Consider the following 83,987-nt stretch of genomic DNA (forward strand, 5'->3'; position numbering starts at 1 on the left):
GACTCCACAGCAGGTAGACAGAGGCGGCAACAGCATGCGGCCGTGAGTGGTCCGGTGACCAACAGCCTTGAGCGTCTCGCATGGAGCGCGGCATGCCACGGTCCGATCTGACATGCCGCGGACTTGCTTCGTCGGGACAGTGTCGGATCAGCGCGCCGTCTGGCCTCAGGCCGACTGAAGGTCAGTCTTCGGCGCGGGGAACTCGCTTGACTGGCAATGGAAGTGGCCCTTCCTCGCCCGAGCCAGTCCGAGCCGACCAGGCACTTGAGCGCGACCATTGAGGAGACGTCTGGGCCGGCGGCGGCTGGGGCTTCACGACCGGGACCGGATCGCCTATCAGCCCACGCACCGACTGGGGCCATTGGAAGCCGCTTCTAAACCAGGACCCACCGACGGGCGCCCTCGCTCGCGGGTTGCGTGTCCCGGATGACCTGTCCATCTTCGCCATCGACATGTCAGAGCGGGCAGCACTGATGTCGGCGCCAGCGATGACGACGGTCAGCCCGGACGAACGGGAGATGGGTCGCATTGGCGTCGAACTGCTGATCAGCCGCCTTGAAGGTGGGTCCGGTCCTCACGCGCAGAAGCTCTTCGAGGGAGCGCTGCACGCCAGGGGGACAAGCGGTCCCGCTCCTTCTCGGTTCCGGGGTCAGTAGCCCTAGTCTCATTCTGAGTCTCATTCAGGCGTCATCGCCCACGTTCGGCAGCGTCCGCTTCCGATTAATCCAAGCGTGGACGTTGCTCGGAGGACCGCCGCGAACGCGCAGGTGCAGACCTCGAAAGCGTGTGTGTCGCAGGCGGCGTTACGGGCTCAGTTGTGAGGCAGCTTCTTCAACGGCGCATGACTGAGTTGGTGGTCGCGCCCAGGGCACGCCGGTCCGGTCGCAGACGGATGACGTCGGGTGTCAGAGCCCGGAGCCGAGCCGATGCGGGGAACAGACTATTGACGGCAGCATCAAGACGTCCTCAACGTCAGTTGGATTGGACCCACGTCCTCGAGCTTCCGCTCGGCGTTCTCCGCCTATTCATGTAAACCTGCTGGCAAGGCGCGGCAGACAACCTGGCTCGTCAGAGCGAGGGTATGAGGAAGACGAGAACGGCGTTGACGACCGTCACGGCACAGGCGCACATGACCGTCACCACCAGGAGGCACGCGCCGGGTCCACGAGCCAGTCCGTTCTCCCGGCGTAGGTTTCCGGCTATCGCCCCTGAACGCCGCTGCGCCCCCCACCAGACGAGCCCGGTGCCTACGCCGATGAGGACCACGACCACCCAGGCCGCCGCCCAGGACTGGGTCACCAGAAAGACGCGCGTGGTGAGAAGCGCGCCGCCGGCGAGGCCTAGGCACGTGCGCAGCCACGCCAGCGACGTCCGCTCGGGCTGGAGTCCGACATCCCAGAGGCCATGGTGGTCGCCGTGGCTCATCGGAAGACCGCGCCGATAAGGACGAGCAAGGCCGTCATTCCTCCGACGATCGTTAACGGCAGCCCCATCAGCGGTGAAGGAAGCGGTTGCCCGAGACGAAGCGCTCGCTCCGTCCTTCGCCACATCAACCATGCCAGTACTGGGGCCGCGGCTCCCGCGACGAGCAGCAGCATGGACGCGGCAAGGCGCCAGCCGGGATGGATGTTGAGCGAGAACGCTTCGAGGGCAACGCCGCCGGCGGTCAGGGCCAGACCCGTGCGGATCCAGGCGAGGAAGGTCCGCTCGTTGGCGAGGGTGAACCGTGGGTCGGGCTCATCGCCGACCCCGAATACCGACGCAGGGAATCTGCCCGTTGGCGGTGGGCCGTCGTCCACGGTCATCGCTCCTCCATATCACGGTCTTGACACGCCAGATCAACCGCTGCACGCTAGTAAGGAATAGACGTCTATACCTCAGGAGCCATCATGACACACTCCTCCACCGTCGTAGGAGCACAGCGGCGCTCGATGCGCCGGCTGGTCGCGGCCACGGTCATCGGCAACACGATCGAGTTCTATGACTTCTCGGTCTACGGCACGCTGACCGCGATCGTCTTCTCGAAGATCTTCTTCCCCCAGTCGGACCCCTCAGTCGCCACGATGCTAGTCCTGGGCACCTTCGCGGTCGGATTCCTGTCTCGGCCGCTCGGTGGGGTGATCCTCGGACACCTGGGTGACCGCGTCGGCCGCAAGCCGACCCTGATCCTCTCGCTGCTGCTGATGGGGGGCGCGACGGCACTCATGGGCCTGTTGCCCAGCTATGAGACCGCGGGGTTCGCCGCACCGATGATGCTGGTCGGCCTGCGCTTCCTGCAGGGCTTCGGCATCGGCGGTGAGTGGGGAGGCGCGGTGACCCTCATGATCGAAAGTGCGCCGATGCATCGTCGGGGCATCTACGGTGCCGCCGTGCAGACCGGCAGTGGGCTGGGCATCATTCTCTCGACGCTCACGGTCACCGTGTTGACGACCGTTCTGACTGCGGAACAGCTGCTGGCTTGGGGCTGGCGGATCCCGCTCCTGCTCAGCGTGGTCCTCATCGTCGTCGGTCTCGTGATCCGTTCGCGCATCGAGGAGTCACCCGAGTTCGAGCAGGTACTGGCCGGGAAGAAGGTCGTGCGGGTCCCGGTGGTGGAGACCCTGCGCCGGCACTGGCGCACGGTGCTGATCGCAATCGGCATGTACATCGCGGTCGCGGCCTTCGGCTTCACCCAGGGCGTGTTCTTCATCGGGCACTTGGTCAACGAGATCGGCCTACCGCGACCGACCGCCACGGAAGCCAACCTGATCGCGGCTGTCTTTTATCTGCTCTTCACGCTGGTCGGCGGGCTCCTATCCGACCGGTTGGGCCGGATCCAGGCCTACGTCCTGGGTGGACTCGTCCTCATCCCGGCCCCATTCATCATGTTCGCGGCGGGGGATACCGGCTCCGTGCCGGTCATCTTCGCGGCGATGGCAGTCGTGGGCGTACTGTCCGGGCTCGCCTACGGCGCCCAGGCAGCGCTGTTCTTCGAGCTGTTCCCGGCCAAGTTGCGTTACACGGGGATCTCGCTGGGCTTCCAGACCGCCGCCGTCCTGGGCGGTGGCCTCACGCCGATCTTCGCCGCCCTGCTGTACCAGTCCAGCGGATCAACGGTGCCTGTCTCCCTCTACATCACCGCACTGGCAATCCTCATGATCGGCTCCTCCCTCTTGGCGCGGCCCGTGCTCCGCGAGGAAGCACGGCGCGCCGAGGACGTCAGCGACCTTCCACCAGTGGCCGCTTGACCACCGGCGCACCAGCCGAGGTGAGGTGGGCCGGGTCACGCTGAGCCGGCCCACCTCACCTGGACACCGATCGCCCAACAGAGAGCAGGATCCCTTGCCCACCTCCCCGCGGTCCCGCCGCACCATCGTTCTTGTCATGGTCGACCAGCTCGCCGCCAAGTGGCTGGAGGTGGCGCGCGACCACAACGTGGTCGACCTCCCAAACTTCGATGCGATGCAGGCCGAAGGTGTGACGTTCACCAGGGCCTTCACCCCCAACCCCGTGTGCAGCCCGGCACGGGCAAGCCTGGCCACGGGGATGCCGACCCCCAGCCACGGGCTCACCGAGTGCGGCTACCGCCTCGACCCGTCGGTGCCCACGTTCATGCAATCTCTGCAGTCGCAGGGCTGGCGCACCGGTGCCTTCGGCAAGCTGCACCTCATCCCGCAGCTCGAGGCGCTGCGGCCCGACTACCGGCCCTATGGCTTCGACGTCACGCACATCACGGAGGACTCCCGTGTCGGTGAGTGGACCGACTGGGTGGCCGACACCCACCCCGAGCACTACGACGCCGCGCTGGCGACGGTGTGGATGACGATGATTCGGGAGCTGAAGGAGTACGGCCCGACGAAGGAGGACCTTCGGGCGCGAGTCCTGGCGGCGCGAGAGCGCTACCCAGAGTGCACCCAGGAGGCCTACGTCCTGCCCTACCCGGGCGAGGTGTCACAGACGGCATGGATCACCGACCGTGCGCTCGACTTCCTTGACTCGGCCGACGATCGGGACGTCTTCGCTCAGGTGAGCTACGTCCAGCCGCACAACCCGTTCACCCCGCCGCCGGAGTACGTGGACCGGGTTCGAACGGACAACATCCCGGAGCCTGTCGAGGCGGAGTGGGTCGATGCGCCCATCCCGTACTACCGGCAGGAGCGATACGCCCGCCCGAGCTACGAGGAACGAGACTGGCGCCGTGACCGCCAGCTGTACTTCGCCGACCTGGCTCACCTCGACCACGAGCTCGGCCGAATCCGCGAGGCCCTGGTGCGCACCGGCCGGGTTGACGGCGCCCTGGTCATGTTCACCTCTGATCACGGGGAGCTGCTCCACGATCACGGTCTGCTCGGCAAGTGGGAACGGCACTACGACGCCTGCATCCGTGTGCCACTGATCGTGACCGCGCCGGGCACGCACGCTGCCCGCGACTGCGACGCCTTCGTCGACCTCACCGACATTGCCGCGACGGTCTACGACTGGGCTGGGCTGCCGCATCCCAGTGTGCCGTTGAGGGACAACGGGACTCCCACGATGGGGCGAGCCGACCTGCTCACCGGCAGGTCCCTGTGGCCCCACATCGTCGGCGTTGGCCAAGGACAGCAGCGCGACCATGTGCTGGTGCAGTCCAACAACTCCCACCTCGAGGTCGGCCCGCGGAGTTGGGCCCGCACCCTGCGCACCGACCGATACCGCTACTCCCGCCACCTGTCCGGCGGGGGCGAGCAGCTGTTCGACCTACGGGCGGATCCCGACGAGCAGCGCAACCTCGCCTACGACAAGGCGCACGAGAGTGTGCGAACCGGGCTGCTCGAACTGCTCGCCGAAGCCTCGGTCACCGACGCCTTCCCGAGCTCGCCGCGTGAGCTGTACCAGCTCGGCTCGTGGTGATCCAAAAGAGGAGCCGCGCAGTGACCACAATGATCCCCATGCCCGCAACCAAGCGTGTCCAGCAAGTCGAGGCGGCCTGCCGCGAACTCATTCTCGCCGGCCGGCCCGGCGACCGCCTCCCCGGCGAAACGGAGCTCGCCGCACAACTTTCGACCAGTCGCGTCACCGTCCGCGAGGCCCTGTCCCGGCTCTGGCACGCCGGACTGGTGGTGCGCCGCTGGGGCGTGGGGACGTTCATCGCTGACGCGAGCCGGTTGCCGTCCGCCGGCAGCATCTACCTCGGCATGGAACACGTCGGCTCGCTCCCACAGCGACTGGCTGACGCCGGGCACGAGGTGGGCCTAAGCCACTTCGCCGTCTCCCGCAGTCAATGGCCCGACTGGGCCGGCCTTGCGGACGCCTACGAATCCCCGTGGCGGATCGAGAGGTGCATGACGATCGACGGCACGCCGGCGATTCTGCTCCATGACTACCTGCCCACCGAGGTCCGCGGAAGCGAAGTTCCCGAGCCTCACCGGCTGGCAGACATCCGCAACGACCTCCCCGGCATGCTGCGCTCGGCAGGCATACGCATCGTCAAGGACGAGGCGACGCTGCACGGCGTCTCCCTGAGCAGCGAACAGGCGCACCACCTACGGCTGCCCGCCGGCACGGCTACCTTGCACGCGCGCCAGCGCAGTCTCTCAGAGCACGGCGACGTCGTCGCCTGCGCCGAGGCCTATTACCGAACCGACACGTTCACGACCACCCTCGTCCGCACAGTCTCCGACTGAAAGCCACACACCCGTCGGCGCACCCCCGGGGGCGCCGCGACGAAACGACGAACAGGAGCCCCACCATAGTGACTGGCAGCATGCCGACCGAGCTCATCCTCGACTGCGACACCGGTGTCGATGACGCCCTCGCCATCCTCTATGCCGCCGGCCAAGGGGCCCGGGTGCACGCCTGTACCGTCACCCACGGCAACGTTCCGGTCGAGGTCGGCACGCGGAACACTCTCACCGTCCTCGACCTCGCCGGCCTCAGCACCGTGCCGGTGCACGCCGGCGCGAGCCGGCCGATGGCGCAGCCGCTGCAGACCTCTGAACACGTCCACGGTCGCGACGGGCTCGGTGACGCAGGCGTCAGTACGTCCAGCCGCCAGCCCGCCGGTGACCTCGCGGCAGTAGAGATCGTGCGGCTTGCCCGCGAGCGGCCGGGCAAGCTGACCCTGGTGGCTGTCGGGCCCCTCACCAACATCGGCCTAGCTCTGCTGCTCGAGCCCGACTTGCCCGCACTGGTGCGGGGCGTCGTCATCATGGGTGGCGCTGTCGGAGTTCCCGGCAACGCCAGCCAGCTCGGCGAGGCCAACGTCTGGCACGACCCGGAGGCGGCTCAGCTGGTCGTGGACTCGCGGTGGGATGTGCTGTTCGTCGGCCTGGAGACCACGATGCAGGCCCCGATCCCACCAGAGGCACTGCGACGGATCGAGGCGAGCACGGACCCGCGCGCCCGGTTCACCTGGGCCATCATGCAGCACTACATGGACCTCTACGAACCGACCCTCGGGCTTCGGTCGTGCATCCCCCATGATGCGCTTGCGGTCGCCCTGGCACTCGACCCGGACCTGGCGACCTACCGGTGCATCGAGGCGTACGTCGAGACAGGACCGGGCCGGACACGCGGCACCCTGGTCGGCGACCTGCGGCCCTTCGCCCCGCCCCCCGCCGAACCGTCAACCCGCGGAGTCATCCGCATCGTCGACCGCATGGACTTCAACACCTTCTTCGCCCGACTGCTTGAGAGCCTGGGCGCGTGAGCTCCCCCATGGCGAAGGACCGGCTCGTCAGCCACCAGGGGAGGGTTACGGTACTCGGCAGCGCGAACCTCGATCTCATCGTGCGGACCGCGCGGATTCCCCGCCCCGGTGAGACTCTCACGTCACATGCGATCCGACATGCCCCCGGAGGCAAGGGTCTCAACCAGGCGGTCGCCGCTTCACGCGCGGGCGCATCCGTCCGCTTCGTCGGCGCCGTCGGAAACAACGCCACCGGCGCCCAGCTCGCAAAGTACTTGCAGACCAACCAGATTGACACCACCGACCTCGCCACCGTGACAGCAGACTCCGGCACCGCGATCGTGATGGTCGACGACAACGGGGAGAATGCCATCCTCGTCACACCCGGGGCCAACGGGGCGGTCACACCCTTGCCTTCGCACCCGGGGCGCTGGCTCGACACCGACGTTCTCCTCATGCAGCTCGAACTACCCCTGTCCACCATCGAGATGGCGACGGCGGAAGCCGCACGGTCAGCACCGACCACCCGGGTCGTGCTCAACGCAGCGCCCGCGCGCCGTCTGCCCCGGGACCTGCTCGGGAACATCGACGTACTCATCGTCAACGAACATGAATGCCGGGAACTCACATCCAACCCCGAGCTGCCGGAGGCGGCCCGTGAGCTCGCGCAGAACGTCGCCGGCCTCGTCGTGACTTTGGGCGCCAGGGGTGCCACCTGGTTCGAGCGCGGTCACCAAGGCGGGAGCATCACACCTCCCAAGGTCACCCCTGTCGACACCACCGGTGCGGGCGACACCTTCTGCGGCGCCCTTGCCGCCGAGCTCGCGGCGGGCGCCTCGCTCGAGACGGCGATCGCTTTCGGCGTCGCTGCCAGCGCCCTGAGCACCCAGCAACACGGAGCGTCAGACTCTGCCCCGCACCGCCAGGAAGTGCTCGGCACGATGGAGGCGGGCCGCCATGTGCAACGCGCGCCCTAGCATCGAGATCGTTCGGGTGAACGGCATATGCAGGGTCGGCGACACGCCGCGCACCCAGACAGGAACCTGACGTGACCTCACACGCTCCGCACCCCGGGCAACCGCGAAAAGGCGGGACGCCGAACAGCCAGGCGGGCCGCCCCTGCTGCGTGCCCGCGTCCACCGACAAGCACGCGGACAACCTGCCAGTCCCGCGCACGCCCACTGGAGCACCGCACCGCCGGAGCGCCTTCATCCGCCTTCCAGGAGGCCGCTTCCTCATGGGAACCGATGACGCCGACGCCAATGCCGGCGACGGTGAAGGGCCGGTCCGAGAAGTCACTCTCGGGCCGTTCTGGATCGGCGCCACGACCGTCACCAACGCCGACTTCGCAAGCTTCGTGGACGCCACTGGTTACCGCACTGGTGCAGAACGATTCGGCTGGTCGTTCGTGTTCGCGGCCTTCCTACCCTCGAGCCTGCGCCGCGGCGCCGCACGGCCACCACTGGCTCCGTGGTGGTGCCGGGTCGAGGGGGCCACCTGGCGCACCCCCGAAGGCCCAGGGAGCAGCACCGAGACTCGCCTGGACCATCCGGTAGTCCACGTCGACCACGAGGACGCACTCGCCTACTGCGGGTGGGTGGGAGCCCGGCTTCCGACAGAGGCCGAGTGGGAGTACGCCGCCCGTGGCGGTCTCACCCAGGCCAGGTTCCCCTGGGGCGAGGACCTCACCCCGAGAGCCGAGCACTACTGCAACATCTGGCAGGGCACCTTCCCCACCAAGAACACCGCCGAAGACGGCTTCGCCGGCACCGCGCCAGCAGAGTCCTTCCAGCCCAACGGCTACGGTCTGTTCAACACCGCAGGCAACGTCTGGGAATGGTGCGCCGACTGGTGGGGCACCACCCACGACCCAAGGCCACAACACAACCCGACCGGGCCGAGCACCGGAACCTCCCGAGTCATGCGTGGCGGGTCGTACCTCTGCCATGACTCCTACTGCAACCGATACAGGGTCGCCGCCCGCACCTCAAACGACCCACACTCATGCAGCGGCAACCTCGGCTTCCGGTGCGCCATGGACGACTGAACCACCCCCAGGGCGGGGTCGAACCGGCGACCTTCCGATTTCAGCGGGTGGGATCGGCTCCGCAAATGCGGCCTCCTACCTCGCCCTTCAGAATGTCGGATGCGTGGGTGGTTCATGGCTCACGCCCCGCGACGCCCTCCTGGCAGGTGATTGGGGCCGCATCCAGACCATTGCGCTGCAGGCGTCCATGCTGCGGGTCGAGGCGTAAAACACCGGTCCGTCCGGCATCGCCGTCAAAGGCTCAAGGCGCGCAATCGCCATCTGGTCAGGTGTCGAGGGCACTCGAAAGCTGGACAGCTCCGGGCGGCCACCCTCGGACACCGTCCGGCCCTCGGTGAGCAGGGCCGGGATCCACTGGTCGCGCCTTGGACGTGGCTGGGCATCAGCGGCCGCGTCTTGCCTGAGCGGCGATGCGCAACAAAACAGAGGGCCCCATGAGGGACTGAGCGAGCGACATCTTCGCGGATGTGTCGGATGGCTCAAGGCCTCCATTCCTCGCGGTATTCGGGGTGGTTGGCGTATAGCTGCGCGAGGAGGCAGACGATGTGCTCGGCCTCGTCGAAGGCGGCCACCGCGCACATGTCGCCATCGTCGACCTCCTCGCTGGCCGCCCGCTCGAGGATCCGACGGTGCGCTGCCACAGTGGCGATCACGCGGTCTGCGTACGGCTCGCCTGCGTGCGCCTTGGCCGCCGACTCCTCCTCGTCGAGCCGGGCCGTCATGAACTCGATCAGGTCCATGAGGCCCATCATGACGCCAGGTCCCGGCTCTTTCGCGTGCGATGAGCTGCGAGGACGTGTGTCCGGTCGTCGTGGGCGTGGCCGTGCATCGAGTAACCGCGGCTGACGGTCATGCCGCGCGGGCCCATTGGTGGACCCGCCGTTCATTCCCGACGAGCTCGCTCGTGAAGTGGAGACCGGTGAGGCCGCCGTCGTCGCCGTGGCCGAACGCGCCAGCGGGTGTGCCGGGTGGTTCACCCACCATATGGAGCCGACGGAGTCGTAAGTCGCCTGCTCATCACCGCCGCCGGTAGCGCGGTCAGCGACGTGTGCGGCGGACGCCAGCACCGTCGCGTTCGGCTATCGCGTCGACCGGTCGGATCTCCCAGGAACTGGCGGCGGGGAGTTCCCACGCGTGTGCACCCAGGGTCGTGGTGAGACCGCGCGCCGAGGGCCGAGTGCGTAGACCATCGCAGATGGGTGGCGTGGCTGGGCATGTGCAGACTGCACATGCCGGCCCTAGAAATGGGCAGTCCGCCCATTGCAGGCCCGCGGCGACCACCCTACTTTGGCCGCACCCACATTCCCCAGGAAGGACATCAGTCATGGCTCACGCAGATGACTTTGCGCTCTCGCGAGTGGCGCCGCCGGCGCGACGGCATTGGTTCGGTATCGCAGTGCAGCGATTCGGCCAGGTAAGCGCCCTTTCACAGTTCCTGCTGGGCGCGACGCTCGGCTTCAGCATGACCTTCGGTAACGCGGTGCTCGCCTTCCTCTTCGGCTCGATCATCCTCGAGGTGATCATGTGCGTAGTCGGAATAGTCGGGCAGCGAGAAGGGCTGAACACCGCACTCCTCGCGCGGTGGACAGGGTTCGGAGAGATCGGTGCGTCCCTTGTCGGTCTCGCCATCGGGATCAGCCTCATCGGGTGGTTCGGCATCCAGTCCGCGATCTCTGCCGAGTCGCTCGACGCTCTTATGCCGGGCGCGCTTCCGGCGTGGGCCTGGTGCCTGATCTTCGGCCTCATCGTCACGGCGATCGTGGCGGTGGGCTTCGGCGGTATGCAATGGCTGGCCAACATCACCGTGCCCCTGTTCCTGGCCCTTGTCGGCTGGTCGATCATCTCCGAGCTGAGCCGCCACTCCATCGGCGACCTGCTCACGTCGCCTCCACCGGGTCCGGCGATCACGGTCGGTCAGGGGACGGCAATCGTCGCGGGCGGCCTCATCGTCGGCGCCATCATCACGGCGGACATGACGCGCTTCAACCGGTCGGCTTCGGACGTCGTCAAGCAGACCGTTGTGGGAGTCACCCTGGGGGAGTTCGTCATCGGCCTGGCAGGGGTGCTACTGGCCCACGCCGCGGGCACGGGCAACATCGTCGCGATCGTCACCTCGTCGGTCGGCCTCATCGGCCTGCTCATCGTCCTCACCGGCACCCTGAAGATCAACGACTGGAACCTCTACTCCTCCTCGCTCGGCCTCGTGAACTTTGTATCGACTGCCTTCCGGCGCGATCTGCACCGAGTGACCACGACAATCGTTCTCGGGGTTATCGGATCGGTCCTTGCGGCCGCCGGCATCCTCGGTCACTTCACGGACTTCCTGATCGTCCTTGGCGTCGCCTTCCCGCCGATCGCGGGCATCATGATCGCCGAGTACTTCATCGTCAAGCAGTGGCGTGCTGACCTCGACGAGACGCGGTCACTGGGCACCCTGCCCGCTACGGCGCCGCGACTCGTACCGGCCACACTCGTGGTCTGGGCGATCTCCGCTGCGGTCGGCTACTTCGCCACCTGGGGCATCCCAAGCATCACCTCGCTGCTGCTGTCGGTCGTGCTCTACGTCATCGCCGGCAAGCTCGGCCTCATCCGGGGTGTCGGGATCACGAACACGAGGACCGTCGAGGCGCTCCCCGAGTCGCAACCGGTGCACTGACACACCGCCCAAAGAACGCAAGGAGAAACATGCACATCGGAATCGACGTCGGCGGTACGAACACGGATGCCGTTCTCATGGAGGGCGCCCAGGTCCTCGCCGCAGTCAAGGAGTCGACGAGCGAGGACGTGACGAGTGGCATCGTCAGCGCCATTCAGCAGATCCGCGCACAGCACCACTTTGAGGGCACCACGATCCAAGCCGTCATGATCGGGACCACCCACTTCATCAACGGGCTCGTCGAGGCGCGGCGCCTTGCCCCGACAGCGGCCCTTCGCCTCGGCCTACCGGCAACCCGGGCCCTGCCTCCTTTCGTCGACTGGCCAGCCGGGCTACGCGCCGCCATCTCGGGTCGCGCCTATCTCGCGCATGGGGGTTACGAGTTCGATGGCCGTCCGATCTCTCCGATCGACCACGACGAGCTGAAGCGGCACGCCGCCGACATGGCGGCCCACGGCATCCGCTCCGTCGCGATCTCGTCCGTGTTCAGCCCCGTCAATCACGACCTCGAGGTCGAGGCGGCTGCTGTGGTCTGTGGCGAGCTGGGCCCGGATGTCGCCATCTCGCTGTCCCACGAGATCGGCCGCATCGGGTTGTTGGAACGGGAGAACGCGACGATCATCAACGCCGCCCTGAGGGAGATGGCGGTCTCGATCGTCGATGGCCTGACCGCCGCCGTCCGCGCTCACGGCATCGATGCCCCGATCTTCCTCAGCCAGAACGACGGCACCCTCATGGATGAGAACTTCGTCCGCCGCTACCCAGTGGCCACCTTCGCCTCGGGCCCGACGAACTCCATGCGCGGGGCCGCTGCCACGAGCGGGCTGGAGACCTGCGCCGTGGTCGACATCGGCGGAACTACCTCGGATGTCGGCCTGCTCGTCAATGGGTTCCCGCGTGAGACCACGACAGAGGTCAAGGTGGCGGGGGTCCGAACGAACTTCCGCATGCCCGACGTGCTCTCCATCGGCATTGGCGGCGGGAGCCACGTCGACTCAGGTACCGCGGAGGTCGGGCCACACTCTGTTGGCTACAAGCTGACCTCCGAGGCATTGGTGTTCGGCGGGTCCCAGGTGACGGCAACGGACCTCGCCGTGGCCGCCGGACGAGCCGACGTCGGTGACGCCTCACTGGTCGCCCACCTGGACCGCGATCTGGTCAACAGAGCACTCGACCGGGTCGCCAACCGCATCGCCGAAGCCGTCGATCGGATGCGCACGTCCGCCGAGCCCATTCCTGTCGTCGCCGTCGGTGGTGGCTCCATCCTCCTGCCTGACGAGATTCCCATCTTCGGAGCGGTGCACCGACCCGAGAACTACGCAGTGGCCAATGCCATCGGTGCCTCCATCGCACAGGTCGGAGGTGAGATCGACAAGGTCTTCGCTGTCGACCCAGGACGCCGCGATGCGATCCTCGACGAGGTCCGCCAGGAGGCGGTGGACAAGGCGATCGCTGCCGGGGCCAGCCCATCCACCGTGAAAATCGTCGACTTCGACCAGGTGCCGATCCCATACCTGCCCGGCAACGCGACCCGGATCAGGGCCAAAGCAGTCGGCGACCTCGACATGGGAGCGGCGTGACGATGGCCTGGACACTGGATGCGGACCAGATCCCGGACCTGGCCAGGGGCGCTGCGGTCCTCGGAACGGGCGGCGGGGGAGACCCTCACATCGGGGCCCTGCTTGCCACTCAGGCCCTCACCAAGCATGGAGCGGTCGAGGTTGTCAGCCTCGCTGAAGTGCCGGCGGACGCCTGTGTCGTCATGGTCGCGATGATGGGAGCACCGACCGTCATGGTCGAAAAGCTGCCATCGCTCGACGAGGTCGTCACCACGGTGCGGGCGCTAGAGCCCTTTCTTGACGGCCCTGTCACTCATATCGCCTGCGCAGAGGTGGGCGGAGTGAACTCCACCATCCCGATCGTCGCTGCGGCTGCGCTGGACCTGCCGCTCGTCGACGGCGACGCCATGGGACGCGCCTTTCCCGAGCTCCAGATGGTTCTGCCGACTCTGGCGCGAGTCGACGCCACGCCGATGGCCTTCGCTGACGACAAGGGCAACACCGGCGTGCTCACCACGATCGACAACGCGTGGGCCGAGCGGATCGCCAGGGTGGCATGCGTCGAGATGGGCTGCTCGGTGATGATCGCCCTCTTCCCCCAGTCCGGTGCACAGCTGAGCCAGACGATGGTGGCTGGCTCGCTCAGCAAAGCCGCGGCCATCGGCCAGACCATCGTTGCGGCACGAGACGCCAACGAAGACCCCGTGGCTCGCGCTGTGGACGAGCTGGCGGGCCGGGAGCTCTTCGCCGGCAAGGTCATCGACATCGAGCGAGCGACGACTACCGGGTTTGCGCGTGGCCGCGCTCGGATCGAAGGCGAACGCGGTGGCATGGAGTTGTCATTTCAGAACGAGCACCTTCTCGCGCAGGTGGACGGGATGGTACTTGCCACCACCCCCGACCTGATCATCGTGCTCGAGCACGACTCCGGAGAACCGATCACCACGGAGGGGCTGCGGTACGGGCAACGGGTCCGGGTCATCGCCGCTCCGTCCGACGAGCGGTGGCACTCCGCCGAGGGCTTGGCCTTGGTGGGGCCGCGCTACTTCGGTTACGACGTGGACGCACATCGCTTCGACGGGGCACGGGAGGTCGCCTGATGAGCTGGCAGATCACACGAGACGACTTGGCGGACCTCGCGCGCGGCGCGACTCTCCTTGGCACGGGCGGGGGAGGAGACCCGTACATCGGGATGATGCTCGTCCAGCGCGTTCTCGGCGACGGCGCGATAACCATTCTCGACCCCGACGAAATCGCCGACGACCTCTTCGTCATCCCCACGGCCCAGATGGGCGCTCCGACGGTCATGATCGAGAAGATCCCGGCTGGCACTGAGCCGACGTTGTCCCTGCGCATCCTCGAGGAACACCTCGGCCGGTCGGCCGACGCAACCATGCCCATCGAGTGCGGCGGCATCAACTCGATGATCCCGCTCATCGTCGCCGCTGAGACCGGCCTGCCGGTCGTGGACGCGGACGGCATGGGCCGAGCCTTCCCCGAGCTGTCGATGGAGACCTTCGCCGTCTACGGGGTGCACGGATCCCCCTTGGCCCTGGCGGGGGAGCGCGGTGAGCGGGTCATCATCGACACGGGCGACGACGACCGGCAGATGGAGTGGCTGGCCCGAGCGGTCACGATCCGCCTCGGTGGCGTCGGGCACATCGCCGAGTACGCCATGACAGGCGCCGACGTGAAGCGCACCGCAGTGCCACGGACCCTGTCCATGGCGCTGGCGCTGGGACGCGCGATCCGCCTCGCCCGCGAAGAGAAACGCTCACCGTTCGACGCGATCCGCAACACCCTCGCGACCACCTTGTACCGGCACGTACGCACGCTCTTCGAAGGCAAGGTCGTCGACGTCGACCGTCGCACGACGGAAGGATTCGCCAAGGGAGTTGCCCGCATCGCTCCGGCAGACGGCGGGCAGGGCGAGCTCGAGATCCGGTTCCAGAACGAGAACCTCATCGCCCTGCGCGACGGGCACATGGTCGCCATCGTCCCCGACCTCATCTGCGTCGTGGACAGCGACTCGGCGGAGCCCATCACCACCGAGGGCCTCCGATACGGGCAGCGCGTTCGGGTCCTGGGCATCTCCACACCGGAGATGATGCGCACCCCCGCGGCTCTCACCGCGTTCGGCCCGCCCGCGTTCGGCCTAGCTGAACGCTTCAGCCCCGTGGAGTCTCTTGCGAGTGGGGAAGGGGAGCCGGCATCCGCGGCCACCCTCGTTCACTAACGCAAGCCCCGGCCGAGCGGGGAGCGGCACCTGACCGGCGTACCCCTACGCTGGACAGGTGCCGCTGACACTTCAGGCCGCGGACCTGCCGACGCTCTCGCGCGGATTCGCACTACTCGGCTCTGGCGGCGGTGGGTCCCCGCACGTCGCACAGCTGATTCTGGCCCAGTCGGATCGCTGGCCCATCGCAGTGCACAGCCTCGACGAGCTCGAGCCGGCAACGCCCTGTGTCGCCGTCGGCTACATCGGCTCCACGCTGTTGCTCGAGGAGCGGCTGCCTGACGCGGAGCCGTTCACGCCAGCCATTGCGGCGATCGAGCGTTGGCTCGGTGTGGAGTCCTCCGCGGTGTGTTCCATCGAAGGGGCAGGGCTCAACGGTCTATCGACCCTCCAGCTGGCGCCTCACCGAACGATAGTTGACGCCGACTGCATGGGGCGAGCACTTCCCGACCTCGACCAGATCTCCCTCCTCGTTGATGCGCTACCAGGGTTGGTCGCGGCCACCTCGACTGGTGCTGGAGGTGTCGCGCTGGTCGATGGAGCCCGGCCGGAGGACGTGGAACGGGTCCTGCGAACCGCGACGTCGTGCAACGGGGGATGGGCTGGTTTCGCGTTGGGAGGGTTTCAAGTGGGCGACCTCGTGGACCACGCCATTCCGGGCGGCATGAAGCGGGCACAGAGTCTGGGGCGAGCCATGCTCGCTGCCGATGCATTACGGCCCAAGGATCTGGCGATGGCTCTTCATGGGTCCCTGCTCGGCGTAGGTCGAGTGGTGGCCATCACCCCTGAGCCGGGCGCGGCAGCGGCCCACTCCTACGATGTGCGCACGGATGGCGCGGATGTGCTTCGGCTTGTGGCGCGTTCGGAGTTCATCGGGCTGCTCTGCAACGGAGTCGTCGCCGCCGCGAGCCCGACCATCATCACTGTTCTCGACACCGTCAGCCGCGCCGCTCTGCAGGTCGACGAGCTTGCGGTGGGAAAGGACGTCATCATCCTTGGGTTACCCGCTGCCGCTTGGTGGGGCTCCGACTCGAGGAGGCTCGCAAGGGTTCGCCCCAGCCGTTGGGGCATCGCTGGCCTGGAGGAAGAGTGGTGAGCGCCGGCCTGACTCTCGAGGCACTCCTCGAACATCAGGATGCGGGTGGGCTCGTCATCGTCAGCGGGACCGAGGGCAGCTGGGCCACGGTCGCCGTCGAGATCAGAGAGCAGGACCTGCCAGATTCGACCACCGACGGACTCGCTGTGATCGTCACTCCGGCCCCCGCCGTGTCCTGGCAGACGGATGCCCTGATCCGACGCGTCCGAGACAGAGGGTTCACAGGGCTCGCTCTCACCGGCGACCCGATCGGTGCAGGGAGCCGAGCCCTCGCGGAGCGACTCGGTGTCCTCGTGATGCACGTCGATCATCCGACCCGGCTGGCCCGCGCCTGCTGGCAGCTACTGGAGGCGCGTGACTCGCTCACACTCTCCACTGTCCAGAAGATCGCGCGCTCCATCGAGTACCAGGCACACGACCTCGGTGACCTGCTCGCACACGTCGCTGCCAACGTGGGTCACGGCATAGCGTTGATCGACCGCGAAGGAGTCCTTAAGAGTGCGGGTGATCCCGTTCCCGACTCTGTGCTTCGTCGGATCGACTTCGGCCACTGGCTGGACATCGCGGAAAGCAGCGAAGGGCTCGCCGCCTCCGTCCCGGTCGGGAGCCGGAGCAGGCAGGGCTTGCGAATCGCCCTGCACGGCAAGAACGCCGGCATCGCCCACCGCAACGCACTTGCGACGGCGGTTGAGGTGGTGATGCCGATCGTGGCCGCCAGGCTCCTCGTCGACGAGGTCGAGTCCGTCAGTGACGTGTCCCGATCATCAGGGCTTCTGGGAGACTTCCTCGAGAGCCACGGAAGCCTCAACCCTGAGGTTGAACAACGGATGCTCGCGCGCGGATGGCGTGTCAGCGGCTACCACCTCGGCTTCCGCATGCTGGGTCGAGGTCGTCTTGACCAGATGGAGCTGCTTCGCTTCCTCACGTCCAAGCTGGCTCTGCTCCCGGTCGACTCCCACGCCACCACCCGCGGCGCCGGCGTCACTGGCTGGCTGACAGTCGCTCACGCCCCGACTGCCACGCAGCTCGCCCATCACATCCGAGCGCTGCATGAGCTGCACGCCTCAGCGTTGTCCACCTTTCCCATCGCCACCGGCGTCGGCTCATTGAGGTCGGGAAGCGATGGGCTTGCCACCACACTTGGCGAGGCGCGCGACGCGGCGAGGCTTGCTACGGACCGTGCGCGAGCCGGCTGGTTCGTCTCGATCGACAGCCTCGGTCTGGAGCAGCTGCTGCTTTCATGGACGAGCAGCGACACGTTCGCTCCGGCCGCACAGTCCCTCCTCGGCCCGTTGAGTGAGACGGAACGCCACACCCTGGCCACCTACCTGGACGAGGAGTCGTCGGTCCTCGCGACGGCTCAACGCCTTGGCCTTCACCGCAACACCGTCTCAGGCCGCATTCAACGCATCCAAGCCGCCCTCGGCGCCGACCTGGGCGATCCCGAAACACGGTTGGCCCTTCAGCTGGCATGCCGGGTCGCTCGCTGAAGCATCGGATCACCGTTCGGCGTCATCCTGATCTGCCGTCGAACAACAAGCGCTCGAAATGCCGCGACATGACCTCGTGCTGGACATGCACCCAGGGAACAGCTGATTGTCCACTCGGCGGATCCAGTGACTTTGGGGCAGTGGTGGGCCGACGCTCTTGGTTGGGTCGTCGTCTACTTCTCAGCTGACGTGTTCGAGATCCGCCCGAAGTCCGATCGCACGCCGGGGTTGGACTTCGTGCAGCTCGAAGAAGCCAAGAAGACGAAGAGCAGACTGCACCTCGTCCGGCCCAATGACCAGGACGCTGAGGTAGCTCGTCTGGTCTCCCACGGCGCCCGGCGCGTGGACATCGGCCAGGGGGATCGACCGTGGGTCGTTGGCCGACCCCCGAAGGCAACGAGTTCTGCGTCCCTGGTTCATGACGGCGTCAGCGGCACATGAGTGCGTTCTCTGCGTCCCCTGGTTCTGTGCCTACTCGCCCTCTACGGGACGACCCGGCAGCCTGCGCGCAGCAGGGCCGGTGCAGCGACCGTGCGCGGGCCGTCGTCCGCGCGGGCCGGGAGGGAATCCCAGGTGTGGCGGCCTTCAGGGAATCTCCCGCGCGGCGGCTGTGTCCGGTGGTGGGCTCTGGACCACAACCGCCGTCGACTGTCTGTGCCGAGTTCGTGGCGAAGTTTCGGTAGGCGTGGCGTTCGTGCAGGTCAGGGCCTTGGATCCCTCGGACTGTAAATCCGTCGCGAAAGCTACGAAGGTTCGAATCCTTCACCTGCCACCCAGTGCTCAGAAGGGCCTCTGACCAGCGGAAACGCCGGTCGGAGGCCCTTCTGGCGTGGTCGGGCAGAGTCCGGGTCTCAGTGACTGGATACGGGGGTCGGCGACAAATACGCGACAAAGTTCCAGCTGGCTCGCTCGCCCGTCAGTCGTCGTCGTGGAGGGCCGCCTCGATGCGCCTACGAGCCTGCTCTTCGTGGCCATATACGCACTTGGCGTAGACGCGGAGCAAGACGTGCACACAGTGGCCGGCCCACTCTGCCCCTGGGTTGCCGGTACGCCGGCGTTCAGCCAGGTCGAGACGCATGCGTGACGAAGGTCGTACGGTCGGCGGGCAAGTGGCGAAGCGGCCTCCCGCGGTCAAACGGCTTGTTCCCGGGCGAGCTTCCGGACGCAGTCCGCCGTACCCATGCGAAGCGGCTTCACGAAGGGTCGGGGTAGCGGTCGCCCGGCGACGCCGAACCGGCTTACGAAGAGCCGTCCATCTGGACTGCACTCGAACTGGTCGACGTGCGTACGGAGCGTCGCGACGAGATCCGGATGGGCTGGGACCTGCCTGACGTGGCGAGTGGTCCGGTGCTTCAGCGGGCGGTCTTCATCGGCGGTATGCGAATCGGACCCGCAGTAGCTGAGGCCTGAGTCGAGCCTCGGAGGGTTCCTGGTGCAGCTCCCACGCCGCCCGATGAGAGGCTTTGAACTGGGCCGGTGAGGCCGTCGGGAAGGACTGGCGGGCTCCGCCGCTGGATACCGTGGATGTGGCGGCGTCGCCCCTTACCCCTCCCCCGGGATCCCCCCGGGGCGGCGCCGTCCAGAGTCGGCGTCGCAGACGACCCAGAGGTCTCGACGCCGCAGCGGTTCTGCCGCACCGCTGGGTACTTCACCAAGGAGGACGTCGTCGCTTCGTGTGAGGTTCAGCTCGATACCCCTCTCGGTGGCGCCGTCCCACAGCGATCCACGCGACTCAATGTCTCCGGGGAGTGGGCGAGGCGCCGCCGTCGGCGCCCGATCACAGCTGGGGCGGCGCCTCACTGCATGCCGGTCATCTGGTCGGAACGACGCGGCCGAGGAGGACGCATGTCCTCGCGTCGGTGCCGTTTGGGGACATCGAAGTCGGGTGATCAGCCGCCGTCGTAGGTCGCGCGAAGCTCGGCGACGTTGATCTAGCCCATCTTTAGCATCGCCTGCCAGGCCCGCTCGTTCGCGGCGCTGGTGTAGTCGCCGGACGGCTGTCGTCTTCGGCACGAGCTCAGCGCCGCGATGCATTGCCCAGGCGGCGCGAAGAACGGGCGCTGACCGCCCAACGCGTCAGGCGTACGCAGGCCCGGGCCGAGCGGGCCGAGGATTGTCCGCGATTTCGCAGCGACGGCGGGCGACGCGTGCCATCGTGGATGGTGCCTTAGCCGGGGGGAATCGGGGGGTCGGTTCTAGGTCCCGTCATCGGGTGCGGGAAGTGGTGCTGCCGACGCGGAGGGTGCGCCGGCAGCGCCACCGCCCGGGTCCGGTGGGGACGGACCGGACGGTGGCGAGCCGCGCGATGCTCAGCGGGGCAGCAGAGCTCCGCGTCGGTCTGCATCCAGACAACGAATGCGGCCACGGAAGGGTCACGCGTGGCCTCGTCGGACGATCACTGCCCCGCCCCCGAGAGGCAGCGTCGCCGCTCCCAGCAACGAGTAGGGGGAGTTGCCGGGAGCACCGTTGGCGCGCTCGGACGGGAGGGGAGTGTCTTCGCGGGCGACACGGTCACATCGTCCGCACTGTCAGGTCGGCAGGTCCGGCACCGTGAGAACCGCTCGAGCAAGCCCGGCCAACAGGCCGACACCGTCACGAGCGCAGGCCTCGGTCCAGCCCTGTGCGACGGTCGCCCCTCGCGCCGTTGAGTTGCCGCTAACGACGGCGCTATCGTCGAGGTTGGATGGGCACACCGGTCAAGCAGGGCGCCGGAAGCTAACGGTAGGGGAGTACCGACATGACGACCTCCGTCACGCTCGGGGGACACGAAGCGATCGGGGGCGAACCGACCGCCCAAGCGGGCAGTCTCGCGGACCGCGTCGCCGAGCTCGAGGGAGCAAATGAGAACCTGTGCCGCGCGCTTGAACACAGCCGCGACATCGGTGTCGCGATGGGCGTGCTGATGTCATCGCGCCAGGTCAGCCGTGACGAGGCCTTCGACCTGTTGCGCGAAGCATCGATGCGGACCAATCGCAAGCTCCATCTTCTCGTCCTCGACGTCATCAAGACCGGTGTGCTGCCACGCTGACCCCGAACGCGCTCGCCATGCATCGGGAAGGCGTGGGTCCATGACCGGCGCGCACGAACGCGCTGTGGACCGCGCACTCCGCGCCGATTGAGTGCGTTCGGGCGAGGTTCGAGGGGGAAGGCGATGGATGGAAGCTGGTCAGTCGGCATGCCGACCCTTTGACGACGCCGCATCCCGATGGGCCGATTCGCCCCTCCAGTTGATCGTTCGTCTGCGCTCAGGACTGGCCGCCCCAACATCGGCAGATCCGGTAAACAGCCCTGGGTGCCCCGCTCCTGCCCGGGTCGCGGCGGATAGACGCGCCGCATGAACATCGCTTGAACGAACTCGTCGCGGCATAGAAAGACGTCCTGCGCGGTCGGGTCTGGCGCGGGAAACATCCTCCCGATCAGGGGGCGACTCACTGGCTCGCGGTGGCGTCAACAGCTATGAGGGGAAGTGCTTCCAGTGTCCTTCTGACACGACCTCGACGGTGCCGTCGACCACCTTGATGGCCGTCTCGTCGTCCATCGCATATGCCGGACCCGAGATGCCGGCCGCCCACTGCTCCGCCTCGGCCATGGAGTTGCCCGGCATGCCGGCGGGAGCCAAATGGGGACAGATCGAGAAGTCGACGATGCCCAACGTGCCCTCGTCCCCGGTCGGCGGTCTCCACTGGATGAAGTCCTGCCCGACCTCGGGGGTCATCACCATGCTCCCGGCGCTCAGCCCCACCCAGACCGTCTCGCTCAGCGACGGAAGCAGGTCCGCCAGCCCAGACTGCCGCATCCAGTGGCACAGGTAGAGAACATCCCCGCCCGCCACCAGCAGGACGTCCGTCTCCCGCACCAGGGGCACCCAGCGCTCTTCATCGATGCTGGGCAACGCGGTGAGCTCCAGCACGCCAACGGACTTCCAGCCCAAGTCGACCATGGGGTTCTCGGCATTCCCACTGATGAACTGCCAAGCCCTGACGCCAGGGCCGACCGATGGGTGTCCGTACTGCGCGGTCGGGATGCACAGAGCGCTCGAGTCGGCGATCGGCTTGCCGAGCAGCTCGACCAACGCATCACGGATGCTCGGGTTCGTGACGCCGCCAGAGGTGAGGAGAAGCCTCATCGCTTGCCTCCACATGTCATGGGCGGTCCCAGCGGCCAGCTTGGTCGACCGGAAACGGGCTCACCCGATAGGTGTTCACACCGTACACACTGGGATGCCTCGACAAGGTGCCGGCTTGAAGGAGCGCTTCGGAGGTCCTCCCGAACGCGGGGGCCACGTCGGCACATCCGGCAACTAGGGCCCGATGCCGCGCCCCGCGTCGCGGCGGTACGACGCTCCAAGGGGGGTGCCGACACCGACGTCAGCCGGCTGGCACCGACGAGCCGCCGGAGCGGAGCGTCCAACCCGACTGACGAGGGCGCCCGGCGACGCCGGGTCCAGTCCGGCGCAAGCGCGGCTCAAGACCGGTCGGTCACTGTCGTGGACATCAGCTTGATCCGTCCATGACAGGAGCCCCATGTCCACCCCCACCACCCCCCGCATCCTCGTCCTCGGTTCCACCGGCCTCATGGGGCGCGAGGTCCTGCGAGCGCTGAACGAGCGCGGCGTGACCCCCCGGGTTCTCGTCCGCGACCCGGCCCGCCTGCGCATCACCGACGTGGCCGACGTCCGGGTCGGTGACCTGCGCGACCAGGCCACGCTGCGTGCCGCCATGGCAGGCGTCGACGCGGTCTTCCACATCTCCCCGCACGAGGTAGACGAGGTGGAGCTAACCGCGTCGGTCCTGCAGGCCTGTGAGGAGGCCGGTGCACGGCTCGTGTTCGCCGGCATCCACATCACCGCCTCGAACCCCGTCGCGGCGTGGGCGATGCGGACCCTCTACGGCAGGCTGCTCCCGAAGTACCGCGGCAAGATCGCGATCGGCCGCCTGGTCGAGACCTCTGCCACCAGGCCCGTCCTCCTCGGCGTCAGCAACTTCATGCAGAACGACGAGGTCCTGCTCGACGTCATCCGCGCAGGCCAGTTCGTGCACCCCTGTCACCGCGGCGGGCTCAACCGGGTCGACCTGCGCGACCTCGGTGAGATCGCCGCCAACGTCCTGCTCGACCCCAACGTCCCGGCGGGTCCGTACCCCGTGGTGGGGCCCCGGTCCCTCACCGGCCCGGAGTGCGCGCAGGTCTGGTCCGAGGAGCTCGGCGTGCCTGTCTCGTATGCCGGTGACGACGACGCCGCACTCGAGGCCGCGCTGACCGCGCATCTTTCAGGTCAGCGTCTCGCGGACTGGCTCTCGTCCTTCCGTGCCCTGCGCGGGTTCGCAGTCAAGACCAAGACGTCCGAGGTCGACGCGACGGCACGCCTGCTCGGCCGCCCGCCGACGGACTTCACCGACTTCGTCCACCGCATCGTCGTCGAGCACGGGCTCGCGCCCGCCGCGCACGCGGGGGCGGACGGCATACCCACGCCTGTCACGGGGGCACACCGGTGAGCCAGGTCAACCTCCCCGGCCAGACCCACGTCGCCGACGGCCCGCACGACCACACCGGGATGTACGTCATGCACCATGCCTTCCGTCGCGACCTCGCTCGCTTCGCCTCGGGCATCGCCATGACCCCCCTCGGTGAGGTCGACACCTGGTCGGCACTCAGCCGGCGCTGGGACCGGTTCACACACGTCCTGCACGAGCACCACCACGCGGAGGATGAGCACTACTGGCCCGTCCTGGACGCCGCGGTCACCACACGAGGCACCGGGTTCGACCGTGCGGAGGTGGAGGCGATGAGCACCGAACACGCCGAGATCGACCCGGCGCTGGCAGCCCTCACCGGCGCCTTCCACGCCATGGTCCAACACCCCTGCGAGGACCACCGCCACGCTCTGGAGATCCGGCTGGCCGGCCTCCGGGAGGTGCTCGGCGCCCACCTCGAGCACGAGGAGACCGTTGTCCTGCCGCTCGTCCAGCGGGTCATGAGCGCGGCTGACTTCGCCGCCGTGGAGCGGGCGATCGAGTCCGGCTACAGGCTGCGCGACGCGCCCTTCCTCATCGGGTGGGTTGTCGACGGCCTGCCCACGGACGTCCGCGAGCGCATCCTCACCCGTAGCGGTCCGCCCTTCCGGATCCTGTATGCCGTGGTGCACCGCGCGCACGCCCGTCGCGAGCAGCGTGCCTTCCGCTACGGCGGGCTGCTCGGAGTCGCCTAGAAGCCGAACCGGCGACGGTGCTCCGCGAACCGGTCGAGGAAAGCGGTCAGCCCCCACTCGCCGGCGAGGGCCGCGCCCCTTTCGGCGGCGGTGCGGGCCGCCGCCCTGTCGCCCGCGGCGGCGAGGGCGATTGCGAGGAAGCAGTCGACGGGGCCCTCGAGGTTCGCGATCCCGGCCACGGCCATCCGGCCGGCGAGCGGGCGCAGGCGGCCGGCCACCTCCCGGGACCGCTCGACGTCCCCGGCGACTGCGGCCGCGAAGGCGAGGGTGGCCAGGTCCGTCGACTCGCTCCAGTCCTGCGGCGGGAACGGCGCGCCACCCAGGAGCTGCCCCACCTGCTCGCTCTGGCCGGCGACGGCGAGCAGGTGGAGGACCGGCATACGCGTCATGTCGTCGACCACGTCCGGGTCGAGGCCGAGCATCTGGTCGGCGAGGGCGCGGGCCGACGCCGCGTCCGACCCGGCGAGGACGTAGGCGATGCCGAACTCGATGTACTCGGTGGCCGGGATCGACATCTTCACCCCGGTGAGCGTGCGCAGCTCGTCCGCCACGGCGGCTCGGTGGCCGTCCCCGCGCAGACCGGCAAGGCTCAGCTCGACGAAGCGGAGCGCGAACTCGACGAAGGAGAGACGCCGCCGCCGGGCGATGTCGAGGGCGGCAGCGCTCGCGCTCTCCCACGTCTCCAGGTCGGCGGCTTCGAGGGCGGCGCCCGCCATCCCGGTCAGCGCAACTGCCTCCGCAGCCACGTCCCCGCTGGCTCGAGCGGCTGCGACCTCCTCCACGGCCAGCGCCCGCCGCCTGTCGAGCAGGCGGCACCGCCACAGCGCGAGGGACGAGGTCCGCGCCGACCAGGCAAGCAGCGCCGCGTCCCCGAGCCGCCGGGCCATGGCCATGCCCTCGTCGACGAGCGCCTCGACCTCGGCGTCCGAGCCCCGCTGGTAGTACAGCTGGGCTGCCAGCGCCTGCATGAGCGTGCTGCGCTCCGCCGAGTCGCCAGGGTCCAGCTGGGCGAGCGTGGCCCGGAGGTCGTCCACCAGCTCGTGGTCGACCACGCCGTACTCCATTGGCGTCCAGACCCCGTAGCGCGTCAGGGCGGCGACAGCAGCCGCCACCCGGGCAGGGTCCTCCAGCGTGCGGGCGACGGCCACGGCAGCGCTGACGGCAGCGACGCTCTCGCGCCACATTCCCCCACGGGCGGCGCTCTGGTTGAACCCGAGCAGGAGGTCGTAGCGGTCCTGAGCCGTCCCGGACGGGTCGACCGCGTGAGCGTCCAGCGCGGACTGGAACAGGTCGGCCGCCTCGACGTTGGCGAAGTCGTCGGCCGCGAGCGCCCCTGCCGCAGCCGCAGCCGGCCAGGCGCTCGCGGCGTACAGGGGACCGGCGGCCAGCCAGTGGTGGGCAAGGTCGAAGGCGCGTTCGGCGGGACTGGCGGCTCCGGGCGGAGCGGCCTCCAGGGTGCGGGCGATTCGGGCGTGCGCCCGGGCGACCCGGTTGGGCGTGGTCATGGCGAGGACAGCATCCCGGGTCAGGGCGTGGTCGAAGGCCAGCATCCCCTCGCCGCTGTGGATGATCCCCGCCTCCTGGGCGGGCTCGAGCCGGTCGAGCAGCTCGTCGGCGTCGAGGTCGGCGACGCGTGCGAGCAGCAGCGGTGCGTGCTGACGCCCCAGCGCTGCGGCGAGGAGCAGGAGCTCGCGGACGTCCTCGGGCAGGTCGCCGAGACGATGCCGGACGACCGACTGGACGCTCGCCGGGACCTCGTCTGCGACCCGGCCGGAGCTTGCTGCAAGCCGCGCCAGCTCCACCAGGAAGAAGGGGTTGCCGTCGGTCCGGTCGCGCCACTCCTCGACCGCCTCGGCGTCGGCCACCTCACCGAGGATCGAGGTGACGAGGACGTGAGCCTCCTCGACCGCCAGCCCCTCGAGCTCGAGCATGCGCGCACCGTGCCGCGCCAGGGCGGCATCCAGACCGGCGAGGTCCGAGCCACCGCTCGAGACGGGACGTCGGGTGACGACGACGGCAACGCGGTCGCCTGGCACGAGGCTGCCGACGACGTGGGCCAGACACCGCAAGGTCGGCGAGTCCGCCCAATGGAGGTCATCGAGGACGACGAGCAGCCCGGCGCCTCCGGCGTCCCCGGCCGCCTGCCCAAGGGCTCGGGCGATGGCGTCGTGGGTGGCGAAGGCGCGCTCGGCGACCGCGTCGTGGTCGTCGGCCCCCCGCTCGTGCTCGTGGAAGAGCTCTGGTGGCATGGGGATGTCGAGCCGGGTGAGGAGCTGTCGCCAGGGCCACAGGGGTGGGGCCCCGTCGTCCGCGGAACAGCTGCCGAACGCCGCGGTCATACCGCGGCTGGCGGCCTCGGTGATCGCCCAGTCGACGAGGCGCGACTTTCCTGCGCCGGCCTCCCCGACGATGCGGAGGGTGCCGGAGCGACCCTCGCGTGCATCAGTGAGCAGCTGCGTGATGGCGTCGCGTTCCCGCTGACGACCGACGAGCGGACGCTCACCTGTCGCCATGGACCTGGACAGTGGTGTCGGCGGGGAGTGGGTGGGGGCGGGCGATGACCGCTCAGCCGACGGCCCTTGCGCCCCGGTGGGTCCTGGCGGCCTCAGCCAGCCGGTGAGCACCGCCTCGTCCTGCTGCAGGAGGGCCGACTCGAGGTCTCGGACCTCCGGGCCGGGGTCGATCCCGAGCTCGTCATCGAGGAGTCGTCGCAGCCGTCGGATCGCGTCCAGCGCCTCCGCCTGGCGCCCGGCTCGCGCCAGCGCGAGGGCGTGCAGCGACCAGCCACGCTCGCGCAGCGGATCCCGGGTGGTTGACTGCTCGGTCAGGGCCAGGACGGTGGCATGCTCCCCGAGCGCGAGGAGCCCGAGCGCGAGGTCGTCACTCGCAGTCGTGCGCAACCCTTCGAGGGCGGCGCGCTCGGCGAGGACGTCGGGAGGGTCGGCCAGGTCGGCGTAGGGAGTGCCCCGCCAGGTGCGCAGCGCCTGCTCGAGCCCGTCGACCTGCTCCTCGACCTGGGCGCGGCCTGGCCAGCTGTCGTCCGGCCCGGTCGCGAGCTGCGAGGCGAGCGGGTCGAGGATGCGGTGTCGAGAGCGGATCTCGTCGACGAATGCGGTCGCGTCGACCGAGGCCCGGGGAAGCGCGAGCCGGTAGCCCGCGTCCGAGGTGAGCAGGACCGTCGGCTTCGCACGTGGCTGCAGTCCGGGTTCGAGCAGTCGCCGCAGGCCCGAGACGTAGGAGTGCAGGGTTCCGAACGCCCCGGGCGGCGCGTCGTCGCCCCACATCAGCTCGACGAGGCGGTCCGCGGAGACGACCGCGCCAAGGTCGAGCACCAATGCCGCAAGCAACGCACGATGCTTGCGCGCCGCGATGTCGACGGACCCCGCCGGCCCTTCGAGCGCGGTCGCCCCGAGGACGCTCACCTGCACCGACACGGCGTCACCCTACTTATCACCGGGACCGCAGGGCGTGGGTTTGCCGATTATGGCTCCGGCAGACCTCCTCCCATGGGAGAGGCCCCTGACCTGGAAGCGGGTCACCCTCGCGTCGCTCACGAGCGACCCAAGCCCGGCTCAAGTGACGCAGAGCAGCCTGGCGTGCAGCGGTTGGTCCGGGGAAGGCCCGGACACGGCATACCGCCCGTCTCGGAAGGACTGCCATGACCACCGCCCATCACCCGACCGCCCCGGACCGCAGCGTCCTGCTGTTCACCGTCGCGCTCGCCGCCGTGTCCCTGGGAGGAGCCGTCGTGTCCGTGACGAGCGGCCTCGCCGCCACGGTGCTCGACGCCATGGGGCCCAACGGGCGACTGTCGATCCCGGCCCCGATGATGCTCGTGCAACTCCTCGTCGCCGCGGTGGCTTCCGGGCCCCGTCGCCGGCCCGCCCTCATCGCCGGCGTACTGCTGGCCGTCCTCGAGTCGGTCTGCATCGTGTCGGGCTTCTTCGACGGCGGCTACTCCGATCCGGCACTCACGGGGTGGCAGAGGGCCGGCCAGCTCCTGCTCGTCGCGATGCTCGCCGTCGTCGGGGTGGTCGCCGCCCGCCGGGCGGCACGGTTGCGACCAGGTGCCGTCGCGTTGCGCCCCGCCACGCAAGCCATTCCGGAGCCCGCGCGTGGGGACGCCGTCAGGGTGCCGTGAGCCGTCGGGCCGAGAAGAGGACCAACCGCGGCTCGATCTCGCGGCGGTTTACCCCATCTCGTAGCGTCGTTCTCGGGGCGACCCGTTGTGTGGAGCGAGCAGTTGATGAGTCTTCTCACCAACAGGAACGCCGTAGCCTTCCGGGGAACACAGGACAGCCACAACGAAGGCCCGGACCTCGCTCTACGGGGTCCGGGTCTCTCGCGTCAGGGCGGCACGTTGAAACTGTCAGAGGGCGGCCCTGCCGACGTTGTTCAACAGGACGATCTCGTTGTGGATGTTGCGCTTGTCCGAGAGCCGCGCGTGGGCGTATGCCTTGGTGAGCTGGTCGACGGCCACCTGGACCGTGTCAATGGCTCGTCGTGACGGCGGATCCGGCACTGGCGAAGCGGTAGCGGCGGCCGGCACGGCGAACAGGCCGGCGGCGACGACTGCGATGGCGGCGTTGCGAAGGTTCATGACAATTCCTTCTGGAAGTACGAATTCGCTTGGGAGTCAAGCGATGTGGTGTTGGATTGGGCTGCGGATGTCCCACTTCCAGAGTCGACTCAGAGGCCGATTCGCACATTCGGACAACCACTCGACCCGCGCACCACCGCCTTGGTGTTTCCCCGCATCCGTGCCATCGCGAAGGGCTATGAAGGGCGCAAATTGCACCGCGATCCACGGCCGACGGCACACTCGGGCGCTCGGGCCCCAGGACGTCTCACCGGGGCCGGTCAGTCCTAGGTGGAGATCCGGCTGCTCCGTGTCAGGCGCTACGGAGGAAGGTGAGCACGGCCAGGACGCGGCGGTTGCTCTCCGAGGACTCGTCGAGCCCCAGCTTCGTGAAGATCTGGCGCACATGCGCCTCGACCGTCCGGTCGGTGATGAACAACCGTCTGCTGATGCCCTGGTTCGTCAGACCCTCGGCGACAAGAGCAAGAACCTCGCGCTCTCGCTCGCTGAGCGCCTGGATCGGGTCATGCGTGCGGCGCTTGCGGAGGAGTCGCGCCACGATCGTCGGGTCGACGACGGTCTCGGCCTCGGCCACCCGCCGGAGGCTGTCGATGAGCACATCGCCCGAGAAGATCCGCTCCTTGAGGATGTAGCCGATGCCTTCGGGCTGGTCCTCGATGAGACGCAACGCGTACGCCGACTCGATGTAGTGCGACAGCACCAGCACCCCGGTGCCGGGGAACTCGGACCGGATCGCGGCCGCTGCGACGATGCCCTCGTCGGTGTGCGTCGGAGGCATCCGGATGTCGACGACGCAGACATCGGGCCGGTAGACGCGGACGTGGTTCATGAGCGTGGTGGCGTCGCCGGCCTGGCCCACGACGTCGACCCCACCGGACCTGAGCAGCGCAACGACGCCCTCGCGCGTCAGCAGCGTGTCGTCGGCAACAACGGCTCGCACGGGGCCTCCTCGTTCATGTGACGCATTGGCTCAGTCCCTTCCTGTGCGCAGGTCACCACGAGGCACCGTCCCCGGGGATGACTCGCGGCTGACCGCCGGAGCCGCGAGCGGCAGCTCGAGCTCGATCCGGAGGCCCTTGTCGTCGGGCGAGACCTCGAGATGTCCGCCGAGCGCGTTGACGCGGTCTTCCAGGCCGGCGAGACCGATGCCCGCCGCGGCGACGTCCACGTGGACCCGTAGGGCGTCACCGTCGTGCACGGCATACACGGTGGTGGGTCCCGCGGTCGCCGCCTTGGCGGCGAGCAGGTATGCCGTCGTCTCCACCACCGCGGAGAACCGTCGCTCCGGAGCGTCGACGACACGGACGTCCATCGACTCGCTCAAGGCCGCGCACGCGCCGGCGAACCCCTCGGTGAGCAGGACGACCGGATGGAGTCCGTTGGCCAGCTCCCTGAGGTCATCGACCGTCGCCTGGATCTCCGCCTCCGCCTCGTCCACCTCGCCGTGGTCTTCTCCGGTTGTCGTCCTCAGCAGGCGCAGACCCAGCAGCAGGCCGACGAGGCGCTGTTGGGCGCCGTCGTGCAGGTCGCGCTCGAGCCTGCGCCGTTCGCGGTCTCCCGCCTCGATGATGCGCACGCGAGAGTCGGCGAGCGCGTGCAGCTGGGCGAGTCCTTCGGCGCGCAGCCGCTCGTTCTCGAGGCCCAACCGGGCCGCCGTGACGACCTCACGAACGGCATCCGGGCTGTCGAACAGGCCGGGGCGGTGCACCAGGACCGCGATCTCCTGCCCGTCCTCGACGAGCCGGCTCGTCGCCCGCCCGGGCCGGTCCGTCACGTCCACCGCCGCGAGGTCGACATCGCGGTAGGTGCCGTCCACGGGATAGGCCACCTGGAGCGACGGGTCGTGCAGCCACTCGGCCAGCGCCTCGCGCATGCCGCCGGCCGCCGCCTCCCGGTGCAGGTCGACGACCAGGCCGGTGACGCTGCGCCGCATGGCGCGCGCTCGCAGCAGACTGAAGGCGACGGCGAGGGCCAGTGCGGCCAGAGCCGCGAGCTGCACCCACCACGGGCCGTGGTCGGTCATCGACCCGCCCACGAAGCCGCGGTCGAGGCTCAGGAGGAGCTGTGCTGAGACGGCTACGAGGTAGACGAGGCCGATCATCCACACCGCGCCACGCGCCCGGCGCGACGCCGGGCTCATCCGTGCCAGGCCGAGGAGGAGGACGACCATCGTGATCGTGGCCCACGCCAAGGCAGCGGTCATCGCCGGTCGCGACAACGTCATCGCCACGTCCGGGTCGTCCCGCGCCAGAAGGAGATTCGTCGGGCAGTCCGAGCACCCCTGGGCCTGGGGGTCGGAGAACAGGGCGGGCACGAGTCCCAGTGCCCCGACGAACACGAGGGCTCCGGCAATGAGCAGATAGCGCTCCACCCGCCCGTCGACACGCCCGGATGGGAAGGCAAGGACCACCCACGTCGCGGCGACGGGCACGGCGATGGTGAGAAGCAGACCTATGGAAAACACCGCAGCAGACAGGGCTCCAGCGGCTGCGGCCCCTGGGATGTCCCACTCGGTGGTGAGCAGGAGGCATGCGACGAGGATCAGCAGCCAACCGAACCGGTTCGTCGGTCTGGCGAGCCGGTGCACGATCCCGACGCAGGCAAGCAGTGCCACGGTGCACAGCAGAGCCACCTCCGACAGGATCGACTCGCCCATGTCGGAGAAGCCCGGCGACGCGGCGACAACGCGCATCGTGAACCAGACGATGCTCGCCTCGAGAGCCAGGACCACGACAGTCCACGTGACCTGCATGGAACGGATCGACACTGCCGAACGTGGGGCACGCCGGCCTACTGCCGCACCCTCGGTCCGCATAGCCCGCATGAGACCCAGAATCCACCCAAGGTGCGTTCCAGGACTCAGTGTTGGCACTGATTCGCTTTGCCGATTGGCCGGCGACACTGGCGTCAAAGCGCGAGACTATTAGAGCCTCGAGGCACCGAAGGGAAGTGCCGGCCATGACCCGAAACACGAGGTCGACCCTGGCGCTCATGGCGGCCGTCGCACTGGGCCTCGCCGGTTGCGCCTCCTCAACACCCAACCGGGCCGGCGGCCGAGACCTCCCAGAGGTCACCGTGCTGGAGATCGCCCAGCTCAACGACGTTGCGCCCGCGCAGGTCCGGGCGTATGCCGCAGAGGTGGAGAAGCAGTCGCACGGGTCCCTGAGCCTCTCCTTCAACGACAACTGGCACAAGGGCGAGATCGATTTCGAGAAGAACACCCTCGAGGACGTGACGAGCGGGCGGATGCCGGGTGCCTGGGTCGGCGTCCGGGCGCTCGACCTGATCGGGGTGACCTCGTTCCAGCCGCTCGTGGCGCCGCTGCTCGTCGACAGCCAAGCGATGCAGGAGCGCATCTTCTCCGAGGGCATCCCGCTCGAGATGGCCCGCGGCCTCGAGGGGCACGGCCTGGTGGCGGTCGCCGTCCTGCCCGGCCCCATGCGCAAAGTGCTCGGGGTGCACAAACCGTTCCGTGAGCGCGCCGACTTCCGCGACACCGACCTGGGGATCCAGGGCGGCGGCATACCGGAGGCCACGGCGATAGCCCTCGGGGCGACCTTCACACGAATGGCGTCCGGCGCGAACCTGGCCGGGGCCGACGCGTACGAGCAGCAGGTCGAGAACATCTTCGGCACCTTCTACGGACTCGAGGCGAAGTACATCACCGCGAACGTCAACCTCTGGCCGCAAACCATGGCGGTGGTCCTCAACGAGGCGTCCTACGGTTCGCTGACCGACGGCCAGCGGGAGGCCCTGCGCACGGCCGCAACGACAGCGATCCCGGCGGCCCTCGCGGCGACTCGGCGCGAGGAAGACGCCGCCGTCGCCAAGCTGTGTGGACAGGATGTCGCGTTCCCGCTCTCCTCGGACCAGCAGCTCGCCGCCCTGCGCCATGTCGTCCAAACGGTTTACGACGAGATTGCTGACGACCCGGGCAACGCCCGAATGCTCGACCGGCTCACCGATCTCAGGGCCTCCGTCGCAGCGCCGCCGGACGTCTCGGCGTGTCCCGCCCCCGGCCCCGGTCCCGGTACCGGCGGGGGGGCGTTCCCGGAGGGAACCTACGACATGGTGCTCGACAACGACCTGACGTCACAGTGCACGGATGGCTCGGCGCAGGGCACACCCGGGCGAAAGTCCTGGTTCTCCCTCGAGGTGCGTGGCGACCGAGTCACGATGCGTCAACGCATCGACAGCCAGACTGCGCCCCAGCAGATCGCGTACGACATGGTTTACCGCACCCTGCGCGACCAGGTTCAGGTCGACAACCTCACCGCGAGGTGGTCTTTCGACGGGACCGCCCTTCGGCTCAGCGACCTGAGCGGCGGCTCGTGCGGCGACGCCGCCATCTGGACGACCAACCCCTGGGTCCTGCGATCCGGCCCCGCTCAGGACGCATCAGTTCCGGACGGTACGTACGAGACGGTCCTCTCCACCGACGATCGCCACCTCTGCGATGGCCAGCCGGACGCCGCAGGCCTCAACCCCCCGAGCGGCCCAGGGGGCAATCAGATCTGGTACATGAGCATCACGCTCGAGGGCGGAGCGGTGAGGGCGTATGCGCGCGAGGGCAGCCTCGTGGCGACGGCCAACATGTGGTGGGTGGGCAGCTACCGCGTGTCAGGCAGCACTTTCGAGCTGACCCAGCTCACGAGCGTAGACCACTTTCCGACTATCCGCCGGGCCCGGTTGATCACCACCGTCACGTTCGTCGACAGGACCCTGACGCTCACACCTGTGGGCTCTTGGCCGTGTGACGCCAGAGTCGTGTGGACCCTCCACCCGTGGACCTTGACGAGGAAGGCGTCATGAGTCAGACGCTCGTGATCATCGACGACCACGCCGGCTTCCGGGCCTTCGCACGAGCGCTTCTCGAGGCGGACGGCTTCGACGTCGTCGGGGAGGCCGCGGACGGCTCCTCCGGTACCGAGCTGGTATGCCGCCTCCTGCCCGACGTCGTGCTGCTCGACGTCGTCCTGCCCGACGTCGACGGGTTCGCCGTATCCAAGCGCATCGCGGACAAAGCGCCTCGCTGCGCCGTGGTGCTGACCTCCACTCGCGGTCGCAGCTCCTACGGCGCACGTGTTGCGGCCAGCCCCGCGCGTGGCTTCGTCAGTAAGAGTGAGCTCAGCGGCTCTGCGCTGGGCCAGCTGACGGGGTGACCCATGGCTTGGATCGGTCTACTCCATGCAATCGACCTGCTGGTCGGGGTGGTCGTGCTCGCTGCCGGCCTCGCGTCGTTGCGGTTCGGCAGGGTCGCCCGGCTGATGGTCCTCGTCGGGGCGACCTGGCTGGTCGGCAGCTTGTTCACCGCGGCCGTCTTCCTCCACCGTGGTCCGCTCGTGCACCTGCACCTCACCTACCCCACCGGGCACTCCAGGCGCCGCTACGTCACGGTCGTCATCGGAGCGGCATACCTGTTGGCCGTTTTCGAGGCGTTCGTGCCCACTGCCGCACTCACCCTCGGACTCGCGCTCATGATCGCCGCTGCGGCGATCGACGTCTTCGTACGCACCACAGGCCCCGCGCGCAAGGCGGGACGGCCGGCCCTGTGGGCCGCCCTCGCGTTCTCCGCCGTGCTCGTGACGAGCGCGCTCAACCAGCTGCTGGACTGGGACATCATCGTGCCCGTCCTGCTGGCGTACGACGCGGTCGTCGCCGGCGCCGCTGTCGTGCTGGCGGCCGACCTGCGGTGGGGTCGCTGGACCGAGTCGACCCTCAGTGACCTGGTCGCCGACCTCGGGCGAACGTCCGACACAACCGGGCTGACCGGACGGCTGCAGCGAGCCCTGGGCGACCCCAGCCTCACGGTCGGCTACTGGATCCCGGAGCGGGCGGCATACGCCGACGACCACGGCGAGCCGATCGAGCTTCCGGCGGACGACGGTCATCGCACGGCCACCCACATCGACGACGAGGGCCGGCCTATCGCCGTGCTGCTCCACGACCGGGCTCTGCTCGAGGACCCACGGCTGGTGAGCGGAGTCGCGACGGCCGCGAGGCTTGCGATGACCAACGCGCAGATGCTCGCCGACATCCGGTCGCGCGTGGACGAGCTCACCGAGTCGAGGCGACGCATCGTCGCCGCTGTCGGCGATGAGCGGGCGCGGATCGCGGACGAGCTCGCCGGCGGCGCGCAACGACGGCTCACCCGCGTCTCCGACCTTCTAGACCACGTCGCGACGGCAGGCCTCTCAGGTGACCGGAACCTCACCATGGTGCGAACGGAAGTCGTACGGGCGCAGGAGGACCTCACGACGTTCGTCCATGGAGTCCGCCCGGAGGCCCTCGTGGAGGGTGGCCTCGGCGCGGCCGTGCGTGACATGGCGGGACACTTCCCGTTCCGGCTGGAGGTGCGCGTCGATGCGGGACGGCTTCCCGACGCGCTCGAAGGGGCGTTGCTCTTCTTCTGCTCCGAGGCGGTGACCAACGTGGCGAAGCACGCTCACGCCACCCGGTGTCGGGTGACCATCAGCAGCGAGCCGCAGCAGATCCTGGCCGTCGTCGACGATGACGGGGTAGGTGGGGCGGATCCATCCGGCTCAGGCCTGCTCGGCCTGACCGACCGGATCGAGACGATGGGCGGCCGGTTGACCGTCATGAGTCCCCGCGAAGGTGGCACCCGCCTCGAGGCAAGGATCCCGCAGTCGGGCTACGCCGCGGAGCACACAGATCCAAACAACATTACAAGCGAGGCCAAATGACTTGGGTTCGTCCCTGGGCTGGTCGAGGATGATCGCGTCACTGGCTCCGTGCATCCACCGAACTCGTCATCCCAACTATGAATCCCGGCCCAGGCAGGTCGACCTCGCAGATTCCACAGCGCGAAATGGACTAACGCGGCGGGATGGGCGCCCAAAGTGGCCGCAGAGAGCGGGATCGCACCGGCCAGGGTCACGCGGCCTGGGTGGGGTGCCCAGGGGATGGCGGGTCCCTGGCTGGCTAGGGGAGTCATGGTCGGGGAGTTGACGGACGCCGTCCTGCGGACGGGCGCCGGTCGAGTCCTTGTGACTGTGACATGGCAGAGGCCGGAGCTACGGCGGTGACCTCAGCCGGCGGGCGTTTGCGCGACGAGGTCACTGCTGACCTGCCAGAGCCGGCCCGCGACGCCACGGTCACGCGAAATCGGGCTGGACCGCTTGGGTCGCCGTTCGGCGAAGTAGGTGCCGGTGACGCCCGCCACCTCGGGCGAGCTTGCGAGGTGGATGGAGGTGAGAGCCCCACGCGCCGGGCTGCGCAGGAACGGTCTGACCAGCGGCGCGACGACCTTCCAGGCGGCCTGCTGGTCCTCGGCTCCGAAGCCGGTGCGCACCATCCCTGGGTGCAGTGCGTTGGCCGTGACCGAGCGGGATCCGAGGCGGCGGGCCAGCTCGTAGGTGAAGAGCAGGTTGGCGAGCTTCGACTGGTTGTAGGCGCGCGGCCCGGAGTAGTTGCGTTCGCCCTCTAGGTCGTCGAAGTCGATCCGAGCCTGGGTGTGCGCGCCGGACGAGACGGTCACGACCCGCGCCGGGCCGCTCGCTTCCAGCCGCTCGAGGAGCAACGTCGTGAGCAGGAACGGTGCGAGGTGGTTGACGGCGAAGGTGTGCTCGAGACCGTCCGCGGTGACGTGTCGCGTGGCCCAGAAGCCGCCGACGTTGTTGACGAGCACGTCGAGCCGTTCGTAGGTCGCGAGGACCTCCGTCGCCAGCCGCCGCACCTCCCCTTGTGAGGAGAGGTCGGCGACGAACACGTCGACGTGTGCCGCTGGACTCCCTTGCCGTATCGCGTTCGCCGCGGCCACAGCGCGGTCCGGGTCGCGGCCCACGATGCCGACCCGGGCACCCAGTCGGGCGAGGCCCCGGGCGGTCGCCCGGCCGATCCCGCCGGTGGCCCCGGTGACGAGGACCGTCCGGCCGGACATCGGGAGGGCCGTTGGGCGGCGCACCTACTTGACCTCGGCGCGGAGCATGGTCCAGAGACCGACGGTGATCGGCACGACGAGCCAGACGAGCGTCGTGGCGCCGAGCTGGGACCACTGCTCACCCACGAGGGGTCCGTGGAAGAGGAGCTTCTGCGTCACGTTCGGGTCGACCCACGGGTGCACATCGCGGAACCAGTCCTGCGTGAAGGCGAGCAGCTCGAGCAGCGGTGGAGCGACGAAGCCGAAGACGAAGTAGGCGACCATCGCCCCAGCAGAGTTGCGGATGAGCAGCCCGAGCATGAAGCCGACGAGCAACACGAGGGTGTTGCCGAGGACGATGGCGCCCAGCACGGCCAGGCTCTGGTCCCAGATCGCGTCGGTGCCGGCGATGAGTGCGCCGACGACGTTGCCGGCCGCCCCGATGGCGAACGCAAGCAGCATCGAGGCGATTGCGACGAGGACGACGGCGATGCCCTTGGCGAGGATGACCCGGCCGCGGTGCGGCACGAGGGTGAAGGTGGTCAGCCCGCTGCGCTGGCTCCACTCGCTGGTGACCGACAGGATCGCGATCACAGGCAGGATGATGGCCATCGGGAACCCGGTCGCCAGGGTAAAGGTGCTGAAGGTGCGTTCCGCGGCGGCGGCGAAGAGGATCACCCCGATCGTGGCGAGCAGCGACGCGATGCCGATGCTGGCCATCAGCCAGAAGCCAGTCCTGGTGTCGAACGACTTGCGCAGCTCGAGGGAGACGATCCGCGAGAGGGGAATGTGCTGCAGGGCCATGGCCCGCACCGGGCGCGGGCCAGGAGTCGCCGAGGGGTCGGCGCCCACGACGGCGTCGAGCGAGACGGGGGCCCGGTCGACCGGGGGGACCCGTGGGGTGATGGCGGTCATGAGACTGCTCCTACGGTCGTTTCGGTGGCGGGTTCTGGGGCGTGTTGACCGCGTTGGGTGTCCGCCGTGAGCTCGAGGAACATCTCCTCGAGTCCGGCACCCTCGGCTGCGCGCAGCTCGACGAGTGGCGCGCCGGCCGCGAGGGCCAGCCGACCGACGACGGTCGGGTCGGCCTCGACCCGGAGGGTGCCGTTGCCACCGAGGCTGTCTACGTCGTGGAAGTCGATGCCGGCGACGGCGAGTGCGGCGCCGAGCAGGGCGACCTCGGGAGTGCGGACCAGCGTGCCGGCAGAGGCGAGCAGCTCTGCCTTGGTGCCCTGGGCGACGATGCGCCCGTTGCCGATGACGACGAGGTCGTCGGCGACGACCTCGATCTCGTGGAGCAGGTGCGAGGACAGGAGCACGGTGGCGCCGCCGTCGGCGTAGCCGCGCAGCAGGTCTCGCATCCACCTGATGCCCGCGGGGTCGAGACCGTTGGCGGGCTCGTCGAGGATGAGCACCTCAGGCTCGCCGAGCAGGGCCGCGGCGATCCCGAGGCGCTGGCGCATCCCGAGGGAGTAGTCCCGCACGCGTCGGTCTGCCTCGGCCGGGCTCAGGCTCACCACGTCGAGCATCTCCTCGACCCGTCGGGCCGGCAGCCCCATGATGCGCTGGGTCAGCGTGAGGATCTCTCGCCCGGTGCGGCCCGCGTGCTGGGCGGAGGCGTCGAGCAGCACGCCGACCTGCAGGCCGGGGTTGGGCAGCTCGGAGAACTGGCGTCCGCACACGTGGGCCGTGCCGGACGTCGCCGGCGTCAGGCCGACGACGATGCGCATCGTCGTCGACTTGCCGGCACCGTTGGGGCCGAGGAAACCCGTGACCCGTCCGGGTGACGCGGTGAAGGAGACGTCGTCGACCGCGGTGAACTTCCCATAGGTCTTCGTGACCGACTCGACGGTGATCATCGGACCGACCCCACCGTGATGGCGACCTTGGCGCGGACCTTGCCGGACTCGAGGTATCGCATGGCGTCGCCCGTCTCGGCCATGGGGTACGCCCGGTCGACGCTCGGCACCACCTCGCGGGACTCGAGGAAGACGGCGAGCCGCTCGTAGTCCGAGGCTCGCTCCTTCGCGATGACGCTGGTCAGACGTTGGCCGCTGAAGAGCGACGCGAGACGGGCCCGGAGCTGGCGGCCTATGGTGCCGCCAGTCCAGTCGCCCCCGCCCTCCCCGCCGACGAGCACGAGGGTGCCGGTTGGCGTGAGCGCTCGCCGCAGCCGGGCGAGGCCGGAGAGTCCGGCGATGTCGATGATGAGGTCATAGCGCTGGGATCCGTCGGCGAAGTCGTCCTTGGCGTAGTCGAGGGCGTGGTCTGCCCCGAGGTCGCGAACCAGGTCGAGCTTGGCGGCGCTGGCCACCCCGGTCACCTCGGCGCCGAAGGACTTTGCGAGCTGAACGGCATACGATCCGACCCCGCCGGAGGCGCCGGTGACCAGCACCTTCTGCCCGGCGGCGACCGCGCCTGCGTCGACGACGGCCTGCAGGGCCGTGCCCCCGGAGATCGGGGCGGTGGCGGCCTGCTCCCAGGTGAGGTTCGCCGGTTTGCGGGCGAGCTTGTCCTCGCGGGCCAGGGCGTACTCGGCGACCGAGCCCGGCGCGACGCCGAACACGTCGTCGCCGACGGCCAACTTCGTCACCTCGGAGCCCACCTGGACGACGGTGCCGGCGACGTCGCGGCCGATGACGGGCTGCTTCGGCGCGCGCAGGCCGAAGACGAGTCGCAGCAGGCGTGGCTTGCCCTGCATGAGGTGCCACGTGCCCCGGTCGAGCCCGGCGGCGCGCACGCTGACGAGCACGTCGCGGGGACCGACTTCGGGTCGGGCGACCTGAGCGAGACGCAGGATGTCGGACGTGCCGTAGCCGTCCTGGACGATGGCGCTCATCGAGTCTGCGAGCTGGTCCCCCTGACCGGACCTTCTGCCACCGATGACGGTGGCCGGTCGATCTCCCATGGCTACTTTCCCTTCAATGCTCGGCGGGTCGATCCCACCGTACTTAGTACGATGACGGTATCGTACAAAGTACGTCCGCACTAGGGTCCGGGCGTGTCGAGCAGAGAGGGACAGCGTGAAGACAGCGAGCAGGAGTGCCTCAGGGTCCGCCAGTCCACGGACGCCACTCAGCCGAGAGCGCATCCTCGACGGGGCCATTCGCGTCGCCGACGACGGCGGCCTGGCATCGCTGACGATCCGATCACTCGCGCAGTCGCTCGGGGTCAAGCCGATGTCCGTCTACCACTACGTCGCCAGCAAGGACGAGATCATCGACGGCATCGTCGATCTCGTCTTCGGCGAGATGGACCTGCCTGTCATACAAGGCGATTGGCGCAACGAGATGCACCGGCGCTGCGCCTCGGTCCGGGTGGTTCTACGCCGTCACCCATGGGCGATCCCACTGCTGCAGGCGCGGACGAGTCCCGGCCCGGCGACGCTGCGCCACCTCGACGCCGTCATCGGCTGCCTCCGCGGCGCCGGCTTCTCCCTCGAGCTGACCGCGCACGCCTATGCCGTGATCGACTCGTACGTCTACGGCTTCGCCATGTCCGAGGCCTCGCTGCCGATCAATGGCCCGCAGACCGTCAGCGAGGTGGCCGAGTCGATGATGCTGCAGTACCTCGCGGCGGACTATCCGAACTTGCTCGAGTTCACGACCGGGCACATCCTGCAGCCGGGCTACGACTTCGGCCTCGAGTTCGACTACGGCCTCGACCTCGTCCTCGATGCCCTCGAGGCTCGGGTGAACCGGCTCGGATGAAATGGCCTGACACACGCTGCGGGGAGATCTCTGTTGGTCGACGAGCCAACGCGGCGACATCGCTGGTGGCGTCGGGCAGGGTCGTGAGCGCGTGGTCGCGCCGTCGCGGATGAGCAGCTACTCGGCGCGGCGCTCCGGACCGCGCTGGCGCAGAGTGGCGCACGGAGTCTTGCGGAAAACACGCTGGTTTCCGCCTGTTCACCTTGCAGTCCGCGCGGCAGAGTGGCCGCCATGGGGGAGGGCCGGCCGATTCGTGGGGGATGGTCGGAGCTGTAGCCGGTCGGGGACCGGGTGGGGGAGTTGACGGGGTGGGTTCTGCCGGGGGAGTCGGCGGAACCCACCTCGATCCCGTTTCGGATGGTGCGGAGAAGCGAGCCGTGCCGTCAGCGGTGGTCAGCTACCTGCGAGGGGCGCATCGGTGCGGACCGCCATGATGACTGCGTTGATCGCCTGGTTGACCGCGGCTGCGTGGGCAGGGTTGCTCACGAGGGAGTCGTGGGTCGATTCCTTCACGACGCGGTGCACGCTGTTGGTCGACAGGTCAGCGAGCTTGTCCTGGATTGGGATCCATCCGTCGGAGTTCCCGAGCTCGGCCGTCAGGACGATCAGGGGTTTCTCGCCGAGGGTGCTGAGCTGGCCTGCTTGGCTCGCGGAGCGATTCGCGATGGCGAACTCGTCGAGGAAGGAGGACATCTCCTTGGCGGTGGCGGCACTGGCGCGGGCCTCCTTGCGGGACTGGGGCGGCAGGTCCGTGAAGCCGGACTGGGCGATCATTCGGCCGACACCGAGCCGAGCCGTCGTGGACACCAAGGTGGAGAAGTGCTTCACGATGTCGTAGGAGCCCGCTTGCTGGGGGACACCCGGGTGGACTTCGGTGCGGTGGAGTCGACGAGCACGAGCCCGGCGACCTCGTCGGGATACTGCGCGGCGTAGCTCATCATGTACAAGCCGCCGAAGGAGTGCCCCACCAGCACGTAGGGCCCGGGGACGTGCGCGCGGTTCAGCAGCGTGTGCAGGTCGGTCGCGATCTGCGCGCCGTCGGGCGTACTCGTGGCGGCGTCGCTCCAGCCGCGTCCAGCCCGGTCGTAGATGCAGACCCTGCTGTCGCGGGCCGCGGCGGGTGCGATCCAGGCGAGGGTTGCCGCGGAGGCTCCTCCGCCGGGCTCGAGAATCACGGTGGGGGCACCCGAGCCGGTGCATTCCAGGTGCAGCCGGTACGGGCCCGCGTCAACGAGCTGACCGCGCATGGCGTATGCGTCGGCCTCCGCTGCTCGGCTGAGCGTCTCGTAACCGCCGCCGACCGAGGCAAGCACCAGGACGGCCAGGACGGGGGTGAGCAGCCAGCGCCCGGGCCGGCTGCGCAGGTCGCGCTTGGCCCTCATGAACATCCAGACCACCAAGACGAGCAGTGCCGGCGGCCAGACCCAACCGAGCGCATCGACCAGTGTGTCCGGGGCGAGGAGCACGATCGCTCCGGCCACCCCCATGAAGACTGTCGGCGCGACGGCCCAACGCTGCGGTTGATCGGTCAGGCGTGTGGAGAGGATCGCCAGTAACGCCCATCCGATGGCGAAGCCGATGAGCACCATGGCGGTGGAGAAGTTCTCGTCCGGCGTCCCCATGGGAACGAATGGCAGGATCACAGCAACTGCAAGCCCTGCGGCCAGGGATCCGGCGACAATCCTTGCGATGCCTGTGCGGTTAGCCCCTGACGCGGGGGCGACTAGTTGGGCGCCGCCCCCACTCGTGGTTCCACTTCGTGGGCTCATGTGAGCTGCTCCTTGGTCGTGTCGATCGTCAGTTCGTTCGTGGCGGAGACGGTGATGGCGAGCTTGCCGCGCGCCGTGCCGGATTCGAGGTGGCGCAGGGCGTCGGGCACCTGCTCGAGCGGGTAGGTCCGTTCGAGACAGGGGTGACCCGGCCGTCCACGATGAGGTCGGTGACCGGGCTGTTGGACGATCACCCGCATGGCGCGGTCGCCGGATTGCTTGGCGTGGCTGGTCTGTTCGGTCTGTTTGGCCATGTCGGAGCCAGCTTCTTGCGAGGTTCGCGAGGTCAGATGAGGAGGGTGATGCCGCCGGCGACGAGCCACACTGACCACGCGATGTACGTGATCGGGGTGAGGGTGGCGGCGAGCTTCCAGCCGTCGCGCTCGGCTGGCCCGACGAACTCGAGGGAGCACAGCGCGAGCACCGCGCCGATGACAATTCCGGGGATGCCGAGCCAGCCCGGGGCAACGCTGGTCTGGGTGAACGCGACGCCGAGCAGGATGGTCCAGGCGCCGGTGAGCAGGTAGCCGAGGTGTTCGCCGATCGCGACGCCCAGGTAGCGGTTGAAGCTCTGGAAGATGATGTCCACCGCTTCATGCCGGGCGGCGCTGGCGTCGGGGTCAGCGTCGATCCGGGCGAGGTAGGGGACGAGGAACGGCCACCGGATGAGGCCGAGCAGCTGCACCAGCGCGGCCAGCACTCCGACGCCGGCACCGACGATGAGCAGGGTCGTGTTCGCGCCCTCGAGTGCCCGGGCGGCCAGGAGGGCGAGAGGAGCCAGGGCCGCCGCGGTCAGGGCGAAGATCCACCACCACAGCAGCAACCGTGTGCCACCCTCACGGAACCGGGCCAGGACCTCATGGGTCGGGCGGCGCAGGATGTCGGGGTAGTCGAAGGTCGCCGCCAGGACGCCGAAGGCGACGTTGAAGGCAACCGGCAGCGCCACCAGGAACAGTCCGGTGACGGTTGCCGTGCTCATCGGCGGGGGGCTACGGCAGCCCGCGCCGCTGAGGCCGCGTGCCTGGGTGACGGCTTCTGGTCGTCTGGGCTGGCCAGGATCCGCCGGGAGACAAGGCAGGCGGCGTGCTGGGTGCTCAAGGGGTGTGCGCTTGGGTCTCGGTGCGGCGGAACAACCCCTCGAGGAGGAGGCCCGTCAAGAGCGCGAACACCAGGCAGCCGCTCGCGCCGAAGTTCGTGAACCGCTCATCGATGTTCGCGCTGATGACATACGAGCTCACCAGCCACGCGAGCGCCCAGGCGGGCGGGCTCAGCACCGCCCACCAGGCCGCGCCGGAGATGCCCTCCCGGGTGAGTACCAACGCCTGGAGCCCGCCGACGAAAAGACCCGTCACGGCGCCCATCAGCATGAGGTCCACCCGGCCGATCCCGTAGTCGACCAGCGGTGCTCCCAGGACGAGCCCGATGATCATCCCGATGCTCGTCGCTGCGATCCAGACCCAGGAGATGAGCCGCCGGAGGGCGAGCCACTGCGCCGCGCCGGCCACGGTGCCCGCGATCAGGCCGCCCGCCAACGCTGCGCTGACCGAGTCGACGGCGCCGACGATCAGGTTTGCGATGTAGCCGCCCACCGGGAACCCTACGAGGACCGCGAGCGGCCACGCCCAGACTCGAGGTCGACGGAGCGTTGGCGTCACCGGTGCGGTTGAGATGCCGTGCGACAGGGAGGTCATGGGCGGGTCCTTCGGTTCGGGGCGTGTGGACGCGCCCGCTTCCGCGCCGGTTTCGGCGTGTCTCCCCCCAAATCCAGGGATCACATTATAGTATCAGGATTCATGAGAATTGATTCCGGTAATGGGGATCATAGTTGGCACTTCGTCACCAACTACGCCCACGTGCTCGTCTGCATCGCCGCCGATCCCACCGCGCGCCTCCGAGACATCGCCGAGACCGTCGGCGTCACCGAGCGAACGGCCGCTCAACTCGTCAGCGATCTCGAGACAGCCGGCTACCTGACGAAGACCCGCAACGGACGCCGCAATCGGTACGAAGTCCACGACGAGCTTCCGCTTCGCCACCCTTTGCACCGCCACCACACCGTCGGGGAGCTGATCCGCTTCCTCCAACGGCCGCCAGCGGCCTGACACCGTGAGAACGGTGTCCCGAAGCCAAGCCTCGACCTCCTGATTCCGGGAACCAGCGAACCCCGCGCCTTGAGTGATCGGCCCGACGGTCCCCTCGATGCTTGGTTCTGCCGCGCGGCTCGAGGCGCTGGTCAGCCGACGCCGCGCTGCTTCCCGCAGTCCAAGCCATTCTTGGTAGCGGGCACGAACGGCCGTGCTGTTCGGGTAGCGGTCGGTTGACATCCGCCGGTCATCCGCCTAACTCACCTGGAAGACGGCATGCGTTGCCGAGAAGCGCACCGTGGGAGACCCGACCGAAGCGAACACGTCAATCCGGCCGCTCATCGAACCCTCCGCCCTTGATCGGGTACTTGGGCGCGTGGACCAGGCCAAGGCCGACGGAGCTTGGGGGTCGGCGATGAGCCGGACCCACGGTTCACTCTCGCTAACGAGCGCACCTACCTCGCGTGGGTCCGCACGGGTCTCGCCCTGACCGCTGGCGGCGTTGCCCTCGAAGCGTTCTCGCTTCACATCCATCCCAGGTGGCGCATTGCCGCGTCCATGCTGCTTCTCGCCGCGGGAGCCGCCACCCCGGTACTGGCGTGGTTCACGTGGCGACGAACGGAGCGAGCGCTGCGTCTCGGGCAACCCGCTTCCTTCACCGATGATGGGCTTGCCGCTGACGACCGCAGTGGTTCGAGTCGCCCACGGGTCGGCCGAGTCTGTCAGTCGGCCGGCATGACGCGCAGCGTGGTGTCGACGACATCGTTGCCCGTGACCGCTCCGACGGGAACGGGGCCGTGGCGGTCGTACTTCGTGTGGTAGGCGGCTGTGACCTGGGCGTTGACCTCGGGTGGGGCCGGCTCGAAGGTGACGTCCTTGTCGACTCCGCCGGATCGAATGTGTCCGCGCCCAGAGGTCAGGGCCCGCCGGAACCAGGGGTTCTCGGGACCGTGTGCCGACCGAATGTAGATGGCGTCCCCAAGTCGCACTTGCCAGATTGGTATGCCGGGTCGCAGTGACCCGTCTCGGCGTCGCGTCGACACGTACAGCTCGGAGGCCCCGCCGATCCGGGAGAGCTCCTGTTCGCTCCAATTGGCCATGTTCGTCTCCTACGTCTGAGTCAGGTCATGTGGATCACGGTGAAGTCGCCAGAGACCAGCTGGCCGAGGGCATCTGCCTCGCCGGCGAGGATGCCGTCGCGCTGTGCCTGGTGGCTCGCGCGGAGCGCCGCTGCGGTCTCGTCGCCGCGCGCAGTCATGAGCGGTACTCGTCGTCGGTGACGTGCTCGAGCCAGGTCGTGGTGGTGGCCGGGTCGTCGCTGTTGTCGAGCATGGCCAGGTGCTCCATGAACGAGTCGGGCGTGGCGCCGTGCCAGTGCTCTTCGCCTGGCGGGCAGTAGATGGTCTGGCCCGGGTGGGCCTCTACCTTCTCGCCGCCGCGAGACTGCACCCACGCCACACCCTGGGTGACGTGCAGTGTCTGCCCGCGGGCGTGCGAGTGCCAGGCCGTGCGCGCCCCGGGCGCGAAGCGCACCTTGGCCACGATCATTCGCTGTCCCCCGGCGCGGGGGAAGGCGATCGGGTCCAACCAGACATCGCCCGTGAAGTGCTCCGGCGGGTTCTTGGTCGTCGGCGTGCGCGGATCGACCTGCACTGTTGCTCCTTCTCTACGGTCTCTGCTGGCGAGGGTCGCCAGCCCGTTCAAGGCCAGAGCTGCACGGGGCCTCGTGGATCACAGACCCACCATGCCCATGCCGGCCTCGTTGTAGCGCTCACCCCGGACGCCGACGCGCGCGGCCAGTGCGCCGAGATCGGCGACCTCGTCGGCCGAGAGCGCCACCCGGGTCGCGCCGGTGTTCTCGTCGACGCGGCCGCGGCGGCGGGTGCCGGGGATCGGCACAATCCACGGCTGCTGGGCGAGCAGCCACGCAAGGGCGACCTGGCCAGGCGTGCAGCCCTTTGTCTCGGCGAGCGTGCGCACGTGTGCCACGAGCGCCTGGTTCGCGCGTATGTTGTGGGCTTCGAAGCGCGGGATCGTGGCCCGCACGTCGCCGGCGCCGAACGTGGCCGAGGCATCTACGGTGCCTGTCAGGAACCCCTTGCCGAGGGGGCTGAACGGCACGAAGCCGATGCCGAGCTCGGCACAGGTCGGCAGCACCTCCGGCTCGGGGTCGCGGGTCCACAGGGAGTACTCGCTCTGGACTGCGGTGACCGGATGGACGGCGTGGGCTCGGCGGATGGTCGAGGCGCCGGCCTCGGAGAGGCCGAAGTGTCGGACCTTGCCGGCCTGCACCAGGTCGCCGACGGCCCCGGCGACCTCCTCAATCGGCACCTGTGGGTCGACCCGGTGCTGGTAGAAGAGGTCGATGACGCCGATGCCCAACCGCTGCAGCGACTCGTCTGCGACGCGACGGATCTGCTCGGGCCGCGAGTTCGTTCCGTGCACCCGGCCATCCTCGATGTCCCACCCGAACTTCGTCGCGACGACCACCCGGTCGCGCAATGGGCCCAGCGCCTCACCCACGAGCTCCTCGTTGACGTAGGGGCCGTAGACCTCGGCGGTGTCGAAGAAGGTCACCCCGGCCCCTTCGACGGCGTGGCGGATGACGCCGATCATGTCGTCACGGTCGCCCGGGTTGGGGCCGTAGCTCTGTGACATTCCCATGCATCCGAGTCCGAGGGCGGAGACCTCCAGGCCCTGGCCGAGCGTTCGTGTGTGCATCGCTACCTCCGTGAGGATCAGAGTGTCGATCAGGCTTCGGGGATCTGCCTGCCGAAGTTCTCGCGCGTGATGGCGTCGGGCTCGGGCCCGCCCCTGACGCCGGTGTCGAGGGCGTCGATGACGGCGAGCTGCTCGGTGCTCAGCTCGAAGTCGAAGATGTCGAAGTTCTCGGCGATCCGTGACGGCGTGACCGACTTCGGGATCGCCTGCCGTCCCTGCTGCAGGTGCCAGCGCAGCATCACCTGCGCGGCTGTCTTGTCGTGGGCCTCGGCGATGTCACCGATGACGGGATCCTCCAGAGTGCTCCCGTTGGAGCCGTCCCGGTAGAAGGTGATGCCGCCGATGGGGGACCAGGCCTGGTTGCGGATGCCGTGCTGGTCGTCGTAGGCCAGCAGCTCGGACTGGCGGAAGTAGGGGTGGACCTCGACCTGGTTGACGGCCGGGACGATCTCGGTCTCGGACAGCAGGCGGCCGAGGTGGCGTGGCATGAAGTTCGAGACGCCGATCGCGCGGACCCTGTCGTCGGCGTACAGCTTCTCCAGCGCCTTGTATGCGGCGATGGTCAGGTCGAACTCGCCCGGCAGGGCTTGGTGCAGGATCAGCAGGTCGATCTGTTCGACGCCGAGCTTTCCGGCGGACTTGTCGAAGGCGTGCAGGGTCTCGTCATAGCCGTAGTCGGTGATCCAGACCTTGGTCTCGACGAAGATCTCGTCACGAGCGAGCCCGGACCCATGGATCGCCTCACCCACCTCGTGCTCGTTGCCGTACGCGGCGGCCGTGTCGATGTGGCGGTAGCCGGTCTCGAGCGCGGACGCGACCGCGTCGATGGTCTGCTCGGGTGGGGTCTGGAAGACGCCGAACCCGAGGGCCGGCATCTCGACGCCGTTGTTCAGCTTCATCATGGGAGTGCTCACGAGACGCAACGCTAGGCGGGGTCGCGCCTGGCAGGGAGTGCCTGTCGATCGGGGCACTGCCAGTACCCCCTTCCGGCACGTCCGCCTCGACGGAGCCCACTCACGTGGGCAGGCTCGGACCGCGCAACCAGTCCTCCACGAGCGGGCGGGCCCGTCGCGCCTGCTCGCGTTGGACGGCGAGGCTCTCACCGATCGTGGCGCCGACACAGAGCTGCGCGTTCTCGTCGGCGACGCGGCCCATGCCGCTGGCGGCGCATGTGACCAACGCCGGAGGCGGCCCCCGGCGTCCCGCGGGGCGACGCCGTTGCGGGCATCCAGTGGTAAGGGTGCAGTCCGCTGCCGCACACGCATGCCCTCACGACGCGCACGACGGCGTCGGTCGGCTGTTCGATGGCGGGGTCGGGGACATCGCCCACGCGGACGTCGCCCGCGCCGTACAGGTAGGTCGCTCGCACGCCAACTGTTCAACGGGTCATCCGGGTGCTGGGGGAGTGACGCTCGTTCCGGGTACTGCCAGTGCCTCCCTGGCGTTCCACCTCTTGCCTACGGTGGACCCATGGCCGGCATCGACGTGCGTGCGGAGATCCGCGAGTTCCTCAGCTCGCGGCGCGCTCGCATCACCCCACAGCAGGCGGGTTTGCCCGCCTACGGTGGCAACCGCCGCGTCAAGGGGCTACGTCGTGAGGAGGTCGCGATGCTGGCCGGCGTATCAGTCGACTACTACGTGAGGCTGGAGCGTGGCAGTCTGGCGGGTGCCTCGGAGAGCGTGCTCGAGTCCCTCGCGTCTGCGCTGCATCTCGACGAGGCCGAGCGTGATCACTTGTTCGCTCTGGCCCGCGAGTCTGGGGCGAGTAGCGGCAGGCGCAAGCGTTCTGCTCCCGCCAACGTCCGACCGGTCCTGCAGCAGCTTCTCGATGCCATCACCGAGGCCCCGGCGTGGATCCGCAACGGTCGCCACGACGTCCTCGCGATGAACCAGCTCGCCCGGGCCCTGTACACACCGATCTTGGCCGATCCGCGCCGGCCGGCCAACACCACCCGGTTCGTCTACCTCGACCCGGAAGCGGCCGAAGAGTTCTTCGTCGACTACCACCAGATCGCCCGAGACGCCGCGGCGATGCTCCGCCTCGAAGCGGGGCGCAACCCCCACGACAAGGCCCTCATCGAGCTCGTCGGAGAGCTCTCCACTCGCAGCCCGCTGTTCCGGCAGCGGTGGGCCTCCCAAGACGTACGTTTCCATCGCTCGGGTCGCAAGCGGCTACGGCATCCCGTTGTCGGGCAGCTGGACCTCGACTTCCAGGCCCTCGAGCTCCCCTCGGAGCCCGGGCTCCAGCTCAACGTCTACACGGCCGCTGCGGGCACGCCGACAGCCGACGCCCTCAAGCTGCTCGGCTCCTGGGCCGCGTCCCAACAGGCCCTTCCCACCGAGGCCACCACGACAGGAACGAGCTGACCCGGCTCCGCATCCGCCGGGACGAACCCGGGCTTTTCGCCGGCTGCAGACTCGCCAATTTGATGCGTGTGGACCGATGGTCCCCGGTCACGGGCTGACGCGCACGGCTGGCGCATTCGTACAGCCCGAAATGCCCATGCGTGCGCAGCCGTCGTACGGAATGCCCGGTGACCAGCGGCATCGGCGGCTCATAGGTTGGGTGGCGTCCAGCGGGTGCCGGCACGAGCCGCAGGCCCGACACAGAAGGGTGCAACACATGCGAACCTCCATGACCCACCGAGTCGCGGTCAGCGCGACCGCGACCGCTCTTGCGCTGTTGCTGGCCGCCTGCGGCGCCGACGGGGCCGCTGCTCCCGGCTCCGGCGCCGACGGGGCCGCCGCGGCGGCGGCCGAGCTCGACACGATCAGCCCCGGCGTCATCAAGGTGGCGATACAGCCCTACATGCCGTACACCGGCAGCAAGGCGGGCAAGCTCGAGGGCCTTGACTCGCAGATCCTGGAGGCCGTGGCCGGCAAGCTCGGGCTCATGGTCGAGCCGCAGGTCACCGACTTCAACGGGATGCTCGGCAACGTGCAGTCGCGACGCGTCGACATCTCCATCGGCGGCATCGCATGGACCAAGGAGCGGGCCGCGCAGGGGCTCTTCACCGACCCGCCGTACTACTCTCCACCGGCTCTGGCCACCCACGGCGGCAAGAAGATCAACACCGTCGACGACCTCAAGGACCTTCGCCTGGGTACCGTCACCGGCTACGTGTGGGCCAAGTCGATCAAGGCGGTTCCGGGCAGCCAGCCGCACACCTATCCCGACGCCAACGGTGTCTTCGCCGACATCGGCTCCGGACGCCTGGATGCGGGGTTCCTCGACCCGCTGCTCATCACCTACACCCAGGCACAGCGTCCGGACCTCGGCATCGAGACGCAGTACATGCAGGCGCCCACCGCCGAGCAGGTCAAGGCCAGCCCCGACTACGCGTACTTCCAGCCGTACATGACCGGCTTCTACCTGCCCAAGGATGCGCCGAAGCTCGAGAAGGCGATCTCCCAGCAGATCGACGCAATGTACGCCAGCGGCGAGATGGCCACGCTCATCAGCAAGTGGGGTGGCGACCCGGCCCAGTTCCTCAAGCCGGCGGCGTCGATGACCGAGGAGCGGCGTGCCGTCGACAGACCGGCGTCCTGGTCCGCGCCCAGCGCCCCGTGACCGGTGCCGGCCATGACTCCTGACCTGACGCGTTCCGTGGGACCGTTCGAAGTCCCTTGGGCCGACTACGTTCCCGGGCTGGCCAACGGCCTGCTCCAGTCTCTTCAGTACGCCGCGGCCGGCTTCGTCGGCGCCGTGGTCCTGGGCCTCGTCATCGCCCTGCTGCGCCTCAGCCCCAACCGGCTGCTCCGCGTTCCGGCGAGCCTCTACACCGAGCTGTTCAAGAACATCCCGCTGCTGGCCATCATCTTCATCACGTACTTCGGCCTCGCGTCCGCGGGGGTGCGCCTGAGCGCCTTCCAGGCGGGCGCGCTCTCGCTGGTGATCTTCTACGGCGCCTACCTGTCGGAGATCTTCCGTTCCGCGCTGCTCGGCGTCCACGCCGGACAGCAGGAGGCCGCCGAGGCGCTCGGGCTCGGCCGGGCCACCACCTTCGCGTCGGTCATCTTCCCGCAGGCGCTGCGACTGGCCCTCGCAGGCACCGGGACGATGTTCGTGGACCTGCTCAAGTCGACGTCGCTGCTCGTGGTCATCTCAGCCGCCGAGCTGATGTCGCAGGCGCAGCTCATCGCCAGCGAGACGTTCCGCGCCCTGGAGGTCTACATCGTCATCTCGATCATCTACTTCGCGGTGTGCTACCCGCTCTCGCAGGCGCTGCTCTACCTCGAACGGCGGGTGCACGCCGGCGCGCCGCTCTCGTTCCGCCGGCATCGGCGCCTCAAGCAGGCCAGGGCCATGCTGGCCGAGGGCGCTGCTTCGGCCCCGACCTCTGGGGCGGTGGCGTGATGGCCCTGCGCTCGGTCAACCCGACTCCGGTGCGCGACGCCACCAAGCCCGTCATCGACATCGCCAACCTCGTCAAGTCCTTCGACGAACGCGTGGTGCTCGACCGGGTCGACCTCTCCGTCGCGGCGGGGCAGACGGTGTCCATCATCGGGCGAAGCGGTGGCGGCAAGACCACCCTCATGCGCTGCATCAACCTGCTGGAAGTCCCCGACTCCGGGGAGATCCACCTGCTCGGCGAGCCGATCTTCGCCGGCACCAAGGTCGTCTGTCCCAGCCTGGCCCGCCTCCGCCAGTCCGTCGGCATGGTCTTCCAACGCTTCCACCTCTTCCCACACCTGACCGCCATCGAGAACGTCATGCTCGCCCAGCAGAAGACGCTCAGGACCAGCGAGCGCGAAGCGATGGAGACAGCCATCGACCTGCTGACAAAGGTCGGCCTCGCGCACCGTGCGCTCGCATTCCCCGAGCAGATGTCGGGCGGCGAGCAACAGCGCGTCGCCATCGCCCGCGCCTTGGCCCTGCGCCCCAGCGTGCTGCTCTTCGACGAACCGACATCGGCGCTCGACCCCGAGTCGACCCGCGACGTGCTGGCCGTCATGCGCGCCCTGTCCGAGACCGGCATGACCATGGTCATCGTGACCCACGAGGTCCCCTTCGCCCGGGAGGCCTCCGACCACGTCGTCTTCATCGACGGCGGCCACATCATCGAGCAGGGCCGGCCCGACGAGGTCATCGACAACCCCCGGGAGATACGCACGCGCGCGTTCCTGCGGTCGCTGGGATCCGACTCGTGACCGGGACCGAACGGGGGGCCCCGCTCGTGGTCGTCGGCGGCGGTGTCCTGGGCCTGTGCACGGCCTACTACCTGCGCCAGGCCGGCAGCGACGTCGTGCTGCTCGACCGGGCCACACCCGGGTCAGGTGCCTCGTGGGGCAACGCCGGGTGGGTCTGCCAGTCCCTCAGCACGCCCGTTCCGGCGCCTGGGATCGTCGGCCACGCGGCGCGCACCATCGGCCGGCCGCAGGCGCCGGTGTACCTGCGCCCCGAGCTGACTCCGGAGTTCGCCCGGTGGATGTGGCACTTCTGGCGCGCCACGTCACCGGCCCGCTTCGCCGCCTCCGCGACCGCCCTGACGAGCCTCATCGCGCCGGCGTTCGACCAGCTGGCCGAGCTGGAGGACGCCGGCCTCGACACGAGCCTGACCCGGCCCGGCCTCGTCCACGCCTTCCTGTCCGCCGAGATCGCACGCGACACGCTGCAGACACAACAGCGCTTCGCAGCCGGGGTCGCCCCGGTGCCCGAGATGGTGCTGACCGGCAGCCGGGCTCGGGCGCTCGATCCAGCCCTCGGCGCCGAGGTCGCCGCGGGATACCTCGTGCCCGGCGAGGGCCTGGTCAACCCGGAGGTTTTCACCGCGGCCGTGACCAAGTGGCTCATCGAGCATGACGTCGCGATCCACGAGCACACCACCGCCACCGGGTTCGAGATCAACGGCGGCCGGGTCACCGGGGTGCTACACCCACACGGCTGGATCCCGTGCGCCGGAGTGGTCGTCGCCGCCGGCACCTGGTCCGGTGGCGTCCTGCGCGAGCTCGGCGTCGACCTCCCGCTGCAGGCGGGGAAGGGCTACAGCTTCTCGGTCGCTCTGCCGAGTCCGCCTCAGCGCCCGCTCTACCTCGGGGACAAGCACATCGTCGCCTCGCCCATGGCCGGCATGACTCGCCTCGCCGGGACGATGGAGTTCAGCGGGAACAACCTGAGGCTCGACTGGCGCCGCATCGTGTCCATCGCCCTGGCGAGCCGGCACTACCTCGGCGACTGGTTCACCTCGCCCGACGAGCTGATGGGGCGCATCTCGAGCCCGTGGGTGGGCGGGCGGCCCATGCTGCCCGACGGACTGCCCGTCATCGACCGGCTCTCCCACCTTCCCAACGCGTTCGTCTCGACCGGACACGGCATGCTCGGGATCGCCTTGGGCACGGCAAGCGGCAAGGCCTTGGCCCAGTTCATCGTCACCGGCAAGCGGCCTCGGGTGTTGGACCCGTTCACCCTCGGCCGACTGCCGGGGCGTCGTGGGCTCCTTCCTCGGGATTAGAAGCAGCGCGTCCTGACGGGTTATTCGCGTCGGCGAGCCGCGCCGCCAGGCACGCCAGGTACATCGAGAGCATGCGGCTGTGTTCGCGCCACGGCGCAGCCGTCAGGCGCTCGATCTTCTCGAGTCGGTAGACGAGCGTGTTCCGATGGACGTGCAATGCCTGGGCGGCCGCTACGAGGCTGAATCCACTTTCGCACCAAGCGATCACGGTGTCGCGCAGTACCGACCCGTCGGCCGCCTCCAGCAGCGGCGCGCCCACCGAAGCGAGTAGCCGATGCTGGGCCTTCCTGGGCATGGCAGCAACTGCCTGCAGGGTGCGCACCTCCCACACGCACGTGACCGGACCACCCCCCACACGGCGCGTCCCGAGCTCCAGGGCGTCGGCGGCATCGTCGCAGGCGACGCGCAGGTACGGGATGCCGGACGCGACCTCCCCGACGCCCGCGCGGGCCCGCGCGTCCAACCGCTCGACGGCCTCACAGGCCAGTGACGCCACGGCAGCCGCGTCGGGTACGCCTCGGCTGACAGCCACGAGGGCCAGGATTCTCGTCGCCGACCGGACCGCGACGAGATCCTGCGGTTGGTGGAAGACAGCACGGACGGTGCGGAGGAGCTCAGCGCCGACGACCGCATCGCCCAGGGTGATGAGGACCGGGACGCGGGACTGCTCGAGATCCAGCCCGAGGTCGCGCGCAGCCGCTGCTATCAGGGCAGGGTCGGAGTCGCGCACATCGAACGCGGCGATCTCCGACGCGAGGTCTTCAAGGGCTCGCTCTCGCAACAGGCGCGAACGCAACAGTGCCGACTCCTCCAGCAGGATCTCGGTCTGACGCCGCACCAGCAGCCCGAATCGGCGCACCTGCCTGGGGGAGCCGGTGATCCCGACCGTTCCCACTGCGTTGCCGTCGATGACGAGTGGCAGCGTGATGCCCGGCCGCACACCCTGCAGTGGACGAGCCTCCTCGGGCGAGTGCCATGCGGCCTGCCGGGACTCAACCACCGCGACGGAGGCCTCGTGCCACGTACCGACACGTCGCGCGTCGCCGCTGCCGATGACCCAGCCCTGCTGATCCGTGATGATCACGTTGTGTCCGATGGCTTCGGTCGTCTCACGCGCGATCTGCTGCGCCAGCACCGGAGAGAGCACCCCGCCATCATGGCCGTGGATGGACGAAAGATACAGGGCCACCGCCCAGGAGGGGCTCGGGTGCGATCTGCACCACCGAGCCTCGGCGATGCCGGGCGTAGCCACGCTGCTCCGGAAGGAGAACGGTGACGTCGTGGCGAGCTATGGGGCATCTCCGAAGTCCGGAACCTCCAGCCTGACACCACCCTGTCGAGCGGACTCGTGCGCCACGATGCCGGGCAGGGTGTACCGGGCGGCGACCCAAGCGTTGACCGGCGGCAGCGAACCGCTGTTGACCGCCGACACGAAGTCGTCGGCCAGGAAGTGGTGGCTGCCCTCGTGCCCGTTCGACACGTTGGCGAACTCCCTCGGAAGCCTCGACCGGTCGTGCACCGGCGCCGAGCCCGACGTGAACGCGTCCCGCAGTGCAGGGGCGATGTGTTGCAGGGACGGGTCGTCGGGGGACAGGGTGGCCACCGGGCGCAGGTGCTCGGTGATGTCCGTGACGTCCTCCCTGTCCTGCCAGAGGCTGACGTTCACGAGCTGCTCGAGGCTCGCCTCGGTGCCGAAGAACCGGAACCGCGACTCACGGACGTGGGAGGGGTAGCCGACCCGTCGAAACTCGTTGATCCGGAAGGCGCCGCCGCCGGCGACCTCGAACAGCGCGGTCGCATTCGAGAAGTCGTTGCCGAACTGGCTCACCTCCTTGTCGAACACTCCATCTCCGCGGTCGTCGCTCACGCCGATGGCGGAGACGCTGGTCGCGTACGTCTGCCAGGCGCCGAGAACGCCACCGATGGAGTGCGTCGGGTAGAGCAGAGGCGGGTAGCTGGCGGTGGCCTTCCAGTTCTCGCCACCGCTGTACCGGTATGCGTCGTAGAAGCCGAGGTCCATGTCGTGGACGTAGTCGCCCTCGGCATAGAACAGGCGGCCGAAGGCCCCGGTGGCAGCCTTGTCGCGGGCGTAGACGGTGGCCGGGTTGTAGTAGCTCGTCTCGCCCATCATGTAGGTGAGCCCGGTGTCCCGAACCGCCTCGATGATGGCCGCGATCTCCGCCTCCGTCACCGCCATCGGCACCGACGAGTAGACGTGCTTGCCCGCGCGCAGAGCCTGGACGACCAGCGGGCCGTGGGTCCAACGCTGGGTGAAGATCGCGACCGCGTCGACCGAGCCGAGCATCTCCTCGTACGACGGGAAGGTCCCGGCGAGGTCGTAGTCGGCGGCGAGCCGCGCGGCCCGGTCCGGCCGCAGATCGGTGACGTAGATGTCACCGACGTCCGGATGCAGCCGCCAGAGCTTGGCGAACTGCCCGGCGAACTGGCCGGCTCCAACAATGCCGAGAGAGAACACAGCATCTCCTTGTCGTGAATTCACAGGTGTGGGTGGCGGCCGGCGTCGGACGCCGTGATGGGCCGGAGCGAGGGCCGCCGCGTTTTCGCCGCACGATCGGGATGGTGGTTGCCCCACCATCCGTTTGGGTTCACCGTGGGCGTCGATCACGTTACGGCCCTATGATCAGAGAAGTCTTCCTCGATCGGAGCGACTCTTTGCTGGATCCTCACATGCCGACGCACATCGAACCACCGAGCCTGGTGAGCTGGGCTGGCCGCCCGACGCTCATGGACGCCGCCCATCAGCACGACGACCTGGAAATCAACCTCGTCGCCGAGGGCGGCACGATGCTCTACCTGTTCGGCGGCGCGCCCGTCGAGGTCGCCCGCGGATGTGTGGCGGCCTTCTGGGCGGCCGTGCCCCACCAGCTCGTCGCGAACTCGGCGACCCGCGCTCACTGGGTGCACGTGCCGTTCGCGACCTTCCTCGGCTGGGGACTGCCGGAGATGCTGGTCACCCGGCTGCTGTCCGGCACGCCCCTGGTCTCCGAACCCTCGGCCGCCCTCGCGACGGATCCCGCGAACTTCGCCCAGTGGGCCATGGACCTGTCCAGCGACCAACGCGAACGCCGCCGGATCACCATGCTCGAGGTCGAAGCCCGGGTGCGCCGGCTCGCCCTGTCGACCCTGGGACAACCGGTGCGTCAGTACACCGGAGGCGACCCGGTGCTGCGCCAGGTCGTCGCGATGGTGCGGCACATCGGCGAACACTTCCGTGAACCCCTGACCGTTGCGGACATCGCCCGTGCGGCGCACCTGCACCCCAACTACGCGATGGCCCAGTTCCGCAAGGTCGTGAAGACGACGGTCCTCGACTACCTGACGCGATGCCGCCTCGCCGAGGCTCGTCGACTGCTCGTCACGACCGACCTGGCGATCGCCGACGTGGCCTCCGAGTCGGGCTTCAGCTCGGTCAGCCGGTTCTACACCGTCTTCAGCTCAGCGTGCGCGGTGCCGCCGGCCACCTACCGTCGGGAGCACCAGCACCGCGAGCTGCACTGAAGCGATGGTGCATTCGCCAGCGACGACGAAGAACGTGCGTGTCGACCCTCACGTGACAGGCGTACCGGCGCGCTGGGTCCTGACATCGGGGGCGCCGAGGCGGGCGGCGTCGGCGGTGTGGTCGTCGGCCTGCTCCTGGGACTCGCGCTCGGCGGCAACGCGCGTCACGTAGTGCTCCACCTCGCGACGGATGTCCTCGTCGGACCAGCCGAGGACCGGTGCGACGATGCGGGCCACCTCGGGGGCGGCGGAGACGCCCCGGTCGAAGGTCTCGATGCTGATGCGGGTCCGCCGTGCCAGCAGGTCGTCGAGGTGGAGGGCACCCTCGTGGCTGGCTCCGTAGTAGAGCTCGCACTGCAGGTACTCGGGCGCTCCGTCGACGGGACGAGCGAGCTCGGGTCTTTCCGTCACGAGGCGCAGCAGCTCGTGGACGAGTGTCCCGTAGCGATGCAGGAGGTGCTCCACCCGCGCGACGTGGAGTCCGGACTCGGCCGCTAGCTTCTCGCGGGCGTTCCACAGGGCCGCGAACCCTTCTGCGCCGATGACGGGAATCTGGTCGGTGACACACGGCGGCGTCGCGGGCCCCAGCGAGTGCAGGGCCGCGTCGACTGCATCCTTGGCCATGACCCGGTAGGTGGTGTACTTGCCGCCGGCAACCAGGGTCAGGCCTGCGACCGGGGTGACGACTGCGTGCTCTCGGGACAGCTGGCTGGTGGCGTCGGACTCGCCGTGCAGCAGCGGACGAAGCCCCGCGTAGACCCCTTGGATGTCATCGGTCGTGAGCGGCGTGCTGAGCAGGCGGTTGACCTGACCCAGGACGTACTCGATGTCGGCGCGACTTGCGGCGGGGTGCGCGAGGTCGAGGTTCCAGTCGCTGTCCGTCGTCCCGATGATCCAGTGGCTTTCCCAGGGGATGACGAACAGCACGCTCTTCTCGGTGCGGCTGATGATTCCCACGGTGGCGTTGATCCGGTCGCGGGGGACCACGAGGTGGATGCCCTTCGACGCCCGGACCCGTAGCTGCCCGCGGCCGCCGACCATGTCCTGGGTCTCGTCGGTCCAGACGCCGGTGGCGTTGATCGTCTGCTTCGCGCGCACCTGGATCTGGGTGCCGCCCTCGAGATCCTGGACGACGACGCCGGTGACGCGATCCTCCTCCCGGCGGAAACCGGTCACCCGGGCGCTGGGCACGCACACGGCGCCGTAGCGTCGTGCGGTGCGGGCCAGCATCATCGTGTGCCGGGCATCGTCGAGCTGGCCGTCGTAGTAGCGGACGGCCCCGACGAGGGCGTCCTTGCGCAACGCGGGAAAGAGCGCGCGGGCCGCCGCGCGGCTCAGATGCTTGTGGGCCGGTACGCCGTGCCGGCCGCCGAGCACGTCGTAGAGCGCGACCCCGCTACCGACGTACAGCCGCTCCCACCCGCGATGCTGAAGCGGGTAGAGGAACGGGACCGGTCTGGCCAGGTGGGGGGCGAGGCGGTTGAGGATCAGGGACCGTTCCCGCAACGCTTCGCGGACGAGACCGAACTCCAGCTGCTCGAGGTAGCGCAGCCCGCCGTGGACGAGCTTGCTCGACCGGCTCGACGTGCCGGACGCGTAGTCTCGCGCCTCGATGAGCGCAACCGAGAGCCCGCGCGTGGCGGCGTCGAGGGCCGCTCCCGCACCGACGACGCCGGCGCCCAGGACGACGACATCGAACTCCTCAGCAGCGAGCTTCGCCAGGGCGTCGCTGCGTTGCGCGGGGCCAAGCTCCGCGTGGGTGACGTCCATCAGTGCCTCCTCATGGCAGGTCGATCCAGTTCAGTGTTCGTTCGACGGCCTTGCGCCACAGCCGGTATCCATCGGCGCGCTCCTGCTCGCCGCAGCTGGGGGTCCACCCCCGGGACTCCTGCCAGTTCGCCGTGAGCTCGTCGACCCCAGCCCAGAACCCCGTGGCCAGGCCGGCGGCATACGCCGCGCCGAGCGCGGTCGTCTCTGCGACCACGGGGCGCGACACGGGGATGCCGAGGATGTCTGCCTGGAGCTGCATCGCGAAGTCGTTGGCGGTGACTCCTCCGTCGACCTTGAGCACGGCCAGAGAAGTCCCACTGTCCTGTTCCATCGCGGCGACGACGTCTCGTGACTGGTAGCAGATGGATTCCAGGGCGGCGCGCGCCAGGTGCGCGCGAGTGTGGAACCGGGACAGGCCGACGATGGCGCCGCGCGCATCGGGGCGCCAGTACGGTGCTAGGAGCCCGGAGAAGGCGGGCACGAAACAGAGGCCTTCGGTGCCCGCGACGCTGCGGGCCAGCGCTTCGCTCTCGGAGGCGTCGGCGATGATGCCCAGCTGGTCGCGAAGCCACTGGATGGCCGAACCGGTCACGGCCACAGAGCCTTCCAAGGCGTATGCCGCGGGGCTGTCGCCGAACTGGTACGCCACCGTGGTGATGAGCCCGTGGTGTGAACGCACCGGCTCCGGGCCCGTGTTGAGCAGCAGGAAGTTGCCGGTGCCGTACGTGTTCTTCGCCTGTCCGGCCTCGAAGCAGAGCTGGCCCACGCTCGCGGCCTGCTGGTCGCCGAGGTCGCCGGTCAGGGGCACCTGGCCCCGGAAGGGCCCTGAGGAGAGTGTTGTTCCGTACTGACCGGGGTCGGAGGACGGCCGGATCTGCGGGAGCATGCCACGGGGGACTCCGAAGAGGCCGAGAAGCTCGTCGTCCCAGTCGAGGGTTCGCAGGTCCATGAGCATCGTGCGGCTGGCGTTGGTCGGGTCGGTGACGTGCACGCCACCCGCCCGTCCACCGGTGAGGTTCCACAACAGCCACGTGTCCGTGGTCCCGAAGAGAGCACGGCCCGACTCCGCGGCCTCGCGCAACCCCTCGACGTTCTCGAGCAGCCACTGGAGCTTCCCGCCGGAGAAGTAGGCGGCGGGTGGTAACCCCGCCCGTTGCCGGATGAGCTCGCCGCTGCCGTCACGCTCGAGCGCGGCAGCGATTGCGTCCGTGCGGGTGTCCTGCCAGACGATCGCGTTGTGGAAGGGCTTGCCTGACAGTGGATCCCACACGACCGTGGTCTCCCGCTGGTTCGTGATGCCGACCGCGGCAAGGTCGGTGGCGCAGAGACGACCCTTGTCGAGCGCCGCCTCGATGACGGTCTCTGTCCGACGCCAGATCTCCAGCGGATCGTGCTCCAACCAGCCTGCCCGGGGCAGGATCTGCTCATGCTCGAGCTGATGGGAGGCGACCACGCCTCCGCGATGATCGAAGATCATGAACCGGGTGCTCGTGGTTCCCTGGTCGATGGCGCCGACGAACTCAGGCACGGCCTGCCCCGGTGGACCATCGGCGCCGGGCCGACCCGGCGTTCAGCGAGGAGGGCGACATCGGTCAGCGCACCCTCTTGTGACCGACGGCGTCTGCCGTAGGTCGGTAACCGAGCGCCAGGGAGACGTCGCCGGCTGCGGCGGTGACCAAGGGGGCGAGCTGCTGAACGCGCTTCTGGTCGATCTCGAAGGCCATCGCGGACATGCTGATTCCGCCGATGGGCGCGCCACGGTGGTCTCGCACCACGGCAGCGATGCAGCGGGTGTGCTGCTCGTTCTCCTCGTTGTCGACGGCGTAGCCGCGGCGGGCGATCGTGTGCAGGTGACTGATCATCGCGTCCGGCTCGGTGATCGTCCGTGGGGTCATCTCTCGCATCCCGGTGCGACCCAGCAGGAGCCTCACCTCCGCCTCCGGAAGGGCCGCCATCAGTGCTTTGCCGATGCCCGTGCTGTGCAGCGGAATGGCCAGGCCTACGCGGGAACGCATCTCGTAGGCCCGGTGGCCCTCGACCTTGGCCACGTAGACCGCTTGGTCGCCCTGCCGTAGCGCGAAGTGAACGGTGTGCGTCGTGGCGTCGCGCAACTTTTCGAGGATGGGGCCGACGACCGACATCCCGGCCTCCGAGTCGGCGCGGGCGGCGATGGTCAGCAGCCCTGCCCCGGGAAGATATCCGTGTTCGCCGTCACCCCTGACCCAGCCCAGAGCCACGAGCTCCTGGATGATGCGGTGCACCGTGGATGTCGACAAGCCGGTCGACCGGCTGATCTCGGAGACGCCGGAATGGTCGGTGATGGCTTCCACGACACGCACGACCTTGGCGACCGCGCCGGCGCGGTCGACCGGCGACGCTCCCGGAACCCCGCTGCCCGGTGACCCCGTCATCGCGCCAGCCATCCGCCGTCGACCACGAGCGTGTGGCCCGTGACATACCTCGCCGACGGCCCGGCGAGGAACACGACGGCCCCGACGACGTCGTCCGGCGTACCCCACCGACCCGCCGGAATGCGCGAACGGATGGCGTGCTCACGCTCGGGGTCCTCGCGGAGGGCAGTGGTGTTGTCGGTGCTGATGTACCCGGGCGCCACGGCGTTGACCGTGACCCCCTGGTCAGCCCACTCGGTGGCCAATGCCTTGGTCAGGCCGACGAGGGCGTGCTTGCTCGCGGTGTAGGACGGCACGTTGATGCCGCCCTGGAACGACAACAGCGACGCGGTGTTGATGACCGAGCCAGCCCGGCGTTCGACCATGCCCGCGCCCACTGCTTGGGACAGCATGAAGGCGGAGTCGAGGTTGGTGGCCAGCACGCGGCGCCAGTCGTCGTAGCCCACGTCGAGCGCCGCGGCGCGGGAGATGGTCCCCGCGTTGTTCACGAGGATGTCTATGCGTCGCTCTGCTGCCAGCTCGCGCGCCGTCGCCGCGGCGCCCTGGGGGTCCGAGAGGTCGCCGACCACGGTGGTCACCTCACGACCCAGCTGCGAGCACGCGTCGGCCGTCTCACAGAGCCCGGACTCGCTGCGGCCCCAGAGAACCACGTCGGCTCCGGCGGCGGCGAGCGCCTTCGCAATGGCGGCCCCGATCCCTCGACCGGCGCCGGTGACGAGGGCGACCTGGCCGGACAGCCCGAACATCGACTGCATCATGCAAGCGCCTCCGTGGCCACCGGGTCCATGTCGTTGTACGCCAGGTTCTCGCCACCGGTCGCCCAGACGAACTTGTAGGGCGCTGTGCCGGCCCCGAAGTGAACCGACCAGGGCGGGCTGATCACCGCCTGCTGGTCCGCGACGACGATGCTGCGGGTGCTGTCCGGCTGACCGCACAGGTGGACGACGCGCTCGCCGGCCGGGAGCCCGAAGTAGAGGTAGATCTCCGTGCGCCTGTCGTGGGTGTGGCAGGGCATGGTGTTCCACACGCTGCCCGGCGCGAGCGTCGTGATACCGATGGCCAGCTCGCACGACTCCACCCGGCCGCCCGCCACGTACTTGCGGATGGTGCGACGACTTGCCGCGGCGTCGTCACCGATCTCGACGGTGTCGGCGTCCTGGCGCCGGACGACCGTGGTCGGCAGGGGGCGGTGGGCCGGCACGGAGACCAGGTAGAAGGTTGCCTCACCGGACAGCTCGATGGTGCCGGTCCCGGCGCCGACGTAGAGGATGTCCTCGGCGTGCAGCTCGTGGCTCGTGCCGTCCGCGACCACCGCCCCGGAGCCGGTGAGACAGACCACCCCGAGCTCGCGCCGGTCGCACAGGTTCTCCGAACGGATCTCGTCCGGTGCGACGACGGTCAGCACCTCTCCCGCGGGCATGGCTCCCCCGATCAGAACGCGGTCGGAGTGGCTCAGGCAGAACCGCACCTCCCCCGGGGCGAAGAGCCCGTCGACGAGGAACCGGTCACGCACGTTCGATGTCGTCATCGTGTCGAGCTCGGACGGGTGAGTGGCCAGCCGTACGTCAGTCATGTGCTCTTCCTCTTGATGGTCGGGACGTCTTCCCGCCTGACGGGAAAGTCTTCCCTTCCAGCGGAATGACCACCAGTATGCACGTGACAGGAAGAACGCGCCAGAAGTCAGCCCCGCTGACCGTGACGGCATCCGACCGACATCCACAGAGAGGTGGAAGACCAAGATGCGAGCTCAGACCATGATCGGAGGCCTGGCGTGTGTGGCGCTGGCAGCGACGTTGGCGGCCTGTGCGCCCGGTACCGCGGAGACGTCCTCCGGCGGGCAGAGCGCCCCGGCGACGGTGGACTTCGCCAGCTTCAAGGGCAAGACGCTCACCTACGTCTACTTCACGGACGGTCCCGACGAGAAGGCCACGAGGGATGCGATCGCCAAGTTCGAGCAGGAGACCGGGGCGAAGGTCAACCTCCAGATCGTCCCGTTCGCCGACATCAACACGGCCCTGCAGGCGCGACTCTCGGGCGGCAACGCACCCGAGGTCGCGCGAGTCTCGGACTGGCACCCCTTCGCGGACGAGGCCGTCGACTTCAAGCAGTACTTCGGCAGCGACTACGCGTCGCAGTACTCCACCGGCGCCGCCGGCACGGCCCAGGACGCCGAAGGGCACATGTACGCCGTGCCGAGCGACGCCACGATCAACGGTCCCTTCATCAACCTGGAGGCCTTCAAGAAGGCCGGCGTCGCCGTACCGACCAAGTGGACCTGGGACGAGCTCGTGACCTCCGCCAAGAAGGTGGCGGCGGCGAACAAGATGCCGTACGCCGTTGCCGTCGACAAGTCCGGCAACCGCCTCAGCACCGTGCTGAGCCAGTTCGGCACCGTCATGATCGGCAAGGACGGCACCAACGCCCTGGACAAGGCGAAGGCAGCCAAGGCCCTGACGTTCTTCACCGACCTGGTCAAGAGCAACGCCTCGCCCAAGGACTTCTGGCTGGGTTCCGGTAGCAAGTACTCCGGTGCCAACGAGATCTTCCTGGCCAAGCAGGTCCCGGTGTACCTGTCCGGGCCCTGGCAGGTCGGCGCGTTCGCCGACACCGCCACGTTCGACTGGGCCGCCGTGCCCAACCCGTGCGAGGAGCGCTGCGGCGGCTTCCCCGGAGGCAAGTTCATGGTCGCCTTCAAGAACAGCAAGGAGCCTGCCCTCGGTGCGGCGTTCGTGCAGTGGATGAACCGGGCGGAGAACCAGACCGAGATCGACAAGACGGCCTTCTGGCTTCCCACGCGCAAGGACCTCACCGAGAAGGGCTTCGACTACCCCACCCACGACGCCGACATGAAGGTGTTCGTCTCCCAGATCAGCGAGACGCCCGAGGACACGTGGCCGGCGGGCTTCGACCCGGCGTTCTCGAACTCGGCCAAGGCCCTCATCGCGGAGACGGACAAGGTCGTCGCCGGTCAGCAGGATGTCGCCACAGCGGTCGAGAACCTCTCCGCCGAGATCGACAAGGCCATCCAGGGCGCGAAATGACGACCGCCGCATCCGCCCCGGTTCGGGAGGGGCCAGCCCAACGCCGCTTGAACACCCGCAAGCTCGCGCCCTACCTGTTCCTGCTGCCGAACATGCTCATCTTTGCGGCCTTCACCATCTGGCCGGCGATGAACGGGTTCAACCTCAGCTTCTTCGACAGCAGCAACGGCCGGACGTTCAAGCCGGTCGGGACCGCGAACTACCGAGCGATCCTCAGCGACGAGGAGTTCTGGGCCGTGGTCCGTCACACGTTGGTGTTCACGGTCGGCTTCGTCCTCATCTCCACGGTCCTGGCGATGGTGCTGGCGCTGATGATCAACGCCCAGCGCCGGGGGCGCGGCGCGATCAGCGCGGCGTACTTCCTGCCGATCGTCATCTCGCCGGTCGTCGTGGGCATCGTCTGGAGGGCGGCCTTCGACCGGGAGCGCGGCATGGTGAACCAGGCGCTGTCGGCCGTCGGTCTCGGAGAGCCGGGATGGCTCGTCGAGCCGACCCTGGCGATGGTCGCGATCATCGTCGTGGGGACGTGGATCCACCTCGGCTTCTACGCGATGATCCTCATGTCGGGACTCCAGTCCATCGACGGTTCGCTCTACGAGGCGGCGCGGATCGACGGCACGACCACCTGGCAGGCGATCCGGCTGATCACCCTGCCGCTGCTGCGGCCGACGTTGATGGTCGTCATCATCCTGGCGACGATCGCGGGCTTCCAGTCCTTCGACTTCATCTTCACGCTCACCGGTGGTGGCCCCGTGAGCGCCACGACCCTGATGGTGCAGTACATCTACGAGAACGGGTTCAGCTACCCGATCGAGTACGGCCTCGCCAGCGCCGCCGCGGTCATCCTCTTCGTCGTGGTGTTCGTGGTGACCTTTGCCAACTACGTCCTCGGGCGAAGGAGCGATGCGATATGAGCACCACCACCCTCACCGCCGCCGACACCGCCACGCGTGCTCCCGAGCGCAAGCCGTCGACATGGACCTCCATGTCGGGGCGACCGCCGTCGACGAGCACCGTCGTGCGGACCACGGTGCTCATCGCCGGCGCGCTCGCAGTGGTCGCCCCGCTGGTGTGGGCCGCCCTGTCCTCGTTCAAGAGCGCGGAGGAGCTGGCGCAGACACCGCCGACCCTGTGGCCTGCGAACCCGACGTTCGACAACTACACGAGCGGTCTGCAGGCGTTCGACTTCACCCGCTACCTGACGAACAGCCTGATCGTCACCCTGGCCGCCACCGTCCTGACGCTGGCGATCAACTCGATGGCGGCCTACGCCCTGGCCAAGTACAACTTCCGCGGCCGCACGGTGTTCTTCCTCGTCACCCTGGCCACCATCATGATCCCGCTGCAGGTGATCCTGCTGCCGGTGTACCAGGTCGTCTCCTCGCTGGGCATGACCAACTCCCTGCTCGGGCTGATCATCCCGCCGGCCGCGACCCCGACGGGCGTGTTCCTCCTGCGGCAGTACATGCTGACTCTTCCCGACGAGATGATCGAGGCGGCGCGCGTCGACGGCGCCGGTGAGTGGGCCATCTTCTGGCGGATCATCCTTCCGCTCAGTCGTCCCGCCCTCGCGGTCGTCGCCATCTTCTCGGTGATCTGGCGCTGGAACGACTTCCTCTGGCCGCTCATCGTCGCGCAGGACGAGTCGAAGCAGACCCTTCCGGTGGCCATCGCGCGGTTCGCCAGCCAGCAGGCCATTCCCTTCAACCAGATCCTCGCGGTTTCGGTCGTCACCATCGTGCCGATCGTGGTCATCTTCCTGCTGCTGCAGCGGCAGATCATCGCCGGACTCTCCCAAGGTGCCATCAAGTGATCCCATCGAACCCACCGGCCACGTCGCCCGGAAGGACCGTGCACACCCTCGACGAGCGCGGCTTCATCCGCGACTGGGTCGTCAGCCCCGCCTGGAGCGCACCCTGCGACGACCTGGGGCGGCTCCTCGAGCCCGACGGGACGCCGTGGGGCGCCGACGGGAGGTGGGTGCTGACGAACGGTCCCGACGTCGCACCGCTCAAGCGCAAGCTGTATGCGCTGCACCCACTTCTGGCCGACCAGCGACTGCCACCCGTGGTGGAAGGTGGTGCGCTCGCGTGGACCCGTTCGCACGGCGACCCGGCGTCGACCGGGACGTGGCAGCGCGTCCACACGGGCGCCGACGGTTTCGTCGACTGGAGCCGGTTCTGTTTCACTCCCGAGTACCGGCACTCCCTCTGCGCCACCTCGCTCGAGGTCGACCAGGCGGAGTACCGCGACCTCGAGATCGCGAGCACCGGTCCGGTGGCGGCGTTCCTCGATGGTGAGCTGGTGCTCCAGACCGACGAGTTCAGCTACATGGAGCCGATCGCTCACCGGGTCCGCGTTCGCCTCGAGTCGGGAACGTCGACCCTGCACGTCGCTGCCTGGCAGGTTGCCTTCCGGGAGTGTCGGCACATCGTGTCCGTCCGCGTGGACGGCCTGCCGGTGCGGGTGGTCATCCCGTCCCCCGGCGCCGATGAGCACGCGTCGCGGGCCGGCGAACAGCTCCTCGAGTCCGTCGCAGTGGGGCCGTGGGCCAGCAGGGACGGCACGACGCGCATCACGGGGCCGCGAGGGGCCCGGCTGCTGGTGTCCGTGTCCGGGGCGCCTCCGAGGCCGGTCGTGCTCGACGGCGGTAGCGCCGTCCTCGACCTCGCCGAGACCCACGAGGCCCACTCGGAGGGCGCGGCCTCGATGCTCAGTACCGGTGAGAGCGAGCTGACACTGCGCGTCGCCCGCGACGACGTGCCCGTATGCCGCACGGCACGTGTCGCGTCCCTGGCGGGTGTCGCCCGGGTGGACGCCCGCCATGAGACGCCGGAGGCCTGGCGCCAGCGGCTCCTGCACCACAGCGCCGCGGCCGGACCGGGCTCGGCGCGGGCCCTCGCCCGACACGTCCTGGAGCCGGACCGGCCCTTGGACACCGCCGACCTCGAGACGCCGCTGCGGATGATCCGCGCTCGCTACGACTGCGCCGACTTCGAGGCGGTCGGCCTGGTCCACCTGTGGCACCGGCTGCCCGAGGAGTCATGGCGCGACGACGACCGCGAGAAGGTCCGGCTGGCCCTGACCGGCTTCAAGTACTGGATCGACCAGCCCGGGCTCGACGCCATGTGCTACTTCACCGAGAACCACCAGTTCGTCTGGCACACAGCCGAGCTCCTCGTCGGCGAGATGTTCGCCGACGAGGACTTCGCCAACACCGGCTGGACCGGGCGCCAGCATGCCGAGCACGCGGCTCCCCTGGCCGAGGAGTGGATTCGTCGCAAGCTGGCCGGTGGCTTCAGCGAGTTCGACTCGAACGCCTACCTCGCCATCGACTGCCTCGCACTCGTCTCGCTCGTCGAGTTCGCGAGGTCGGAGCAGCTGAGGCTCCTGGCCGAGGCACTGCTCGACAAGGTCCTGCTGACCTTGGCGACGAACTCGTGGCAGGGCGTGCACGGGGCAGCGCACGGTCGCTCCTACACGCACACCCTGCGGTCTGCACGCTTCGAAGAGACAGCGCCGATCATGTTGCTGCTGTGGGGAGTCGGCGCCCTCAACGACGCCGTGCTCCCCGCGACCGTGCTCGCCACGGCCCGCAGCTACACGATGCCGGCCGTGATCCGGTCGCTGGCCCGCGCCGAGCCGGACGAGTGGGACGGCCGGCAGGTCTACCGCGGCGAGTACCGCCTGCACCACGACCTGCTCGCGCGCCCGTACGGGTCGGACCTCCGGGTCTGGCGCACACCCGACGCCATGCTGTCCAGCGTGCAGGACTACCGCTCCGGACTCCCGGGCCTTCAGGAGCACATCTGGGGTGCCACGCTCGGCTCGGAGGTCCAGGTCTTCGCGACGCACCCGGCGGCGTCGACGATCGGCTCCTCGGCGCGGCCGAGCAGCTGGGCCGGGCAGCGAGTCCTACCACGTGCCCATCAGCACCGGGACAGCGCGCTGGTGCTGCACCGCATCCCCGACGACGACAGGTTCGGCACCACCCACCTCTGGTTTCCCGCCGACCTCTTCGACGAATGGCAGCAGCACGGGCCGTGGCTGGCGGGACGAGTCGGCGAGGGCTACGTTGCCGTCGCCACGGCCGGCGGGTTCACCCCGCAGGCCACCGGAGACGAGGCGTGGCAATGCTGGTGGCCGGCTGGTGACGGAGCCTGCTACGTCGCGACCGTGGGTCGCCGCGCGGTCGACGGCGCCTTCCCCGAGTTCGTCGCGGCCCTGTGCGAGCCGGCCTTCGGCGGTAGCCGCAGGAACCCCGCCGTGACGTGGACGACCCGCGACGGCAGGGCCCTCGCGCTCGGTTGGGGCACCGCCTTCACCGTCGACGGACGCGACACGTCACTCGGTGCCGACGGCAACCCGGAGGATCCCCCACACCTGTCCAACCCGGCGTGCCGGCAGGAGCTCGGCGCAGATCTGCTCGAGGTCGACTGGGAGGGCGAACGGCTCGTCATCGACTACGGCCGCGGCCGCCGCACCCAGCCCGAGAGCGGCGTCGAGGCGACCGCCGTGTATGCCGGGGGGTCTGGCCATGGCCGGGCATGACCTCACGTCGAGCCGCCTCGCCGCTCCGCCGCGCCCACCGCTGACGGGAGCGGCCCTCGACCCCGAGGCCTTGGTCCTGCTCGGCGAGCAGGTCGAGAACCGCACCTGGAGCGACGGGCTGCCGGACTTCTTCTGGGGCGAGGGCGTGTGCCTGCTCGGCCTCATCCGGTTCGCCGACGCCGCAGGGCGCCCGTTCCCGTCACGGGTTCGCGCCTGGCTGGACGAGCGGGCGGCGGGCGACATCATCCTGGACCACGTCAACCACCTGGCCCCGGGGACGGCCGCGGTGCTCGACGGCAGACCCGCGACCGCGGCCCTCGCGGACCGCCTGCTCGCATGGCTCCGGACCTCGCCCGCCGTCACCCGAGCCGCGAACGGCGCCATCGAGCACTGGCCGGATGGCGTCTGGGCCGACACCACGTTCATGGCGGGTGTGTTCCTCGGGCATCTCGGTGCCGTGCGCGACGACCGCGCGCTGCTCCGCGAGCTCGGCCACCAGTGGCTCGCCCATGCCGAGATCCTGCAGGACGGGCAGACCGCGTTGTTCGTTCACGGCTCACATCTGGGTCGGCCGGTGCGTTGCTTCTGGGGACGGGCGAACGCCTGGATGGCGCTGTCCGCCGTCGAGTACCTCGAGCTCGCGGACCGCCACCCGACCCTGGTGGATCCCGATGCCGTCGATGCCGTTCAGACCCGGCTCACCCGACAGCTGGAGGCGCTCGCTGCGTGCCAGCCGGGCCACGGCGTGTGGAGCGTACTCGTCGATGATCAGCAGGAGAACCGAGGGATCCTCGAGACCTCCGCAGCCGCCGGTATCGGGGCAGCCATGCTCCGGGCCGCCCGTGTCGTCCCCAGCCTGTCGAATGCCGTGCTGGCGGCAGGCTGGCGTGCCGTGGCTGGTTCCCTGTCCTACGTCGACGACGGCGCGCTCACCCGGGTGAGCGCCGGGACCGTCCTGCAGCTGGTGCCCTTCGGATACAGCGTCATTCGTGACGATCGACCCCAGCTCTGGGGACAGGGACTGGCCCTGCACGCCATAGCCGCCGCGCTCGACGCGCTCGACGCGCACCAGCGCGCCAGCCCAGACGGCCCGGTGTCCGCGAGCCATCACGCCAGCCACGACACCACCCAGGACGCTGGGGCGGGACGATGAGCGCCGTCCTCTGCGTCGGCGAAGGCCTCATCTCGCTGACCCCGCCGACCCACACCCCACTGGAGTCGGCCACCGAGCTCGTGGTCTCCACCGGCGGCGCCGAGGTCAACGTCGCCATCCATCTGGCACGGCTGGACGTGCCGACGCGATTCGCGGGGAAGGTCGGAGCGGACCCCTTCGGGGCCCGCCTACGCCACACCCTCGACAACGCCGGAGTGGACACCCGGCACCTCGAGGAGCACCCCGACCTTCCGACCGGCCTCTACGTGAAGGACGCCACGGGTGGCACGACGACGAGCCGGTACTACCGCCAGGGTTCCGCCGCCACGACCTACCGCCGGGTCCCCAACGCGGCGCTCGTCGGCGTGGGGCACGTGCACCTCACCGGCATCACACCGGCACTGTCGGACGACTGTCACGTCCTGGTGCGGGACCTGCTGGCCCTCGAACACGTACGCACGTCCTTCGACGTGAACTACCGCCGGGCTCTCTGGGACGTGCCGGAGGCCGCACAGGTGCTCAGGTCCCTCGCCAGCCGGGCGGACACGGTCTTCGTCGGCCTGGACGAGGCCGGTGAGGTGTGGGGGTCTGAGACACCCGAGGAGGTTCGCCGCCTCCTACCGCAGCCGTCGGAGCTCGTCGTCAAAGATGGTTCGCACGAGGCGGTCGCGTTCGTGGGGTCCCAGGTCCACCGCGTGCCGGCGCCACCCGTCGAGGTGATCGAGCCTGTCGGCGCCGGCGACGCGTTCGCTGCCGGATATCTCGCCGCCCGGCACTTCGGCCTCGACTCCGACCGGGCACTGCGCTGGGGACACGCCCTCGCGGGCACCGTCCTGCGAGTCCTGGCTGACCACGCCCTCATCGACCGCACGATTCTGGAGAACCAAGCCCGGGAAGGAGCGCTGGACGATGTCGAGTCATGACCTCGCCGCGTCCGCGGATGCATTCGTGGACCAGGTGTCCCGGGCGAAGATCATCCCTGTGCTGCGCACTCGCACGGCCCGCGAGGCGGTCACAGCGGCCTCCCGGTGCTTCGACGCCGGACTGACCATGGTGGAGCTGACGGCAACCACCCCGGACTGGCCGCAAGCACTGCGTCAGGTTCGTGCCGATCACCCTCGACACCTGGTCGGGGTCGGCACCGTCCTCGACGCTGACCAAGCCCGCATCGCGCTGGAGGCGGGCGCTGACTTCATCGTCTCGCCATGTCCAGCCCCGGCAGTCCGCGCCGCACTCGCGAGCCGAGTTCCGTTCATGGAGGGTGGCCTGAGCGTCGGGGAGGTGCTGGCCTCCGCCACGCATGGCGTGGCCAAGCTCTTTCCTGCGCATGTGGGCGGCATCGACTACCTACGTTCGTTGCTCGCCATCGCCCCCGGCGCGCACGTCGTGCCGACCGGCGGTGTCGCCCTGACTGACGTGGCCGGGTGGCTGGCGGCCGGAGCGACCGCCGTCGGCGTCGGACGCGACCTCGTGGAGGCCGAGGACATGGTCTCGGCCATTCGTGAAGCGCTGGACGGGCCCTAGCCGCAAGCCGTCCGGAAGCCGCCCGTCATGAGCCGGCACGTCGCGGCGGGGTGCGGCCGCGCCTGCGCATCGCCCTTGCTGCAGTAGGTTCGCGGCAAGACCGATGGAATGGGGGCGCCATGTCAGAGTCACCGCGAGGTGCGGGAGGTGGTGGCTCGGGGCTGGGACGACCTCGAGGCGTGATCGTCACCGCTGCCGGCCCGACGATGCAGACGGTGTTGCACGACTTCGCACTTCCGACGTTCCGACGTCTTGCCGATCGCTGGGGCTTTGACGTCCATGCGGCGCAGGTTCAAGCGGACGGCGAGGGCGCGAGTGAGCTGGCGCAGGCCGCCAAGTGGCTCAAGGTCAGTCTTCTGCGACAGGCACTGCGGGACTACCCCCTGGCTTTGTGGCTGGACGCCGACGTGCTGGTGATGCGTACCGACGAGGACATCACGCAGCATCTACACCCCGGCCACTTCCAGGCGTTGGCACTGGAGCACGTCCCCTTCGAGCACCGCGTCAACCCGAACACCGGCGTGTGGCTGATGCGGTCGTGCGCTGAGTCATTCGCGTTCCTCGATGCCGTCTCGGAGGCCGGTCGGCAACCAGGACCGTGGTCGGACCAGGGCGCCGTCCTGGCGGCGCTCGGCTGGCGTCGAGGTGACGAGCAGTACCGGTGGGCCGGTCCGGGACAGGGCTCGCCATTCCTGCTGCGGACCAGCTGGCTGCCGACGGGGTGGAACCAGCCCTACCTCGAGGGCCGAACGGCAGAGACGTGCTACAACTCCTCGCCGGAGTCGTATGCGACGCGTCCCCGGGTGCCGAACCCCAATGTCCTGCACTTCATGGGGATGACGCCGCAGGCCCGCTCGTCCCACATGGCCGAATGTGCGCTGCGTGCCTCTGAGGCGGCGCCCCGCGAACCGGACGGCTCGCGGGTCGAGACGACCGGGCAGGCGTAGCGGCCCGATCCTCGACGCCGGAAGCCTGAACGGGCGTTGTCGCCCTCAGGTGGGGCTGGTGGTGGCTGTGTGGCTGGTGACTGCTCATTTCGGGCACCCGTCGCGCCGGTGTGTCCGACCAGTGACCCAACACAACAGTCGACTCGCGCGCCACGAGCCAAACGGTCACAGTTGATGTGCTGACCGGGGGAGAGTCCCCCGCCGGATCAAGGAGTCACACCATGCACACCCTCACGACTCTTGCGGCGCTGCCGACGGCCGAGTACGGCACGTCGGGGCTCGTTGGCTGGCTCCAGAACAACGCCATTCCCCTGGTGATCCTGCTGCTGGCCATCACGGTCCTGTGGGCGGCGCGCGGTGGGAACGTGGGCAAGGGCATCACGATCGTGGCGGGCCTGTTCCTGGGCCTTGCGGTTCTCGGCATCGCCACCGGGACGAACGCTTCGGACATCGGTGCGTGGTTGGCCGGTCTGATCCGCGGCAGCTGACCGTGCGACTTCCGGATGACGACGAGCTGTACGAGGTGGACCAGACCTACCTCGGCCCGCCCGGCCGCTACATCGCACCGATGCGGCACAAGGCGATCTTCGCGTGGCTCGGGATCGCACCGCTGGCCTTCGTCATCGCCCGGCGGGTGGGCATGGAGTTCGGTCTGCTCAGTGTCGGTCTGCTGCTCATCGCGACCGTCTGGGCTGCCATGGTCCTCGCCGACCACGCGACGCCCGAGCGGCCCATCGGCGCGATCGCGGCCTCGTTCTGGAACGACCTGCGCGCTCCTCGTCCGGATCGTCGGGTCCGAGGGGCCTCAGGGGACGCCTTCGGTCGGGTCCGGCGGCCCAAGGGCGTGCTCGGCCGCTACGTCGCCCGTCGCTCGTCTGGAAACTCGGAGGACTGAGCCATGTGGAGCCCGTTCAAGAAGCGTGAGGAGCCACGAACCCCGGTCGGCGACCGGGCCCAGCACCGGGGCCGTCAGGACGACTGGGCCCTGCGCGCCGTGGTCAACCACGTCACCTTCTCCGGCAAGGGCTCGGACCGGATGATCGCCTGGTATCTCGCCGACCCCCAGACGTGGAGCTTCCGCTCCATCGAGGAGGGCGAGGGCCTCATCTACGACCAGGCCGTGCAGCTGGCCGAGCTCGTCGGCACCACGGTCTACTGCAGGGTCACCACGAGGCCGTACCCGGTGCACCACTGGGCTGCCGCGGCCTACGCCAACGCCCCGGAGCCACAGGCCGGGTTCGACGAGATGATGCGCCGCGACCAGCTGCACATGGCCCAGCACACGCAGGCCGACAAGCTCGTCTTCTACGGCGTGGACCTCGGTGAGCGCGGCGTCGCGCTCAAGGCGCTCGGAAAGGTTCTCTCCGGCGCCGTCGACCGGGAGATGCAGGCCCTCGAGGAGCGCTTGCAGGCTGTCGACTCGATCATGGCCGGCCCCGGCATCGAGGCCGGCCCGGCCTCACCCAAGGACATGGAGTGGCTCCTCGCCCGGTCCTACGCCCTCGGCTGTCCCGTCCCCGTGCCGGGTCCCGACGAACCGGACCGACACTCCCTCGACGAGGACGACCTCGCCGAGTTCGTCAACACCGCGTCGTGGACGGCCGAGCCGCTCGCCTCCTCGGTCCGGATCGCGACGACCGTCAACGACCAGCCGGTCACGCGGCACGTCGTCGTCCTCACGGTGGCTCGCGTGGGGGAGATCCAGATCCCCGAGAAGCACGAGCCGTGGATGGCCAAGTCCGACCGGCTCGGGTTCCCCGTCGAGTGGTTCTACCGGGTCGACCCGCGTGCACCCGAAGAGATCTCCAGGGAGATGACACGCCTGACCAACCGGATCGACGGCCAGATGACGCACTGGCGCGACGAGCACGGCAAACGTCCCCCGAAGCAGCTGGCCCGCCAGGCCGATCGTGCCGCGGACGTCGAGGACGAGATGCGGACGGAGTTCACGGGCCTGTCGACCCGGACCCGGGGCTGGTACCGGGTCGCCGTCTCCGGCGCCACGGAGAAGGAGGCCCTGGAGCGCGCTTCGCGGCTGGTCAACCTGTACAAGCCGCAGATCAAGCTCGTACGCGAGCTGGGGCAGTACCACCTGGCGCGCGAGTTCGTCCCCGGCGAGCCTCTGTCGAGCAACGCCCACGCCCGCAAGTTCCCGATCCTGAAGGTGGCAGCCGGTCTGCCGGCCATCACCGCGGAGGTCGGCGACCGCCGCGGCGCCCACATCGGCGAGACTGCCGGCCTGTCCTCGCGAGCGGTCTGTTTCGACCCGTGGTTCCTCACCGAGGTGATGGAGCAGGGCGGCCTGGTCCCCGTCGTGGGCACGCCCGGCTCCGGCAAGTCGATGTTCCTCGGCACCTGCTCGTACAAGTTCGTCCTGTCCGGCGTCCGAGGCGTGGCGATGGACCCGGCGGGCCGGCTGCAGAAGATGCTCAAGCTGCCCGAGCTGGCGCCCATCTCCCGCAGCGTCGACCTCCTCGGCGGTGCGCCCGGCAGCCTGTCACCGTATGCCGTGGTGCCCGACCCCAACCGCGCGCTCGTCGAGCTGGAGTCAGAGGACGAGCAGGACTTCGCGACCAAGCTCGAGCTCGCGCAGAACGCGGCGCGTTCGACGCGCAGGGATCTCGCGTACGAGACGCTGCGCTGGTGCCTGCCGCTGTCGATGGGGCGTGATGCGGCCGTGCAGTCCAAGCTGCGCGCCGCGATCACCGCCTCGCCCGACACACGGTACTCCTCGGCCATGTCGGTCGTCGAGCAGCTGCAGCGCGGCGACTCCATGTCACAGGACGTGGCCAACGAGCTCGTCGCGGCGGCCCAGCGTGAGCTCGGTCGGCTCTTCTTCCACGCACGGACCAGGACCCCGACCCACCTCGAACGCGCCGAGGAGGCCCGGTTCACGGTGTTCAACCTCAAGGGGCTGGTCAAGCCGGACCAGTCCGTCGACCTGGAGGACTACACCCCGGAGGAGCTGCTCTACCGGCCGATCATGGCGCTGGCCGCGTGGTCATCGCTGCAGCTGATCTACCGGGGCGATCCGCACGAGCGGAAGCTGTTCGTGCTCGACGAGGCGCAGGAGGTCACCGAGGGCTCGGGTGCGGGTCGGACCCTCGTCTACAAGCTCAGCTCCGACTCACGCAAGAACAACTGCGCGGCCCTGGTCGCGATGCAGAACGCCTCGACCGTGCTCGGCGCGAACAACGTCAACAACTTCGTCGGCGCGGCCCTGGTCGGCCGGACGCAGGACATCGAGGCCCAGCGAGACGCCCTCAAGCTGCTGGGCAAGCCGGAAGGGATCGGTTACGAGGAGATCCTCGGCAACCTCTCGCCGCGTGGCCGCCGCAGCGAGGAACGGCTCGGCTTCCGGGAGTTCATCTACCGCGACGGGCTCGGCGGTGAGGGCGGGCGCGGCGGCATGGAGAAGATCCGGGTCAGCCTGGCGCACCATCCCGAGCTCTTCGAGGCACTCAACACGACGGCCTCGCCCGAGAAGCGTGCGTCCCGGATCGCCCAGCTCCCGGTCCGGGACGAGGAAGGGGCCGCGTGATGCGGCGGCTCCTCCCGGCGCTCCTCGTGGCGCTGGCGATGCTGCTCGCGCTTGCGGGGTCCGCCTCGGCGGGGCCACAGGGCGCCGCGGCGTCAGCTCCGGTCTGGGCTCCCACCGTCGGCCCGGACTGCAGGGGAGACGCGCCGCTTCCGTCGAACCCGAACGGGCACATCGCGGTGCGGCCCGCCATCGTGTCCGACGGGGACCCCTTCAGCAGCTCAAGAGTGTCGATCCAGTCGGTGTACGGCACCAACTACACGTGGTGGACCTACGACAACGGCTGCTCACCGCAGGACGGGATCATGCCGAGCCTGGGGGCGAACATCGGCAACCTGCTCGGCCTCGAGCTGCCGGGGCTGCTTCCGTCGTGGGGGCAGGGCCTGTTCTCCCTGGTCGTCGACCCATCGAGCTGGATCGGATCCTTGGACCCCCTGGTGGCCGGCGTGACCGCCTCCACCGCTGCAGGCGCCTGGTTCCCGTGGCTGAGCTTCGCGATGACGCTGGTCGCCATCGTCACGCTCATCCGCGCCCGCCGGGGCCAGCTGTCCGGCTCGATCAACGCGATCGTGTGGGCGCTGCTGGTGCTCGTCGTCACCTCGTGGGCCGTGCGCTACCCGGTCGAGTCGGTCAAGCTGCTCGACGACGGCGTCCAGACCGCCGTCGTCGCGGTCGCGGACGGGTTCGACAGCGCAGACTTCGTCGGCCCCGTCGCGCCCCGGTCCGCCGAGGACAAGGGTGCTGCCGCGAAGAAGACGCTCGACCGCCAATGGGACACCCTCACGCGCGAAACGCTCTTCCGGTCATGGGCCGACGGGGCGTTCGGCGACGCCGACGGTGCGACGGCACGCACGTACGGTCCGGGCGTCTTCAAGGCAACGCACTTCAGCTGGACCGAGTACGACGCGTACGCCCAGGACCCGGCCGGTGCCGGCGCGAGGATCGTGGACGCCAAGGCACAGGCCTTTCGGCAGCTCGCCGACACGATCCAGCGGGACGATCCCGTGGCGTACGACTACTTCACCGGCAACAGGTGGGGTGACCGCATCAGCCTGGCGCTGCTCAGCTTCATGTCGGTGCTCATGGTCGCGCTGTTCCTCGTGGCAGCCGGAGTCGTCGTCGTGGGGGCGTACGTGCTCATCCGCCTGCTCCTGCCGTTGACACCGGTTGCCGGTGTCGTCTTCCTCGTCGACTCCACCAGGGACGTGGCGCTGGCGCTGTTCAAAAGGGTGGTCAAGCCCCTGGTCATGGGGCCGATCTTCTTCCTGGCGGCCCTCGTAGTCCTGCGCTACAACGTGGGGATCCTCCGTTCCGACCTGCCTGACTGGCTCAAGCTCGTGCTGGTCTTCCTGGTGGCGTACATCGTCTGGAAGATGCTGCGGCCGACCGCGGTCATGCCGAGGCTGAGGCTCCCCGGCGGCAGGCTCCTGTCGGGCTACGTCGGTTCACGCCTCGGCACCCAGCGCGGTCAGGAGGCCGCCCTCGAGGATGCGCAGGAAAGGGGCGAACGCCCGACCGGCCAGGAGCGCCAGCACCCGGTGCACTACGCCGCCGCACTGCAGCCCTCCCCACAGCCGCTCTTCCTCGGGGATGCGCGCACCCCTGAGGATGTCGGCACGGTCACCGCGGGCGTCTACGTCGACCGCGCCGGACATGCCCACAAAGAAGGCGCCGAACGAGACACCGAACGGGGCGCCGTACGCGGCACTGTTCTGGGCAGCGTACGAGGCACCTTCGCGCCACGGGACGGGGCGGCCGGCGCCGGCGTACCTGCGGTCGTCGGGGGACGGTCGGCCCGAGAGGTGTCAGCAGGCCGGCCGACCTTCGCCCGGATCGGGGCTGGTTCGGGTGGAGTCGCGCAGGCAGGGGCCGAGCAGTATGTAGGACGCCACGCCGATCCCGACGTCGTGGACGGCCAAGCCGGCCCCAGGCTGCCCGCCCGACCGTCGGCGCGCGGCCCCGCCGACCCGGCGACCGTGCGCGAGCGGTCGCCCGTGCTGTCGGTGGAGGGACGGGTCCTCGACGCGGGCGACGTCGGCGCGCCGCCTGCAGTCGATGACTCGAACCTGACCTACGACAGCGAGGGCCGACGCGTCTTCGTCGTGTTCACCCCGAGAGGCAACCTCGCCCCGGATCGGAGCCTCACGGGTGCGTCCTAACCGTCGACAGACCCAAGGCGTCCTCTGGGACGTCGTCGCACCGTGGGTGCGCTGGCCCCTGTACTCGCCGCGGAGACTGTTCGGCGTCGTGGCCGCCTTGGTCCTGGCCATCGGGCTGTGGCAGGCGCTCTCGGGCGCCTCGACCGAGCCCGTAACCAGGTCCGAGTCGTCCTCGACCTCGACAGGAGGGCGTGCGGCGGCACCGGCGGCCTCCTCGACCACGCCGCCTGCAGCCGACCCGACGGTCTCCTCATCGGCGGCGACGAGCCCCGCCGACGCCCCGGCTACGCACCCGGTATCACCAGCTCCCGAACCCACCGGGCCGGCCACGGGCACGCCTGCACCGGCAGTCCCGTCGGGCGCGCAGGAGGCCGCGAGCGGGTTCGTGACGGCATGGGCTCGGCCCTCCGTGCCGGCGGAGCAGTGGCTCGCCGGTGTGCGCGGGTACCTCGCACCGGACCTCGAGCGTTCGATGTCGTACACCGACCCGACCCGAATCCCGGCCAGCAAGGTGATCGGCCCGGCGAGGATGGTCCACGTCCTGCCTGACGCGACCGGCGCCTCGTTCGAGGTTCCCACCGACGCCGGCCCGATCCGCGTGGAGGTCGTGCTCGTCGAGGGCCGCTGGCTCGCCTCGGACGTCGCGCCCGCAGCGGTGACGGCGCCCGGGGACTGAGCCGTGACGTGGACGGGCCTGCTCCGGGCGTTGGGACCTCGGCGGCTGGCCAAGGGCCTGGTCGGGGGGCTCGTCCTCACGGTCCTCGCGGGCCTGCTGGGGCTCACAGTGCTGTTGGGCGCCATAGCCGGGTCCAGCCCGGGCAGCGAGACGATGGCGCCGGCATCGTGCGTCGTGATCCCCACGCGAGATCTCGCGACGGCCGCCTCGGCGCCGCCGCGGACCTCGGCCCGCTGGTCGGCCGAGCAGCTGGGCAACGCGAGGATCATCGCCCAGCGAGGGCAGGCCTCGAGGGCGGGCGCCAACGGAGTCGTCGTCGCCCTCATGACCGCCATGCAGGAGTCCTCCCTGAGGAACCTGCCCAGCGGCGACCGTGACTCGGCGGGCCTCTTCCAGCAGCGGCCCTCCGCCGGATGGGGGACCCGCGAGCAGATCCTCGACCCCGTGCAGGCGAGCGACGCGTTCTACGGCGTCGCCGGCCACACGAACAACCCCGGCCTGACCGACATCCAGGGCTGGCAGAGCCTGCCCCTGGGCGTGCTCGCCCAAGCCGTCCAGCGCTCCGCCTACCCGACCCTCTACAACCGGTGGGAGCCCGACGCCCGAGCGCTGGCCGAGTGGCTCCTCTCCGGAGCGGCAGGAAACCTCGACTGCACCGGCGCGGGCGGCCCGGCGCAGGTGTCGGGGTCGTGGGCGCACCCGCTCGCCCCGGCGCCCTACGCGCTCGTCAGCCCGTTCGGGATGCGGTTGGACCCGGTCACCGGCGCGTGGTCGATGCACCGCGGACAGGACTTCGCCGTGCCGATCGGAACCCCCGACCGGGCAGCGTGCGACGGCGTCGTACTCCGCCTCGACCCGGCCGACGCCCACGGAGGGGGCATGCAGACCGATCTCGACTGTGGCGGCGGCATCGTCATCAAGTACATGCACCAGAGCGCCTTCGGCGTGAAGGTCGGCGACCCGGTCCGGGCCGGGCAGGTCGTCGGCCGCACCGGAACCACCGGGCACTCCACCGGCCCGCACCTGCACTTCCAGGTCAACATCGACGGGCAGGCCACCGACCCGGTCACGTTCATGCGCCAGCGCGGCATCCGGTTCTGAGGAAGGACCGACCACCGGCAACAGCCGGTGCGTCGTAGCCCGCTCGACGACATCTCGCCGAGCTCGCACGGGGCTTTTCACGTTGGCCATGCGTCGATACTTGGCTAGCCACCCATTTGCTGTATGGTGATTATGTGTCCAGCCACATAATTGGTTGGCAAAGAGGAGAGGAGTCAACATGAAGGCAATCGTCTTCGACCGGTTCGGTGGTCCGGAGGTGCTGCGCGAGGTGGACATCGAGGTCCCGCAGCCCGGCCCCGGCCAGGTCAGGGTCCGTGTGAAGGCTGCCGGGCTGAACGCGCTGGACGGCAAGATCCGCTCCGGGATGATGGAGGCCTTGCGCCCGACGACCACGCCCGCCGTTCCCGGTGGCGAGCTGGCCGGCACGGTGGACGCCCTGGGTGAGGGTGTGACCGGCATGCAGGTGGGCGATGGGGTGCTCGGCTGGTCGGACACGGGGTCGTACGCCGAGTATGCGCTGGCCACCAACGTGGCCCTCAAGCCCGCCGCGCTGGAGTGGCAGCACGCGGCTGCGCTGCCGGTGGCGAGTGAGACTGCCGAGCGGGTCCTGGGCATGCTCGGTGTCGCCGCCGGGGAGACCGTGCTGATGCACGGCGCATCCGGAGCGGTCGGAACCTTGGCCGTTCAGCTGGCCGTGGCCCGCGGGGCGCGAGTCATCGCCACCGCAGGCCCGTCCAACCAGGACTACCTCGCTGCGCTCGGCGCCACAGCGACCGTGTACGGCACGGGCCTGGTCGAGCGGGTGAGGGCGCTGGCCCCCGACGGCATCGACGCCGTGTTCGACCTCGCCGGCAAGGGTGCCCTGGAGGACTCCATCACCCTGCGTGGTGGCACCGAGCGCATCGTCACCATCGCCGACTTCCGTGCGCAGCAGCTCGGCGTCACCTTCTCCCGCGGATCCGCGGCGCCCTCCGTGGAACGCCTGGCCGCCCTGGCGCAGGACGCCGCGATGGGCACGCTCGTCACCACCGTCACGGCGTATCCGCTCGAGCAGGCCGCCGCGGCTCAGCAGGTCAGCGACGCAGGGCACGTGCGCGGCAAGCTCGTCCTCACCGTCGACTGACCACGCCCACTGTCACCAACCCCCCCGCTTCCGGTGACCGGCCCGGTCATCGCCTCACTGAAGGACTCTCATGCTGACATCCCTGTGGACACCCACGACCGTGGGCGACATGTCCCTGCCGCACCGCCTCGTCATGGCCCCCATGACCCGGGACCGATCCACGCAGGAAGGCGTCCCGACCGAGCTGAACGCCGAGTACTACGCCCAGCGGGCCTCGCACGCCCTGATCATCACTGAAGGCACCCAGCCCTCCGCCGACGGCCAGGGCTACCTCCTCACTCCCGGCATCCACAACGAGGAGCAGCTCGCCGGGTGGCGCACGGTCACCGACGCCGTGCACGCGGCTGGCGGCCGGATCGCCATCCAGCTCATGCATGTAGGACGAATCTCCCACCCCGACAACACCCCCCACGGGCGCCAGCCGGTCGCCCCGTCGGCGATCCGACCCGAGGGCGTGATGTTCACTGCGTCCGGACCCCAGGAGATGCCGGAGCCCCGTGCACTGTCGACGGAAGAGGTCGCGACGACTGTCGAGGACTTCCGCAGCGCTGCGGCGGCCGCCGTCGCGGCGGGCGCGGACGCCGTGGAGATCCACGGCGCCAACGGCTATCTGGTTCACCAGTTCCTGTCCGACAACACCAACCAGCGCACCGACAGCTACGGCGGCTCGCTCGAGAACCGCATTCGCTTCGCCGTCGAGGTCGTCGCCGCCGTTGCGGACGAGATCGGCGCGGAACGGACCGGCCTGCGCATCTCGCCGGGCAACTCGTACAACGACATCGCGGAGTCCGACACGCACGAGCTGTATCCGATGCTCCTCGACGCACTGCGCCCGCTGGGCCTGGCCTACCTCCACGTGATGCACACGGGCGACGACGCTCTGCTCGACACCCTGCGCGCCAAGTGGCCGACCACACTCATCCTCAACCGCGGCGGGACCGAGATCGCTGCGCGCGCCCGAGACGTCAACAAGGGCACGGCCGACCTGGTCTCCGTCGGCGCCCTCGCGCTCGCCAACCCGGACCTGGTCGAGCGCCTCCGTGTCGGCGCGGAGCTGAACGTTCCGGACCCGGCGACCTTCTACGGTGGGGGAGCGGCCGGCTACACCGACTACGCCACCTACGCCGGCTGAGAAAGGGGAACCATGCCCCAGATCCCCACGACGGCCGGCGGAGGGCCGATGAGCTACGCGATCTTCCAGCTCGCCCGCGCCCACCGCGCCTACGCCGCCGCCCTGCTTCGCGAGATGGACCTGCATCCGGGCCAGGAGCTGCTGCTGATGCAGCTCTTCGACCGGGACGGCCAGACCCAGTCCGAGCTGCTCGAAAGCGTCGGCCTGGACCACTCCACCGTGTCCAAGTCCCTGCGCCGCATGCAGGACGCCGGCCTGCTCGTTCGCGAGCCGGCCGCACACGACCGGAGGGTCATGGTGGTCCACCTCACCGACAAGGGTCGAGCCATGCGTGGACCCATCGCAGCCCTGTGGCAGACCCTGGAGGCGGCCTCCGCAGGCGATCTGTCGAAGCAGCAGGCGGAGTCCTTCATCGACACCGCCTGCGCCATCACCAAGGCGATCCACAGCCGCGCGCTGCCGCATGAAGAGTCCCCGTAAGGCGTCGGCGTGGACTCATGCGGCGCCCCGAAAGTGGACTCCCGTGGTGGCCGTGAGTGGGGCGGGCGTCCGGCTCCCGTGGACATTGGTGGAGGGGTGATGAGGGCAAGAGGAGCGCTCGCAGTCGTGCTGGCCGCGCTGCTGGTCGTTGTCGTGACATCGAGCTGCGGCTCCGGTGTCGCCGACCAGAAGGTCATCGACCGCTTGGCGGCCCTCGATGTCCTCACCGTCCCGTCCGGCGCCACGTTGCTCTCGCGAACCGAGCAGAAGGGTGGAGGTGCGGCGGCCATCCGAGGCGCGTCGAGCATCACGCTCGTGTACGCCTCGCCGATGGAACCGGCCCAGGTGGGTCGCGACTTCCATGCCCGGTTCGACCCGAGGTGGAGCTTCAAGGACAACAGTGGAGCGCCGTCCGGCGGCTGGGGCGCCATCGGCGCGTTGGCCGGCGAGCAGGGAACGGTCGCAACCGTCGAAGCTCGACCGGCGGCGGACGCCGGCAAGGTGACCGACACGATGCGGTCCCTCGTGACCGTGCACGTGTCCGCGACCCGGCCCGCGTGACCACGCCCAGGCCTAGCGGTAGCGGCCCGAACGCCGCGATGCTGGTTCCCGGCAGGGGCGGCCGGGGGCGGGGCGGCCTGCGGGCCATGGTCCGCCCCGGTGACGTCGCGCCCGCGCCTTCCGGGATCGGGCAGAGGAAGCGGATTCCAAGCAATAAAAAGTTTCAGGTTGGAACGGGAACAAATAATGGTATGGTCGATCCGGAGCAGGGAACGTCCCGCTCAGGAGAGACGAAGGGTGTATCGCTGATGACGTCGACGCTGAGCCGGGCGCTGGTCAACTACCCCAACCGGTTCGACCCGGCGGTGCTGGGCGGGCTGCCCGAGCGCCAGCGGCAGCTGATCGCCCGCCGGGACAAGGTCCTCGGACCGGGCTACACGCTGATCTACCGTGAGCCGGTCGAGTTCGTCTCCGGTCACGGCGCGCACCTGATCGACCGCGACGGCAACGACTACCTCGACGCGTACAACAACGTGCCGTGCGTCGGGCACGCCCACCCGCACGTGGCCGAGGCCGTGGCCCGCCAGATGGCCGCGGTCAACACCAACACCCGCTACCTGCAGGAGTCGCTCGTCGACTACGCCGAGCGGCTGCTGGCGACCTTCCCGGCCGGGCTGTCCAAGCTGAGCCTGGCCTGCTCCGGCTCGGAGGCCAACGACCTCGCGGTCCGGGTCGCCCGGTTCCACACCCGCGCCGAGGGCATCATCGTGACCCGCTGGGCCTACCACGGCATCACCCGCGAGGTCGCCTCCTTCTCTCCGAGCCTGGGCGCCGGCTCGCCGCTGGGACCCAACGTGCGGCTCATCGACCCGCCCGACCCGCGCCTGGCCCCGCCCGGGACCACCCTGGCCGAGCACATGCGCACCCAGGTCCGCGACGCCATCGCCGACCTGCAGCGCCACGGCTACCGCCTCGCCGCGCTCATCACCGACTGCGCCTACACCAGCGACGGCATCTTCACCGACCCGGTCGGCTACATGCCCGCCGTCGTCGAGGAGGTCCACGCCGCCGGCGGGCTCTACATCGCCGACGAGGTCCAGGCCGGCTTCGCCCGCCTCGGCGAGACGATGTGGGGCTTCGCCCGCCACGACGTGCTGCCCGACATCGTCACCATGGGCAAGCCCATGGGCAACGGCATGCCCCTGTCCGGCGTCGTGTTCCGCCCCGAGGTCAGCGACGAGTTCGGCCAG

The 83,987-nt window shown here is 69.2% G+C and carries 80 protein-coding genes and 1 pseudogene; 49 read left to right on the forward strand and 32 right to left on the reverse strand.

Annotation, left to right across the window (positions count from 1 at the left end):
- The first annotated feature begins 335 nt into the window (after window positions 1-335).
- Window positions 336-656, forward strand: coding sequence for a substrate-binding domain-containing protein (locus ACFQU3_RS19985; RefSeq protein WP_385913165.1), 321 nt, complete (start codon window positions 336-338; stop codon window positions 654-656).
- 412 nt (window positions 657-1,068) lie between these two features.
- On the opposite strand, the gene ACFQU3_RS19990 is transcribed toward ACFQU3_RS19985, so the two are convergent.
- Together ACFQU3_RS19990 and ACFQU3_RS19995 are read right to left on the reverse strand one after the other, a co-directional pair.
- The gene (locus ACFQU3_RS19990; RefSeq protein ID WP_385913018.1) at window positions 1,069-1,425 is read right to left on the reverse strand and encodes a DUF202 domain-containing protein; all 357 of its coding nucleotides are present in this window, start codon (window positions 1,423-1,425) and stop codon (window positions 1,069-1,071) included.
- Window positions 1,422-1,805 carry a YidH family protein gene (locus ACFQU3_RS19995; protein WP_385913020.1) on the reverse strand — a complete coding sequence of 128 codons (384 nt, stop codon included), beginning with the start codon at window positions 1,803-1,805 and terminating at the stop codon, window positions 1,422-1,424. The genes ACFQU3_RS19990 and ACFQU3_RS19995 overlap by 4 nt, the downstream gene beginning before the upstream one ends.
- Before the next feature lie 126 nt (window positions 1,806-1,931).
- On the opposite strand from ACFQU3_RS19995, the gene ACFQU3_RS20000 reads away from it, so the two are divergent.
- The 7 genes from ACFQU3_RS20000 to ACFQU3_RS20030 all read left to right on the forward strand — a co-directional run bounded on the left by ACFQU3_RS20000 (window position 1,932) and on the right by ACFQU3_RS20030 (window position 8,901).
- On the forward strand, window positions 1,932-3,227 hold the full coding sequence (locus tag ACFQU3_RS20000; RefSeq protein ID WP_385913021.1) for an MFS transporter: 1,296 nt from the start codon (window positions 1,932-1,934) through the stop codon (window positions 3,225-3,227).
- Between the two features lie 25 nt (window positions 3,228-3,252).
- Window positions 3,253-4,869: a sulfatase gene (locus tag ACFQU3_RS20005; protein WP_385913023.1), complete on the forward strand. Its 1,617-nt coding sequence runs from the start codon at window positions 3,253-3,255 to the stop codon at window positions 4,867-4,869.
- Window positions 4,870-4,898: 29 nt separating this feature from the next.
- Complete coding sequence (locus ACFQU3_RS20010; protein WP_385913025.1) at window positions 4,899-5,642, forward strand: GntR family transcriptional regulator; 744 nt, start codon at window positions 4,899-4,901, stop codon at window positions 5,640-5,642.
- An 80-nt stretch (window positions 5,643-5,722) separates the two neighbouring features.
- The gene (locus ACFQU3_RS20015) at window positions 5,723-6,667 is read left to right on the forward strand and encodes a nucleoside hydrolase (protein ID WP_385913027.1); all 945 of its coding nucleotides are present in this window, start codon (window positions 5,723-5,725) and stop codon (window positions 6,665-6,667) included.
- Entirely contained in the window at window positions 6,664-7,623 is a 960-nt protein-coding gene (locus ACFQU3_RS20020) for a ribokinase (RefSeq protein WP_385913029.1), read from the forward strand. The genes ACFQU3_RS20015 and ACFQU3_RS20020 overlap by 4 nt, the downstream gene beginning before the upstream one ends.
- Window positions 7,624-7,772: 149 nt before the next feature.
- Window positions 7,773-8,693 (forward strand): formylglycine-generating enzyme family protein, encoded by a 921-nt coding sequence (locus tag ACFQU3_RS20025; RefSeq protein WP_385913167.1) that lies wholly within the window; start codon window positions 7,773-7,775, stop codon window positions 8,691-8,693.
- Window positions 8,593-8,901 carry a hypothetical protein gene (locus ACFQU3_RS20030; protein WP_385913031.1) on the forward strand — a complete coding sequence of 103 codons (309 nt, stop codon included), beginning with the start codon at window positions 8,593-8,595 and terminating at the stop codon, window positions 8,899-8,901. The genes ACFQU3_RS20025 and ACFQU3_RS20030 overlap by 101 nt, the downstream gene beginning before the upstream one ends.
- Before the next feature lie 271 nt (window positions 8,902-9,172).
- Here ACFQU3_RS20030 and ACFQU3_RS20035 read toward each other — a convergent pair whose 3' ends face one another.
- On the reverse strand, window positions 9,173-9,433 hold the full coding sequence (locus ACFQU3_RS20035; RefSeq protein WP_385913033.1) for a DUF6221 family protein: 261 nt from the start codon (window positions 9,431-9,433) through the stop codon (window positions 9,173-9,175).
- A 584-nt stretch (window positions 9,434-10,017) separates the two neighbouring features.
- Between ACFQU3_RS20035 and ACFQU3_RS20040 the strand changes: the two genes are divergently transcribed.
- From ACFQU3_RS20040 to ACFQU3_RS20075, 8 genes are all read left to right on the forward strand, one after another.
- On the forward strand, window positions 10,018-11,349 hold the full coding sequence (locus ACFQU3_RS20040) for a purine-cytosine permease family protein (RefSeq protein WP_385913035.1): 1,332 nt from the start codon (window positions 10,018-10,020) through the stop codon (window positions 11,347-11,349).
- Window positions 11,350-11,378: 29 nt separating this feature from the next.
- A complete protein-coding gene (locus ACFQU3_RS20045) occupies window positions 11,379-12,929 on the forward strand; it encodes a hydantoinase/oxoprolinase N-terminal domain-containing protein (protein WP_385913037.1) in 1,551 nt (516 codons plus the stop codon).
- Window positions 12,930-12,931: 2 nt separating this feature from the next.
- The gene (locus ACFQU3_RS20050) at window positions 12,932-14,008 is read left to right on the forward strand and encodes a DUF917 domain-containing protein (RefSeq protein WP_385913169.1); all 1,077 of its coding nucleotides are present in this window, start codon (window positions 12,932-12,934) and stop codon (window positions 14,006-14,008) included.
- Window positions 14,008-15,144, forward strand: coding sequence for a DUF917 domain-containing protein (locus ACFQU3_RS20055; RefSeq protein ID WP_385913039.1), 1,137 nt, complete (start codon window positions 14,008-14,010; stop codon window positions 15,142-15,144). Before ACFQU3_RS20050 ends, ACFQU3_RS20055 begins: the two co-directional genes overlap by 1 nt.
- Window positions 15,145-15,202: 58 nt before the next feature.
- A complete protein-coding gene (locus ACFQU3_RS20060; RefSeq protein WP_385913041.1) occupies window positions 15,203-16,240 on the forward strand; it encodes a DUF917 family protein in 1,038 nt (345 codons plus the stop codon).
- A 296-nt stretch (window positions 16,241-16,536) separates the two neighbouring features.
- Window positions 16,537-17,730 carry a PucR family transcriptional regulator gene (locus ACFQU3_RS20065; protein ID WP_385913171.1) on the forward strand — a complete coding sequence of 398 codons (1,194 nt, stop codon included), beginning with the start codon at window positions 16,537-16,539 and terminating at the stop codon, window positions 17,728-17,730.
- Between the two features lie 126 nt (window positions 17,731-17,856).
- Window positions 17,857-18,171, forward strand: a complete 315-nt coding sequence (locus tag ACFQU3_RS20070) for a VOC family protein (RefSeq protein WP_385913043.1) — start codon at window positions 17,857-17,859, stop codon at window positions 18,169-18,171.
- Between the two features lie 2,296 nt (window positions 18,172-20,467).
- Window positions 20,468-20,758, forward strand: coding sequence for an ANTAR domain-containing protein (locus ACFQU3_RS20075; protein WP_385913045.1), 291 nt, complete (start codon window positions 20,468-20,470; stop codon window positions 20,756-20,758).
- Between the two features lie 426 nt (window positions 20,759-21,184).
- Here ACFQU3_RS20075 and ACFQU3_RS20080 read toward each other — a convergent pair whose 3' ends face one another.
- Complete coding sequence (locus ACFQU3_RS20080) at window positions 21,185-21,856, reverse strand: Type 1 glutamine amidotransferase-like domain-containing protein (RefSeq protein ID WP_385913047.1); 672 nt, start codon at window positions 21,854-21,856, stop codon at window positions 21,185-21,187.
- A 397-nt stretch (window positions 21,857-22,253) separates the two neighbouring features.
- Between ACFQU3_RS20080 and ACFQU3_RS20085 the strand changes: the two genes are divergently transcribed.
- Window positions 22,254-23,222, forward strand: a complete 969-nt coding sequence (locus ACFQU3_RS20085; RefSeq protein WP_385913049.1) for an SDR family oxidoreductase — start codon at window positions 22,254-22,256, stop codon at window positions 23,220-23,222.
- The gene (locus ACFQU3_RS20090) at window positions 23,219-23,935 is read left to right on the forward strand and encodes a hemerythrin domain-containing protein (RefSeq protein WP_385913051.1); all 717 of its coding nucleotides are present in this window, start codon (window positions 23,219-23,221) and stop codon (window positions 23,933-23,935) included. The genes ACFQU3_RS20085 and ACFQU3_RS20090 overlap by 4 nt, the downstream gene beginning before the upstream one ends.
- Here the strand turns inward: ACFQU3_RS20090 and ACFQU3_RS20095 are convergent.
- On the reverse strand, window positions 23,932-27,369 hold the full coding sequence (locus ACFQU3_RS20095; protein ID WP_385913053.1) for a BTAD domain-containing putative transcriptional regulator: 3,438 nt from the start codon (window positions 27,367-27,369) through the stop codon (window positions 23,932-23,934). The genes ACFQU3_RS20090 and ACFQU3_RS20095 overlap by 4 nt on opposite strands.
- Before the next feature lie 224 nt (window positions 27,370-27,593).
- Here ACFQU3_RS20095 and ACFQU3_RS20100 point away from each other — a divergent pair, with 224 nt between their 5' ends.
- A complete protein-coding gene (locus ACFQU3_RS20100) occupies window positions 27,594-28,076 on the forward strand; it encodes a hypothetical protein (RefSeq protein ID WP_385913055.1) in 483 nt (160 codons plus the stop codon).
- Window positions 28,077-28,304: 228 nt separating this feature from the next.
- Here ACFQU3_RS20100 and ACFQU3_RS20105 read toward each other — a convergent pair whose 3' ends face one another.
- The 3 genes from ACFQU3_RS20105 to ACFQU3_RS20115 all read right to left on the reverse strand — a co-directional run bounded on the left by ACFQU3_RS20105 (window position 28,305) and on the right by ACFQU3_RS20115 (window position 31,302).
- Complete coding sequence (locus tag ACFQU3_RS20105) at window positions 28,305-28,535, reverse strand: hypothetical protein (RefSeq protein ID WP_385913057.1); 231 nt, start codon at window positions 28,533-28,535, stop codon at window positions 28,305-28,307.
- A gap of 292 nt (window positions 28,536-28,827) precedes the next feature.
- Window positions 28,828-29,475, reverse strand: coding sequence for a LuxR C-terminal-related transcriptional regulator (locus ACFQU3_RS20110; RefSeq protein WP_385913059.1), 648 nt, complete (start codon window positions 29,473-29,475; stop codon window positions 28,828-28,830).
- A gap of 30 nt (window positions 29,476-29,505) precedes the next feature.
- Entirely contained in the window at window positions 29,506-31,302 is a 1,797-nt protein-coding gene (locus ACFQU3_RS20115; protein ID WP_385913061.1) for a sensor histidine kinase, read from the reverse strand.
- A 191-nt stretch (window positions 31,303-31,493) separates the two neighbouring features.
- On the opposite strand from ACFQU3_RS20115, the gene ACFQU3_RS20120 reads away from it, so the two are divergent.
- From ACFQU3_RS20120 to ACFQU3_RS20130, 3 genes are read left to right on the forward strand one after another with little or no spacing between them, the layout of a single operon-like run.
- A complete protein-coding gene (locus tag ACFQU3_RS20120; protein WP_385913063.1) occupies window positions 31,494-33,347 on the forward strand; it encodes a TRAP transporter substrate-binding protein in 1,854 nt (617 codons plus the stop codon).
- On the forward strand, window positions 33,344-33,697 hold the full coding sequence (locus ACFQU3_RS20125; RefSeq protein WP_385913065.1) for a response regulator transcription factor: 354 nt from the start codon (window positions 33,344-33,346) through the stop codon (window positions 33,695-33,697). Before ACFQU3_RS20120 ends, ACFQU3_RS20125 begins: the two co-directional genes overlap by 4 nt.
- A gap of 3 nt (window positions 33,698-33,700) precedes the next feature.
- On the forward strand, window positions 33,701-35,239 hold the full coding sequence (locus tag ACFQU3_RS20130) for a sensor histidine kinase (protein WP_385913067.1): 1,539 nt from the start codon (window positions 33,701-33,703) through the stop codon (window positions 35,237-35,239).
- Between the two features lie 344 nt (window positions 35,240-35,583).
- Here the strand turns inward: ACFQU3_RS20130 and ACFQU3_RS20135 are convergent, their stop codons facing one another.
- Genes ACFQU3_RS20135 through ACFQU3_RS20150 form a run of 4 tightly spaced genes read right to left on the reverse strand, consistent with a single transcriptional unit; the run spans window position 35,584 to window position 39,322 of the window.
- Window positions 35,584-36,459 carry an SDR family oxidoreductase gene (locus ACFQU3_RS20135; protein ID WP_385913069.1) on the reverse strand — a complete coding sequence of 292 codons (876 nt, stop codon included), beginning with the start codon at window positions 36,457-36,459 and terminating at the stop codon, window positions 35,584-35,586.
- A complete protein-coding gene (locus tag ACFQU3_RS20140; RefSeq protein ID WP_385913071.1) occupies window positions 36,460-37,329 on the reverse strand; it encodes an ABC transporter permease in 870 nt (289 codons plus the stop codon).
- Window positions 37,326-38,273 carry an ABC transporter ATP-binding protein gene (locus tag ACFQU3_RS20145; RefSeq protein ID WP_385913073.1) on the reverse strand — a complete coding sequence of 316 codons (948 nt, stop codon included), beginning with the start codon at window positions 38,271-38,273 and terminating at the stop codon, window positions 37,326-37,328. Before ACFQU3_RS20145 ends, ACFQU3_RS20140 begins: the two co-directional genes overlap by 4 nt.
- Window positions 38,270-39,322 (reverse strand): NAD(P)-dependent alcohol dehydrogenase, encoded by a 1,053-nt coding sequence (locus ACFQU3_RS20150; RefSeq protein WP_385913075.1) that lies wholly within the window; start codon window positions 39,320-39,322, stop codon window positions 38,270-38,272. The genes ACFQU3_RS20145 and ACFQU3_RS20150 overlap by 4 nt, the downstream gene beginning before the upstream one ends.
- A gap of 115 nt (window positions 39,323-39,437) precedes the next feature.
- On the opposite strand from ACFQU3_RS20150, the gene ACFQU3_RS20155 reads away from it, so the two are divergent.
- The gene (locus tag ACFQU3_RS20155) at window positions 39,438-40,124 is read left to right on the forward strand and encodes a TetR/AcrR family transcriptional regulator (protein WP_385913077.1); all 687 of its coding nucleotides are present in this window, start codon (window positions 39,438-39,440) and stop codon (window positions 40,122-40,124) included.
- 393 nt (window positions 40,125-40,517) lie between these two features.
- Here the strand turns inward: ACFQU3_RS20155 and ACFQU3_RS20160 are convergent, their stop codons facing one another.
- From ACFQU3_RS20160 to ACFQU3_RS20185, 6 genes are all read right to left on the reverse strand, one after another.
- The gene (locus ACFQU3_RS20160) at window positions 40,518-40,952 is read right to left on the reverse strand and encodes a hypothetical protein (RefSeq protein WP_385913079.1); all 435 of its coding nucleotides are present in this window, start codon (window positions 40,950-40,952) and stop codon (window positions 40,518-40,520) included.
- A complete protein-coding gene (locus tag ACFQU3_RS20165; protein WP_385913081.1) occupies window positions 40,949-41,713 on the reverse strand; it encodes an alpha/beta fold hydrolase in 765 nt (254 codons plus the stop codon). Before ACFQU3_RS20165 ends, ACFQU3_RS20160 begins: the two co-directional genes overlap by 4 nt.
- A 176-nt stretch (window positions 41,714-41,889) precedes the next feature.
- Complete coding sequence (locus ACFQU3_RS20170) at window positions 41,890-42,147, reverse strand: zinc-binding dehydrogenase (RefSeq protein WP_385913083.1); 258 nt, start codon at window positions 42,145-42,147, stop codon at window positions 41,890-41,892.
- Window positions 42,148-42,179: 32 nt separating this feature from the next.
- Window positions 42,180-42,872, reverse strand: a complete 693-nt coding sequence (locus tag ACFQU3_RS20175; RefSeq protein WP_385913085.1) for a DUF4386 domain-containing protein — start codon at window positions 42,870-42,872, stop codon at window positions 42,180-42,182.
- Window positions 42,873-42,987: 115 nt separating this feature from the next.
- A complete protein-coding gene (locus ACFQU3_RS20180) occupies window positions 42,988-43,482 on the reverse strand; it encodes a hypothetical protein (RefSeq protein ID WP_385913087.1) in 495 nt (164 codons plus the stop codon).
- A 195-nt stretch (window positions 43,483-43,677) separates the two neighbouring features.
- Entirely contained in the window at window positions 43,678-44,217 is a 540-nt protein-coding gene (locus ACFQU3_RS20185) for a hypothetical protein (RefSeq protein ID WP_385913089.1), read from the reverse strand.
- Window positions 44,218-44,379: 162 nt separating this feature from the next.
- On the opposite strand from ACFQU3_RS20185, the gene ACFQU3_RS20190 reads away from it, so the two are divergent.
- Window positions 44,380-44,799: a YidH family protein gene (locus tag ACFQU3_RS20190; protein WP_385913091.1), complete on the forward strand. Its 420-nt coding sequence runs from the start codon at window positions 44,380-44,382 to the stop codon at window positions 44,797-44,799.
- On the opposite strand, the gene ACFQU3_RS20195 is transcribed toward ACFQU3_RS20190, so the two are convergent.
- From ACFQU3_RS20195 to ACFQU3_RS20225, 7 genes and pseudogenes are all read right to left on the reverse strand, one after another.
- Complete coding sequence (locus ACFQU3_RS20195) at window positions 44,700-45,077, reverse strand: DUF2255 family protein (RefSeq protein WP_385913093.1); 378 nt, start codon at window positions 45,075-45,077, stop codon at window positions 44,700-44,702. The genes ACFQU3_RS20190 and ACFQU3_RS20195 overlap by 100 nt on opposite strands.
- A 20-nt stretch (window positions 45,078-45,097) precedes the next feature.
- Window positions 45,098-45,235, reverse strand: a complete 138-nt coding sequence (locus tag ACFQU3_RS20200; RefSeq protein ID WP_385913094.1) for a hypothetical protein — start codon at window positions 45,233-45,235, stop codon at window positions 45,098-45,100.
- On the reverse strand, window positions 45,232-45,630 hold the full coding sequence (locus ACFQU3_RS20205; RefSeq protein WP_385913096.1) for a cupin domain-containing protein: 399 nt from the start codon (window positions 45,628-45,630) through the stop codon (window positions 45,232-45,234). The genes ACFQU3_RS20200 and ACFQU3_RS20205 overlap by 4 nt, the downstream gene beginning before the upstream one ends.
- A 78-nt stretch (window positions 45,631-45,708) precedes the next feature.
- Window positions 45,709-46,698, reverse strand: coding sequence for an aldo/keto reductase (locus ACFQU3_RS20210; protein ID WP_385913098.1), 990 nt, complete (start codon window positions 46,696-46,698; stop codon window positions 45,709-45,711).
- A 29-nt stretch (window positions 46,699-46,727) separates the two neighbouring features.
- Complete coding sequence (locus ACFQU3_RS20215; RefSeq protein WP_385913173.1) at window positions 46,728-47,600, reverse strand: aldo/keto reductase; 873 nt, start codon at window positions 47,598-47,600, stop codon at window positions 46,728-46,730.
- 112 nt (window positions 47,601-47,712) lie between these two features.
- Entirely contained in the window at window positions 47,713-47,853 is a 141-nt protein-coding gene (locus ACFQU3_RS20220) for a hypothetical protein (RefSeq protein ID WP_385913177.1), read from the reverse strand.
- Between the two features lie 49 nt (window positions 47,854-47,902).
- Window positions 47,903-48,052, reverse strand: a pseudogene (locus ACFQU3_RS20225) (IMP dehydrogenase); the annotation flags it as partial.
- 125 nt (window positions 48,053-48,177) lie between these two features.
- Between ACFQU3_RS20225 and ACFQU3_RS20230 the strand changes: the two are divergent.
- The 5 genes from ACFQU3_RS20230 (at window position 48,178) to ACFQU3_RS20250 (ending at window position 53,150) form a co-directional block, all read left to right on the forward strand.
- Window positions 48,178-49,065: a helix-turn-helix transcriptional regulator gene (locus ACFQU3_RS20230; protein WP_385913175.1), complete on the forward strand. Its 888-nt coding sequence runs from the start codon at window positions 48,178-48,180 to the stop codon at window positions 49,063-49,065.
- A 256-nt stretch (window positions 49,066-49,321) separates the two neighbouring features.
- Window positions 49,322-50,269, forward strand: a complete 948-nt coding sequence (locus ACFQU3_RS20235) for a substrate-binding periplasmic protein (RefSeq protein WP_385913100.1) — start codon at window positions 49,322-49,324, stop codon at window positions 50,267-50,269.
- A 36-nt stretch (window positions 50,270-50,305) separates the two neighbouring features.
- Window positions 50,306-51,055: an amino acid ABC transporter permease gene (locus tag ACFQU3_RS20240; RefSeq protein ID WP_385913102.1), complete on the forward strand. Its 750-nt coding sequence runs from the start codon at window positions 50,306-50,308 to the stop codon at window positions 51,053-51,055.
- Window positions 51,055-51,849 (forward strand): amino acid ABC transporter ATP-binding protein, encoded by a 795-nt coding sequence (locus tag ACFQU3_RS20245; protein WP_385913104.1) that lies wholly within the window; start codon window positions 51,055-51,057, stop codon window positions 51,847-51,849. Before ACFQU3_RS20240 ends, ACFQU3_RS20245 begins: the two co-directional genes overlap by 1 nt.
- Window positions 51,846-53,150 carry an NAD(P)/FAD-dependent oxidoreductase gene (locus ACFQU3_RS20250; RefSeq protein ID WP_385913106.1) on the forward strand — a complete coding sequence of 435 codons (1,305 nt, stop codon included), beginning with the start codon at window positions 51,846-51,848 and terminating at the stop codon, window positions 53,148-53,150. The genes ACFQU3_RS20245 and ACFQU3_RS20250 overlap by 4 nt, the downstream gene beginning before the upstream one ends.
- Here the strand turns inward: ACFQU3_RS20250 and ACFQU3_RS20255 are convergent.
- Both ACFQU3_RS20255 and ACFQU3_RS20260 read right to left on the reverse strand, forming a co-directional pair.
- Window positions 53,101-54,339, reverse strand: coding sequence for a CdaR family transcriptional regulator (locus ACFQU3_RS20255; protein ID WP_385913108.1), 1,239 nt, complete (start codon window positions 54,337-54,339; stop codon window positions 53,101-53,103). The two genes, ACFQU3_RS20250 and ACFQU3_RS20255, sit on opposite strands and share 50 nt — an antisense overlap.
- 99 nt (window positions 54,340-54,438) lie before the next feature.
- On the reverse strand, window positions 54,439-55,626 hold the full coding sequence (locus ACFQU3_RS20260) for a Gfo/Idh/MocA family protein (protein ID WP_385913110.1): 1,188 nt from the start codon (window positions 55,624-55,626) through the stop codon (window positions 54,439-54,441).
- Window positions 55,627-55,838: 212 nt separating this feature from the next.
- On the opposite strand from ACFQU3_RS20260, the gene ACFQU3_RS20265 reads away from it, so the two are divergent.
- Window positions 55,839-56,669 carry a helix-turn-helix domain-containing protein gene (locus ACFQU3_RS20265; protein WP_385913112.1) on the forward strand — a complete coding sequence of 277 codons (831 nt, stop codon included), beginning with the start codon at window positions 55,839-55,841 and terminating at the stop codon, window positions 56,667-56,669.
- Window positions 56,670-56,717: 48 nt separating this feature from the next.
- Here ACFQU3_RS20265 and ACFQU3_RS20270 read toward each other — a convergent pair whose 3' ends face one another.
- The 5 genes from ACFQU3_RS20270 to kduI form a co-directional block, all read right to left on the reverse strand.
- The gene (locus ACFQU3_RS20270; RefSeq protein WP_385913114.1) at window positions 56,718-58,439 is read right to left on the reverse strand and encodes a glycerol-3-phosphate dehydrogenase/oxidase; all 1,722 of its coding nucleotides are present in this window, start codon (window positions 58,437-58,439) and stop codon (window positions 56,718-56,720) included.
- A 10-nt stretch (window positions 58,440-58,449) separates the two neighbouring features.
- A complete protein-coding gene (glpK, locus tag ACFQU3_RS20275; protein ID WP_385913116.1) occupies window positions 58,450-59,967 on the reverse strand; it encodes a glycerol kinase GlpK in 1,518 nt (505 codons plus the stop codon).
- A 64-nt stretch (window positions 59,968-60,031) separates the two neighbouring features.
- Entirely contained in the window at window positions 60,032-60,850 is an 819-nt protein-coding gene (locus tag ACFQU3_RS20280; protein ID WP_385913118.1) for an IclR family transcriptional regulator, read from the reverse strand.
- Window positions 60,847-61,608 (reverse strand): glucose 1-dehydrogenase, encoded by a 762-nt coding sequence (locus ACFQU3_RS20285; protein ID WP_385913120.1) that lies wholly within the window; start codon window positions 61,606-61,608, stop codon window positions 60,847-60,849. The genes ACFQU3_RS20280 and ACFQU3_RS20285 overlap by 4 nt, the downstream gene beginning before the upstream one ends.
- Window positions 61,605-62,423, reverse strand: coding sequence for a 5-dehydro-4-deoxy-D-glucuronate isomerase (gene kduI, locus ACFQU3_RS20290; RefSeq protein WP_385913122.1), 819 nt, complete (start codon window positions 62,421-62,423; stop codon window positions 61,605-61,607). The genes ACFQU3_RS20285 and kduI overlap by 4 nt, the downstream gene beginning before the upstream one ends.
- A 166-nt stretch (window positions 62,424-62,589) precedes the next feature.
- On the opposite strand from kduI, the gene ACFQU3_RS20295 reads away from it, so the two are divergent.
- From ACFQU3_RS20295 to ACFQU3_RS20385, 19 genes are all read left to right on the forward strand, one after another.
- On the forward strand, window positions 62,590-63,891 hold the full coding sequence (locus ACFQU3_RS20295; protein WP_385913124.1) for an ABC transporter substrate-binding protein: 1,302 nt from the start codon (window positions 62,590-62,592) through the stop codon (window positions 63,889-63,891).
- Between the two features lie 47 nt (window positions 63,892-63,938).
- The gene (locus ACFQU3_RS20300; protein ID WP_385913126.1) at window positions 63,939-64,805 is read left to right on the forward strand and encodes a carbohydrate ABC transporter permease; all 867 of its coding nucleotides are present in this window, start codon (window positions 63,939-63,941) and stop codon (window positions 64,803-64,805) included.
- Window positions 64,802-65,704: a carbohydrate ABC transporter permease gene (locus ACFQU3_RS20305; RefSeq protein WP_385913128.1), complete on the forward strand. Its 903-nt coding sequence runs from the start codon at window positions 64,802-64,804 to the stop codon at window positions 65,702-65,704. Before ACFQU3_RS20300 ends, ACFQU3_RS20305 begins: the two co-directional genes overlap by 4 nt.
- Entirely contained in the window at window positions 65,701-68,442 is a 2,742-nt protein-coding gene (locus ACFQU3_RS20310; RefSeq protein ID WP_385913130.1) for a hypothetical protein, read from the forward strand. Before ACFQU3_RS20305 ends, ACFQU3_RS20310 begins: the two co-directional genes overlap by 4 nt.
- Entirely contained in the window at window positions 68,429-69,595 is a 1,167-nt protein-coding gene (locus tag ACFQU3_RS20315; protein WP_385913132.1) for a glycoside hydrolase family 88 protein, read from the forward strand. Before ACFQU3_RS20310 ends, ACFQU3_RS20315 begins: the two co-directional genes overlap by 14 nt.
- Entirely contained in the window at window positions 69,592-70,518 is a 927-nt protein-coding gene (locus ACFQU3_RS20320) for a sugar kinase (protein ID WP_385913134.1), read from the forward strand. Before ACFQU3_RS20315 ends, ACFQU3_RS20320 begins: the two co-directional genes overlap by 4 nt.
- The gene (locus ACFQU3_RS20325; RefSeq protein ID WP_385913136.1) at window positions 70,505-71,119 is read left to right on the forward strand and encodes a bifunctional 4-hydroxy-2-oxoglutarate aldolase/2-dehydro-3-deoxy-phosphogluconate aldolase; all 615 of its coding nucleotides are present in this window, start codon (window positions 70,505-70,507) and stop codon (window positions 71,117-71,119) included. Before ACFQU3_RS20320 ends, ACFQU3_RS20325 begins: the two co-directional genes overlap by 14 nt.
- A gap of 179 nt (window positions 71,120-71,298) precedes the next feature.
- Window positions 71,299-72,066, forward strand: a complete 768-nt coding sequence (locus ACFQU3_RS20330) for a hypothetical protein (RefSeq protein ID WP_385913138.1) — start codon at window positions 71,299-71,301, stop codon at window positions 72,064-72,066.
- Between the two features lie 221 nt (window positions 72,067-72,287).
- Window positions 72,288-72,554 carry a hypothetical protein gene (locus ACFQU3_RS20335; RefSeq protein ID WP_385913140.1) on the forward strand — a complete coding sequence of 89 codons (267 nt, stop codon included), beginning with the start codon at window positions 72,288-72,290 and terminating at the stop codon, window positions 72,552-72,554.
- A 2-nt stretch (window positions 72,555-72,556) separates the two neighbouring features.
- Window positions 72,557-72,961, forward strand: coding sequence for a hypothetical protein (locus tag ACFQU3_RS20340; protein WP_385913142.1), 405 nt, complete (start codon window positions 72,557-72,559; stop codon window positions 72,959-72,961).
- Between the two features lie 3 nt (window positions 72,962-72,964).
- Complete coding sequence (locus tag ACFQU3_RS20345) at window positions 72,965-75,607, forward strand: ATP-binding protein (RefSeq protein WP_385913144.1); 2,643 nt, start codon at window positions 72,965-72,967, stop codon at window positions 75,605-75,607.
- Window positions 75,607-77,763: a hypothetical protein gene (locus tag ACFQU3_RS20350; protein ID WP_385913146.1), complete on the forward strand. Its 2,157-nt coding sequence runs from the start codon at window positions 75,607-75,609 to the stop codon at window positions 77,761-77,763. The genes ACFQU3_RS20345 and ACFQU3_RS20350 overlap by 1 nt, the downstream gene beginning before the upstream one ends.
- An 88-nt stretch (window positions 77,764-77,851) precedes the next feature.
- Window positions 77,852-78,439 carry a hypothetical protein gene (locus ACFQU3_RS20355; protein ID WP_385913148.1) on the forward strand — a complete coding sequence of 196 codons (588 nt, stop codon included), beginning with the start codon at window positions 77,852-77,854 and terminating at the stop codon, window positions 78,437-78,439.
- 3 nt (window positions 78,440-78,442) lie between these two features.
- Complete coding sequence (locus ACFQU3_RS20360; RefSeq protein WP_385913150.1) at window positions 78,443-79,540, forward strand: M23 family metallopeptidase; 1,098 nt, start codon at window positions 78,443-78,445, stop codon at window positions 79,538-79,540.
- Between the two features lie 178 nt (window positions 79,541-79,718).
- Window positions 79,719-80,624 (forward strand): NADP-dependent oxidoreductase, encoded by a 906-nt coding sequence (locus ACFQU3_RS20365; RefSeq protein ID WP_385913152.1) that lies wholly within the window; start codon window positions 79,719-79,721, stop codon window positions 80,622-80,624.
- A gap of 70 nt (window positions 80,625-80,694) precedes the next feature.
- Entirely contained in the window at window positions 80,695-81,756 is a 1,062-nt protein-coding gene (locus ACFQU3_RS20370; RefSeq protein WP_385913153.1) for an alkene reductase, read from the forward strand.
- Window positions 81,757-81,768: 12 nt separating this feature from the next.
- Window positions 81,769-82,236: a MarR family winged helix-turn-helix transcriptional regulator gene (locus tag ACFQU3_RS20375; protein ID WP_385913155.1), complete on the forward strand. Its 468-nt coding sequence runs from the start codon at window positions 81,769-81,771 to the stop codon at window positions 82,234-82,236.
- A gap of 99 nt (window positions 82,237-82,335) precedes the next feature.
- Complete coding sequence (locus tag ACFQU3_RS20380; protein WP_385913157.1) at window positions 82,336-82,797, forward strand: hypothetical protein; 462 nt, start codon at window positions 82,336-82,338, stop codon at window positions 82,795-82,797.
- A gap of 248 nt (window positions 82,798-83,045) precedes the next feature.
- A partial coding sequence (locus tag ACFQU3_RS20385) for an aspartate aminotransferase family protein (RefSeq protein ID WP_385913159.1) occupies window positions 83,046-83,987 on the forward strand: 942 nt, incomplete at its 3' end.

Source organism: Terrabacter sp. GCM10028922 (assembly GCF_042666095.1).
GTDB lineage: Bacteria > Actinomycetota > Actinomycetes > Actinomycetales > Dermatophilaceae > Terrabacter.

What these genes read in the sequence shown, in the direction of transcription:
- ACFQU3_RS19990 (WP_385913018.1), bottom strand. Translation starts at nt 1,425, where the DNA reads ATGAGCCACGGCGACCACCATGGCCTCTGGGATGTCGGACTCCAGCCC.
- ACFQU3_RS19995 (WP_385913020.1), bottom strand. Translation starts at nt 1,805, where the DNA reads ATGACCGTGGACGACGGCCCACCGCCAACGGGCAGATTCCCTGCGTCG.
- ACFQU3_RS20000 (WP_385913021.1), top strand. Translation starts at nt 1,932, where the DNA reads ATGCGCCGGCTGGTCGCGGCCACGGTCATCGGCAACACGATCGAGTTC.
- ACFQU3_RS20010 (WP_385913025.1), top strand. Translation starts at nt 4,899, where the DNA reads ATGATCCCCATGCCCGCAACCAAGCGTGTCCAGCAAGTCGAGGCGGCC.
- ACFQU3_RS20015 (WP_385913027.1), top strand. Translation starts at nt 5,723, where the DNA reads ATGCCGACCGAGCTCATCCTCGACTGCGACACCGGTGTCGATGACGCC.
- ACFQU3_RS20030 (WP_385913031.1), top strand. Translation starts at nt 8,593, where the DNA reads ATGACTCCTACTGCAACCGATACAGGGTCGCCGCCCGCACCTCAAACG.
- ACFQU3_RS20035 (WP_385913033.1), bottom strand. Translation starts at nt 9,433, where the DNA reads ATGGACCTGATCGAGTTCATGACGGCCCGGCTCGACGAGGAGGAGTCG.
- ACFQU3_RS20040 (WP_385913035.1), top strand. Translation starts at nt 10,018, where the DNA reads ATGGCTCACGCAGATGACTTTGCGCTCTCGCGAGTGGCGCCGCCGGCG.
- ACFQU3_RS20045 (WP_385913037.1), top strand. Translation starts at nt 11,379, where the DNA reads ATGCACATCGGAATCGACGTCGGCGGTACGAACACGGATGCCGTTCTC.
- ACFQU3_RS20050 (WP_385913169.1), top strand. Translation starts at nt 12,932, where the DNA reads ATGGCCTGGACACTGGATGCGGACCAGATCCCGGACCTGGCCAGGGGC.
- ACFQU3_RS20055 (WP_385913039.1), top strand. Translation starts at nt 14,008, where the DNA reads ATGAGCTGGCAGATCACACGAGACGACTTGGCGGACCTCGCGCGCGGC.
- ACFQU3_RS20065 (WP_385913171.1), top strand. Translation starts at nt 16,537, where the DNA reads ATGCACGTCGATCATCCGACCCGGCTGGCCCGCGCCTGCTGGCAGCTA.
- ACFQU3_RS20075 (WP_385913045.1), top strand. Translation starts at nt 20,468, where the DNA reads ATGACGACCTCCGTCACGCTCGGGGGACACGAAGCGATCGGGGGCGAA.
- ACFQU3_RS20080 (WP_385913047.1), bottom strand. Translation starts at nt 21,856, where the DNA reads ATGAGGCTTCTCCTCACCTCTGGCGGCGTCACGAACCCGAGCATCCGT.
- ACFQU3_RS20085 (WP_385913049.1), top strand. Translation starts at nt 22,254, where the DNA reads ATGTCCACCCCCACCACCCCCCGCATCCTCGTCCTCGGTTCCACCGGC.
- ACFQU3_RS20100 (WP_385913055.1), top strand. Translation starts at nt 27,594, where the DNA reads ATGACCACCGCCCATCACCCGACCGCCCCGGACCGCAGCGTCCTGCTG.
- ACFQU3_RS20105 (WP_385913057.1), bottom strand. Translation starts at nt 28,535, where the DNA reads ATGAACCTTCGCAACGCCGCCATCGCAGTCGTCGCCGCCGGCCTGTTC.
- ACFQU3_RS20120 (WP_385913063.1), top strand. Translation starts at nt 31,494, where the DNA reads ATGACCCGAAACACGAGGTCGACCCTGGCGCTCATGGCGGCCGTCGCA.
- ACFQU3_RS20125 (WP_385913065.1), top strand. Translation starts at nt 33,344, where the DNA reads ATGAGTCAGACGCTCGTGATCATCGACGACCACGCCGGCTTCCGGGCC.
- ACFQU3_RS20130 (WP_385913067.1), top strand. Translation starts at nt 33,701, where the DNA reads ATGGCTTGGATCGGTCTACTCCATGCAATCGACCTGCTGGTCGGGGTG.
- ACFQU3_RS20140 (WP_385913071.1), bottom strand. Translation starts at nt 37,329, where the DNA reads ATGACCGCCATCACCCCACGGGTCCCCCCGGTCGACCGGGCCCCCGTC.
- ACFQU3_RS20145 (WP_385913073.1), bottom strand. Translation starts at nt 38,273, where the DNA reads ATGATCACCGTCGAGTCGGTCACGAAGACCTATGGGAAGTTCACCGCG.
- ACFQU3_RS20150 (WP_385913075.1), bottom strand. Translation starts at nt 39,322, where the DNA reads ATGGGAGATCGACCGGCCACCGTCATCGGTGGCAGAAGGTCCGGTCAG.
- ACFQU3_RS20165 (WP_385913081.1), bottom strand. Translation starts at nt 41,713, where the DNA reads ATGGTGCTCATCGGCTTCGCCATCGGATGGGCGTTACTGGCGATCCTC.
- ACFQU3_RS20170 (WP_385913083.1), bottom strand. Translation starts at nt 42,147, where the DNA reads ATGGCCAAACAGACCGAACAGACCAGCCACGCCAAGCAATCCGGCGAC.
- ACFQU3_RS20175 (WP_385913085.1), bottom strand. Translation starts at nt 42,872, where the DNA reads ATGAGCACGGCAACCGTCACCGGACTGTTCCTGGTGGCGCTGCCGGTT.
- ACFQU3_RS20185 (WP_385913089.1), bottom strand. Translation starts at nt 44,217, where the DNA reads ATGTCAACCGACCGCTACCCGAACAGCACGGCCGTTCGTGCCCGCTAC.
- ACFQU3_RS20195 (WP_385913093.1), bottom strand. Translation starts at nt 45,077, where the DNA reads ATGGCCAATTGGAGCGAACAGGAGCTCTCCCGGATCGGCGGGGCCTCC.
- ACFQU3_RS20200 (WP_385913094.1), bottom strand. Translation starts at nt 45,235, where the DNA reads ATGACTGCGCGCGGCGACGAGACCGCAGCGGCGCTCCGCGCGAGCCAC.
- ACFQU3_RS20210 (WP_385913098.1), bottom strand. Translation starts at nt 46,698, where the DNA reads ATGCACACACGAACGCTCGGCCAGGGCCTGGAGGTCTCCGCCCTCGGA.
- ACFQU3_RS20215 (WP_385913173.1), bottom strand. Translation starts at nt 47,600, where the DNA reads ATGATGAAGCTGAACAACGGCGTCGAGATGCCGGCCCTCGGGTTCGGC.
- ACFQU3_RS20220 (WP_385913177.1), bottom strand. Translation starts at nt 47,853, where the DNA reads ATGGGCCGCGTCGCCGACGAGAACGCGCAGCTCTGTGTCGGCGCCACG.
- ACFQU3_RS20235 (WP_385913100.1), top strand. Translation starts at nt 49,322, where the DNA reads ATGCGAACCTCCATGACCCACCGAGTCGCGGTCAGCGCGACCGCGACC.
- ACFQU3_RS20245 (WP_385913104.1), top strand. Translation starts at nt 51,055, where the DNA reads ATGGCCCTGCGCTCGGTCAACCCGACTCCGGTGCGCGACGCCACCAAG.
- ACFQU3_RS20265 (WP_385913112.1), top strand. Translation starts at nt 55,839, where the DNA reads ATGCCGACGCACATCGAACCACCGAGCCTGGTGAGCTGGGCTGGCCGC.
- ACFQU3_RS20270 (WP_385913114.1), bottom strand. Translation starts at nt 58,439, where the DNA reads ATGGACGTCACCCACGCGGAGCTTGGCCCCGCGCAACGCAGCGACGCC.
- ACFQU3_RS20280 (WP_385913118.1), bottom strand. Translation starts at nt 60,850, where the DNA reads ATGACGGGGTCACCGGGCAGCGGGGTTCCGGGAGCGTCGCCGGTCGAC.
- ACFQU3_RS20285 (WP_385913120.1), bottom strand. Translation starts at nt 61,608, where the DNA reads ATGATGCAGTCGATGTTCGGGCTGTCCGGCCAGGTCGCCCTCGTCACC.
- kduI (WP_385913122.1), bottom strand. Translation starts at nt 62,423, where the DNA reads ATGACTGACGTACGGCTGGCCACTCACCCGTCCGAGCTCGACACGATG.
- ACFQU3_RS20295 (WP_385913124.1), top strand. Translation starts at nt 62,590, where the DNA reads ATGCGAGCTCAGACCATGATCGGAGGCCTGGCGTGTGTGGCGCTGGCA.
- ACFQU3_RS20305 (WP_385913128.1), top strand. Translation starts at nt 64,802, where the DNA reads ATGAGCACCACCACCCTCACCGCCGCCGACACCGCCACGCGTGCTCCC.
- ACFQU3_RS20315 (WP_385913132.1), top strand. Translation starts at nt 68,429, where the DNA reads ATGGCCGGGCATGACCTCACGTCGAGCCGCCTCGCCGCTCCGCCGCGC.
- ACFQU3_RS20320 (WP_385913134.1), top strand. Translation starts at nt 69,592, where the DNA reads ATGAGCGCCGTCCTCTGCGTCGGCGAAGGCCTCATCTCGCTGACCCCG.
- ACFQU3_RS20325 (WP_385913136.1), top strand. Translation starts at nt 70,505, where the DNA reads ATGTCGAGTCATGACCTCGCCGCGTCCGCGGATGCATTCGTGGACCAG.
- ACFQU3_RS20335 (WP_385913140.1), top strand. Translation starts at nt 72,288, where the DNA reads ATGCACACCCTCACGACTCTTGCGGCGCTGCCGACGGCCGAGTACGGC.
- ACFQU3_RS20345 (WP_385913144.1), top strand. Translation starts at nt 72,965, where the DNA reads ATGTGGAGCCCGTTCAAGAAGCGTGAGGAGCCACGAACCCCGGTCGGC.
- ACFQU3_RS20350 (WP_385913146.1), top strand. Translation starts at nt 75,607, where the DNA reads ATGCGGCGGCTCCTCCCGGCGCTCCTCGTGGCGCTGGCGATGCTGCTC.
- ACFQU3_RS20365 (WP_385913152.1), top strand. Translation starts at nt 79,719, where the DNA reads ATGAAGGCAATCGTCTTCGACCGGTTCGGTGGTCCGGAGGTGCTGCGC.
- ACFQU3_RS20370 (WP_385913153.1), top strand. Translation starts at nt 80,695, where the DNA reads ATGCTGACATCCCTGTGGACACCCACGACCGTGGGCGACATGTCCCTG.
- ACFQU3_RS20375 (WP_385913155.1), top strand. Translation starts at nt 81,769, where the DNA reads ATGCCCCAGATCCCCACGACGGCCGGCGGAGGGCCGATGAGCTACGCG.
- ACFQU3_RS20380 (WP_385913157.1), top strand. Translation starts at nt 82,336, where the DNA reads ATGAGGGCAAGAGGAGCGCTCGCAGTCGTGCTGGCCGCGCTGCTGGTC.